General features: G+C 43.9%; 98 protein-coding genes, 1 tRNA gene, 1 pseudogene and 2 riboswitches. Of the genes and pseudogenes, 81 read left to right on the top strand and 19 right to left on the bottom strand.

Annotated features, from left to right (window positions below):
• Positions 1–53: 53 nt before the first annotated feature.
• The 3 genes from ABGU93_RS13205 to ABGU93_RS13195 all read right to left on the bottom strand — a co-directional run bounded on the left by ABGU93_RS13205 (position 54) and on the right by ABGU93_RS13195 (position 1,513).
• Positions 54–203, bottom strand: a complete 150-nt coding sequence (locus tag ABGU93_RS13205) for an integrase (protein ID WP_347413906.1) — start codon at positions 201–203, stop codon at positions 54–56.
• A 132-nt stretch (positions 204–335) separates the two neighbouring features.
• Positions 336–1,229, bottom strand: a complete 894-nt coding sequence (locus ABGU93_RS13200; protein WP_347413909.1) for an IS3 family transposase — start codon at positions 1,227–1,229, stop codon at positions 336–338.
• Positions 1,226–1,513, bottom strand: a complete 288-nt coding sequence (locus ABGU93_RS13195) for a transposase (protein WP_347413905.1) — start codon at positions 1,511–1,513, stop codon at positions 1,226–1,228. Before ABGU93_RS13195 ends, ABGU93_RS13200 begins: the two co-directional genes overlap by 4 nt.
• Before the next feature lie 87 nt (positions 1,514–1,600).
• Between ABGU93_RS13195 and ABGU93_RS13190 the strand changes: the two genes are divergently transcribed.
• Genes ABGU93_RS13190 through ABGU93_RS13180 form a run of 3 tightly spaced genes read left to right on the top strand, consistent with a single transcriptional unit; the run spans position 1,601 to position 2,665 of the window.
• On the top strand, positions 1,601–1,897 hold the full coding sequence (locus ABGU93_RS13190; RefSeq protein ID WP_347413904.1) for a histidine kinase dimerization/phospho-acceptor domain-containing protein: 297 nt from the start codon (positions 1,601–1,603) through the stop codon (positions 1,895–1,897).
• The gene (locus ABGU93_RS13185) at positions 1,861–2,220 is read left to right on the top strand and encodes a hypothetical protein (protein WP_347413903.1); all 360 of its coding nucleotides are present in this window, start codon (positions 1,861–1,863) and stop codon (positions 2,218–2,220) included. The genes ABGU93_RS13190 and ABGU93_RS13185 overlap by 37 nt, the downstream gene beginning before the upstream one ends.
• A gap of 19 nt (positions 2,221–2,239) precedes the next feature.
• The gene (locus tag ABGU93_RS13180) at positions 2,240–2,665 is read left to right on the top strand and encodes a response regulator (protein WP_347413902.1); all 426 of its coding nucleotides are present in this window, start codon (positions 2,240–2,242) and stop codon (positions 2,663–2,665) included.
• 54 nt (positions 2,666–2,719) lie between these two features.
• Here the strand turns inward: ABGU93_RS13180 and ABGU93_RS13175 are convergent, their stop codons facing one another.
• Positions 2,720–3,121: a bacteriohemerythrin gene (locus ABGU93_RS13175; protein ID WP_347413901.1), complete on the bottom strand. Its 402-nt coding sequence runs from the start codon at positions 3,119–3,121 to the stop codon at positions 2,720–2,722.
• A 213-nt stretch (positions 3,122–3,334) separates the two neighbouring features.
• On the opposite strand from ABGU93_RS13175, the gene ABGU93_RS13170 reads away from it, so the two are divergent.
• The 15 genes from ABGU93_RS13170 (at position 3,335) to ABGU93_RS13100 (ending at position 19,203) form a co-directional block, all read left to right on the top strand.
• Complete coding sequence (locus ABGU93_RS13170) at positions 3,335–4,162, top strand: protein-glutamate O-methyltransferase CheR (RefSeq protein WP_347413900.1); 828 nt, start codon at positions 3,335–3,337, stop codon at positions 4,160–4,162.
• A gap of 60 nt (positions 4,163–4,222) precedes the next feature.
• Positions 4,223–5,902 (top strand): leucine-rich repeat protein, encoded by a 1,680-nt coding sequence (locus tag ABGU93_RS13165; RefSeq protein ID WP_347413899.1) that lies wholly within the window; start codon positions 4,223–4,225, stop codon positions 5,900–5,902.
• A gap of 189 nt (positions 5,903–6,091) precedes the next feature.
• Entirely contained in the window at positions 6,092–7,084 is a 993-nt protein-coding gene (locus ABGU93_RS13160; protein ID WP_347413898.1) for a diguanylate cyclase, read from the top strand.
• A gap of 139 nt (positions 7,085–7,223) precedes the next feature.
• Positions 7,224–8,510, top strand: coding sequence for a helix-turn-helix transcriptional regulator (locus ABGU93_RS13155; protein ID WP_347413897.1), 1,287 nt, complete (start codon positions 7,224–7,226; stop codon positions 8,508–8,510).
• Between the two features lie 72 nt (positions 8,511–8,582).
• Complete coding sequence (locus tag ABGU93_RS13150) at positions 8,583–9,074, top strand: glutathione peroxidase (protein WP_347413896.1); 492 nt, start codon at positions 8,583–8,585, stop codon at positions 9,072–9,074.
• Between the two features lie 65 nt (positions 9,075–9,139).
• The gene (locus tag ABGU93_RS13145) at positions 9,140–9,565 is read left to right on the top strand and encodes a MarR family transcriptional regulator (protein ID WP_347413895.1); all 426 of its coding nucleotides are present in this window, start codon (positions 9,140–9,142) and stop codon (positions 9,563–9,565) included.
• A 442-nt stretch (positions 9,566–10,007) separates the two neighbouring features.
• Positions 10,008–10,295, top strand: coding sequence for a metalloregulator ArsR/SmtB family transcription factor (locus tag ABGU93_RS13140; RefSeq protein WP_026395660.1), 288 nt, complete (start codon positions 10,008–10,010; stop codon positions 10,293–10,295).
• Entirely contained in the window at positions 10,295–12,796 is a 2,502-nt protein-coding gene (locus ABGU93_RS13135) for a DsrE/DsrF/DrsH-like family protein (protein WP_347413894.1), read from the top strand. Before ABGU93_RS13140 ends, ABGU93_RS13135 begins: the two co-directional genes overlap by 1 nt.
• 226 nt (positions 12,797–13,022) lie before the next feature.
• Complete coding sequence (locus ABGU93_RS13130) at positions 13,023–13,481, top strand: hypothetical protein (protein ID WP_347413893.1); 459 nt, start codon at positions 13,023–13,025, stop codon at positions 13,479–13,481.
• Positions 13,482–13,706: 225 nt separating this feature from the next.
• Positions 13,707–14,120, top strand: coding sequence for a transcriptional repressor (locus ABGU93_RS13125; RefSeq protein ID WP_347413892.1), 414 nt, complete (start codon positions 13,707–13,709; stop codon positions 14,118–14,120).
• 260 nt (positions 14,121–14,380) lie between these two features.
• The gene (gene cooS / locus ABGU93_RS13120; RefSeq protein WP_347413891.1) at positions 14,381–16,264 is read left to right on the top strand and encodes an anaerobic carbon-monoxide dehydrogenase catalytic subunit; all 1,884 of its coding nucleotides are present in this window, start codon (positions 14,381–14,383) and stop codon (positions 16,262–16,264) included.
• A 12-nt stretch (positions 16,265–16,276) separates the two neighbouring features.
• Positions 16,277–16,726, top strand: a complete 450-nt coding sequence (locus tag ABGU93_RS13115; RefSeq protein ID WP_347413890.1) for a 4Fe-4S dicluster domain-containing protein — start codon at positions 16,277–16,279, stop codon at positions 16,724–16,726.
• Entirely contained in the window at positions 16,723–17,955 is a 1,233-nt protein-coding gene (locus ABGU93_RS13110) for an FAD-dependent oxidoreductase (RefSeq protein WP_347413889.1), read from the top strand. The genes ABGU93_RS13115 and ABGU93_RS13110 overlap by 4 nt, the downstream gene beginning before the upstream one ends.
• A gap of 108 nt (positions 17,956–18,063) precedes the next feature.
• Positions 18,064–18,558, top strand: coding sequence for a peptidylprolyl isomerase (locus tag ABGU93_RS13105; RefSeq protein WP_026395653.1), 495 nt, complete (start codon positions 18,064–18,066; stop codon positions 18,556–18,558).
• Between the two features lie 60 nt (positions 18,559–18,618).
• Positions 18,619–19,203, top strand: coding sequence for a zinc ribbon domain-containing protein (locus ABGU93_RS13100; protein WP_347413888.1), 585 nt, complete (start codon positions 18,619–18,621; stop codon positions 19,201–19,203).
• A 71-nt stretch (positions 19,204–19,274) separates the two neighbouring features.
• On the opposite strand, the gene eutL is transcribed toward ABGU93_RS13100, so the two are convergent.
• The 15 genes from eutL to ABGU93_RS13025 all read right to left on the bottom strand — a co-directional run bounded on the left by eutL (position 19,275) and on the right by ABGU93_RS13025 (position 32,015).
• Positions 19,275–19,919 carry an ethanolamine utilization microcompartment protein EutL gene (gene eutL / locus ABGU93_RS13095; protein WP_347413887.1) on the bottom strand — a complete coding sequence of 215 codons (645 nt, stop codon included), beginning with the start codon at positions 19,917–19,919 and terminating at the stop codon, positions 19,275–19,277.
• A gap of 145 nt (positions 19,920–20,064) precedes the next feature.
• Positions 20,065–20,856, bottom strand: a complete 792-nt coding sequence (locus ABGU93_RS13090; protein WP_347413886.1) for an acetyl-CoA carboxylase carboxyltransferase subunit alpha — start codon at positions 20,854–20,856, stop codon at positions 20,065–20,067.
• The gene (accD, locus tag ABGU93_RS13085; protein ID WP_347413885.1) at positions 20,843–21,730 is read right to left on the bottom strand and encodes an acetyl-CoA carboxylase, carboxyltransferase subunit beta; all 888 of its coding nucleotides are present in this window, start codon (positions 21,728–21,730) and stop codon (positions 20,843–20,845) included. The genes ABGU93_RS13090 and accD overlap by 14 nt, the downstream gene beginning before the upstream one ends.
• A gap of 15 nt (positions 21,731–21,745) precedes the next feature.
• On the bottom strand, positions 21,746–23,098 hold the full coding sequence (gene accC / locus ABGU93_RS13080) for an acetyl-CoA carboxylase biotin carboxylase subunit (protein ID WP_347413884.1): 1,353 nt from the start codon (positions 23,096–23,098) through the stop codon (positions 21,746–21,748).
• A gap of 11 nt (positions 23,099–23,109) precedes the next feature.
• Positions 23,110–23,526, bottom strand: coding sequence for a 3-hydroxyacyl-ACP dehydratase FabZ (gene fabZ / locus ABGU93_RS13075; protein WP_347413883.1), 417 nt, complete (start codon positions 23,524–23,526; stop codon positions 23,110–23,112).
• A gap of 159 nt (positions 23,527–23,685) precedes the next feature.
• Positions 23,686–24,159: an acetyl-CoA carboxylase biotin carboxyl carrier protein gene (accB, locus tag ABGU93_RS13070; RefSeq protein ID WP_347413882.1), complete on the bottom strand. Its 474-nt coding sequence runs from the start codon at positions 24,157–24,159 to the stop codon at positions 23,686–23,688.
• Positions 24,160–24,172: 13 nt separating this feature from the next.
• The gene (gene fabF, locus ABGU93_RS13065; RefSeq protein WP_347413881.1) at positions 24,173–25,411 is read right to left on the bottom strand and encodes a beta-ketoacyl-ACP synthase II; all 1,239 of its coding nucleotides are present in this window, start codon (positions 25,409–25,411) and stop codon (positions 24,173–24,175) included.
• A gap of 9 nt (positions 25,412–25,420) precedes the next feature.
• Positions 25,421–26,161, bottom strand: coding sequence for a 3-oxoacyl-[acyl-carrier-protein] reductase (gene fabG / locus ABGU93_RS13060; RefSeq protein WP_347413880.1), 741 nt, complete (start codon positions 26,159–26,161; stop codon positions 25,421–25,423).
• Complete coding sequence (locus ABGU93_RS13055; RefSeq protein ID WP_347413879.1) at positions 26,155–27,096, bottom strand: ACP S-malonyltransferase; 942 nt, start codon at positions 27,094–27,096, stop codon at positions 26,155–26,157. Before ABGU93_RS13055 ends, fabG begins: the two co-directional genes overlap by 7 nt.
• A complete protein-coding gene (fabK, locus tag ABGU93_RS13050; protein WP_347413878.1) occupies positions 27,084–28,031 on the bottom strand; it encodes an enoyl-[acyl-carrier-protein] reductase FabK in 948 nt (315 codons plus the stop codon). Before fabK ends, ABGU93_RS13055 begins: the two co-directional genes overlap by 13 nt.
• A gap of 10 nt (positions 28,032–28,041) precedes the next feature.
• On the bottom strand, positions 28,042–28,263 hold the full coding sequence (locus tag ABGU93_RS13045; protein WP_347413877.1) for a phosphopantetheine-binding protein: 222 nt from the start codon (positions 28,261–28,263) through the stop codon (positions 28,042–28,044).
• An 84-nt stretch (positions 28,264–28,347) separates the two neighbouring features.
• The gene (locus ABGU93_RS13040) at positions 28,348–29,307 is read right to left on the bottom strand and encodes a beta-ketoacyl-ACP synthase III (protein WP_347413876.1); all 960 of its coding nucleotides are present in this window, start codon (positions 29,305–29,307) and stop codon (positions 28,348–28,350) included.
• Positions 29,308–29,322: 15 nt separating this feature from the next.
• Positions 29,323–29,805, bottom strand: coding sequence for a MarR family transcriptional regulator (locus ABGU93_RS13035; protein WP_347413875.1), 483 nt, complete (start codon positions 29,803–29,805; stop codon positions 29,323–29,325).
• 126 nt (positions 29,806–29,931) lie between these two features.
• Positions 29,932–31,008, bottom strand: a complete 1,077-nt coding sequence (locus ABGU93_RS13030) for a nitronate monooxygenase family protein (protein WP_347413874.1) — start codon at positions 31,006–31,008, stop codon at positions 29,932–29,934.
• 77 nt (positions 31,009–31,085) lie between these two features.
• Positions 31,086–32,015: a DMT family transporter gene (locus ABGU93_RS13025; protein WP_347413873.1), complete on the bottom strand. Its 930-nt coding sequence runs from the start codon at positions 32,013–32,015 to the stop codon at positions 31,086–31,088.
• 131 nt (positions 32,016–32,146) lie between these two features.
• Here ABGU93_RS13025 and ABGU93_RS13020 point away from each other — a divergent pair, with 131 nt between their 5' ends.
• From ABGU93_RS13020 to ABGU93_RS12710, 63 genes and pseudogenes are all read left to right on the top strand, one after another.
• A complete protein-coding gene (locus ABGU93_RS13020; protein WP_347413872.1) occupies positions 32,147–32,854 on the top strand; it encodes a histidine phosphatase family protein in 708 nt (235 codons plus the stop codon).
• Between the two features lie 27 nt (positions 32,855–32,881).
• Positions 32,882–33,349 carry an rRNA maturation RNase YbeY gene (ybeY, locus tag ABGU93_RS13015; protein WP_347413871.1) on the top strand — a complete coding sequence of 156 codons (468 nt, stop codon included), beginning with the start codon at positions 32,882–32,884 and terminating at the stop codon, positions 33,347–33,349.
• Positions 33,350–33,407: 58 nt separating this feature from the next.
• Positions 33,408–33,779, top strand: a complete 372-nt coding sequence (locus ABGU93_RS13010) for a diacylglycerol kinase family protein (protein ID WP_347413870.1) — start codon at positions 33,408–33,410, stop codon at positions 33,777–33,779.
• Between the two features lie 20 nt (positions 33,780–33,799).
• Positions 33,800–34,696 carry a GTPase Era gene (era, locus tag ABGU93_RS13005; RefSeq protein ID WP_347413908.1) on the top strand — a complete coding sequence of 299 codons (897 nt, stop codon included), beginning with the start codon at positions 33,800–33,802 and terminating at the stop codon, positions 34,694–34,696.
• Between the two features lie 20 nt (positions 34,697–34,716).
• Entirely contained in the window at positions 34,717–35,475 is a 759-nt protein-coding gene (gene recO, locus ABGU93_RS13000) for a DNA repair protein RecO (RefSeq protein ID WP_347413869.1), read from the top strand.
• A gap of 37 nt (positions 35,476–35,512) precedes the next feature.
• Complete coding sequence (locus ABGU93_RS12995) at positions 35,513–35,875, top strand: hypothetical protein (protein ID WP_347413868.1); 363 nt, start codon at positions 35,513–35,515, stop codon at positions 35,873–35,875.
• A 36-nt stretch (positions 35,876–35,911) separates the two neighbouring features.
• Complete coding sequence (locus tag ABGU93_RS12990) at positions 35,912–36,301, top strand: VOC family protein (protein WP_347413867.1); 390 nt, start codon at positions 35,912–35,914, stop codon at positions 36,299–36,301.
• Positions 36,302–36,545: 244 nt separating this feature from the next.
• Complete coding sequence (locus ABGU93_RS12985; RefSeq protein WP_347413866.1) at positions 36,546–37,730, top strand: MFS transporter; 1,185 nt, start codon at positions 36,546–36,548, stop codon at positions 37,728–37,730.
• Positions 37,731–38,240: 510 nt separating this feature from the next.
• Positions 38,241–38,325, top strand: a riboswitch (cyclic di-GMP riboswitch).
• An 80-nt stretch (positions 38,326–38,405) separates the two neighbouring features.
• Positions 38,406–38,491: riboswitch (cyclic di-GMP riboswitch) on the top strand.
• Between the two features lie 81 nt (positions 38,492–38,572).
• Positions 38,573–39,253: a prepilin peptidase gene (locus ABGU93_RS12980; protein WP_347413865.1), complete on the top strand. Its 681-nt coding sequence runs from the start codon at positions 38,573–38,575 to the stop codon at positions 39,251–39,253.
• 60 nt (positions 39,254–39,313) lie between these two features.
• Positions 39,314–39,481 (top strand): Flp family type IVb pilin, encoded by a 168-nt coding sequence (locus tag ABGU93_RS12975; RefSeq protein ID WP_347413864.1) that lies wholly within the window; start codon positions 39,314–39,316, stop codon positions 39,479–39,481.
• Between the two features lie 180 nt (positions 39,482–39,661).
• Positions 39,662–40,072: a TadE family protein gene (locus ABGU93_RS12970; protein WP_347413863.1), complete on the top strand. Its 411-nt coding sequence runs from the start codon at positions 39,662–39,664 to the stop codon at positions 40,070–40,072.
• Positions 40,073–41,110, top strand: a complete 1,038-nt coding sequence (locus ABGU93_RS12965; RefSeq protein WP_347413862.1) for a pilus assembly protein TadG-related protein — start codon at positions 40,073–40,075, stop codon at positions 41,108–41,110. It abuts the gene before it with no gap.
• A 68-nt stretch (positions 41,111–41,178) separates the two neighbouring features.
• Positions 41,179–41,847: a Flp pilus assembly protein CpaB gene (gene cpaB, locus ABGU93_RS12960; RefSeq protein ID WP_347413861.1), complete on the top strand. Its 669-nt coding sequence runs from the start codon at positions 41,179–41,181 to the stop codon at positions 41,845–41,847.
• Between the two features lie 36 nt (positions 41,848–41,883).
• Positions 41,884–43,053, top strand: a complete 1,170-nt coding sequence (locus ABGU93_RS12955) for an AAA family ATPase (protein ID WP_347413860.1) — start codon at positions 41,884–41,886, stop codon at positions 43,051–43,053.
• Positions 43,054–43,079: 26 nt separating this feature from the next.
• Positions 43,080–44,421: pseudogene (locus ABGU93_RS12950) on the top strand (CpaF family protein).
• Positions 44,422–44,444: 23 nt separating this feature from the next.
• The gene (locus ABGU93_RS12945) at positions 44,445–45,377 is read left to right on the top strand and encodes a type II secretion system F family protein (RefSeq protein ID WP_347413859.1); all 933 of its coding nucleotides are present in this window, start codon (positions 44,445–44,447) and stop codon (positions 45,375–45,377) included.
• A 46-nt stretch (positions 45,378–45,423) separates the two neighbouring features.
• Complete coding sequence (locus ABGU93_RS12940; protein ID WP_347413858.1) at positions 45,424–46,338, top strand: type II secretion system F family protein; 915 nt, start codon at positions 45,424–45,426, stop codon at positions 46,336–46,338.
• An 11-nt stretch (positions 46,339–46,349) separates the two neighbouring features.
• Complete coding sequence (locus ABGU93_RS12935; protein ID WP_347413857.1) at positions 46,350–46,697, top strand: DUF192 domain-containing protein; 348 nt, start codon at positions 46,350–46,352, stop codon at positions 46,695–46,697.
• A 21-nt stretch (positions 46,698–46,718) separates the two neighbouring features.
• Positions 46,719–47,627, top strand: coding sequence for a hypothetical protein (locus ABGU93_RS12930; protein ID WP_347413856.1), 909 nt, complete (start codon positions 46,719–46,721; stop codon positions 47,625–47,627).
• Positions 47,628–47,780: 153 nt separating this feature from the next.
• Entirely contained in the window at positions 47,781–48,650 is an 870-nt protein-coding gene (locus ABGU93_RS12925) for a DegV family protein (protein WP_347413855.1), read from the top strand.
• A 216-nt stretch (positions 48,651–48,866) separates the two neighbouring features.
• Positions 48,867–49,730: a universal stress protein gene (locus tag ABGU93_RS12920; protein WP_347413854.1), complete on the top strand. Its 864-nt coding sequence runs from the start codon at positions 48,867–48,869 to the stop codon at positions 49,728–49,730.
• A 155-nt stretch (positions 49,731–49,885) separates the two neighbouring features.
• Positions 49,886–50,710 carry an ABC transporter substrate-binding protein gene (locus ABGU93_RS12915; RefSeq protein ID WP_347413853.1) on the top strand — a complete coding sequence of 275 codons (825 nt, stop codon included), beginning with the start codon at positions 49,886–49,888 and terminating at the stop codon, positions 50,708–50,710.
• A 137-nt stretch (positions 50,711–50,847) separates the two neighbouring features.
• Positions 50,848–51,945: a DNA-processing protein DprA gene (gene dprA, locus ABGU93_RS12910; RefSeq protein WP_347413852.1), complete on the top strand. Its 1,098-nt coding sequence runs from the start codon at positions 50,848–50,850 to the stop codon at positions 51,943–51,945.
• 114 nt (positions 51,946–52,059) lie between these two features.
• Positions 52,060–54,129 (top strand): type I DNA topoisomerase, encoded by a 2,070-nt coding sequence (gene topA, locus ABGU93_RS12905; RefSeq protein WP_347413851.1) that lies wholly within the window; start codon positions 52,060–52,062, stop codon positions 54,127–54,129.
• A gap of 36 nt (positions 54,130–54,165) precedes the next feature.
• Positions 54,166–54,696 (top strand): ATP-dependent protease subunit HslV, encoded by a 531-nt coding sequence (hslV, locus tag ABGU93_RS12900; protein WP_347413850.1) that lies wholly within the window; start codon positions 54,166–54,168, stop codon positions 54,694–54,696.
• Positions 54,697–54,712: 16 nt separating this feature from the next.
• Positions 54,713–56,119, top strand: a complete 1,407-nt coding sequence (gene hslU, locus ABGU93_RS12895) for an ATP-dependent protease ATPase subunit HslU (protein WP_347413849.1) — start codon at positions 54,713–54,715, stop codon at positions 56,117–56,119.
• Between the two features lie 148 nt (positions 56,120–56,267).
• A complete protein-coding gene (rpsB, locus tag ABGU93_RS12890; RefSeq protein ID WP_347413848.1) occupies positions 56,268–57,098 on the top strand; it encodes a 30S ribosomal protein S2 in 831 nt (276 codons plus the stop codon).
• 27 nt (positions 57,099–57,125) lie between these two features.
• Positions 57,126–57,770 carry a translation elongation factor Ts gene (gene tsf, locus ABGU93_RS12885; protein ID WP_347413847.1) on the top strand — a complete coding sequence of 215 codons (645 nt, stop codon included), beginning with the start codon at positions 57,126–57,128 and terminating at the stop codon, positions 57,768–57,770.
• Positions 57,771–57,871: 101 nt separating this feature from the next.
• On the top strand, positions 57,872–58,582 hold the full coding sequence (pyrH, locus tag ABGU93_RS12880) for a UMP kinase (protein WP_347413846.1): 711 nt from the start codon (positions 57,872–57,874) through the stop codon (positions 58,580–58,582).
• Positions 58,583–58,585: 3 nt separating this feature from the next.
• Positions 58,586–59,143, top strand: a complete 558-nt coding sequence (gene frr, locus ABGU93_RS12875) for a ribosome recycling factor (protein WP_347413845.1) — start codon at positions 58,586–58,588, stop codon at positions 59,141–59,143.
• Between the two features lie 168 nt (positions 59,144–59,311).
• On the top strand, positions 59,312–59,803 hold the full coding sequence (gene rimP, locus ABGU93_RS12870) for a ribosome maturation factor RimP (protein ID WP_347413844.1): 492 nt from the start codon (positions 59,312–59,314) through the stop codon (positions 59,801–59,803).
• Positions 59,804–59,826: 23 nt separating this feature from the next.
• Positions 59,827–61,020: a transcription termination factor NusA gene (gene nusA / locus ABGU93_RS12865; protein ID WP_347413843.1), complete on the top strand. Its 1,194-nt coding sequence runs from the start codon at positions 59,827–59,829 to the stop codon at positions 61,018–61,020.
• A 66-nt stretch (positions 61,021–61,086) separates the two neighbouring features.
• Positions 61,087–61,359: a YlxR family protein gene (locus ABGU93_RS12860; protein WP_347413842.1), complete on the top strand. Its 273-nt coding sequence runs from the start codon at positions 61,087–61,089 to the stop codon at positions 61,357–61,359.
• A 24-nt stretch (positions 61,360–61,383) separates the two neighbouring features.
• Positions 61,384–63,591 carry a translation initiation factor IF-2 gene (infB, locus tag ABGU93_RS12855; protein WP_347413841.1) on the top strand — a complete coding sequence of 736 codons (2,208 nt, stop codon included), beginning with the start codon at positions 61,384–61,386 and terminating at the stop codon, positions 63,589–63,591.
• A gap of 37 nt (positions 63,592–63,628) precedes the next feature.
• Positions 63,629–64,012, top strand: coding sequence for a 30S ribosome-binding factor RbfA (gene rbfA, locus ABGU93_RS12850; RefSeq protein ID WP_026393164.1), 384 nt, complete (start codon positions 63,629–63,631; stop codon positions 64,010–64,012).
• The gene (locus tag ABGU93_RS12845) at positions 63,996–64,955 is read left to right on the top strand and encodes a bifunctional oligoribonuclease/PAP phosphatase NrnA (protein WP_347413840.1); all 960 of its coding nucleotides are present in this window, start codon (positions 63,996–63,998) and stop codon (positions 64,953–64,955) included. The genes rbfA and ABGU93_RS12845 overlap by 17 nt, the downstream gene beginning before the upstream one ends.
• Positions 64,930–65,862, top strand: a complete 933-nt coding sequence (gene truB / locus ABGU93_RS12840; RefSeq protein ID WP_347413839.1) for a tRNA pseudouridine(55) synthase TruB — start codon at positions 64,930–64,932, stop codon at positions 65,860–65,862. The genes ABGU93_RS12845 and truB overlap by 26 nt, the downstream gene beginning before the upstream one ends.
• A gap of 8 nt (positions 65,863–65,870) precedes the next feature.
• Entirely contained in the window at positions 65,871–66,779 is a 909-nt protein-coding gene (locus ABGU93_RS12835) for a bifunctional riboflavin kinase/FAD synthetase (RefSeq protein WP_347413838.1), read from the top strand.
• 120 nt (positions 66,780–66,899) lie between these two features.
• The gene (gene rpsO, locus ABGU93_RS12830; RefSeq protein WP_026393168.1) at positions 66,900–67,166 is read left to right on the top strand and encodes a 30S ribosomal protein S15; all 267 of its coding nucleotides are present in this window, start codon (positions 66,900–66,902) and stop codon (positions 67,164–67,166) included.
• 145 nt (positions 67,167–67,311) lie between these two features.
• On the top strand, positions 67,312–69,390 hold the full coding sequence (locus ABGU93_RS12825) for a polyribonucleotide nucleotidyltransferase (protein WP_347413907.1): 2,079 nt from the start codon (positions 67,312–67,314) through the stop codon (positions 69,388–69,390).
• A 2-nt stretch (positions 69,391–69,392) separates the two neighbouring features.
• Positions 69,393–69,845 carry a dUTP diphosphatase gene (gene dut / locus ABGU93_RS12820; protein WP_347413837.1) on the top strand — a complete coding sequence of 151 codons (453 nt, stop codon included), beginning with the start codon at positions 69,393–69,395 and terminating at the stop codon, positions 69,843–69,845.
• Between the two features lie 190 nt (positions 69,846–70,035).
• Positions 70,036–72,507 carry a DNA translocase FtsK gene (locus ABGU93_RS12815; RefSeq protein WP_347413836.1) on the top strand — a complete coding sequence of 824 codons (2,472 nt, stop codon included), beginning with the start codon at positions 70,036–70,038 and terminating at the stop codon, positions 72,505–72,507.
• 6 nt (positions 72,508–72,513) lie between these two features.
• Entirely contained in the window at positions 72,514–73,893 is a 1,380-nt protein-coding gene (gene rimO / locus ABGU93_RS12810) for a 30S ribosomal protein S12 methylthiotransferase RimO (protein ID WP_347413835.1), read from the top strand.
• Positions 73,877–74,416 carry a CDP-diacylglycerol--glycerol-3-phosphate 3-phosphatidyltransferase gene (pgsA, locus tag ABGU93_RS12805; protein WP_347413834.1) on the top strand — a complete coding sequence of 180 codons (540 nt, stop codon included), beginning with the start codon at positions 73,877–73,879 and terminating at the stop codon, positions 74,414–74,416. Before rimO ends, pgsA begins: the two co-directional genes overlap by 17 nt.
• Positions 74,417–74,476: 60 nt before the next feature.
• Positions 74,477–75,718, top strand: a complete 1,242-nt coding sequence (locus tag ABGU93_RS12800; RefSeq protein WP_347413833.1) for a competence/damage-inducible protein A — start codon at positions 74,477–74,479, stop codon at positions 75,716–75,718.
• A 60-nt stretch (positions 75,719–75,778) separates the two neighbouring features.
• Positions 75,779–76,861 carry a recombinase RecA gene (gene recA / locus ABGU93_RS12795; RefSeq protein ID WP_347413832.1) on the top strand — a complete coding sequence of 361 codons (1,083 nt, stop codon included), beginning with the start codon at positions 75,779–75,781 and terminating at the stop codon, positions 76,859–76,861.
• Positions 76,862–77,035: 174 nt separating this feature from the next.
• Positions 77,036–78,580 carry a ribonuclease Y gene (gene rny, locus ABGU93_RS12790; protein WP_347413831.1) on the top strand — a complete coding sequence of 515 codons (1,545 nt, stop codon included), beginning with the start codon at positions 77,036–77,038 and terminating at the stop codon, positions 78,578–78,580.
• Between the two features lie 214 nt (positions 78,581–78,794).
• Positions 78,795–79,595 (top strand): TIGR00282 family metallophosphoesterase, encoded by an 801-nt coding sequence (locus ABGU93_RS12785; RefSeq protein ID WP_347413830.1) that lies wholly within the window; start codon positions 78,795–78,797, stop codon positions 79,593–79,595.
• A gap of 71 nt (positions 79,596–79,666) precedes the next feature.
• The gene (gene purB, locus ABGU93_RS12780; protein WP_347413829.1) at positions 79,667–81,100 is read left to right on the top strand and encodes an adenylosuccinate lyase; all 1,434 of its coding nucleotides are present in this window, start codon (positions 79,667–79,669) and stop codon (positions 81,098–81,100) included.
• Positions 81,101–81,204: 104 nt separating this feature from the next.
• Positions 81,205–81,280: transfer RNA gene (locus ABGU93_RS12775), tRNA-Trp, on the top strand.
• A gap of 288 nt (positions 81,281–81,568) precedes the next feature.
• Positions 81,569–82,936, top strand: coding sequence for a citrate/2-methylcitrate synthase (locus tag ABGU93_RS12770; protein ID WP_347413828.1), 1,368 nt, complete (start codon positions 81,569–81,571; stop codon positions 82,934–82,936).
• A 234-nt stretch (positions 82,937–83,170) separates the two neighbouring features.
• Positions 83,171–84,142: a phosphate acyltransferase gene (locus ABGU93_RS12765; protein ID WP_347413827.1), complete on the top strand. Its 972-nt coding sequence runs from the start codon at positions 83,171–83,173 to the stop codon at positions 84,140–84,142.
• Complete coding sequence (gene iorA, locus ABGU93_RS12760; protein ID WP_347413826.1) at positions 84,117–85,898, top strand: indolepyruvate ferredoxin oxidoreductase subunit alpha; 1,782 nt, start codon at positions 84,117–84,119, stop codon at positions 85,896–85,898. Before ABGU93_RS12765 ends, iorA begins: the two co-directional genes overlap by 26 nt.
• Before the next feature lie 2 nt (positions 85,899–85,900).
• The gene (locus ABGU93_RS12755) at positions 85,901–86,473 is read left to right on the top strand and encodes an indolepyruvate oxidoreductase subunit beta (protein ID WP_347413825.1); all 573 of its coding nucleotides are present in this window, start codon (positions 85,901–85,903) and stop codon (positions 86,471–86,473) included.
• Positions 86,474–86,475: 2 nt separating this feature from the next.
• The gene (locus ABGU93_RS12750) at positions 86,476–86,751 is read left to right on the top strand and encodes a cysteine-rich small domain-containing protein (RefSeq protein WP_347413824.1); all 276 of its coding nucleotides are present in this window, start codon (positions 86,476–86,478) and stop codon (positions 86,749–86,751) included.
• A 20-nt stretch (positions 86,752–86,771) separates the two neighbouring features.
• Positions 86,772–87,386: a glycerol-3-phosphate 1-O-acyltransferase PlsY gene (gene plsY, locus ABGU93_RS12745; RefSeq protein WP_347413823.1), complete on the top strand. Its 615-nt coding sequence runs from the start codon at positions 86,772–86,774 to the stop codon at positions 87,384–87,386.
• A gap of 188 nt (positions 87,387–87,574) precedes the next feature.
• Complete coding sequence (locus ABGU93_RS12740; RefSeq protein ID WP_347413822.1) at positions 87,575–90,520, top strand: vitamin B12-dependent ribonucleotide reductase; 2,946 nt, start codon at positions 87,575–87,577, stop codon at positions 90,518–90,520.
• Between the two features lie 68 nt (positions 90,521–90,588).
• Complete coding sequence (gene proB, locus ABGU93_RS12735) at positions 90,589–91,398, top strand: glutamate 5-kinase (protein ID WP_347413821.1); 810 nt, start codon at positions 90,589–90,591, stop codon at positions 91,396–91,398.
• 86 nt (positions 91,399–91,484) lie between these two features.
• Entirely contained in the window at positions 91,485–91,640 is a 156-nt protein-coding gene (locus ABGU93_RS12730; RefSeq protein ID WP_347413820.1) for a stress-responsive transcriptional regulator PspC, read from the top strand.
• An 8-nt stretch (positions 91,641–91,648) separates the two neighbouring features.
• Positions 91,649–92,830 (top strand): glycosyltransferase, encoded by a 1,182-nt coding sequence (locus ABGU93_RS12725; RefSeq protein WP_347413819.1) that lies wholly within the window; start codon positions 91,649–91,651, stop codon positions 92,828–92,830.
• Positions 92,831–92,846: 16 nt separating this feature from the next.
• On the top strand, positions 92,847–95,495 hold the full coding sequence (locus ABGU93_RS12720) for a valine--tRNA ligase (protein ID WP_347413818.1): 2,649 nt from the start codon (positions 92,847–92,849) through the stop codon (positions 95,493–95,495).
• A 284-nt stretch (positions 95,496–95,779) separates the two neighbouring features.
• A complete protein-coding gene (locus tag ABGU93_RS12715; RefSeq protein ID WP_347413817.1) occupies positions 95,780–96,094 on the top strand; it encodes a hypothetical protein in 315 nt (104 codons plus the stop codon).
• Between the two features lie 12 nt (positions 96,095–96,106).
• Positions 96,107–96,334, top strand: coding sequence for a hypothetical protein (locus ABGU93_RS12710; RefSeq protein WP_347413816.1), 228 nt, complete (start codon positions 96,107–96,109; stop codon positions 96,332–96,334).
• Positions 96,335–96,449 lie beyond the last annotated feature (115 nt).

Genomic DNA, 96,449 nt, shown 5'->3' with positions numbered 1-96,449 from the left:
ACGGTGGTGTGGGAGGTCGGCTGATCAATTAATGGTCAGCCTCCTACCCGATTTTAATTTACTTCAATATCTACCGTCACACCGGATTTGAATTCCACAGTGAATTTATCCTCGTAGACCTTAACTTTTTCAATCAGTCGCCGGACAAGCGCCTCGTCATATTCGGTCAGGGCGGTTGACTGCTCCATCAAAAAAGTACTCATATCGGAAATTTGGAATTGTCAATATTAGTTCAGTCAAAACCTGCAAGGAATTATCCAATCCCCTATCATAGAAGGGTAGAAGAGCCCTCGATCATCTTCCAAAACAATAATCAAAACTTGACATACCCCATACTATGCAGCGAGTTGCTGGTTATCGTAAAATAGTCCCCGATAAACCAGCGGTGGATATCCATTATTTGTGCTGTAAATTCGTCGTCGATTGTAATAATGGATATAGCGGTAAACAATCGTTTTGACTTCAACCATGGGCATACTTTTGGTATTAATTTTATAGAGCTTCTCTTTTTTCAGCGTTGCGAAAAAACTTTCCATCCGGGCATTATCATAGCAGCGGCCGGTGCCACTCATACTCTGGATGGCATTTGCTTTTTTTAATACCTTTCGAAAGCGTTGGCTGGTAAACTGCGTGCCCCGATCGGAATGAAGAATCATTCCTTCGGCACCATCATCTCTGCAGGCGTTCTGAAACGCTTCAACACAAAGGTCTGCCCGCATGTTGTCATCCATCCTGAAGCCCCGGATACTGCCGTCATAGCAATCAAAAATGGGTGCCAGATAAAGTTTTCCATCTTTACAGGGGATTTCTGTAATATCAGTAAGCCATTTTTGATTCGGCGCTTCCGCTGTGAAATCCTGTTTGATGAGGTTTTCAGACTTTTGCGCTTCGGCATCGGCTCTCGTGATCCCATTGGGTTTACGCTTCATGCGGATCATCAGATTATTTTCTTTGCAGATGCGGTAGATTGTCCTTAAACTCCCATGATAGTTCCGATTTAATCGAAGATAATCATAAATACGTCGAACACCATAATTGGCGTTTTCTTCGTCTTCCTGAATTAATTCATGGATTTGCGCCAAAAGATTTGCGTGCTTATCCGGTTTACTTTTTGACCGCAGAAATTTGTAGTAACCCGATTCGCTGACACCAAGCGTACGACAGAGCAGGGCAACCTGCCAACGGTCGCGACGGTCGTTAATATATGACATACGCTGCTGTTTTGCTATTTCTTTCGGCGCTTGACAAAAAAACCAAGCGCATCCTGAAGAATTTCAATTTCTTCTTTGGCTTCACGCAGCTCTTTTTCGAGCTGCTTTAAACGATTGGGATCTGTTATTGGGACGTTCCCTGGATTATCACAAAAACCAACCTTTCCGGTTTTAGCTTTGCTGATCCACGTGTACAAGGTATCGATTTTTATGCCTAACCGCTCTGCGGCCGCTTTATTGCCAATTTCGTTTGCCAGCTTCAACGCTTCATAACGTTCTTCGGCACTATATACTTTTTTCATCATTAGTCAGTCCTTTTTATTTTTTTTACCTCATTTCCTTGCAATTTGGGACTGCACTTTTATGATAACACTCCATTTTTAGCCAATATGAGCCATGAAATCCGGACGCCGCTTAACGGAATTGTCGGGATGATTGATCTGACAGCATTAGAACCCCTGACCGCTGAGCAGCAGGATAATCTGCGCACCGCCAAAGGTTGTGTGACGGTGCTGATTGGGATCATCAACGATATTCTCGATTTTGCCAAAATTAAAGCCGGTAAACTGATGATTAATCCCGGCAGTTTCAACCTGATTGATACCGCGGAATCGACCATTCGCGTCCACAAGAAGCATGCCCTGGAAAAATGTTGGGAAATCACGAAAACTCCGACGAAAAACTGATGCTGGCAATGATCAGTCGTTTTAATGAAAAAGAAGAAAGTTTGGTGCGATCGGGATTGGCGGCGGAAATAACACTTGATGACCAGCAACAAGGTCTTGTCAATCAGAAGATTGAAAGACTTAATGAGCTGCTGGATCAGGAAAATCTGTTATTGATGGAAGTCATTGCCCATCAGCTGAAAGGAATCTTTGAACAGATGAACGCCGAGGAATTGAAGAACCTGGTTTTTAAAATGGAACTGGAAATCACAAAAAACCGGGTTGAAAAGGAGGCGGAGTATTTAAAACGAATCAACGAAATATGGCAGCTGATGAAGACTTGAAACGAGTGGGAGAATTGAAATGAAAAGAATTTTGATTGTGGAAGACGATATGGTCAGCCGCAAATTTTTATCCAAATTTTTGAGCCGCTATGGTGACTGTGATCTGGTGGTGGATGGCCTGGAAGCCATCGATGCCTATCTGCTGGCCATTAAAGAGGGGTTGGCCTATGATCTGATCTGTCTCGATGTAATGATGCCAAAAATAGACGGGATCCAGGTCTTAAAAACAATCCGCGATCTGGAACGGCAGCAACAAGTCACAGAAGCGGACGCCAGCAAAATCATCATGACCACGGTTCTGGGCGAAACCGATATTGTCAAGTCCGCCTTTGACTACGGCTGCAATGCCTATGCCTCAAAATCACTTGATATGACAAAATTGACGGAAGTGCTGATAAAAATCGGGTTCATTGACACAGTCAATGAGCATCAGGTGGCGCCGTAACAGATAAAAACCAGAAAAAAACCGTAATCTCTGACGAGACTGCGGTTTGCTTTTTTACAGGGTTTTCGCATAGGCGCCAATTTTCTTATCCATCGTCGAAATATGCTTGGTCAGCCAATCGACAATCATCTGATTGGCATTGATGATCAGGGTAATATTTCCACCGGATTGCTCGAAATCGGCTTTAAGTTTTGCTAACTCGGCAATAAAATTTTTGTGCAATTTCTTTTGCTCATCAATTTCAGGATAATTGATTTTGGTCATGTACGCTTCTTCATCGCGAAAGTGTTGTTTGGTATAGTCGTCGAGAAAATCAAACATCTGGGCAATCACTTCCTTGGATTTTCCGGTTTTCCCGGCTTCAAAAAGCTGATCCGCTTTTTCAAACCAGATCTTATGTTGTGAATCAATGTTTTCTACGCCGACTGATAATGCTGGTGTCCATACGATAGCCATATTCATTCTCCATTCTAAATTAGATTTATTCTATTATAGACTTTTTCGTGTCGGGTGACAAGCTTAATTTCGACAAAGTGTGGGGATTAGCAGATAAATTCAGTATTTACTTTAACAGCGCGCTGGGGTAAACTATTCTCAGGTTTCACCAGTAAAATCAGCCTTTTCAGGCCGTCGGTGAAGCGATGAAAACAGGATTGAGGATGTGGAAAAATGATTCAAATTACCGAAAAAGAATTCGCGATGTTAACGGAGTATATTCACTGCGAATATGGCATTGAACTAAAAAAAGAAAAGCAACTCCTGCTCATGGGCCGGCTGCATAAGCTGCTGGTTGAGTTAGGCTTTGATAGCTTTACAGACTATTATCATTATCTGGTTTCAGATACAACCGGGGAAGCCAGTTCGGTGCTGATCGATAAGGTTTCAACCAACCATACTTTTTTCATGCGGGAGCCCGAGCATTTTGACTATTTTAAAAATACGGTCTTGCCCTACCTCAAGAAAAAAAAAGAACAAGAAAACAATCACGATATTCGCTTGTGGTGCGCTGCCAGTTCCACCGGCGAGGAACCCTATACCCTGGCAATGATTATGGCCGAGTTTTTCGGCACGGACGCCCATCACTGGGACAAAAAGTTGCTGGCTACGGATATCTCAAACAAGGTGCTGGATACGGCCAGAGCGGGAATTTACGATAAGGACCGGATTCAGGTCCTGCCGCCTAATTGGAAACTGCGTTATTTTAACAATTATGACAGCAACCAGATGGTCGTGGCGGATGAGATCAAGAAAGAAGTGATTTTTCGTCGCTTTAATCTGATGACTCCAACCTTTGTTTTTAAGAAAAAGTTTGATGTCATTTTCTGTCGTAACGTGATGATTTACTTTGATCAGGCCACCAAGGACCGGTTGGTGGAAAAAATGTTTAATCACACCGAACCCGGCGGGTATCTGTTTATCGGTCATGCAGAATCCCTTAATCTGCGGCAGACAAATTATAAATTCATTATGCCGGCAGTCTATCAGAAGCCATTTTAGGCGGCGGAGACCACTCGTTGCTGTATGAAAGTGAGATACAAAGATATGGAGGAATTGGTTATGGAACAACAGTATAAAGCAGATGCAGGAGATTGGATGAAGAAGCACTATCGGTTAGTGGAGCGTTTTTTACCACGATCGGGGGCGCTGGAGTGGCCGCTCTTTTTAACGATTGCCCGGAAGGTCGGGCCACGAAAGATGACCATCGCGGAGCTGACCCGGGAAGCCCTGCTAAAAGAATATGCCCCGGCGGGGGTACTGGTTGATCACCTCGGAAATATTCGCTATGTTCATGGCCACACCGGATTGTATCTGGAACCGGCCCAGGGCAGTTACGGGTTAAACAACGTCCTGAAGATGGCCCGAAAAAAGGTGCGTCGTGATTTGAACACCACTCTGTATAAGGCGGTTACTACCCAGGCCGCGGCTGTTTCTCCTTTATTGTCTGCGAAACGAAACGGTGAAAGTAGCGGGCTGATCATCAGGGTAATCCCGATGCTGAAGCAAGCGTCACTGGGCCAGGATCAAGATTTTTATCTGGTCATCTTTGAACCGCAACCTGAGTCAATTGCAGCGCCCGAAGCAGCCGCCACTATTCTTGAAACCATCACCCCTTCACCGGTCAGCCGCGAACTGATGCGGATCAATCAGGTCATCGCAGTCAAAGAAGCGGAGTTGTCACGTTTAAACAACGAGTTGGAAAACAGCAGACAGGAACTGGAAATTTCCCGCGAGAAATTAAATGTTGTGAAGGCGAATATCGATGCGGCCGCAATGGAGTTACAAACCCTTAACGAAAATATTGCAAAATCCAATGAGGCGCTGCCGACGTATGACGATGAATTGTTTGATGCCAGAGATTTGTTTGATACCAGCAGCGAATATGAAGCCAGCCAGCCGGTTGCCGAGTTTTTCATCCCGGAACCAAACCCGGTGCGGGAGGAACTGAACAGCTTGAAAAATGATTTTTTCCTGATGAATCAGACCCTGGAAGAGAAAAAAGACGTCCTGGAAAAATGGGATGTGACTGATAAAAACCCAGTCGAGATGCCAGCTGCTTTTGAGCCGGAAGAGGTTGAAGAAACTGGACAAGAACTGGTTTTTAAAAGTGCGCCGGAATTTCAGGCGGCAGCTAATCACGGCTACCGTCATGACCGCAAGATAAAATCAGTCCATATTCCCGAGGGGGTTGAGGTAGTCAAACGCAGTATGTTTTATAAATGCTCACAATTGGAGACAGTCAGTTTCCCCAGCACGCTGAAAGCGATTGAAGATTTTGCTTTCTATGGTTGCCAGGCATTGAAAAATATCGATCTGAGCAACTGCAAAGTGCTGGAAGTTATTGGCACCTCAGCCTTTGAAGGCTGCCAGTCGCTGGCCGGACTGGTGATTCCGGATGCCGTGATCGCAATCGAAGAAGCGGCATTTCTCGGTTGCCAGGGGATCGAAGTGGTGGAATTTCCCGGCAATAGCCAACTGGAAGTTTTAGGCAGTCACGTTTTTAAGGACTGTAGCCAGATTAAAAGTATCGTCCTGCCAGATCAGTTAAAGCATATCGGCATCAGCTGTTTCTACAGCTGCAAAAAACTGACTGAGATTCATCTGCCCAGAGAATTGGAAACGATTGGGGAATACGCCTTTTTCGGCTGTAACGCCCTTGAAAAAGTCAGCTTTGTCAATCGAAAAATACTTAAACAGCCAGGCTTTTCAGTCGGCTTTCCGGAAGGCATCAGACTCTAATCTGTTGAAAACTTAACAAATGTAAAAAAACTAAGCTCACGGCATGATAGCAATAACCAGATTAGCAAAAATTCAGGAGAAAAAAGTAGAATCTTGCACATGGAAATGTTACAATATACATTATTACCAATTTAAAGGAACATAAATCAATTGAATCTAAGATTTGAATAATTTTGGAGGTGAGGCTTAGTGAATAAAAATATGAGCGTAGTTAATATTGATACAATAAATGAAGATAATCGAAAAAAAATAGAAGAACAGTCATTTGAAGAAGCGGTTGTATCGCTGACGGACAAGTTAGAGTTAGCCAACAGTATGCTGAAGACCATACTTGAAACAACGCATGATTTTATGATTTTTGGGCTGGATCGCGAATACCGATATCTGAGCTTCAACAATCGCCATAAAGCGATGGCCAAAGAACAATGGGGCGCCGACATCGAGATTGGAACGCGGATTCTCGATATCATCGAAAATTATGAAGAATGCGATAACTTAAAGACTTTTTTTGACCGCGTTCTGGCTGGTGAACAATTTTCTTCCATTGAAGAGTACGAAAGTAGCCATGGCGGTGTTGTTGTTGGAAAAAATCATTGGGCGCCGATCAAAACAAGAACGGGTGAAATCATCGGGATCGTTTGTTTTATTCAGGATGTTACGGAGAACAAAACCTCGATTAGAGATCTGCTCAAAGAAAAAAACAGTATGGATCAGAACATGGAATCCCTGTCTTTTTACGATCAACTGACCGGGGTTTACAATCGCAAATTCTATGACGAAGAATTAGTAAGAATGGATGAAAGTCAACAATATCCATTATCAATCATTTTCATGACGATCAATGGCATGTCCAAGATTAATAACGAGTATGGCCATGCGGTGGGTGATATTTTAATGCGAAAAGCAGTTCAGGTGCTTAAATATGGGGTGCGGGGCGATGATGTAGTGGCCCGTTACGAAGGTGATCAGTTTGTTATTCTGATGCCGAGAACGGAAGGCGCCAAGGTTGAACGAGCCCTGGAACGGTTTAAAAAGAATATGAGTGAGATTAAGGTGCAATCCATAAAAGTATCGGTATCTTTTGGCTTTGCTTCCAAATATGATGAAACCGATAAAACGGAAGACGTGATTAACGCAGCACAAAGACAACTGGAAAAACAAAAAGAACTTGCTTATATTTAGCTTGAATTGAAATAGATTCCCGACAGAAAAATAAAGTATAATCATTTTCTGATTCGACATTATTTAGTTAATCTTTAACAAAGCGTGCGTTGCCCATGGCTGACGTGCGCTTTTTAATTCAGTGAGACGGAGGAATAAAATGAGCCAGGAAATCGGCAATATCCTAAAAGAACTGATTAAAGAAAAAAATATGACCGTATTTTCACTCGCTAAAGAAGTGGGGGTGGATCGATCAACCTTCCAGCATTTTTTGTCGGGTAAACGCAAGATGAATTTGGAACATCTGCGTAAAATAATGGTCACTTTAAACCTGACCAAAGAGAAAAAGAAGCAGTTGTATACGCTCTTTGAAAACGCATACGATGATCGCGAAGTATTAAAAAACAGTCAGGATATTTTTGCTCTTTTTGGTGAAATCTGCAATCAGGTTAAACCCGAAAAAAATTGGATTGAAACCGAAGAATATCTGATAAAAAATCAATTGGCTTCTGAAAAAGCCCGGATCATCAAGGGCCAGGTAAAAATTGAAGGGATCATCCGTAGCTGTTTTATGGAAGAAATGGGCAGGCATGAAGATGCCCATGTCATCATGTCCATTAACTTCAAGCATTATTTCCTATTTGAGCTGATTATGCGGCTCAATAGTCACAACCAGGGCGGAAAAATACAAAACATTATTCCCTTAGTTAATAAGAAAAAACTGGGAAATAACCTGGATATCCTGAAAACGGTGCTGTTATTAAAAAGTCTGGATAATATTGAATATGAACCCTATTATTTTTACTCGGGCAGCAAAATATACGATGATATCAGCATAATTGTCCCCAATTATGTGATCACCTCAAAACAGGTGATCACCATCGATCGTGATTTTGAGAGTGCCATTATTTATGAAGATCCGGAAATTCTGGACTACTATCGGGAAAAAGCTCATTCCATTCTCAGCAAATGCGCTTTATTTGTAGAAAAACAACCACAAAAATGGATTAATGAATCGCTGCCTTCTTTTGAGAAAATCAGTAAAAATAATAGTACGGAAAAATTCATCCCGTTTGATCGGCTTGATAGTCTGCTTGATTTGAATACCAGTCCCGTCGCGCAAGATACGATCTCAGGCCAGCCGCAGTCGCTTGAAAAAGTTGGTGTTCCCCAAAAAGACATTTTCGTGCTGAGAGATGGATTGATCAGCTGCGCCAAAAATTTATGTGTCCGCTATCTGGTCCAAGAAGAACGGGTTGAATTTATCCTGGTCAATGAGATAAACCAACGGATGATGAAACTGACGGTAAGGGAAATTGGCATTGTGATTGTTTTCAGGGAGTTTTTCAATTATCTGCCGCAGAGCATTCACGTCTGTTCACCAGAAGAAATCAAAAACGGTTTGCGCAACATCCAAAGTGTCACCGCGGAGATCATAAATATTTAACAAGCTCTTGACAAAATTAAATTGTGGTATATAATAATTGCATGCAATCTAATAACGCAAGGGAGAAATATAATGAGTATATATAATTTTACCGTCAAAGATGCCAGCGGCCAGGATGTTTCCATCAAAAATTACGAGGGTAAGGTGCTGTTGATCGTAAATACGGCCACTGGTTGTGGCCTGACCCCGCAATACGAAGGGCTCCAGGATCTTTATGATAAATACCGGGAGCAGGGGTTTGAAATCCTGGATTTTCCCTCTAACCAGTTTGCCAACCAGGCCCCGGGCAGCGATGATGAGATCAAAAACTTCTGCGAAACCCGATTCGGGGTCACCTTTAAGATTTTTCATAAAATTGATGTCAATGGCGACAATGCCGATCCGTTGTTTACCTATCTGAAAAAGGAAAAGGGTGGGATGCTGGGTTCCAATATCAAATGGAATTTCACTAAATTTTTAGTGAATAAAGAAGGCGAAGTGGTCAAACGTTTTGCCCCGACTGATGCTCCTGAAAAAATCGAAAATGATATTAAAAAGTTACTGAGCGAACAATCCGCCCATTAAAAAATTGCCGGCAATGGAATTGTGAGGTATAATGTTTAATATATTTTTTCGAAGGAGTGATTGACTTGGACAATGAACAACTGAAACTGGAAAACCAATTGTGTTTTCCCCTTTATGCCAGCGCTAAAGAAGTGGTCAAACGCTATAAACCCTACTTGGACGAAATCGGACTGACCTATACCCAATACATTGCCATGATGGTCTTGTGGGAACACCAAACCATCAACGTTAAAACCCTGGGGGAATACCTGTATCTCGATTCCGGAACCCTTACCCCCTTACTGAAACGCCTGGAAGCAGCAGGATTTATCGAACGAAACCGGGATTCCAGTGACGAGCGCAATGTGATTATCAAACTGACTCCGGCCGGTGAGGCACTCAAAGGCCCAGCCAGCGAGATTCCCGAGAAAATCAAGCAGTGTCTGCCCATCACCCAGGAGGAAGCAGTCACTCTGTACCGATTATTGTATAAAATACTCGGTAATGATTAAGTGATAAAATGTTTGCGAGTTCGAAAATGACTCATAGTCTAATTAAATTCTTTTAAAGTAAAACGTCCCCGAAAAATGTCCAGTTATTAAAACTGGGCATTTTTAATTTATCAAATTTCGAAAACGATTAGTTTGTTAAATAAAAATAACAAAACTATCCTCTTGATTAATGAATTAGAATGTGGTAATGTGTAATCAACTAGCAATTAGAAACTAAATAAAGGAGGAAAATACCCAGACTGTTCAATAAACCAGCAATTCTACACAGTATCTGTGCAAATTACAAGAGTTGAATGACAACCAATTGCAAAATAAAGACAAGATAGATTGATGTTGGATAAAGAATTTTGAAGGATAAGAAAAATTTATGCTTGACATATTAGAAAAGTCTAATATAATAATGTAAGGCTGATTTATTATGTTAACACAAGGAGAAATTTTCATGGAAATGGATTTGAAAGATCACGAGATAACAGCAGAAATTTTAAAAGCTTTGGGGCATCCAGTTCGTCTGTGCATCACCAAAGGGCTAATCGCAAACGGGCGATGTAACGTTTCCTATATGGAAGAGTGCCTTGAAGTTTCCCAGTCAGGGGTCTCGCAGCATTTGTCCAAGCTGAAAAATGCCGGGATCGTTAAGGGATATCGGACGGGAAATGAAATATATTATGAAGTCATCAGTAAACCAGCCAAAAATATTATTCAGGCTTTATACGGAGAGGATTTATAATGAAAAAGATATTAATTGTTGGAGGTGTCGCCGGCGGCGCCACTGCTGCTGCGCGTTTGCGTCGTTTGAGTGAAGAAGATGAAATCATATTGTTCGAACGCGATGAGTACATCTCTTTTGCTAACTGCGGGTTGCCTTATTACATCGGCAATGTGATTACTGATCGTCAGAAATTACTGGTACAAACCGTCGAGGGGATGTCAAAACGCTTTAATCTTGATATCCGGAACTTCAGTGAAGTTATCGGAATCGATCCAGTTGCTAAAACAGTGGAAGTTAAAAATCATCAGACTGATCAGGTTTATACAGAAACCTATGATAAGCTTATTTTATCACCTGGGGCAAAACCAATTGCACCGCCGATTCCCGGACTGGCCGAAGCCGAAAATGTTTTAACACTGCGAAACATCCCGGATACTGATAAAATCAAGGCCATCGTGGATGCCGGCAAGGTGGGGCGGGCGGTTGTCATTGGCGGTGGTTTTATCGGTGTGGAAATGGCCGAAAACCTTCAGGAACTTGGCATCAACGTTACCCTTGTGGAAAAAATGAATCAGGTGTTAAAACCCCTGGATTTCGAAATGGCTCAACTGGTCCATCAGGAAATCAATGCCAATTGCGTAAATCTCATCCTGGAAGATGGTGTGGATCATTTCCAAAAACAGGGAACCGAAGTGGTGCTGGAAAGTGGCATGGTGTTACAGGCAGATCTGGTTATTTTAGCGATTGGCGTGGTTCCGGAAAACGGCCTGGCAAAAAATGCCAACCTTAAATGCGGTCCCCGGGGACACATTGTCACAACTGCTAATTATGAGGTTATCAATGCTGAAACAGATGTAGTTTATCCGGATATTTTTGCCATTGGCGATGCCATTGAAGTACAGGATTTTGTCACCAAAAATCAGACTGCCATCCCGCTGGCCTGGCCGGCAAACCGTCAGGGTCGGGTCGTTGCCGACTATATCAATGATATCCAGACCAAGAATGTCGGTATTCAGGGAACGGCTGTCGCCAAGGTCTTTAGCAAAACAATTGCATCGACTGGCAACAATGCGGCGCAATTGGATATGAAAAAAATCGCTTATCAGGTCGTGATGGCACATCGGGCCAACCATGCCGGTTACTATCCTAATTCCACCAATATTGCTTTGAAACTTCTTTATGATCCCAACAGTCTGCAAATCCTTGGGGCTCAGGCCGTTGGGCAGGACGGTACCGAAAAACGAATTGACGTCATTGCCACCGCCATGAAAACTGGTGCGACGGTATTAGATCTGCAGGATTTTGAATTATGCTACGCACCACCGTTCTCTTCAGCCAAAGATCCGGTCAATGTTCTGGGCTATATTGCCAGCAACATTGAAGAAGGTGTTTATCAAACCGTGGAATGGTTTGAGATCGACGATATTGTCACCAACGGCGGATTTCTACTGGACGTACGGACTCCGATTGAATTCAGCGCCGGGGCCATCAAGGGTGCCGTCAATATCGAATTAGATACCTTAAGAGACCGCATTGAAGAAATTACCATCGCCAAGGATACCCCTATTTATGTGACCTGTCAGGTCGGTCAGCGGGCTTACCTGGGGATCCGAATTTTAAAAGGCCATGGCTTCACCAATGTCTATAATTTATCAGGTGGTTACAGTACCTATAAAACCGCCCACTACCAGCTGGCACAACCCGATTTTACCGTCGGCGAGTGCGTACCCAAGAAAGATGACTCAAATAGCGTCAATATGGATCAGGGCGGCGATGGCACCCAGATAATCAAAAAAAAGGTTGATGTTACCGGACTGCAATGTCCAGGTCCGTTAATGGCCACTTACGAAGCCGTCCAAAGCGTCGATGCGGGTGATCTGGTCCAGATTATCGCCACTGATTTTGGTTTTGTCAGCGATATAAAAAGCTGGTGTGAAACCAATGGACATACCCTGATTTCCCAGGAAACCCAGGGTAAAAGCTATATCAGTGTGATTCGCAAAGGCGATGCCGGGGAAACCTGCAGTCTGATGCCGGCTGTCTCGACACAGAAAAATGCCACCCTGGTGGTTTTCAGTGGCGAGCTTGATAAGGTGTTAGCGTCGATGATTATCGCTCAGGGGGCTGCTGCTCAGGGCAAAAACGTCACCCTCTTTTTCACTTTCTGGGGCCTGAATGCCCTCAGAAAAAGAGATGGAAAAGGCCACAACAAAAACTTTATCGAAAAAATGTTTGGTGCGATGATGCCAAAAGGAGCAGCCCGATTGCCACTTTCGATGATGAATATGCTCGGTGCCGGCCCGGCCATGATTAAGGGCATTATGAAAAAGAAACACGTCGATGATCTCGATACGATGATCCAAAAAGCCCAAAAAGCAGGGGTTCGTTTTATTGCCTGCACCATGAGTATGGATCTGATGGGCATCAAGGAAGAAGAATTGATTGACGGGATTGAGTATGCTGGCGTCGGAACCTATATCGCCAGCAACGAAAATGCCGGAACAACCTTGTTTGTATAAAACGAAATTGCATTAATCAGACCATTTTATAGATATTATTAGACAGGCTGTTGCAGAATAGGAATTTTTGTAACAGCCTGTTTACATAGCTTAACCAAACCTTTATTTCATCATTGCCCTGCCAATAAACCTTGCTTTCATTTGTAAAGATCGTGAATTTATGATAAAATACAGGTGGAAGGAAGTGAGTAAAATGCCAAAGTATTGTCCTCGATGTACTTACATTTTGAGTATTGACGATACAAAATGCAGTTTTTGCGGCATGGTAATAACAACGGGAGTCGTTGTTGATAAGAAGTTCGCTGATGAATTCCTTAACGAGGAAATGACAGAAAAAACAAGTTTTCCAAGAGCATTTATGGATGGCGGCAGGGATATGATGCCTGCCAAAGAAACAAAACAACTTCAAACAGATGATGAAGCACTGACAGATGAAATAATCGCAGATGAAATTATCGGCGACAAATTATTCAGCTCTGAAACTGAAAAAGGTTTTGAAGTTGAGAGTATGTCAAGAGGATTATTAGATCAGGGCAGAGAAATGACAGCTGCCGTTGAAACCCGTATTCTGACAGCAGACGATGAGCTGTTTGCAGAAGAAATGATTGGAGATGAAATCATAGCTGATGGATTTATGGCACAGAAGAATCGACCGAATCTTCCCAAATCGATGCAGCTGAGATGAGTGAGAGATGACTAAATGATGAATAATCAAAAAAATGTAGTAAAAAACGAAGCATCCGGTGATTACTTATCTGATTACAATAATTGCTTAGGCAAATTATAGTAATTTTCAGAAAGTAATAAACCGGATGCTTTTTTTATTGGAAAAAACAAAAGAAGTTTGACAAAATCGGATAATCGTAATATAATTAATAAACAAATTATTAGTTAGGAGTTATTCTTAATCATGAAAAATAAAATGATCCAACTATATACAGATATGATCCGCGGGGCGGGATTGAAAGCCACACCGCAACGGATTAGTGTGCTAAAAGTATTGTCAGAAATGACCTCTCATCCCAGTGCCGATATGTTGATGGAAGCCCTCGAAAATCAGGGATACGTCATGTCGGTGGGGACGATTTATAATATCCTGGAAACTTTCTCTGAAAAAGGTTTGATCCTAAAACTGAAGGATAATCAGGAAGTGATGCGTTTTGACGCGAATACGCAGTTTCACGTGCATATCTACAACAAGGAAAACAACGGTATCTGTGATTATTATGATCCGGAACTGGAAGTATTACTCGCCGATTATTTCAAGAACAAACTGCCCGAAGACGTTTCCCTGAATCGCATGGAAGTGTCACTTTTTGCCTGATCAAAATATAAGAAAGCACTCTTAACCAACCAATAAAAATGAATAAATTTTAACATTTTAAAAGTCTGATGCTCTGGTATCAGACTTTTATTTTTTTTGAGGATCGTAAAATATGCAAATATTTATCATGAATCATTCTTGACAAATATTTATTCTAACTCTATAATCGAGACATGATTTTAATAGGAGTGATTCTTTAAAAGAAACTAATAAATTTAAAATCAGTACGAATATCAAAGAATAAATTACTGGAGGCTTATATGAATTCAAATTTTTGCTGTAAAACCTGTGCAAGTGCGGATCAAAAACTGGAAACCTTTATTTCCAATCTCAGCGTGGATACATCCCATCACCGGATGGAAGGACAAAGTGTCAAATGTGGTTTTGGACTGCAGGGAATCTGTTGCCGACTCTGTTCCAACGGGCCATGTCGAATTACTCCGGACGGACCAAAGGGTGTTTGCGGAGCCACTGCCGATACCATCGTGGCCAGAAACTTCCTGCGCGCCGTTTCTGCGGGGTCTGGCTGTTATATCCATATTGTTGAAAACACTGCGCTGATGCTCAAGAAAACAGCAGCCAGCAAAGGGGTATTAAAAGGCAAGGTAGCACTGGCAAAACTGGCACAAATCTTTGAAGTCAATGAAGCTGACGAACATGTCTGTGCTGAAAAAATTGCCGACATGGTTTTAGCTGATTTATATAAGCCCGACTATATAAAAATGGAACTGGTTGAAAAAATGGCATATAAACCGCGTTTCGATCGTTGGAAAGAATTGGGGATCCTGCCGGGGGGAGCAAAGTCTGAAGTTTTCGCCGGGGTTGTCAAAACATCCACCAATCTCAATTCGGATCCTGTCGATATGTATCTCAATTGTTTAAAGCTGGGGATTTCCACCGGTCTTTATGGTTTAACACTGACCAATCTGTTAAACGACGTGATGTTGGGCGAACCATCGATCCGTCTGGCACCAGTGGGTTTACGGGTTATCGATACGGATTATATTAATATTATGATTACCGGCCACCAACATTCCATCTTTTCCTACTTACAGGATCGCCTGATTCAGAACGATGTCATTGAAAAAGCCAAAGCTGTCGGTGCCAAAGGATTTAAACTGGTGGGCTGTACCTGTGTCGGTCAGGACCTGCAGTTGCGCGGCGAACACTATAAAGAGGTATTCAACGGTCATGCCGGCAACAATTTTACCAGTGAAGCGATTCTAGCCACCGGCGCCATTGATGCCGTTTTATCAGAATTCAACTGTACCTTGCCGGGGATCGAACCGATCTGTGACGAATTAAAAATCAAACAGATCTGTCTTGATGATGTTTCCAAAAAAGCCAATGCCGAAATGAAACCATTTGTTTTTGAAGAAAAAGAAAGCCAGAGCAATGAAATTATCGATGCGGTGATCGAATCGTATCAGGCGCGACGGGGCGTTGTTGCTCTAAATATGGATGCAGATCATGGCAACGACGATACCTTAACCGGTGTCAGCGAGGGTTCCCTGAAATCATTCCTGGGCGGAACCTGGAAGCCGCTGATCGATTTAATCGTTAAAGGCGAAATCAAAGGGATTGCCGGCGTGGTGGGATGTTCCAGCTTAACAGCCGGCGGCCATGATGTGTTGACGGTTAATCTGGTCAAAGAATTGATTGCTAAAGATATTCTGGTTTTATCAGCGGGATGTTCATCCGGCGGATTGGAAAATGTCGGCCTGATGTCACCTTCAGCGGCAGCCCTGGCCGGGCCAAAACTAAGGGCGGTTTGTGAAAGTCTGGGGATTCCACCGGTCTTAAACTTTGGCCCCTGTCTGGCGATTGGCCGGCTGGAACTGGTGGCTACCGAACTGGCGGAAGCAATCGGCGTCGATTTGCCGCAGTTACCGCTGGTTTTATCAGCACCACAATGGCTGGAAGAACAAGCGTTGGCTGATGGGGCCTTTGGTTTAGCACTGGGACTACCGCTTCATTTAGGATTACCACCGTTTGTTACCGGCAGTCCCGTGGCAGTCCAGGTATTCACCCAGGATATGTTGAATTTGACCGGCGGACAACTGATCATTGATGACAATGCTAAATCGGCTGCCGCAACTTTGGACGCGATCATTGAAAAGAAACGCAAGGAGTTAAACATCTAAGGAGGTGTAATCATGAAACGAATCATCATTGATCGTGAAAAATGCGATGGCTGTCTTAATTGCAACATCGCCTGTATCAGTGCCCATGAAGCCGGTAGTAATTTTTACACCGTCAATATGCAAAGTCCTGATGCGGAAACCCGTAACTTTATTAAATTTGATGCCCAAAAGGGCTATCTGCCGATTTTCTGCCGTCACTGTGATGAACCGGAATGTGTGCTGTCCTGTATGAGCGGTGCCCTCGAAAAAGACCCCTTAACCGGGCATGTACAGTATGATGAGAGTAAATGCGCCGCCTGCTATATGTGCGTGATGAACTGCCCCTATGGGGTTTTAAAACCAGATAAACAAACCCGGACCAAGGTCATTAAATGTGATTTCTGCGATGATAAACCGGATGGACCCAGCTGTGTCAAAGCCTGTCCCAAGAAAGCTATCGTAGTGAAAGAGGTAAGTCTATGAAAATTGTTATTATTGGAGCCAGCGCAGCCGGCATCAGCGCGGCCAAAACAATCAAAGCCTCAGAGCCGGATACCGAAGTGGTGATTATCTCCAAAGAAGACAGCGTTCACTCCCGTTGTATGCTCCATAAATTTCTGGGTCATCAACGAGATGCCAAAGGGATCAGTTTTATTGCTGACGACTTCTTTGAGTCAAATGGGATAACCTGGCTTAATAATACCACCGTGATTGGCCTTGATGCGCAGAAAAAGACGGTAAAAACCTATAACAATCAGGATATCAGCTATGACAAGCTGCTGATTGCCAGCGGCGCTGCCTACTTCATCCCACCGATCCCGGGCCTGCGGGAGTCAAAAAACGTTTATGGGTTCCGGGATTTAAAAGATGCTCAACTGCTGGATAGCGAATGCAACACCGCTAAAAACGCGGTGGTCATCGGTGCCGGCCTGGTTGGTATGGACGCCGCCGTGGCGATGCTGGAGCGGGGATTAAAGGTAACCGTGATCGAAATGACCGCAGCGGTGATGAGTTTACAGCTGGATCAAAAATCGGCTCAGGCCTACCAGCAGCTGTTTGAAGAACAGGGCGCGGAATTTATTTTAAATGATAAGGTTGTTTCGGTTGACGTTGATGCGGTTGGACGGGGAAAAACCATCCATCTGGCCAGTGGCAAAGCGGTTCCGGCCGATGTGATTGTGATTGCCGCCGGCGTGCGGCCCGCCTTTAGCTTTACTGAGGGATCGGGGATTGATACCAATCATGCCATTCTGGTGGGGGACGATCTTAAAACCAATATTGACAATATCTATGCTGCCGGCGATGTGACCGGCATCGCCGGGATCTGGCCTAATGCCGTGAAACAGGGACGGATTGCAGCGATTAACATGCTGGGCCAAAAACTCTTATATGAAGACCGCTATGCCCTTAAAAATACCGTTAATTTCTTTGGACTCACCACCCTGTCGCTGGGGAACATCAACCCGGAACCGGAAGAAAACTGCGAGATCTTGATCCGTGAAGACCGCCATAATTATCAAAAAGTCGTCATCAAAAATGGCGTCGTTCAGGGCGTAATTATTCAGGGAAATATCGCCGGCACCGGATTCTGGCAATACCTGATCAAAAATAAAATCGCTGTTTCCGGTATCAATAAAGATGTCTTCAGTCTCAGCTATGCTGATTTTTATGATCAGGATCAAAGTACGGGTGAATATCGCTACGCAGTTTAAAAGATTAATTCTCAAAAAACTTAAGACACTGGGGAACCTCTTTTCATTTTATTTCATTTGGTGTATACTACATTGAAGTAAAAACTAAATGAAATTTTTGGAGGAATTATGTCAGAAACAGCAAATCCAATTGTAAAAATTGAAATGGAAAATGGCCAGACAATGGAAGTGGAGTTATATCCGGAAGTTGCCCCGATAACTGTAGAAAACTTTTTAACCTTAGTCAATGACGGCTTCTATAACGGATTAATCTTTCATCGGGTCATTCCCGGTTTTATGATTCAAGGCGGATGCCCCCAAGGTAGTGGTATGGGCGGTCCCGGACACACCATTAAAGGCGAATTCTCTGGCAACGGAGTGGTTAATGATCTGAAACATGTTAAGGGGGTAATCTCCATGGCGCGTTCCGGGATGCCGGACTCTGCCGGTTCCCAGTTTTTTATCATGGTCGATGATGCGCCATTTTTAGATGGCCAATATGCGGCTTTCGGCAAGGTGATTTCAGGAATCGAAACAGCGGATGCAATCGTTGCGGTCGCTCGGGATCGATCAGACAAACCTCGCGAAGATCAGGTCATTAAGAAAATTGAAGTTGTATCCTGAATTATATTTTGAAATCATCATGTTTTTATGATAAAATAAAATAAAAAGGATGTGAGCGCAATGGCAAAGTATTGTCCCAAATGTTACGCCGGTATCGGTCCAGATGATGCGGTTTGTGGTAATTGTGGAAATGTGTTGAAGGAAAACGCCAGTGGGGTAGAAGATTTCACGGCCGGTGTTTTCGACAACGAAAATCTTTCTCATGATGTTTCCGGGAAAGAGATTCCTGGTGAAACGCCAGATGAAGAAGTCTTATCTCACGAAATTGTCGCGGATGAAATCATTGATGATGGTATTGTAGAAGAAGAAATCTTAGTTTCGGAAACGATCATAACCACTCCAGAACCTGCGCAAACCTCGTCGCAATATCAGGCCCCACCCCAACGTCAGGCGGCCTCAGAAAACACCGAAGTCCCCATGACCTTGGGTGACTGGATGCTGACTCTATTGCTGTTGTACTTACCGATTGTTAATATTGTGATGCTGATTATTTGGAGTGTTGATTCCAAAACCAGCACTACCAAAAAACACTTTGCCTGGGCGACCTTGATCTTTATGGCAATCGGCATCGTTCTTTCCATCATTTTCTCAAGTATTGTGATGGCCATTGTCGCATCGATGATGCAATCCATGTATTATTATTAAACATCGCTCTGAACATAAAAAGAACCGTCAGCTGACGGTTCTTTTTGTTTGCTTTAATATAAATACAAGGATCAATAATCAACCGGATCTTCGACGCAGCTGATAATGGCGTTTTTAAAGGCTTCACAGGCGGTCCGGCAATTGGATTGGGTCCCGGTCAGGATGGCGCCGCTCAGATTTGAGTTGGTTGGGGGGCCAAAGAATTTGACGACTTCGACATCGGCAACCGTTAAAGCTTCGTCGATTCCGACCACCCCTTCAAGGGCCGGAGCAAACAGGAACGCAATCGATGAACCGATCGGCAGGCCATAGGTTTTCGAAAAATACTTACCGATTTTAGGCACCAGCTGGGCATAAATCAGGTTGCTGTCATCGTCATTGACGCTGTAGATGCTCGATTTGTTTTCAGCGTAGTCCCGGATATAGCGGAGTCCACTTTCAACGTCAGAAACGGTGGGTCCGGTAATGACACCAAAAACCTGGCCGTCATTAAGTCCGGCGCCGGCGCCGTACAGGGTTTTAATATAAACAACCTCGACATTTGAGGCTTTGGTGGCTTCATCGGCCGCACAGTAGCCGACACCGTCATATTGAGTGGTAAAAATCCCGATATCAATACAGCCCTCCGGCAAATCAAACTCTTCCAACATGATGTCTTCAACAGCGGTTAGCATTTTACTATAAACAAGTTCGCATTTAATTCTATCTCCAGTCATGGCATCATCTCCTTTTCTGAATTTTATCCAAATTTCTACTTATGGTTCATAATATCATCATTTCGGTCCCGGGTAAATAAAAAAAAAGCAGCATAACGGGTAGTTATCTGCTTTTTTTGCGGTTTCGGTCTGGATGTCATGAAAGTTATTCGGAAATCGTTTCGATCGCCCCGTACTTGCGGAAGCGTTGGTAACGCTGTTCCGTCAATTGTTCATGATCCAGGGACTGGTTTTTTTGAAAGTTTTTATAGAGACCAATTTTTAATTCCCGATAAACATTTTTAAAATCACGATGGTTTTCGGAAATAATCTTATCGACGACCTGGAGTTCCAGTAAATCCTGGGCAGTCAGCTTCAGACAATTGGCGGCTTCTTTGGTTTTGGAGGCATCCTTCCAGAGAATACTGGCGCAGCCTTCAGGCGAGATCACCGAGTAAATAGCGTTTTCCAGCATCCACACCTCATCCGCCACCCCCAGGGCCAGAGCTCCGCCGCTGCCGCCTTCGCCAATAACGATGGACAGGATTGGTACCTTAAGGCCCATCATTTCCATCAGATTGTTGGCAATGGCATGACCCTGGCCCCGTTCTTCGGCACCGATACCGCAAAATGCGCCGGAGGTATCAATCAGACAGACAATCGGTCGATTGAATTTCTCGGCCAGTTTCATTTGTCGCAGCGCTTTTCGATAACCTTCGGGATGGGAAGAGCCAAAGTTGCGCTTAACCCGGGACTTCGTGTTTTTACCCCGTTCCTGGGCTATAACAGTCACCGGCATGTCCATCAGCATGCCCAGTCCGGTAATCATCGCCGGATCGTCGCCGAAACAGCGGTCGCCGTGTAGTTCGATAAAATCGGTGAACAGATTATCAATAAAATCCTGGCCCGTCGGGCGGCTTTTTTTTCGCGCCAGGGCGACGCGTTTATATGCTTCCATTTTGATCACCGCCTTTGGGAATCCCGTGCAGGGTTAATAACCGTGTCACCGTTTCTTTTTGAGTGCTGCGGGGAACAATTGCATCCACAAATCCCTTTTCCAATAAAAATTCGGCCAGTTGGAAGCCTTTTGGTAACCGTTGCCGAATGGTCTGTTCAATTACCCGGGGGCCGGCAAAGGCGATCAGGGCTTCGGGTTCGGCCAGAATAATATCGCCTTCCATGGCAAAACTGGCCGTCACACCGCCGGTGGTCGGGTCGGTCAGAATGGTCAGATAGAGCAAACCGGCATCGCTGTGACGCTTGACGGCGCCGCTGGTTTTAGCCATTTGCATCAGCGCCAGCATCCCTTCCTGCATCCGGGCGCCGCCGGATACGGTATAGCCGATCACCGGGAGATGATGTTTAAGGGCATATTCAAAGATCAGGGTGATTTTTTCACCCACCACCTGACCCATACTGCCCATCATAAAGGTGGCTTCCATGACAAATAGCGCCACCGGATGACCGCCAATTTTTCCGGTTCCAATGATGACCCCTTCGTTTTCGTGGCTGAACAGGGTGGCCTGCTCCAGTTTTTCATCGTAGCCGGGAAAGTCCAGGCGATTGGACGAAGACAGCTGGTGATGCTGCTCCACAAAGGTATTCGGGTCAACGATCATATTCAGGCGTTGGCGGGCATTGATGCGAAAATGATGACCGCACTTGGGACAGACATGGAAGTTGTTTTCTAAATCTGAAGTGAAGCTCAATTGTTTGCAGGACGGACAGCTCCGGCACAGTTCCGAGGGAATGGCCGGATCCGTTTTACGTTTGATCCGATGCTGGGCTTCCAATTCATTTTTTGGTTTTTTAAATAGACCTTTACTTAGCATTTAAAACCTCCATTTCTATTCAGACAAGGGTTTGCCAAATTCATTTTCCATAAAATCGGTATAATAATCTCCCGCAATAAATAAGGGATGACTGAGAATATCCAATTGCACCTGACTGGTGTGGTCGATGCCTTCAATTACTAGTTCGCACAGGGCCGCTTTCATTTTGCGGATCGTCAGCTCCCGGGTTTTGGAATGAACAATCAGCTTGCCGACCATCGAGTCGTAATAGGGGGGGATCGAATAACCCTGATAGAGCAGGGTATCAAAACGCACCCAGGGACCACCGGGAACATGCAGGAAACTGATGGTTCCGCAGTTGGGCCTAAAATCCAGCAGCGGGTTTTCGGCATTGATCCGGCATTCGATGGCGTGGCCTTGAATATGGACATCTTCCTGGCCAAAGGTCAGGGGCAGACCAGCGGCAATCCGGATCTGCCATTTGACAATATCGACTCCGGTAACCATTTCGGTAATCGGATGCTCAACCTGCAGCCGGGTGTTCATTTCCATAAAATAGAAATGGCCCTGGGCATCCATTAAAAACTCAATGGTACCGGCATTTTCATAGCCGATGGCCAGCGCGGCCTGACGGGAAACTGCCATCATGGCATGGCGGATTTCCGGCGTCAGCGATGGTGAAGGGCTTTCTTCCAGCAGTTTCTGATTCTTACGTTGGATCGAACATTCCCGCTCACCCAGGGCGACTACATGCTGATGTTGATCGCAAAGCAGTTGAATTTCGATATGTTTAACCCGGGTTAAAAACTTTTCCAGATATACGCCATCGTCATTGAAAGCATTTTGCGCTTCCTGTCGCGCCAGGACATATTCGTTGAGAAAATCTTCGGATCGTTCGACCAGCCGGATCCCCTTGCCACCACCGCCGGAGCGGGCTTTGACTAACAGCGGATAGCCGATTTGATCGGCTTTCTGATGGGCCTCGTCCGGGTCATTGATGATATCGGTGCCGGGGACAATCGGGACTCCGGCCGCCGCCATGGTGGTGCGGGCCTGGTCCTTATCGCCCATTTTCTGGATGATTTCCCAGGTCGGTCCGATAAAGGCGATGCCGCATTGGGCGCACAGCCGGGCGAATTTGGGGTTTTCCGAAAGCAGTCCGTAGCCGGGATGGATGGCTTCGGCTCCGGTTAATACCGCCGCTGATAAGATCGCCGAAATATTCAGATAAGAGTCAGAAACAGCTGCCGGTCCAATACAAATACTTTCATCGGCCAGGCTGACATGGAGGCTGTTTTCATCAGCGGTGGAGAAGACGGCAACGGTGGCCACGCCCATTTCTTTACAGGCACGGATAATCCGCAGGGCAATTTCGCCCCGGTTGGCTATCAGTATTTTAGAAAACACGGCGTTCCTCCTTACTCAATCAGGGCAAAAGAGAATTCTCCCACCACGGCAACCTTGCCATTCACCGAACCGGAGCCGCTGGCAAAATAAAAAGGCGCCTTGGACCGGGTAATGGTGCAGGTGATTTCAATGGTATCACCGGGCAGGACCTTTTCTTTAAACTTTACCTTATTCAGACCGGTAAAGTAGGGCGTCTTGTTGGACCCATCCAGTTCGGCCATTAAGACACAGCAGGTCTGGGCCATAATTTCGCAAAGGATAACGCCGGGCACGACCGGATTGCCGGGAAAATGTCCCTGTAAAAAAAACTCGTCGCCGGTTACGGTGTAGCGTCCGGTGGCGGTGGTATCATCTATTTTTTCAGCCTCGTCAATCAGGAGCATCGGCTCCCGGTGAGGCAGGATCTTCTTTAATTCATCACGTTTCATTCTGATTTCCTTCTGAATTTTATAAAAAATTCCATTTAGTAATTTTTCAGACCGTTAACAAGATTTAGCAGTACCGATCAGGACCGGTACGGTGTAGGTTGGCAATAAACTACCGTACCGACCAATTGTTGGTACGGGGCTAGTTACGCAGTCTAAAATTTAGTCTTCAACGATGCGATAGAGCACCTGGCCGAATTCGACGACCTGGCCGTTGCCGACGCAGACTTCCATAATGGTTCCGGGAGTCTCGGCGGTAATTTCGTTCATCAGCTTCATCGCCTCGATGATACACAGGGTGTCGCCTTCGGAAAAGTGCTGACCCTTGGTCACATAGGCGGGATTGCCGGGCTGACTGCTTTGGTAGAAAACACCCACCATCGGTGATTTTATTTCTTTCCAGTGGGCCGTTTCAGCGATTTCAATGGCTTCAGCCATTACTGGTTGGGTATGATGAGGGAGCGGTGCAGTTGTCGTCGTCGGGGGTTCCTGATAAGTAATCCCGGCTGGTTGTGTCGACCCGATTTCTCGTTTCATTTCGATCTTCAGGTTTCCTTGATCAAGAGCCAGACTGGTGAGTTTTTCTTCAGACATGATTCTGGCCAGGGCCTGAATGGTTTCGGTATTTAATTCCATAGCATATTCTCCTCTATCTAACAAATGCCAGACAAGCGTTGTGACCACCAAATCCAAGCGAAATGGACAGGGCAATGTCACTCTGGACGGCCCGTTTCTGATTGGGGACATAATCCAGATCACAGTCCGGATCAGCTTCCTGATAACCAATGGTAGGGGGGATAATGCCGTCTTTTAAGGCCATCACCGAGGCGATGGCTTCGATGGCGCCGGCGGCTCCCAACATATGACCCGTCATTGATTTGGTGGAGCTGACCAGGGTGCGACTGATATGTTCACCCAGGGCATTTTTAATGGCAATGGTTTCTGATTTATCATTAAGGGGGGTGCTGGTGCCGTGGGCATTTACATAAATTTGAGCTTCCTCAAACTTGACGCCCGCACTGGCTGCTTCTGCCATGGCCAGGCTGATGGCCCGGGTTCCGCCGATGGCATCGGGATGGGGGGCCGTGATATGGTAGGCGTCACAGGTATTGCCGTAGCCGACAACTTCACCGTAGATTTTAGCGCCGCGTTTCAGGGCCGATTCCCGTTCTTCAAGGACCACTGCGCCGGCGCCTTCACCCATCACAAAACCACTGCGGTTTTTGTCAAAGGGAATGGAGGCTCGAGCCGGATCATTCACGGTTGTCAGGGCCGTTAAATTAGTGAAGCCGGCCACCGACAGGGGTGAAATACTGGCCTCGGTGCCGCCGGCAATAATGGCATCGGCATAACCGTGCTTAATACTCCGGAAGGCTTCCCCAATTGAATGGGTGCCGGTGGCACAAGCGGTGACAATGGGCAGACAGGGGCCCTGGGCATTATAGCGAATGGCAATAGTACCCGCAGCGATATTTGAAATCATCATCGGGATGAAAAAAGGCGAAATCCGGCCGGGGCCTTTGGTATCCATTTTATGGCATTCATCAATAAAGGTATGAATGCCGCCAATGCCGGAACCCATAAAAACACCCAGTCGGGTGGGGTCCACATGGGCTTGCACACCGCTGTCTTCCATCGCCTGGACGGCTGCGCCGATCCCGTATTGGGTAAACAGATCAGTTTTTCGGATTTCATTTTTTTTAATATAGTCAAGGGGTTCAAAATCATGAACCTCACCTGCAATTTTCACTTTTAAGTCGGTGGTATCAAATTTCTTAATAAAGTCGATGCCGCATTTTCCATTTTTGAGATTTTCCCAAAAAAGATCTACCGTGCTACCCACTGGAGAAACGGTGCCACATCCTGTTATAACAACTCGTCGATTCATTGATTACTCCTAAATATAGAGACCGCCATCAATTTTAATGACTTCTCCTGTAATATAGCCTGATAAATCGCTACTTAAATAAACGCACAGATTGGCGATGTCGTCGGCCTGTCCTAAACGTTTTAAGGGAATTTGTTTGAGAATTTCTGTTTTAATTTCTGGTTTTAATTCTTTGGTCATATCGGTATCGATAAAACCCGGGGCAATGGCGTTGCAGGTGACCCCGCGCAGGGCCATTTCTTTGGCAGCTGACTTGGTCAGGCCGATCAGTCCCGCTTTAGCAGCGGCATAGTTACATTGACCGACGTTGCCCATCAGCCCAGAAACCGAGGATATATTGATAATTCGGCCTTTGCGCTGTTTGAGCAGGTAGGCACCAACGTGTTTGGTCATGTTGAAAGCGCCTTTTAAATTAGTGTTAATGACGCTGTCGAAATCTTCTTCTTTCATGGCGATTAACAATTTGTCATTGGTAATCCCGGCATTATTCACCAGGATATCCAAGCCATCAAAATCTTTGATAACCTGGGTTACCAGTTCTTTAGTGGCGTTGAAGTCAGCGACATCACATTGATAACTTTTGGCCTGGACACCCAGTGCCAGCAGTTCGTCAATGGTTTGTTCAGCATTTTTCTGGCTGCCGCGGTAGATGATGGCCACATTTCCGTGGGCCTCGGCAATTTTAAGAGCAATGGCCCGGCCAATGCCTTTGGCGCCGCCGGTAACGAGGGCGGTTTTTCCTGTTAACATACAAAAGACCATTCCTTTCCTGCGTTTTTTGCTTCTAAATAATCAGTCAGCAATGTTTCAACATGATAACAGGTGACTGATTTATCAATTTTTTTAATAAAGCCGCTCAGGGTTTTACCGGGGCCGCATTCAATAAAGGTGGTAAATCCGTCGGCAATCATATTGCGGATGGTTTGTTCCCATAACACCGGATGATTAATCTGATGCAGAATGTAATTACGGATATCCACCGGAGCTTCGGGGTAGGGTTTTGCATAAGCATTGGAATAGAGGGGCATGGATCCCGCCGCGAATGTCAATTCATAAATTTTCTGCTCCAGCAGCTTGGTGGCATAAGTCATAAAAGGCGAGTGGAAGCCACCAGACAGGGTCAGCGGAATACCTCGTCCGCCCTGCTCTTTGACCCGCGTTAAAAACGCTTCCTGATCGTCCTTCAGCAACGCCACAACCAGCTGCCCGGGACAATTATAATTGACCGGATAGCATTGATTGAACTCCTTGCAGATTGCTTCCACCGTGGCGTTGTCCAGTTTTAAAACCGCCACCATCGATGCCGGCGTCATCTGTGACGCTTCTTCCATGGCGCGACCACGTTTTTTAACAAATTTTAGTCCGTCGTCCATCGATAGGACGCCGGATGCGACCAGACCGGTTACCTCTCCCAGTGAGAAGCCGGCGGTTCCCTGGGCTTCGACGCCAACGCATTTTAAGGCGGCCAGCGCCGCCAGCTCGACGGCAAAAATGCAGGGTTGGGTGTTCTGGGTTTGGTTGAGTGCTTCAGCCGGCCCCTCAAAGCAAAGGGTTGAGGTGCCGGGATGAATGGCATCAACCTGGTCGAAAATTTCCCGGGAACAGGGACTGAGTTCGTAAAGGGGTTTGCCCATCCCAACATACTGTGAGCCCTGTCCGGGGAAGAGCAGTGCTATTTTACCCATTGTAATCCTCCTTTTAAAACTGTTTCTGTTTCTTCAGCCAGTGTTAAAATGATTTCCTTCACGCTTTGTTTTTCTTTTACCATTCCGGCAATCTGACCAGCCATGAAGCAACCTTTTTGAGAATCACCTTCCTGAGCGGCAATGCGAAGCGCACCCCGACCGTATTCTTCCAGAGCTTCTGGTGGCGCATTTGGATCATTTTCCAATTTAATGAAGTCTTTAGAAAAGGTTGTTTTTAAGGAACGAACCGGATGACCCAATGACCGGCCGCTGAGGGTGGTATCAATATCTTTGGCTTTGATAATTTTATCTTTATAGTTTTCATGGATATTGGTTTCGTGGGCGACTAAAAAGCGGGTGCCCAGCTGAACTCCCACCGCGCCCAGCATGAGAGCGGCGGCGATCCCGCGACCATCGCCAATTCCACCGGCGGCAATGACCGGAATCGAAACCGTATCGCAAACCTGGGGAATTAGCGGCATGGTGGACATTTCACCGACGTGTCCGCCGGATTCGCCGCCTTCAGCGATCACCGCCGTGGCGCCGGCCCGTTCGGAAAACCGCGCTAATCCGGTCGAAGGTACCACCGGAATAACCTTGATGCCGGCTTCAATCCACAGCTTCATGAATTTACCCGGATTACCGGCACCGGTTGTGACAACTGGTACCAGCTCATCAATCAGCACCTGGGCAATTTTATCCACGTGGGGATTCATCAGCATCACATTGACACCAAAGGGTTTGTCGGTCAGGCTTTTTGCTTTATGAATTTCATTGCGCAGCCAATTTTCATCGGCGTTCATTGATGAAATAATCCCTAAACCACCTGCATTTGACACGGCAGCTGCAAGCTGAGCATCGGATATCCACGCCATTGCTCCTTGAAGAATGGGAAATTCAATGTTTAAAAGATCGCAGAGTGGTGTTTTAATCATGCTATTTCACCTAAGCGATTGCTTTTTCGATCAGGGTTACCACATCACCAATGGTTTTAATTTCGCCATCCATTTCAATGCTGGTATCAAAGGCTTCTTCAATTTCCATGACCAATTCGACGGTATCCAGAGAATCCAGTTCCAGCTCTTCGAATGTTGAAGCCATTGTTACTTCCAGATCTTGTTCATCTTTGTAATTCCGTAAAATTTCCACTACTTTTTCTAATACCATTTGATTAATCCTCCTAAGATTATAAATAAATTTTTGATTGTGATGGGGTTAGTTGTTTAAATAAATAATTGCGAGCGGACCACATCAGGCCCATTCGATAACGCAGGCGCCGGTTGTCAAGCCACCGCCGAAGGCGGTTAGGGCAATCCGGGTGCCGGGTTTAAAGGTGTTACTGCGGTTAAGTTCATCCAGCACCAGTGGGATACTGGCGGCTGAGGTATTACCGCAGCCGTTGACTCTCAGGACAAATTTGTCCATCGGCAATTTCAGGCGTTTGGCGGCCCCTTCGATAATTCGCAGGTTGGCCTGGTGGGGGATGATATAATCCAGATCTGCCAGTTCGATGCCGGCGGCTTTTGCCACTGAGCGTAAGTCACTGCAGATGGCAGCTACCGCAAAGCGATAAACTTCCGGCCCATCCATCAGCAGATAGGGGGCTGGGTTGGTCTGGTTTTGGGTCAGGGGATGATTACCCTTAGGCCAGGGAATACTTAAGGCATGCTGATTTCCAACAGCGGTCAGCTGAATGGCTTTTAAGCTATTCCCGCTGGCGAGCACAGCTGCACCGGCGCCGTCTCCGAAAAGAACAGCGGTACCCCGATCCTGCCAGTCCACCAGTTTTGACATGGCGTCCACAGCAATGACCAGGATTTTCAGGTCATCATTCCGGGCAAAATAAGCATCGGCAACATCCAGCCCATAGACAAAGCCGGAACAGGCCGCATTCAGATCAAAACTGGGGCAGGTTGCACCCAGTTGCTCCTGAATCAGGCAGGCCAGGGAAGGGGTGACGGTATCGCCACCAAGGGTGGGACAGATAATCAGATCAAGTTCCGCTGGTTTGATTTGTGCATTTTCCAGGGCATTTACACTGGCTTCCAGAGCGATGTCCAAAATAGATTCTGCCACACAAATATGTCGCGCTTCGATGCCAGTTCGGGAAACAATCCAATCGTGGGATGTATCCAGAAACTGGGCGAGGTCTTCATTGGTCTGGATTGTTTTTGGCAATGCAGAACCGGTACCGATAATTGTAAAGGACATTTGTTCCTCCAAGCATCAAGGCTCGGACGTTTCGTTTACGTCAGACAACCTTGATAATTTTTTTCTGAAAAAACCATTTAATTTTTCCATACCGTGAATTAAAACTTCTTTCTCTTCATCGGTCATTTCTTTAGAAATATCTTTCACCATTTTTACATGAAAGTACTGGTGAATTTTATCGATCCGCAAACCCTTGTCGGTGAGCCGGACGTAGACAACCCGTCCATCGGTATTGCTTTTCTCTTTTTTAACATACCCTTTTTTGACCAGTTTATTGATTGCGACGGTCACTGAAGGGAGATTAATGTTAAGGCTTTGGGCAAGATCACTAATGGTTCTTCCATCATTTTTATTTTTTCCCACATGCTCAATCAGATGCATTTCATTGATTGATAAATCAATATTCGTTGATTGTTTGAGTAAATCTTCTTCAAACTTTAAAATATTATTGAATGTATCAACCAGAACGGCGTTGAGTTGGGAAGAAAAAGAGTCCAAAGGGTCACCTCCAATATTGTTAGATTGTCTAACTAATTATAGCCTTAAAAAAATATTTGTCAAGAAAAGCTCAGATATTAAGGGTTTTCTTAGGGCTGATTAAGATTTAATGGTTCGATCAGCAGATTATTTAGCTAATAGTTCTTTGGTTAATTCATTCATTAAGGCTTCGACGGTTGTGATTTCATCGATCTTGTAGGCATTGGCGCCGGAAAAAACATAGCCGTTTTCCAGAGCACCCTCTTTTCCGGCAATCAGCGCCAGGCCGATACAGTAGGGAGCGGTTTTGTAATCACAGGATTTAATACAATTAATGGGACAATTTTTAGGATGGCGCAGCCCGGCTTTAACCTCTTCCAGAAAGTGGTTATGGATCGCCCGACCCGGCAAACCGGCAGGACTGACAATGATTTCGATATCGGTTTGTTTGGCATTGACGATGGCCTCTTTAAATGCCTGGGAGGCATCGCATTCGGCGGTGGCCACGAATCGGGAACCGATCTGCACCGCATCGGCACCAGCTGCCAGAGTTTCCCGGACATCGGCTGCTGTGGTTATCCCGCCGCCGGCGATTAGGGGAATATGTCGTCCGACCAGATCTTCATAGGGTTTGATTTCTTCAAGGACACCGGGAATCAGTGAAGGCAGCGTTTGTTCAGCCAGACGTTCCGGGGTGAGATCCTCATTTTTAAAGCCTAAATGACCGCCAGCCAGGGGACCTTCGAGGACAATGGCATCCGGTGCGACTTCGTAGTGACGCCACCAGTGTTTTAAAATCAGTTTGGCGACCCGTTTAGAAGAAATAATCGGGGCGATCTTGGTTAAGGAATTACGGGTCAGTTCCGGTAGCGTTAAGGGCAGACCAGCGCCGGCAAAAATAATGTCGTAACCGGTTTGCACGGCATCTTTGACCAGTTGCTCATATTGGGTCAAAGCCACCATAATATTAAGCCCAATGGGACGATTACCAGATATTTCTTTGGCACGTTTAAAGTGATCCACCATGGCCTGTCGGTTGGCTTCTTTCGGATTTTTCTGGTAGTTCGGGTAATCAGAACCCATTTCTACAGCAGATAAGACCCCGAGGCCGCCAAATTTTGAGACGTTTCCGGCCAGGCGGGAAAGGGAAATACCAATCCCCATGCCACCCTGGACGATGGGTTTGGAAAATTCCAGATTTCCAATATTAAATTGAGTTTTCAAAAAAAAACCTCCTCTGCAATTATTCTTGCGATTGGAGGTTATCATAGCATATTGAGAATAAAGCTGTAAAGAAAAAGCTAAATCTCGGTGATTTTTTCGGGATTTTCTGGTTTTGTTTTAAGAAATAATGGTTTAAGAAAAGACCACTTGGTTTCAGCGGTAAGGATCCCCAGAAAAATAATCAGACAGCCCAAAAACATCAGGGAAGTGAAGTTATCACCAAGGATGAGAATCGATAACAGGCTTCCGAAAACCGCCTCCAGACTGAGAATAATGGCTGCATGGGTGGAATTGGTATATTTTTGCGCCACCGTCTGCCCCAAAAAAGCCAGAAAGGTGCAGAATATCCCCAGATATAAGCCATTCAAAAGACCGGGCACCGGGATGGCCAGGGTAAATTCTCCGGAAATAAACACGTAAGCCAGAGAAACCACAGCCGCAAAGCCGAGTTGAATCACCGTCAGAGCAATCGGATCATGCTCTTTTGAGTAGATTCCCACCACCACAATGTGACAAGCGTATAAAAAGGCACAAAGAACCGTCAAGGCATCCCCGGGATTAAAGGAAAAACCAACTGAAAAATCGATGGTCAGCAGGGCCAGTCCCAATAGCATAATAAGGGCCGCTACAAAATTATACTGATCCGGCTGCTGTTTTTTGACCGCCCAATAAATAAAGGGGACCATGATGACATTGGTGGCAGTTAAAAAAGCCTGCTTGCCGGCGAGCATATATTGCAGGCCAATCATCTGTGCGGCAAAGGCGGTAAAGAGAAAAAATCCGATCACACAACCGGCCTTAATGGTTTCTTTAGAGATGTTTTTTAAGTTTTTACGGAAGATAAATCCGGATAACAGGGCGGCAACCGTAAATCTGACTGCCATCAGCATCATCGGCGACATTGAATCCAGGGCATTTTTTGAAGCAACAAAACCGCTGCCCCAGACAAATGCCACCGCCACAAGACCCAGATCAGCTAAAAGAGCTTGCTTTTTAGTTTTTTCCATGGTGACTTCCTTTCTAATGGTTCTTTATTAATTATAACTAAAAAGATCGGGGTTGGCAAAAATATTTTGGTTTCCCGGATTAAAATGAGTTATAATATAGAAAAGTTTAAAAATCACATAAGGAAGAATAAATGAAACTTGTACTGGTAAGACATGTAGAAACATATGGAAATGTGGAGCATCGCCTCAATGGCCACACTGAATCTGACTATACGCCCCGGGGCGAGGCAATGAAGGAACTGTTGGTGGAAGAATTAATTGCACTGGATGCGAAATTGTCATTTGATAAAATCTTTGCCAGTCCCACCTCCCGGGCTTTTAAAATCGCCCAGGAAGTTGGCACTTCGACCGGGAAAGAAATCCAGGTGGATCACCGCCTGCGGGAATTCAACTTCGGCATTTTTGAAGGCAAAACCCGGGACGAATGCATTGAAATATTTGAGGCGGAATGGGATCAATGGATGGCGAATTATATCGAATATGCAGTTCCTGAGGGCCAGAGTCAACGGGAATACCATGACCTCTGTGCTGAATTTTTGGCTGAATTGAATGAGGGCGAAACGATTTTGATGGTCGCCCATGGCGGCACGATCCACGGCATGCTGACCAATATGCTGAATCTGCCCCTTGACTGTAAATGGCATTTTGACATTAAATTGGGAAGCATTACGATGATTGACTATAACCATGGTTTTGGGATGCTGTCGCACATGACCACCCCACCCTATGATGAGTTGATTCCCCATAAAACTCCTTTGACGGATGCCAAAAAAGCGGCCATGCGGGCTGCCGCGCGAACCGAAGCCAAAGCTAAAGCGGCGCACAAAAAAAAGAAATAATAAAATGAAAACCAGAGAGGAATTAATATGCTCGTAGTCGCTTATGATAATCGCAGTGAGTTTGAAATAGCCAACCCGATCCTGGAAGAAATAGAAGATGCCATGGTGCGGACCCTGCTTCACCAGGAAATTGAAGTGGAGTGTGAAGTGAGTTTCTCATTTGTCAGCGCTGCTGAAATAAAAGATCTGAACAAGGAGTACCGGGACAAAGATATGGTCACCGATGTGCTGTCCTTTCCGATGTATGAGGATTTTATCCGTAATCGGGAGACCATTATTAAAGAGAACCCCTTTTTACCACTGCTGCTCGGTGATATTGTTATCTGCATTGAGCAGGCTGAAACCCAGGCCAAAGAATATGGTAATACCCTGACCCGGGAGCTCTCTTATCTGTCAGTCCATAGTGTTCTGCATCTGTTGGGTTATGACCATATGGAAGATGATGAAAAATCCCAGATGCGGCGGATCGAAAAAGAAATAATGGGGGACGAGTAGAATACTCGTTAAACCCGAAAAATGACAACGACGCGATCCTAATCAGAAAAAACAGGAGGTGGGAAAAATCAGAAGAAAGTTAAAAAAGAGTTTTTCTTTTGCCATCGAAGGTGTTTTATACACCCTCAAAACCCAACCCAACATGCGAATCCACTTCGGCGTCGGGATTTTAGCAGTCGCCTGTGGCTTTATTTTTAAAATCGCAAGCTATGAATGGCTGGCGCTGGTGATTGTGATTGGCTTCGTATTTATCCTGGAAATCATTAACACCGCCATCGAAACCCTGGTCGACCTTTATACTGAGGAATACCACCATCTGGCCAAGGTCGCCAAAGACACCGCTGCCGGCGCCGTTATGGTGGCGGCGATCATGTCGGTTTGCGTGGGACTGATTATCTTTTTACCGAAAATTATCAATTGGTTTTTTTAACCAGAGAAAGAATGTGAATGATGAACGAAAACTTTAAATCCGGCTTTATCAGCATCGTCGGTCGCCCCAATGTGGGAAAATCGACCCTGCTCAATAATATTATGGGGGAAAAACTGGTGATCACCTCAGCCAAACCCCAAACTACCCGCAATGCCATCCGCTGTATTTATACTGACGAACAGGCGCAGATGGTCTTTATCGATACTCCGGGGATGCATCGCCCCAAAAACCGGTTAGGCGACTACATGCAAAAAGCCGCTGAAAACACGGTGTCTGATGTGGATGTGGTTTTATATCTGGTTGAACCGGAAACAAAAATCGGACCGGGAGACCAGTATATTCTGGAAAAACTCAAGGCCAGCAAGACGCCGGTTATTCTAGTGATCAATAAAATTGATCTGCTACCCAAAGAAGATGTTTTAATAACCATTGCGGCGTATCAGAAATATGATTTCCTCAAAGCAATCATTCCCATTTCCGCTATTTCGGGAGATGGGGTCAAAGAACTGCTGGACCTGATCACCGAGCTACTCAGTCCGGGCCCGATGTTTTTTCCCGCCGATATGATCATCGATCAGTCCGAGCGCTGGATCGTTTCGGAACTAATCCGGGAAAAACTCCTGAATCTTTTAAATGATGAGGTCCCCCATGGGATTGCGGTGGAAGTAACCGCCATGAAACCCCGAAAAGGGAAGGATATCATTGACATCGAGGCCACCATCTTCTGCGAGCGCAAAACCCACAAGGGCATTCTGATCGGCAAGGGCGGTTCAATGCTGACCAAGATTGGCAGCCAGGCCCGGAAGGATATCGAGTTTTTCCTCAAATCCCAGATCAATCTGCAGCTATGGGTAAAGGTGCGCTCCGATTGGCGAGATAAGAATTTTGATCTGAAAGATTTAGGCTATTTTGAATAAATCCGCTGGTTGGGAGAATTATGGCACTGATTAAAACAAAGGGATTAGTCATCAGAGAACAGCCCTATAAGGAACAGGATAAAATTCTGACCATCTTTACCGAAGATGAAGGCAAGATTCAATGCATTGCCCGGGGCGTCCGCCGTCAGAAAAGTAGCCTTCTGGCCAGCACTCAGATCTTTGCCTACAGTGAATTTATTTATTATCCTGGCAAAAACTTTGGCATCATCAACCAGTCCAATTTAATTGAGGCTTTTTATCCGTTGCGGAACGATCTGACCAAAATGGCGTTAGCTTCGTATTTACTGGATCTGATGTATAATGCCTACGAATTTTTCCAGAAAAGTCCGGAAATTTTAAAGCTGCTGCTCCATGTGTTATTTTATATGTCTGGCGGAAAAGCCAAAAACGACCTGGTTTTAGTGGGTGCTTTTCAGATGAAACTGGTCAGTTATTTAGGCTATCGCCCGGTTCTGGGAAAATGCATGGTTTGTCAGGGTGATCAGGACTTAAGCCTCTTCAGCATTGAGAACAATGGCATTATCTGCAGTGGCTGCCGGGCTGAAACTGAGGGATACCTCTACAAGTTAAACCCTACCATGCTGGAACTGCTGCGGGATTTTTTAAGACAACCGATCAAACAACTTAAGGATCGGGAGGTTAATTCGGCCGAGGCGATAAAAATCAATGATCTGCTGGATCACTATATCGGTTACTGCCTTGGAAAATCTTCCAAAGCCTATGCCTTTTACAAAACCATGCTCAACCCGCTGGGTTAACAGCAGGTTATAAACTTATCAAAAGATTGGAGACAATATGAGAATAGCAATGACAATGGATGGCGCCGCTCTGGAGTCGGCGGTGTCTTCGGAGTTTGATACCAGCCCCTATTTATTGGTAGTCCGTCGTTCAGAAACCGCCATCGAGGCCATTGAAGAAATCGCGGACTTAACAGCTGAGCAGCTGGCTCAAAAAATAATTGATTTGAACTGTGAAGGCATCATCACCGGGAGTTTTAAAAGTCAGCAGGCCTTTGATCTTCTGGCTGACGCCTGCCTGACCCGTTTTCAGGGCGCTGGTCATTCCGGAGTGGAAGCCCTTGAATTGATGAAAAACCGAACCTTACCATTAATCAGAAATTTTGCTGGCACCGAAGGGTGTTCCGGCGATCACCACTAAAAATATTAAAATGATATAAATAAAAAGGAGACTAATATGGGGAATTACAAAATGGCACATACGATGATTCGGGTTCTGGATTTGGATCGGGCCCTGGAGTTTTACAAAGAAGCATTGGGATTTGAAGAAGTGAAGCGTCGGGACGAACCAACCTATGAATTTACCCTGGTATTCTTAGGCGACGGCAATCCCAATGGCCATCAGTTGGAACTAACCTATAACTATGGCCAGGTGGCTCCTTATGATCTGGGAACGGCATACGGTCATTTAGCGGTGCTTGTTGACGATCTTGAAGCATCCTGGGCCGACCATGAAGCAAAGGGGTATCAACCCACCCAGCTAAAGGGGCTCAGTGGCGATGGCAAACCCCGTTACTACTTCATCACTGATCCAGATGGCTATAAAATTGAGATCATCCGGAATTAGTGGCATCGCAACAGATATTGGATTAAAAAGAGAGGAATTCCTCTCTTTTTTTTGAATAAAAACCTGCTAAGAAAAAGACTTCCCGACAATTACGGTTAGTCATAATAAAGAGCCAAGCCTTCATTAGTGACGAAATGGATAAAGATATTGACGTTTTGAAGCTCGAATATTTTATGTCATCCAGGGTAAGAAATAATAGACATAGTTAGTCTAAAAATCAGTACATTAAAAAATGGAGATGACATTGAAAACTAAGGATACTAAAAAAATAAAACTGGCGATCTTATCAATTGCGTCGCTTTTAATGATATCAATGACGGCGTCAGCTATTTTAGCCGATATCGAGCTGCACTTTCCTGATCTTGAGGAATCTGTCGTTCAGATGGTTTTAACCCTGCCGGCGCTATTGGGGCTGATTTTTGCTTTTGTAGCTGGCCCCCTATCAATGCGGATTTCCAAGAAAAGCCTCGTCATTTTCAGTCTCATCAATGGTTTAATCGGGGGCTTGATTGCTTTGATCCTGGGACCGTTGGCAATTGGTTTTTTATTACTGGCAAGCGTTTTAATCGGTATTGCCCAGGGAATCAACGCGACCATGACGCTGGCTTTAATCACCGACTATTTTACCGGTGAAGAAAGCGGGGCAATGATGGGACTCCAGTCCGCATTCCTCAATGGCGGCAGTATGGTTCTGTTGTTCACCTCGGGATTGCTGGCAAATATCAAATGGAATCATGCTTATCTGGTTTACCTGGCTTTTCTACCGGTTCTTTTCATCGTGATCAAAAACCTTCCTCATGATCGGCCGGGCCGGGCAGATCTTACTAAAAACTCCGAAGGTGCTGGGAAACTTAATGTCAGCGTCTATTTTATAGCCGCTTTTATCTTTTTGTTCGGCAGTTTCTTTTTTGTTTTTCAGACAAATATTGCCCTGCTGGTTGTCAGTAAAGGTTATGGTGACGCCACGCTCAGTGGTATGATCAATACCGCGGTTTCTGCTTCCGGTATGGTTACCGGCATCAAATACGGAAACCTGAAACGCCGGTTAAAAATGCTGGCGATTCCGATTGGAATCGGAGCGGTGGGAATGGGATTGGGGCTGATCTATGTCTCGGGAACATTGGCCAGTATTTTTGTGGCCGCAATCCTGGTCGGTTTTGGGATCGGTATTGTGATGCCAACCGGGATTTTTATGGCGGCTAACGCAGTCAAGAATGGGATGCAATCGACCGCTATCGCACTCGTTACCGCAGCGGTCAATTTAGGGATGTTTGTTTCACCACTGCTGTTTAATATGGTATCCTTACCGACTGCTAGCGAAAGCCTAAGCACAAAATTTATTGTATCATCAATTTGTTTATTGCTATTGGCCGTACTGTTTGCGATTGGTCAGCGATTCATTTTACAAAAGCGAAACTGCGAGGACTAAAGGTATTAAAATGATAACAATGATCATATCTAACCTCCAATTATCATAATAGTTAGGTAATTCTAACATGATCAAAGCTTAACATAGCTAACTTTTGATGTCAATTACTTAATCTTTTATTAAGGAAATATTTCTGACTAAATAAATGACGCATAAATGAATTTTATTAAATATAATACAACAAAATTCAAAACCGTTTTTGTGAGTATCCCAAAGTTTTTTCCAAACGGTTCGGATACCCTTAGTTAAATACATGAAAAAATGGCAGCAATATACGATTATTATAATACAATATATAAATGATAATTGAAAATAATAATAATGCAACAAAATGTCTTAGAAAGATATTGAAAATCAATAAACATTAAAGAAGATAATAGGTTTCGAATTTATCTATAATTTATTCGGTTTGATATTTAAAACGAATAATTACTTGTTGTTTTTGTCAAATACAAATACTTTTGAATAAAATCTTGATATATGTAAGATAATGCCTTATCATGATGCCAATAGAATATTTAGCAAACTTATCGAAAGGTAAGGACGCAAAGCTTTAGGGTCTAAGTAATTATTTATATGACAGCCAGTTGCAAGACTTCATCATCACATAGATGAGATTAGTGCAACGTGTCAGAGCGTTGTTTTTTTATTCTATCTTACTCTCCGGTTGGAAAATTTAATATTCGGCAAACTTACCGAAAGGTAAGGACGCAAAGCTATAGGGTCTAAATAATTTTTTTACATGACAGCCAGTTGCAGATTTTAGGTGTATTTAATTCGCCTTAAAGTGCAGCGTGCAAAACGTTGCTTTTTTATTACCAAAATTTGTTGGAGGTGTGCTAATGGATCAATTAGCGACAATAGCACTGGTTATATTAATCGGAGCAGTCGTTGGGGTGTTGATGGAAAAAGCGACTATGTATTTGATCAAGCAGCGAGTTAACACACTGATGCACCATCAGTTTTCAGGCAGCCTTACTAAAACCATCTTTTGGGCAATGATGAATGCAATCACTTGGCTGATCTTTGTCAAGCTCAACGGACTTGAATCAAAAACACTGGAATGTATGCTGCTCTTTTCTATCGGTATCATTCTTTCGGCAGTAGACATCAGCATAAAAAAAATCCCCAACGAATTGGTATTAATGACGATCTTTGTCGGGGGAGCATTCATAATAACGGGGCAGCCCATTACCAGTATCGGGATGAATGTTTTTGGTTTATTGATTGGTTTTGTTATTTTCTTCTTACCGGCAATGATAGGGAAGGGCGCTGGTTGGGGAGATGTAAAATATGCAGCTGCTGTTGGTTTTTGCGTAGGTGCTTATGGCATTATATCAGCAATTATGATCATGACATTCTTTCTGATGATTTATGCCGGTTATCTGATTATCAGAGGAAAAGGTAATCTAAAATCAAAAGTCGCTTTGGAGCCGTTTATGGCATCCGGTTTTGTATCGGTTTTAATTTTAAATCTTATAAATTCAAACTATCACCTGTTCGAATTTGGAATGTTATTTTAAGAATCAAAAATAAATGTTAACGGTTACAAATTTAATCATAATTTAAAGGAGAAGAAAGAAATGAAAAACGTATTTGCGCGGATGATGAGAGAAGAAGATGGACAGGGTATGGTTGAGTATGGCTTGATTATTGCTGGAATTGCCTTGGCAGCGATTGCCGCGATCTGGTTATTAGGACCACAAATTGGTCAATTCTTTACAGATATCGGAACCCAATTAGCAGCATAAAGTCTAAGGTAGTTATTGTGTTTACTGTGAAGAAACCAGTGGCATATTGGCAACGTCAGAGTAGAGATTTCTGCCAGACGTAATCAATATGCCTTTTTTAATGGACTTTAGTGATTGACGCGGGTCGTCCTTAAAAGGCTAAAATGTAGATCTTCATTTATGAATGATCAGGGAGGAAAAATGTTTGCAAACATAATCAAAAGGATAAAAAATGAAGACGGACAAGCTATTGTTGAGCTTGCGATCACGCTGCCAATTTTGATTATGATTTTGTGTGCAATCATCGATTTTGGTTGGTTGTTTATGAACCAAAACAGTATTGATTATTGTTCAAGAGAGGGCGCACGATATGCAATCGTTCATTCAACCAGCAAAACGGAAATCGAAGCGCATGTCCGGGCGATTGCACCGGATAACATTGCTGATACAGTAGATATCACCATTACTTTTACGAATACAACAAACCCACGACTGGGAGATGTGATCGTTGAAATCAGTGATGATGTTAGCATATTAACGCCGATTGTGGGCGTTTTTGTCCAGGGTGAAACCATGAATCTTTCTTCATCCTGCACCATGAAGGTGGAATAAATGAAAAAGTTAATGGCCTTACTAGAAAAAATAAAATTATTTAAACAAATTAAAGATCAGGAACATGGGGACGCATTGATTATTGTGGCCGTTTCGTTGGTTTTTATAATGGGAATTCTGGCCCTGGTGATTGATCTGGGTCTGGCCTTTTTAAGTACCGGGGAACAGCAAAAAGCAGCCGATGCAGCGGTGTACTCATCGGGGCGGTTGCTACCCATTGAAACGGGCAATACGGCTAAAATCTATCAGATTAAGAATAGTGCCATCAATTATGCCAGCCTGAATGGATTTGAGGGTTTAACGCAAGATGATATTATTTTAGGTAAAATCAGTAATGGTCAATATACTGAGATACGCGTAACCGTGGATAAATCCGTACCCATGAATTTTGCTAAAATATTCGGGATTGACTATCTCGCTCTCTCGAGAAGTGCGGTTGCAAAACTTTCGCCAGTCATCAGAACCAGTGGCGTTGCCCAAATTGGTTTGACCAAAGAAGAAATGGATGCCAGATTGGCCAATAACAACCTGACCCACGTCACCTTGAAGTATGGGGAGAAAAACGTTTGGAGTGATTCACCATCCTTTTTTGGTGCCCTGGATCTGGATGGGCAGGGCGGCGGTGCCAGCGACTATCGAATCTGGATTACCCAGGGTTATGCCGGCGAAATCAGTGTTGGTGATGTGCTATTGAAAGAACCGGGAGATATGGAAGGTCCGACCTTTCAGGGGTTTGATGAACGCTATTTCGGCTGTACCCATTTCGGCGCTCTCAGTGGTGGAACTGGCTGCACTACAGATAATTTTGAACCTACCTGCCCAAGAATTGTCAAGGTTCCCATCTATTCTTATGCGATTGACAAGCAAACTGTTGTTGTTGAGGGTTTTGCTGCATTTCTTCTCGAAAATCAAACGGATAAAGGTGAAATTACTGGCTCTTTCCTAAATATGGTCACAAATGGAGCATCCTCAGGTAGCAATGTCGGGGAAGGTACAGAAGGTGATTTTGGATTATATAATTTGATCCTGTCAGAATAATTAATAATTGATTGAATTCTGGGTAGATATCAAGCATCAACCCATTAATCAATCGAATGGAGAAATTTATGAAAAAACTCATCATAATCGCATTGATTGTGTCTCTAATAACAGGTTTTGCTGTTTTTCAGTTTGCATCATCGCTGGAAAAAGGAAAAAATCCAGAAACCCAACCAGTTGTTTTGGCGGCACAAGCAATTCCCGAGGGTACCGTTATTGAAAAAGAAATGCTGAAAATAGAAGAGATTCCCATTGAAATGGTTCATCAATTATCAATTGCCAATCAGGATGATGTTTTAGGGCGAATTACCAAAGAGAACATCGAAGCTGATGAACAGATCCTGACCAGTCGTTTAAGTGATACCAATCAGGAAAACAATAATTTATCTTATTCCATTGAACCGAATTATCGTGGTGTAACCATTCTTGTCGATGAAGACAGGGGCGTAGGTGGGTATTTAACAAAAGGTGACCGGGTCGATCTGGTCGCACAAGTGTTGGAAAACGGCGTGATCAGTTCACGGTATATTGTCGAAGACATTGAAATTCTAGAAATTGGTCCTAAAAGCAGCGGTGATAAAGGCGGGGAATACACATCGGTGACCCTCTTAGTTCCCGTTGCACCGGTAGAGAAAGTACACGCTGCGGTATTAACCGGTATGGAACTGAAATATCGCCTGGTCCTGCGGTCACCTGTAGATCGTGCAATTTTAGGTACAGCACCCAGTCCATCTTAAGGTTTTTAATAGACTAGCATCGGCAAATGATAATAAATGAAATGGGATGAACCGATGGAAAAGATAAAAGTAATGATTGTCGGAAACAACGACAATCGGATCTATGAAATTAAGAGCCTGCTGCGAAATGACAAGGTAGCATTTATCGGATTTTCAAAGCTGGATGACAATGTTGTGGAGAAATCCATCAGTTTAAAACCCCATGTGATGATTATTCAATGCGAAGATGAATTCAAAGCGGCCATCGATTTAGCTGAAAAGATCTACATTAAGATACCCGGTTGTGCGGTGATTCTGTTATGTGACAGTTTTGATGTGAGTATGATTGAAAAAGTCATGCTGGCGGGAGTGCGAAAAGTACTGCAGTTTCCCATTGATACCGAAACATTGACAGAAAATATCGAATTAGCCCATTATATGGAAAAATCCCGGATGGAAAATTCTGATGTGACAGCTTCAAATAACATGCAGTCCTGGATTATTACGGTTTTTGGTGCAAAAGGCGGCATTGGCAAAACGTCTATTACCGTAAATTTAGCGGTGGCACTGGCAAAAATGGGAAAAAAAGTGGCTGTTATCGATGCCGATCTTCAATTTGGGGATGTCAACGTCTATTTTGACATTGACCCGAAGGATACTATCTCGGAACTATCCCAGGGTAACGATGCCGGAGACATTGACGCCATCAAGCGGATGATGGCATTACACTTTTCGGGTGTCAGCATTGTCTGTGCGCCCAAGAGCCCGGAGTATGCCGAATATGTTTCGCCCAAAAACATTGAAACCATGATCGATACGATGCGGCCCTTTTATGATTATATTCTGATTGATACGGCTCCGGTGTTTAGTGATATTACCATGGCGGCCATTGAAAATTCAAACCTGGTCCTCCTGGTCACGGTTCAGGATATTTCGACATTGCGTAATACCAGGATCACCCTGAATATTCTTGAGTCCCTGCAGCAGAAAGAGAAAACGGAACTCGTCATCAATCGTCTAACAAAGGGACTGATCAGTTTAAAAGACATGCAACGGGTCTTGAATGAACAGGTAAAGAATACCATTGCTTTCGATTTTAAGACGGCGACCACCGCGCACAACAAGGGCATACCGATTGTCCTGGATGCACCAAAATCGGAAATTGGTAAAGATCTTAAAAAACTTGCCAATTATGTAGTGAATACAATTGACCATCGGGTCAGTTAATACGAATCAATAGATGAGGTAAGAAAATGGGACTTCTGGAAAGAATGGAACAACAGCGGCTGGGACAAAAAGAAAATGCCCAGGAGGAAGGCAAAAAGGAAGTTTTTCATGTTGACATCCACCAGGATCTGAAAAACAGAGTCCATCAGGAAGTTATCAATGAAATCAATAATAATAAGGTTGAAAAGGTCGGCAAAGAGAACACCATTGAAATATTAAGAATCCTGGAAAATGTCATGACCGTTGAAGCGGAAAACATCAACCGGCTGGATCGCAGCCGAATCACCGAAGAACTGCTTAATGAGATTATCGGTTATGGACCGCTTGAAGTTCTTTTAAATGATCCGGATATTTCAGAAATAATGGTAAATGGATATAACCGGGTATATATTGAAAAAAACGGGAAGATTCAGTTATCCCAGGTGGTTTTTAAAGATAACCAGCATGTCATGAACGTCATCGACCGGATCGTCTCATCGGTCGGCCGTCACATTGATGAATCGAGCCCGATGGTGGATGCCCGGCTCCAGGACGGATCCCGGGTAAACGTTGTAATTCCGCCGCTTTCGTTGGTGGGGCCAGTCATTACGATTCGAAAATTCTCAAAAAAACCAATTACGACGGATCAATTGCTGGGGTATGGTTCGATCTCGAAAAAAATGCTGTCGTTTTTGGAAGCCTGTGTCAAAGGGAAACTGAATATCATTGTTTCGGGGGGACCGGCAGCGGTAAAACGACCATGCTCAACGTTCTTTCCAGTTTTATCCCTGATAACGAACGTATTATTACCATTGAAGACTCTGCTGAACTGCGGTTGCTCCAGGATCACGTCATTACCCTGGAAAGCCGTCCATCCAACCTGGAAGGAAGAGGTAAGGTATCGATTCGGGAACTGGTGGTCAATGCCCTGCGTATGCGGCCGGACCGCATCATTGTTGGGGAAGTCCGGTCAGCGGAAACCATCGATATGCTCCAGCCATGAACACCGGCCATGACGGTTCACTGACGACGATCCATGCGAATACGCCGCGGGATTCGCTGTCGCGGATTGAGACCATGGTGTTAATGTCCGGGATGGATCTACCCTTGCGGGCAATCCGGGATCAAACGACGTCAGCGATTGACATTATTATTCAGCAATCCCGGCTCCGGGATGGCACCCGAAAGGTGGTCAACATTACCGAGGTTACCGGACTGGAGGGCGATGTTATCGTTATGCAGGATATTTTCAGCTACGAAATGACGGGACAATTAGACACCGATGGGAAGTTCAAGGGGCGGTTTAAAAGCATGGGCATCAAACCCCGTTGCTTAGAAAAAATTGCTCATAATGGGGTAATGATCAATGATGATTGGTTTATTGAATAAATGAACGATAATGGGGTAATAAAATGAACGCTTTAATGGTCACCTTACTAATTATGATCATGGTTTTCTTTCTGGTACTGCTGCTGTTGTACGCTCTTACTGCCGATCAGCGTCAAATGCAAAAGCGATTTGAAGCAATGACAAGTTTGAGAAATGCCGATTTGGAAAGTCTGAAAAAGGTCAAAAGAAATCGCGACAAGTCCAAACATAAGGTGCTGAAAAATCTGGAAAACGACCTGTCAATGTCCGGAATTCTGATCAGACCTTCAGAATTTCTGCTATTTTGGTTTGTCCTGGCCATTGTTCCCTCAACCTTGCTGTTTATGCTGGGCAGTAATATTATCTTATCCATTATCTTATTGATTTTTGGATTATTAACCCCGCCGTTGTATGTGAATAAAAAAAGAGCGAAACGGGTCGAATTGTTTGAACAGCAGCTGATTGATGCCATCAGTATCATGAGCAGCTGTTTGAAGGCGGGACTCACTTTTCAACAGGCCCTGGTCAGTATTTCAACTGAAATGCCAAATCCGATTTCGGAAGAATTTGGCCGTGTTGTTAAAGAATTGAAATTAGGAAGTTCAATTGAAACATCTTTAACCCGGTTGTCCGAAAAAATAGGCAGCCAGAACTTTATGATGATCGTCTCGGCGATTCTGATTCAGCGTCAAACCGGGGGCAATCTCTCGGAAATCTTGACAAATATTTCGGGAACCATCAAAGAACGGTTCAAAATAAAGAACGAAATAAAGGTGCTGACTGCCACCGCCAGAACCTCAGGTCTCGTGGTTGGTTTAATGCCGGTGGCTATTATTCTTGTTTTTTTATTGTTTAATCCCGACTACGTGACGATTTTCTTTGAATCCAATCTAGGCATCGCAATGGTTGTCATTGCCATTGTTATGGAGATTATTGGATACCTGGTCATCCGCAGGATTGTCAATATAAAATTTTAGAATAAAATTCAATGACTCAGTTTAGACAGAAAAGAGGTGGAGTTCGATGACATTTTTAGCAATTAGTGTTTCAGCGCTAATTTTTATCCTGATACTGATTGTTTTTTATAATCAGGCAAAAGTCGCTGATACTAAAAAGAAAAGACTTGAGGCGATTAAAAAAAGAAATAAAAATGATCTGGGTGATGAGTTTGAAAAACCTTTTTTTCAGCGGGTGATTCTGCCGATCTATCAATCGTTAATCAAGAAAATATCATCACTGTTCCCCAAAAAAAGTGGTGTCCAAAACAAAAAAACCGAAACAAATCTCAGGCTGGCGGGCTTGCAGCTTACCGTCAATGAATATAATGCGATTCGATTAATGGTTTTTGGCGGCTTTTTTATTGGCGCGTTTATTATAACCATCTTCACACGTTGGAACATCTTAAATGAATTATTATTTGTTTTTGTCAGTATGCTGTTGGGAATTATTTTTCCGGTAATCATTTTGAAACTCAAGATTAACAAGCGCCAAGGCGCTATTTCCAATGAATTGCCGGATATTATGGATATTTTATCTGTCACCATGGAAGCGGGACTGGGTTTTGATTCGGCATTGATTAAAATCGGCGAGCGTTTAAGTGGGGTACTGGTCGCGGAGCTGAATATCGTGCACTCCGAAATCAACTTTGGAAAACCGCGAAAAGATGCACTCAAGAGTTTAGCCGATCGTAATTCAGTTGAAGAATTGAAAACTTTTGTCGGCTCAATTATTCAGGCCGAACAATTGGGGATCCCCATTAATCATGTGCTCAAGGCTCAATCAGAAGAATTGCGGATTAAAAGAAGACAGCGAGCTGAAGAAAAAGCGATGAAAGCACCGGTAAAAATGATGATACCGCTGGTTTTCTTTGTTCTCCCGGTGTTATTTATCGTTCTGCTGGGACCGACGATTTTACAGCTTGTCAAACAGTTCGGTTGAGGGGTAAAATAATGGAAAATTGCAGTATTTTAAGAAACGACATGGTATTATTCAGTGAGATAAAAGTAGCTGATCGCTTTTTCACCCGCCTGGTTGGTTTATTGAAAACAGATGGGTTAAATGAAAAGCAGGGGCTTTTACTAAAAAAATGCAATCAGGTTCATACCTTTGGATTGAAATTTCCGATTGACGTGATATTTTTGTCAAAAGACGGGGATATACTGCATATGGAACAAGAAATGGGGCCAGGAAAAGTTAGTCCTCATATCAAAACGGCATACTGGGTATTGGAGCTAAAATCTGGATCCGGTATTCATTACAAATTGGAAATCAATCAGCGTCTTGTTATCAGACAGTAATTGAGAAAGGTATGATTAATCATGGCAAAAAAATCCGAACAACTAACCTTAGATGAGCTCAGAGATAAGTCAGAAAAATCAAAAACAAAATTATCTTTTGGAAAAGAAATGGGCGGATATAATAAAAAACAAGTAACGGAGTATATCGACAATCTAACCGAAAATTTACGCAGCGCCGAGGAATCCTTTAATAATCGACTGGAAGAATATGCCGCCATGATAACGATGTTAAAACAGGAACGGGATCAGTATGGTGAAATGTATAATCTCTGCAAAAGTTCAAAATCCGAAATGTCAAATCAGATTGATGAACTCAAAACAGAAAATGTAGAGTTGAACCAATTAGTCAAGGAATTGAGCGACAATCAAAGACCTCTGCAGTCAGAAACTGTTAATACGGATATTAGCGCCGCCAGTGCTGAATCACAAAATAAACTTGAAGAATACCTGGGCTATGAGCAGGAAAGCAAGGAAATGAAAGCGCAATTGGATCAATTAAAGACAATGGTGCGAGAGTTGAATTTTGAGATCGAAACTTACGCAAAAGAAAATCTGCCGGAGTCTGTTTCAGAAAGTAATTTTGTTGAGCTAACAAAAGCAGCCAATGATGTCCTGCAAAGTCAATACGATGATATTCTACGGGAAAGAAGCGTATTATTAACGGAAAAAAATCGCTTATCAGAAGAAAATGACCGCCTGGCTGACAAGCTAGCTGATTTAAACGAGTCCTTAAAAAATGCCAATGAAAGCTGTGATGCAAGAATTAAGGCGTTAAATTATAATGCCGATAAATTCATAAAAAATCATCAGGAAACGCTGACTCAACTCACTGAAAATATGAAAATATCGTTAGATCTGATCAAAATGGAGGAGGATGATCTGTCGCATCTCAAGAAGAAGATGCTGTTCAGCGAAAATAATCTGGAGTAAGTGGAATTATTCGGAGAGCATGAAGAAATAAATCATTGTTCGTAACTTATAAAAACAAATTTGATCGTTTAGAATATAAATAACCGCTTCTGCTTGATTTGTCGATGATTCTGTATTAGTATGGTATCAACGCTAAAAAAAGGAGTGGAAGTAATGAGCTTTGAAATTGTAACGGACTCTTCTGCTAATTTACCAGATGAATTAATTAATAAATACAACCTGCATATTCTATCCCTTTTATACCGAATTGGCGAGGAGGAATACGAGAGTTATGTTAAGGGACAACGAACTGACTTAACCGTGTTTTACAAACGGATGAGAAACAAAGAAGTCATCACCACCTCTTGCATGAGCTCGGGGACCTGTCGCGATCTATTTGAGGATATTCTCAGCCAGGGAAAAGATCTTCTTTATATCGGTTTCTCATCAGCCCTCAGTGCAACCTATCAAACCGCCTGTCAGGTGATGGAGGAAATGAAACCTGATTATCCAAATGCAAAAATTCTGGCAGTGGATACCCTGGGCGCATCCCTTGGTGAGGGGCTTTTAGTAACCCACGCCGCAAAACTTCGCGAAGGCGGGCAATCAATCGAATCAGTTTACGACTGGCTTATTGAGAATCGCTTCCATCTTTGTCACTGGTTTACTGTGGATGATTTGTTTTTTTTGATGCGTGGGGGTAGAGTCTCTGCGTCAAGTGCAATTATGGGGACAGTGCTAAGCATTAAACCGGTCATGCACATGGATGATTACGGTCGTCTGATTCCGGTTTCTAAAATACGCGGCCGAAAGAATTCGCTCCGGGTTCTTTTGGAGCAAATGGAAAAAACAGCAATCGACCCCAAAAACCAGACTATTTATATTTCTCATGGTGATTGTCTGGAAGATGCCAACTATCTGGCTGATAAAATTAAACAGAAATTTGGTACCGCGGATATTCTCGTGCACCTGATTGAACCAGTTATTGGAGCCCACTGCGGCCCGGGAACAGTTGCCCTGTTTTTTATTGGAACCGAAAGATAAGCTCGTTAAGTAGTTAAACACGCCAGTCGCCTGATGATTTCATCAGGTTTTTTTATGTTTCAATCGCGGCTGATAAATAGAAACGACAGACAGAGATTAATTTTTCAAACTGCCGGAGACGAAGAATGTCGCAATAACGTTTAAATAATCTCAAACGGGTATAAATAAAATAGATCATTTGCGTGAGGGATTATTCAAAAATTATGGAGGGTTGTTATGTTTGATAAAATAATTGTTATTTCTGAGGTTTCAAACGCATCTTCTGAGATGGTGAAATGTATTAAGAGCCTGAGGTCTCTGGGTGCTGAGGAATGTTTGCTTATCCAATGTTTTAATCCTCAGGATGTAGACGCCGGAGTTTCGTCCTATTTAACATCCATATTCAATGAGAATTTAAAGAACCAGTCGGCGATGTTAGCTGAGCAGGGGTTTGCCGTCAAGACTCAAATCATTTCTGGCAATATTAAAAATGAAATCAATCGGATTGCTCAGGAAGAGCACTATTCGTTAATTGTTGTCGGCGCCGAAAAACACTCGATTGTAGGGTCCTTATTTTTAGGCGGGATTGCTTATGATATTTTATATGGTTCCGTAAAACCGATCCTGCTCATCAAGGATTCGAATCAGGAACGTCTTAACGCGGCGACAACGGATCTGATGGAGCATATTTTGTTTCCCACCGATTTTTCTGAGAATGCTGATATTGCCTTTGAAAAAGTTAAGGAGATGGTGAAAAATGGGGTCAAGAAGGTGACGATTTTTCATATTCAGGATGAATCAAAAATCAATCCCTACCTCTTACATCGACTCGTTGAGTTTAATGAGATCGATAATGGTCGGCTCCAAAAACTTAAAGACAAACTGCTGTCACTTAACGACGTTGAAGTCGATATAATTATTCGTTATGGGGCGCCAACCGCAGAGATCATTAAACATGTTGAGGAAGAAAAGATTCCCTTGATTGTCATGGGTACCCAGGGTCGGGGTTTTATCAAAGAAATATTTTTAGGCAGTGTGAGTCATAATATTGTCCGTCATGCCTCGGCATCGGTGCTGCTGATACCGGGTAACCGTGAATGATAAATCAGACCAATAAATAATGAAAAACAGAGAAACAGCTGGAATCTTGAATAGACGGGATTTTAGCTGTTTGTTCAATTGCAGCAAATAAAACTTGAATTTTTATGCATAGCAAAATATAATTAAAGGCATATCTTATACCTCAGGAGGAAGAAATGAAAAGAAAAAGTTATCTATTGATCACTATTGTATTGGGAATTGCGTTGTTTTTAACAGGATGTGGCAGCAAAACGACAAGTAGTGAAGACCCACTGGCTGATGGCGTGTTAACCGCCGGAACCAATGATATGTATCTGCCCTTGGAATTCCGGGATGAAAACAATGAACTTGTCGGTTTTGATATTGACTTGGGCCAGGCTCTGGCTGATGAGCTGGGAGTCGAAATCAAATGGGTTCCGACTGCCTGGGACGGCATTTTCAACGGTCTTAACGCAAACCAGTATGACATTGTTTTGTCGGGAACCAGTATCACCGAAGAACGGCTTACCGGATTTAATATGACGGCCCCCTATCTTGCCAATGGGATTGTAATTGTATCCCGTAAAGATGCAACCCCTGCTAAAACACCAAAGGATCTGGCTGGTAAAACGGTTGGCGTTCAAATTGAAACCACTGCAGATTACGCGGCCGAAGCTCTGAAAACCCAGGAAAATGTTGAATACACGGTGAATAAATATGATGCGATGCTGGATGCCTTTGCTGCATTGGAAGGAAAACAGATTGATAATATCATGACCGATATCAGCGTTGCGCAGTTTTATACCACTTTAAAACCAGACGTTTATGAGGTTTCTTCAGCCGTATTATCAAACGAACCAATCGGCATCACTGTTCGAAAAGCCGATACGGCATTCAATGATCAATTGAATACAGCATTGGACACTTTGCGAGAAAACGGAAAACTGACAGAGTTATCAATGAAATGGTTTGGCCAGGATGTCACCAAAAATATTGATACAAATTTAAAGGTCATTGAATAGTCAAAACAATTAAGCATTGGGACCCGGCGCGAGATTTAATACTCAACGCGCCGGGTCTTTTTGTTTGCAAAAGCTTTTATTTTAGATAGTAATTATGATACTATAGGGCATATGGATTAAGAAGGGATATCAGAGCGGTGAAAGAATTAATTTATTGGCTATGGTTTATGAGTCTTGAAAAAATATCAATCAAGCAAAAAAACATGTTGCTTGAAAAATTTGAATCCCCCGAAGTTATTTTTTCATTAAGTCCGGATACCCTTGCCAAGACAAAAATAATGGATCAGATAGCGGTGGATTATCTTTGTCAGGCCAGATCGCTGGATAAAGCCAGACATGATTTGTTAGTTATGGAGCAAAACAACATTCACTTAATTACCCGCTATGATTCCGAGTTTCCGGACGCGCTCACTAATCTTTATACGCCGCCGCTGGGGTTGTATGCAAAAGGCGACCGATCGCTACTGAAGGCGCCCCTGGCCATCGGGATAATTGGCTCACGAAACCCGACTGTGGCTGGAGAAAAATATGCCAAATTGTTTTCGCAATCGCTGTCATCCCGGGGGGTTACAATTGTCAGTGGGTTGGCTGATGGCATTGACGGTAAAAGCCATTGGGGCAGTGTGAATGAACTGGGCAGCACCATTGGGGTATTAGGTACCGGCATCGATATCTGTTATCCCCGGGTTAATAAAAAACTCTTTGAGCTGATGGCGGAGAAAGCCCTGATTATCACGGAATTTAATTTGGGACAGAAGCCGCTGCCATATCACTTTCCCCAGCGAAATCGGATCATCAGCGGACTCTCCCAGGGGGTGCTGGTCATTGAAGCCCGTAAGAAAAGCGGCTCGCTGATAACGGTTAACCATGCCTTGGAACAGGGTAAGAACATCTATGTGATTCCCGGGGATATCGGTGGTGCTAACTGGGCCGGTGGAAATCAACTCCTTAAAGACGGCGCAAAACTGGTCACGGATCCGAATGATATCCTGGAGGATTATATTATTTTTGATCAGACAGCGAAGAGCAGTGAAGAAAGTAATGATCCATCCATCGCAACGATGGCAACGGCCGAAGAACAGCAGCTATTTGATCTGATCAGAAAGGGTTATCGGACCATCGATGAGCTGGTAGCCTGTTCCGGATTACCCATCAGTCAGGTGAACAGTCTGCTGACGATGATGGAAATTGGCGAAATTATTTTGATCAACTACGGAAATATTATGTTAATTTAAGGACAATGGGTTATATTCGACGGCATAAGTTTGTATTTTGTGGAAATGTTTGCTATAATGTGGCTATTTCAAGAGAGAAAGCGTCACTAATATTAAGAAAGAAGGAGGTATTCAATGAGCAAAACCCTGGTAATCGTTGAATCACCGGCAAAAGCAAAAACAATTAAAAAGTATTTACCAAAAGGCTATGAGGTTGAAGCAACCATGGGACATGTGATTGATCTGCCCAAAAGTCGGATTGGTATTAATATAGAAGAAGATTTTAAACCTGATTATATAAAAATTCGGGGCAAGGCTGAATTGCTTAAAAAATTGAAAAATGCCGCCAAAAAAGCGGATCAAGTCTATCTTGCTACTGACCCTGATCGCGAAGGCGAAGCCATATCCTGGCACATGGCAAATTTTCTGGAAATTGATTTAAATACGAAATGCCGGATCGAGTTTCATGAAATTACAAAAAAAGCGGTAAATGCCGCCATCGACAACAAAAGAACCATCGATATCGACTTAGTCAATTCTCAGCAGGCGCGACGTATTCTGGATCGACTGGTTGGGTATTCGCTGAGTCCTTTTTTGTGGAAGAAAGTTAAAAAGGGGCTCAGCGGCGGTCGGGTTCAATCGGTTGTCACCCGTATTATTGTCGATCGGGAAGAGGAGATAGCGGCCTTTATTCCGGAAGAGTATTGGAATCTGGAGCTGCTCTTAAAAAAGCATGATGATGACAAAACATTCATTTCAAAATTTTATTCTGAGGACGGTAAGAAAAAAACCATTACCAATGCCGAAGAGGCGATTCGCTTAGAAAAGGTAGTGGAAGCGAATGCGATTGTGGTCGGAAATGTTAAAAAGCGAACGCGATTTCAGAAACCGCCCTTGCCTTTTACCACCAGCACGCTCCAGCAGGAAGCTTATAAGTCGCTGGGCTTTACAACCCAACGAACCATGCGTCTGGCCCAGCAGCTTTATGAAGGGGTGGACATTAAGGGCGTTGGCCTGACCGGTTTAATTACCTATTTAAGAACCGATTCAACCCGGATTGCCGACGAAGCGGTGCAGGAGAGCAAAGAATACATCAAGCAGCATTTTGGTGAAGATTATCTGGGCAGTGAAAAAAAAGTCGGAAAAAAGAAAAATATCCAGGATGCCCATGAAGCTATTCGACCTTCATCGGTCGTGCTGACTCCGGAAGAAGCCCGAAATTCATTAGAACCCGATCAGTATCGGTTATATAAGCTTATTTGGGAACGACTGCTGTGCAGTCAGATGGCCGACGCTCAGTATTATGTGACGGATGTGGACGTTGCTTGCAGCAATCTGATTTTTAAAACCAAAGGTGAAACCCAAAAATTTGACGGTTTTACCCGGGTTGGTAAAGGTGCCGGTAAAAATGACGATAGTATTCTACCGGAATTAACCATCGGTGATGACCTGGTTCGACTTAAGACGACGAAAGAGCAAAAATTCACCAAACCACCGGCTCGCTATACCGAGGCATCGTTGGTTAAAATTCTAGAAGAAAAGGGCATCGGACGACCGAGTACCTATGCTCCGACCATCGCCACCATTAAGAATCGCGATTATGTCGAAGTCGAAGACAAACATTTTAAACCCACCGAGCTGGGGGTTACCGTAACCCATTTAATGAAAGAGTATTTTAGTGAAGTCGTTAATATTTCTTTCACAGCCGAAATGGAAGATCGTCTGGATTCAGTTTCTGAGGGCGAAACCGATTGGATTGAATTACTGCGGAACTTCTACAAAGGCTTTGAAAAAGAACTGACCAATGCCCAGGAAAAGGCAGAAGCGGTAACAATCGCCGATCCCGAATCTGATGTAGATTGCGAATTGTGTGGCCGTCGGATGGTTATCAAGAAAGGCAAGTTCGGTCGTTTCCTGGCCTGTCCAGGCTTTCCGGAATGCAAAAATACGAAACCGTTTTTTGAAAAAACGGGTGGTATCTGTTCTGTCTGTGGTGGTGATATCGTCAAACGAACCTCCAAAACCGGTCGAACCTTTTATTCGTGCAGCAATTATCCGGACTGTGACTATATGAACTGGGACTTGCCGATTCCTGAAAAATGCCCAGTCTGCGGATCAACGCTTTTTCAGAAGGGTCTTGGTAAACGAAAATCGATCTATTGCGATAAAAAAGACTGCGGATATAAAGCGCCGACGGCAGAATAAAGTACTGTACATTTAGATAAGAAAGCGAGAAAAAATATGTTTCATGCAACAACCATCGTAGGAATACGCCATAACGGTCAGGTCGCCATTGCCGGAGATGGGCAGGTAACCATGGGCGAAAAAACGATCATGAAAAACAAAGCGACAAAAATCAGAAGGATTTATCACGATAAAATCTTAGTCGGCTTTGCCGGTTCGGTCGCCGATGCCTTTACCCTGTGCGAAAAATTTGAACACAAAGTCGAACAGTACAATGGCAATTTAAAACGTTCCGCTGTGGAACTGGCAAAAGAATGGCGTTCTGATAAGATCCTCAGAAAGCTTGAAGCCCTGTTGATTGTCATGGATGAATCGGAGACTCTGGTCTTATCGGGAAATGGGGAAGTCATCGAACCGGATGATGATGTGGCCGCCATCGGCTCCGGCGGATCCTATGCCCTTGCGGCAGCTCGAGCGTTAAAAAGCCATTCAAGCCTCAGTGCCGAAGAAATGGTCTATGAATCGTTAAAAATTGCCTCAGAAATATGTGTGTTTACGAATAATAATATTTCTGTTGAAGTATTATAGAAACGGAAGAATGGTTATGAAAGAATTAACACCCAAAAAGATTGTCACGGAATTAAACCGTTATATCATTGGTCAGGAGTCGGCCAAGAAAGCCGTCGCTGTCGCCATTAGAAACCGCTATCGCCGCTCGCTGCTGCCGGCTGATCTGATCGACGAATTTACGCCCAAAAACATCATCTTAATCGGACCAACCGGGGTGGGTAAAACAGAAATTGCCAGAAGAATGGCTAAACTGGTCAAAGCTCCATTTATTAAGGTTGAGGCGACAAAATTTACCGAAGTCGGTTATGTTGGCCGCGATGTGGAGTCGATGGTACGTGATCTGGTCAACACCGCCATTCGTAATGTCCAACAGGAAAAAATGAAAGAGGTTTATGTTGAAGCCGAAAAGAATGCCAACAAAATTATTCTGGATGTTCTGGTACCCTCTAAAAAAATCAAGGAAACCCTCAAAACCCCCTTTGATATCTTTATGAAACCATCGCCACCGACTACCCCGACCCAATATGAATTGGAAGGCGATGCCGAAAAAGAAAAAACAAAAAAAGAAAAACGGGAAGCTTTAGCGAAGGAATTAGAAGCGGGCCTGCTGGAAGACACCGTGATCGAAATTGAAGTTGATGACGACGGATCAAAAACCATTGGTATTATGCAGGGGATGAACAACGACAGCATGTCTTTTAATATGAATGATATCCTGGGCGATTTTCTGCCGCAAAAGAAAAAGAAGAAGAGTGTGAAAATTTCCGAGGCCAGAAAAATACTGATCAATCAGGAGGCCCAAAAACTGATTGATATGGATCAGGTCAATGAGCAGGGTGTCAAGGATGCAGAACAAAATGGCATCATCTTTATTGATGAAATCGACAAAATTATCGGAAATGGCAACAACCATGGCCCGGATGTTTCAAGAGAAGGCGTCCAGCGGGATATTTTACCAATCGTTGAGGGCAGTACCGTTAATACTAAATACGGCCCGATCAAAACGGATTTCATTTTATTTATTGGCGCTGGAGCTTTTCATGTTTCAAAAATATCGGACATGATTCCGGAGCTGCAGGGGCGCTTTCCAATCAGTGTTCATTTGGACAGCCTGACCGAGGAAGACTTTATTCAGATTTTGACCCATACGGAAAATTCGGTGATCAAGCAATATCAGGAACTGATCCGCACCGAGAACGTCAATCTGATTTTTGAAGATGAAGCAGTTAGATATATTGCCAAAATTGCCTATCTACAAAATGAAGAAGACGAAAATATTGGCGCCCGGCGACTACACACCGTCATGGAAAAATTACTGGAAGAAATATCCTTTTATGCATCAGATTATGAGCAAGATGATTTTACGATCGATATGAATTATGTGGAGCGGGTCTTCAATATCTCCGAAAAACGCGATAATTACCAAAAATATTTACTTTAAATGAAAAAAGAACTTGTGCAAATCATTTGACTGTGCTAGTATATTAAGGTATGTATTACACACATTCTCTGAGAGACATCAGGTGCCTGGATTCAGGTCGTTGTTCTTGATTGATGAGGATGGAGGAAAAACCAAGGAGGAATAGATTATGGCATGTGTTTCAATGAAACAATTATTAGAAGCAGGGGTGCATTTTGGGCACCAGACACGCAGATGGAATCCAAAAATGGCTCCATATATTTTCACAGAAAGAAATGGTATCTACATCATTGATTTACAACAAACTGTGAAGAGAATCGAAAAAGCTTATAGTTTTGTTAAAGAACTGGCTGAAAATGGCGAAGAAATTCTTTTTGTCGGTACTAAAAAACAAGCTCAAACAAGCATTGAAAGAGAAGCAAAACGTAGTGGAAGCTACTGTGTTAATCATCGTTGGTTAGGTGGAACCTTAACAAACTTCGGTACCATCAGCAAACGAATTGACCGATTAAATGAACTTGAACAAATGGAAGAAGATGGTACCTTTGCGCTTCTGCCTAAAAAAGAAGTTATTAAACTGAAACGTCAACGTGAAAAATTGCAAAAATTCTTAGGCGGCATCAAAGATATGAAGGGTGTTCCTGGAGCAATCTTCGTTATTGATACCAAAAAAGAAAGAATTGCCATCGCCGAAGCTAAAAAATTGGGTATTCCAATTATCGGAATCGTCGACACTAACTGTGATCCTGATGAAATTGACTACATCATTCCTGGTAATGATGATGCGATACGAGCCGTTGCTTTAATCCTTTCTGTTATTTCAGATGCTATTATTGAAGGCCGACAGGGCGAACAAGTCGAAGAAGAAATTGTCGTAGCACCAGTAGCAGCACCAGTTGTAGAAGTAGCTGAAGTAGCAGAAGTAGTTGCTGCCGATGTAGCAGTTGTTGCTGAAGTTGCTGAAATTGTAGAAGTAGCTGAAGTTACAACAGCAGAATAATTTATAATTACTATCAGGAGGAGAAAAGTGGACGCAAAATTAGTAAAAGAATTAAGAGCTAAAAGTGGTGCCGGAATGATGGACTGCAAAAAAGCCTTAGTTGAAACAGACGGAAATATTGAAGATGCTATGGTTTTGTTAAGAGAAAAAGGACTGGCAGCAACCAATAAAAAATCTGGACGTATTGCCTCTGAAGGCATCGTTGAATCATATATTCATATGGGTGGAAAAATCGGTGTCCTTGTTGAAGTTAACTGCGAAACTGATTTCGTAGCAAAAAATGATGGATTCAAAAACTTTGTTAAAGATGTAGCGATGCATATCGCGGCAGCTAATCCCTTATATGTGACCAAAGAAGAAGTACCAACCGAAGAACTTGAAAAAGAAAAAGAAATTCTGCGGGCACAAGCATTAAATGAAGGCAAACCAGAAAAGATCGTTGATAAAATGGTTGAAGGCCGGGTTAGCAAGTACTATAAAGAAATCTGTCTGATGGAACAACCTTTTGTTAAAAACCCTGATCTGACCATCGAAGATCTGGTTAAAGAACAAATCATGACAATCGGCGAAAATGTTAAAATCAGACGATTTGCCCGATTCCAAATGGGTGAAGGTTTAGAGAAAAAAGAAGAAAACTTTGCCGAAGAAGTAGCGAAGCAATTAAACGCATAAATGCTTAAAAAGAACACATTCGTGTTCTTTTTTTACCGTTGATAAGATTGTAAATTGTTACTGGTTACGATATAATATAGAAAATGAAAGGGGGAGTCTTTTTGGAACCGAAATACAAACGTGTCATCATAAAATTAAGCGGTGAAGCATTAGCCGGAAGTGCCGGTCATGGTATCGATACCCCAACGGTACAATCAATTTGCAGCCAGATCAAAGAAGTTTTTGAACTGGGTGTTGAAATTGCCATAGTTGTAGGCGGCGGTAATTTTTGGCGGGGACGAAGCGGCGAAGGTATGGATAAATCCACCGCAGACTACATGGGAATGCTCGCCACCTGTATCAATGCTCTTGGTTTACAGGATGTCCTGGAAGAAATGGAAGTGCCTGTTCGTGTTCAAACAGCAATCGAAATGAAACAAATTGCTGAGCCTTATATTCGCCGAAAAGCAGTTCGTCATCTCGAAAAAAGAAGAGTTGTCATTTTTGCCTGCGGTACCGGAAATCCCTTTTTCACTACCGATACAACCGCAGCGCTGAGAGCTGCTGAGATTGATGCCGAAATTATCCTGTTAGCAAAAAGCATTGATGCGGTATACGATTCAGATCCTCTGGTTAACCCTGATGCAATTCGCTATTCCGAATTATCATACATCGATGTATTGAATCAAGGTCTGAAGGTGATGGACTCAACGGCGACATCTTTATGTATGGATAATCACATTCCTATTCTAGTGTTTGGTTTAAATGAACCGAAAAATATTTTACGTGCGATCATGGGCGAAAAAATCGGAACAATTATTCAGGAGGTATAGAAGGTGGTAAATGAGATTAAAGCAACAGCAAATGAAAAAATGGATAAAGCACTGAAGAACCTTAACGAGAGCCTGGGCAGCTTACGGGCTGGAAGAGCAAATCCACGAATTCTCGATAAGGTAACGGTTGATTATTATGGATCACCGACAAGTTTAAATCAATTGGCAAATATCAGTACTCCTGAAGCAAGAATGATCGTCGTACAGCCTTACGATGCGACGGCTATCCCTGCTATTGAAAAGGGTATTTTAAAATCTGACTTGGGTTTTAATCCCTCCAACGATGGGAAAATCATTCGCTTGCTGATCCCCCAATTGACCGAAGAAAGACGTAAAGAACTGGTTAAACTGGTTAAGAAATATGGTGAGGAGTGCAAGGTTGCCATGCGGAACATTCGCCGACACGCCATCCAGGAGCTTAAAGACGGACAAAAAGAAGGACTGATCACCGAAGATGATTTAAAACAAGGTGAAAAAGAAATTCAGAAAGTTACGGACGATGAGATTAAAAACATTGAAACGATTCTAAAAGAAAAAGAAGCGGAAATTTTAGAAGTTTAATTGTTTTTATGGATATGATTTCTTTAATTGTTTATTCAATTATATAGTATTTCATTAAGAGTGGGGAGACCCACTCTTAACTATTTTTTAAGTAGGTATTAAGCATTTTAATGGCTACCTGAAAAAGCCCGCAAATTTTAGTAAATTATAGAATAAAAAGGAAAAAGTATGAAAAAAGTATCGAAAGAGTTCTTTTTAGAAGAACTGACTGCGCCAGTGGTGGAGTCGCTCGGCTATGAATTGACCGATTTGACCTTTGAAAAACAAGGAAAAGACTGGTGCCTGACCCTGTTTATCGATTCGGAAACGGGGATTTCACTGGACGATTGTGAAATCGTCAGCCGACAGATCAGTGAACTGCTTGATGAAACGGATCCCATTGAACAGAGTTATTTTTTAGAAGTCTCTTCACCTGGTATGGATCGACCACTAAAAAAAGAGAAACATTTTCTGTCAAATCTTGATAAAAAAATTGCTATCCATCTTTTCGCACCGTTGGATGGGAAAAAGGATATTGAAGGGGTATTAAAATCATATACCGCTGCAGAATTAACCCTTGAGTTGGAAACAGGTGAAATGCTGACACTGGAAAATAGTAAAATTGCAAAAGCAAATCGGTTGGATGAGTTGAATTTCAAACCTCTTCCATCAGCTGAATAAATCGGAAGGCGGAGATAACGAATATGAATCAGGAGTTTATACGCGCTCTGGATGTAATTCAAGAAGAAAAATCAATTGATAAAGAAGAATTGATTCAAGCAATTGAGGCTGCCATTACCACAGCATATAAAAAGAACTATGGTAACTCGCATAATGTCGAGATCAATATTGACCGTGAGAATGGTGATATTCAAGTATTTGCATTAAAAGAAATTGTCGAAGTACCTGAAAATGATCACAGTCAAATCTCATTGGAAAAAGCCCGGGAAGTCGATAGTAACTATGCAGTCGGCGATTTCTTCAGAAAAGAAGTCAGACCCCGGGATTTCGGGCGTATTGCCGCTCAAAATGCTAAACAATTAATCATTCAGCGGATAAAAGAAGCTGAAAGAAATATCATCTACGACGATTACCTCAAGCGACAGGATGAAGTACTAACCGGTATTATCAAACGGATCGAAAAAGGCGTTGTCTATGTTGAGGTTGGAAAACTTGAGGCGGTGATGCTGCCTTCGGAACAGACAACCGGTGAGAACTATACCCTGAATCAGCGGTTGAAAGTTTACCTGCTGATGGTTAAAAAAACAACTAAAGGACCCCAGGTTAACGTCTCGCGGACGCACCCGGGGCTGGTCAAACGCCTATTTGAATCAGAAGTGCCGGAAATTTTCGATGGCATCGTCGACATCGTCTCGATTTCCCGAGAAGCCGGTTCGCGGACCAAGGTGGCTGTTAAAGCCAATGATCCCAGCATTGATCCGGTTGGCGCCTGTGTTGGTCAAAAGGGCGTACGGGTACAGAATATTATCAATGAGCTGCAAGGCGAAAAAATCGATGTGATTAAGTGGAGTGATAATATTGAAGAATATATATCCAACGCTTTAAGTCCGGCGAAAGTTGTTGAAATCATTCCTAACAAGGATGAGAAAACAGCCATTGCTATTGTTGATGATTATCAATTATCCCTGGCAATCGGCAAAGAAGGTCAAAATGTGCGACTGGCCGCAAAATTAACCGGTTGGAAGATCGATATCAAAAGCAAAATCGATTATGTAAATCAGCACAAAATCGTTGCTGAGAATGCTAATGGGTTTTCAGATGATATTTTACTAGAACTAAAAGAAGAACTGGAATCAGCGGAAGCAATGGAGCTTTTGGATGAATCAATACCTGAAGAAGATTTAGTATTTGAAGATATTTCAGATCTTGAAAATTAAAGGTTTAATCAATAAGATAGCTTTTTATGCTATAATACTTAGATAAAACAATGTCAGGGAGGTACAATGAAAAAAATTCCACAGCGAACCTGTGTTATATGCCATTCAAAATTTGATAAACGAGACTTATTTAGGATTGTATCAGACAAATCTGGCGAAATTTTTTTTGATCCCACTGGAAAAGCAAATGGACGCGGTGCCTATGTATGCAAGTCTGATGCCTGTGTGGATCAATTCCTGAATAAAAATTACCTGGAACGAGCATTTAAAAGAAAAGTAGAAAGTGATGTTGTCGAGATTGTTCGTCAGCAACTGTCAGAGAAAAAACAAATGAAATAATAAAATATTGAAGGGAGGAATAATATGTCTAAATTAAGAGTATACGATTTTGCTAAAAAATATGATATTCCCAGCAAAGATTTCGTAGCCATTTTAAATAAGTACAATATTCCTGTAAAAAACCATATGAGCGCCCTGACTGATCAACAGATTTCAGAATTTGAAAATAAATTCGATAAAGAAAAGTATCAGGCCGATCTGGTAGCAGAAAAGAAAAAAGAAACGGTCAAAGAAACTGCAACCACTAAGCCAAGTCAAGTTGCCCCAAAACCAAGTTCAGATACAAAAAAAACAGCAAGACCACCACAAAAAAATCAACAAAATACAGGGGGCAATGTGCCGAAAAAAGCAGATGATAAAAAACGACCCGTTTCTGGCAACCAGGGTCAGCAGCCAAAGGTCAGAGATCACAGTAAAAAAGAAAAGACCGCCAGAAGTGTCTATAAACGAATCAAAGATGAAAAAAAGAAGTCTGTTCAACTAAACCAGACCTTTGAAATACCTGAGATTTTAACTGTTGGCGAATTGGCTGATGTTCTCGAAATTAGCGCTACCGAAGTTATTAAAACCCTGATGCTAGCCGGCACCATGGTGAGTATTAACCAGGAGATTGATTTCGAAACGGCGGCCATCGTTGCGTCTGAACTGGGCTTTGAAGTCGAAGCGATTAAAATTGAAGATGTTGTTTCAAAAATTTTGGAAGAATATGATGAAGAAGAAAGCGAAAACGAAATCCCTCGTCCTCCGGTTGTAACTGTCATGGGACATGTCGATCATGGTAAAACCTCACTCCTTGACCGCATTCGTAAAGCAAATGTTATTGCCGGTGAAGCAGGCGGTATCACCCAGCATATTGGTGCCTATACTGTTAATATCAAAAACCATGCGATTACAGTGATCGATACCCCGGGTCATGAAGCGTTTACTGCCATGCGTTCCCGTGGTGCGCAAATCACTGATATTGCCGTTCTGGTTGTAGCTGCCGATGATGGCGTTATGCCGCAAACCGTGGAAGCCATCAATCATGCTAAAGCGGCGGGTGTTCCGATTCTGGTGGCGATCAATAAAATTGATAAACCAGGTGCAGATCCCGAACGTGTTAAGCAGGAGTTGACTAAGTACAACCTTGTTGTTGAAGAATGGGGCGGCGAAACGATTGCCGTTAATGTCTCAGCAAAAACCGGTGAAGGGATCGAATCGCTGCTGGAAATGATCATCATGATGTCGGAGATGGAAGAGTTGACTGCTGATCCCGGCCGTGAAGCCCGCGGAAGCGTTATTGAATCACAGATAAAACGCGGTAAAGGATCAGTTGCGACCTTACTCGTTCAGCAAGGAACCTTGCATGTCGGGGATTCTATTATCTCAGGAACGACCTACGGTAAAATCCGGACCATGATTGATGATAAGGGAAAACGACTGAAGAAGGCTGGTCCATCGACTCCAGTAGAAATTTCGGGACTTTCTGATATTCCTGCGGCAGGGGACGATTTCATCGTGCTTGAAAATGAAAAAGAAGCCCGACAATTAGCGGAAAAAAGAAAAGAAATGCAAAAAGGCGAGCGTCAACGACGTTCTAATGTTTCCCTTGATGATCTGTTTAGCCAGATTCAGGATGGCAATATTCAGGATGTCAATATTATTATCAAAGCAGATGTTCAGGGCTCTATCGAAGCGATTAAACAATCCCTGGAAAAACTGGATAATGAAGCAGTTCGGATTAATATTATCCACGGAGCTGTTGGCGCCATCAATGAAACAGATGTCTTACTGGCATCTACTTCAAATGCAATCGTGATTGGTTTTAATGTCAGACCGGATAAAAATGCTGTCAAGCTGGCGGAAACCGAAGAAGTGGATATTCGCCTCTATCGGGTCATTTACGACGCCGTTGAAGATATTAAAAAAGCCATGGAAGGCATGCTGGCACCAGAATTCCGGGAAAAAGTCATGGGTAATGCTGAAATTCGGGAAGTATTTAAAATCCCCAGTATTGGTACCATCGCTGGTTGTTATATCACCGAAGGAAAAATCAACCGGAATGATGATGTCCGTATTATTCGCGATGGCATCGTAATCCTGGAAGGAAAAATTGCCTCTTTGCGCCGTTTCAAAGATGACGTCAAAGAAGTAAATACCGGCTATGAATGTGGAATCGGTATCGAAAAATACAACGATTTAAAAGTTGGCGATAACATCGAAGCATTTACCATGGAAAAAATCGAAAGATAAGCGCAAGCCTATCTTTCCGACGAAGGAGATAAACAAAATGGCATCTCATCGAAATGAAAAAATTAATGGTTTAATCCAAAGAGAATTAAGTTTAATCATTATTCACAAAATGAAAGACAGCCGTATCAAGGACAGCAATGTCAGTATTACCAGGGTCAAAGCGGCTCCGGACTTAAAGACAGCGACCGTCTATGTCAGTATTTTTGGTGATGATCATCAGAAAAAAGTGGTCCTTGAATTATTGAATAATGCCAAGAGTTTTTTAAGATCCAGCCTGGGTCAGGTCATCACGGTTCATTCAGTGCCGGCGCTGATCTTTGAAATTGACAACTCGATTGAATACGGCATGCACATCGAATCAATTTTAAAAAGTTTAAAAGACGATAAAGAATTGAAGGATCAGAATGAAGAAGATTCCTGATGAAATATTAAATTGCTTTCATAACAATCAACGGTTTTTGATTCTACTTCATCAAAAACCGGATGGCGACGCAATTGGTTCGGCAGTGGCTTTGGGCAAGGGTTTGAAACGGCTGAACAAAACCGTTGATTATTACATCGACCTGCCGCTTGAAGACAAACTAGTGTTTTTCAATGAGGTTCAGTTTTTTAATCAACGACTAAGTGATTGCTACGATGTCATTGTTTATCTGGACTGTTCCACGAGCAGTTTTGCATTTTCACCGGCTGAAATGCCAGCGGCAAAAATAAAATTAGTTCTCGATCATCATAAAAGCAATGCTTCTTATGGTGATCTTAACTTTGTGGAAATAACCGGAGCAACGGCTGAAATTGTTTTTAGAGTCCTGCGGGCCTTGGGCGTCGGAATCGATGAAGAAATGGCCGATGCCATTTTTACGGGAATCACGACCGATACCGGCAGTTTTCAATTTTCTAATGTCACCTTCGAGACCCACTATATAGCCAGCCAATTATACACCATCAAATCCGATTTTGCACATCTCTCAAAAAGACTTCACACGCAAAAGACCATCGCTCAAATGAAAATGACGGGCGAAGCAATTCATTCACTGGAAATACTCGATAGCCTCCCAATTGCTCTGATGATCCTTGATCATCAGACTATCAATAAGTTTGGTGGCGCTATTAACATCACCGATGACGTGGCTAATCTGGGTCAAAATACCACGGGCGTTGCCATCACAGCTTTTCTTAAGGAAGTTGAACCAGGTGACTATCGGGTATCTCTACGGGCCAAATATCCCTTTGACATCCATGAAATTGCCTTAAAATATGGTGGTGGCGGACACGAGCGGGCGGCGGGCTTTAATTTTTCTGGTGATATTAATGAACTTAAACGTGATTTAATGGAGGTTTATGAAAGTCAAAATGGAAAATGCTAATGGCTTAAATGGCTATCTCAATGTCTACAAAGAAAAGGGTATGACTTCCCATGATGTAGTATTTAAAGCCCGAAAAATACTGAAAACCAAGAAAATCGGTCATACCGGAACGCTGGATCCAGATGCCCAGGGCGTTCTTGTTTTATGTGTTGGCCAGGCGACAAAAATGGTTGAATATATTACGGACCATGAAAAGGTCTATGAAGCGGAAGTCATCCTCGGGCGGGAAACGGATACCTGCGATGTATCGGGGGTGGTTATCAGAGAAAGCGATCAGCGGATCGGCCGCGACGCTTTTGAAAGTATCTTGGCCCAGTTTATCGGTGATATCCAGCAGCGACCACCGATCTATTCAGCTATTCGGGTGAATGGAAAAAAACTATATCACTACGCCAGAAACGGCGAAACAGTGGAGATACCGGAACGGGACGTTCATGTTGCCGGGATCAGTCTGCTGGAATTTTGTGAAGAAACCCAAAAAGCTAAAATCATGGTAACCTGTTCTAAGGGAACCTATATTCGCTCACTGTGTCGTGATATCGGAAGTGCCCTGGGGACGTTGGGATGCATGGGAAACCTGATCCGACATCGCGTTGGCAGCTTCAGCATTGACGACGCTTTAACCCTGGCTGAGATTGATACAATCGTCACCCAGAACCCGAATACACCGCTTTTCTACCCATTGGAGTATTCGCTTGACCGTTATCCATGCGTACGGGCAACTGAGCAGGGACGCAAGTTTTTACTCAATGGAAATAAGCTGTTTCAATGGAATATCCAAGAATCACTGGAAAATTTTCAGCTGGGAGAAACCCTGCGCCTATACGATGGCGATCAACTGATTGGGATGGGCAGATATGTTCAGAACGAAGAAGGAAACTATATTAAACCGACAAAACTACTGTGAGGTGAACAATGACAACAAATACATATCACGGAGAAGAAATTGTTTTAGCACTCGGCTTTTTTGACGGGGTTCATCTGGGACACCGGGCGTTGCTCGAAGAAACTAAAAAAATCGGCCAGCGTTTAAACTGTAAAACGGGGGTTATGACCTTTAAAGAGCACCCGTTGGAATTAATCTTTCCTAATTATACGCCCTGGCTGATTACTTCCAACGCAGAAAAGGAAGCAATGATACGGGAGTATGGCGTTGATTTTGTGTTCTTGAATCCGTTCACCGAAAAGCTGATGAAATTAACCCCGGAAAAATTTATCACCGACTATCTGCTAAAAAAATATAATGCCAAAGTCGTTGTTGTCGGTTTTAATTATAATTTTGGTTATAAGGGGGCGGGGACAACCGACACATTAAAAGAACTGGGAAAGAAATATGGCTTTGAAGTTGCAATACTGCCGCCATTTATCATCAATACCCATTCCGTCAGCTCAACCTTTATTCGCGAACTGATCAGCTGCGGTCAGGTGGATGAGGTCAAGACTTTTCTGGGCCGCGATTATGCCTTAAGTGGCGTTGTTGTTCAAGGGAAGGGACTGGGTCACCAGTTTGGCATTCCCACCGCCAATATAAAACTGGATAAAAAAATAATCCTGCCGAATACCGGCGTTTACTATACCCACGTTCATTATCGGGGAAAATGTTTAAACGGACTGACGAATTTGGGATTTAACCCGACTTTTGAAAAACATCCTTTCAGTATTGAAACCTATATCTACGATTTTGACGAGGATATTTACAATCAGGAAATCACCATTGAATTCAAGAAAAAAATCAGAGATGAGATAAAATTTGATTCCATCGATGATTTAATCAGTCAAATTAAAATGGATATTGACCAGATCAGAAAAGATTTTATTGAATAATACATTTACAACGATAAATGTTTATGATATACTCATTAAGTTATTACCATTCACTTAGTTTTTTGACACTCCAACAAAATACTCGGTCTATGGCTAAATTAAAAAACAAGGAGATTTTAAATGATTAGTAAAGAATTAAAAGCACAGGTAGTCGAAGACTACAAAACACACGAAGGTGACACTGGTTCACCAGAAGTACAAATTGCCTTATTAACAGCACGAATTAATGATCTTAATGGACATCTTCAAATCCATAAAAAAGATCATCACTCACGACGCGGTCTGCTGAAACTGGTTGGACAGCGAAGACGATTATTAACTTATCTGAAAAACAAAGATATCAATCGATATCGTGAACTAATCCAAAGATTAGGCTTAAGAAAATAATTTGGGGCGGAGTATTCCGCCCTTTTTTTTTACCTGAAGGTCATCAATCAAAATGTGGCAGCTAACCCTGATGATTGCGGTCTTCAATCCAGACGGTGGACAAAAACACCACTACTGGCGAATTATAATAGAAAGCGAGAAAAGTATGAATATTTTTGAAACTCAAATTGCGGGACGTCCTTTCCGGGTGGAAATTGGCGAAGTTGCACAACTTGCAAAAGGTGCAGCGATGATCAGATATGGCAAAACAGAAATTTTAGCAGTCGCTTCAGCTTCTAAAAAGCCGCGCGAAGGCATGGATTTTTTCCCATTAAGCTGTGACTATGAAGAAAAACAATACTCAGTCGGGAAATTTCCCGGTGGTTTTATTAAGCGTGAAGGCCGACCGACTGAACGGGCGATCCTGAACTCCCGACTGATGGATCGACCGATCCGACCTCTTTTTCCTAAAGGCTTCCGAAATGACGTTCAGGTTGTTGCCACTGTGATGTCTGTCGACCAGGATAATGCTCCTGAAATTGCGGCGATGATTGGTTCATCGATTGCCCTGTCTATTTCTGACATTCCTTTCAATGGCCCCACCGGAGCTGTGGCCGTTGGTTATGTCGATGGCCAGTATGTCATCAATCCTAATGAAGCTGAGCGCGAAATCAGTGATCTGAACCTGGTTGTCTCCGGAACTAAAGATGCCATCATGATGGTGGAAGCCGGTGCCAACGAAGTATCCGAAGCGCTGATGCTGGAAGCGATCCTGCTGGCTCATGAAGAAATTAAGAAAATCGTCGCTTTCCAGGAAGAAATTATTGCGGTTGTCGGAAAAGAAAAACAGGTTTATACGCTGTTCACCCCAGCTGAAGAAATTAAAGCCGAAATTATCGCTTTCTTAGGCGATCAATTATCAACAGCTGTAAAAACTGCTGACAAACTGGAACGACTGGACAATATTGAAGCAACTAAAAACCTTGTCAGAGAACATTTTTCTGAAACATATCCCAACCAGGGCAACGAAATCGATGAAGTGCTTAATTCTTTAGTAAAAAAAGAAATTCGTCGCATGATTCTGGAAGACCGGATTCGTCCGGATAATCGCAAAATGGATGAAATCCGTCAGATTACAGCCAAAATCGACTTTTTGGAAAGACCCCATGGTTCCGGATTATTTACCCGTGGTGAAACCCAGGTCCTTTCGGTTGTAACGCTGGGTGTTCTCGGTGATGTGCAGAAACTGGATGGTTTATCAAATGAAGACTCCAAACGCTATATTCACCACTATAACTTCCCCTCTTACAGTGTCGGCGAAGCCCGACCATCACGGGGCCCCGGCCGTCGTGAAATCGGACATGGTGCTTTGGCTGAACGGGCGCTGATTCCGGTGCTGCCATCCGAAGACGTATTCCCATATGCCATTCGGGTCGTTTCGGAAGTATTAAGTTCTAATGGTTCAACCTCCCAGGCCAGCGTCTGTGGCAGCTCGCTGTCATTAATGGCTGCCGGGGTGCCTATAAAAGCGCCTGTTGCCGGTATTGCCATGGGTTTGATAAAAGAAGATGATAAGCTGGCAATTCTTTCCGATATTCAGGGCATGGAAGATTTCCTTGGTGACATGGACTTCAAGGTTGCCGGAACTGCTGATGGTATCACGGCCATCCAGATGGACATCAAAATTGATGGCATCAACAAACAGATCCTGACCGAAGCGCTGGAACAGGCCCGCATTGGCCGACTGCATATTCTTGGCATTATGAATGCAGAAATTGCCGAGTCCCGCAAAGATTTATCACCATATGCCCCACGAATCATTATTTTCCAGATCAAACCGGATAAAATCCGCGACGTCATCGGTTCTGGCGGCAAGGTCATTAACAAGATTATTGATGACACCGGAGTTAAAATTGATATCGAAGATGATGGCCGAATTTTCATTGCATCTGTGGATACCGAATCCGGTAACCGAGCCAAGGAAATTATCGAGAACATCGTCAGAGAAGTTGAAGTTGGCGAAGTATTAACCGGTAAGGTTGTCCGAATCATGAATTTTGGCGCCTTTGTCTCCCTGCCAGGCGGTAAGGATGGTTTAGTTCATATTTCTAAATTAGCCAATGAACGCGTCAATGCTGTTGAAGACGTGGTTAAAATCGGAGATGAAGTAACCGTTAAGGTTATGGAAATTGACGCACAGGGCCGTATCAATCTTTCCCGAAAAGCAATGCTACCAAAGGAATAATAATGATCAAGAATTATTCGATAAAAATACTTAACCAGTCGCAGTTTCCGTTGCCAGAATATCAGACCATTGGTTCTGCTGGCGTGGATTTGCGAGCGAATCTTGAAGCGAAAATGATCATCATGCCCCATAAGGTTTACCAGATCCCCACCGGTATTTTTTTAGAAATGCCGATTGGCGTTGAAGCCCAAATTCGCGCCCGCAGCGGATTGGCACTAAAACATGGGTTGTCCCTGGTCAACGGAGTTGGCACCATTGATGCCGATTACCGTGGCGAAATTAAGATAATTCTGATAAACTTATTGGATAAACCTTATCAGCTGGAACCGGGCGAGCGGATCGCTCAAATGGTTTTCGCTGAGTATGTCAAGGCCGATTTTGTTGAAGTGCTCAGCGCGGACGAATTGACAAGTAGCGAACGTGGCGATGGCGGCTTTGGCCATTCCGGTAAATAATCCGCTGCAGATAATTAAAAGTTAGCTAAAGTCATGAACCTTCATTGATTGCTGCACCGCTTTCCAATCTTATCTTTATAACACAATCATCAAGGTGCAGGTTTACCTGCACCTTTTATCATATCTTTTATTAATAGATCATAAGTAATCAGTTAATATAAATTCGATTAATGTAAATTCGAGGAGCATAATGGCAACAACTAAAAACACCACAAAAAAACCAAATCAGAACAAATCAAATAAACGTAAAGCTAAAAAGAAACCTGCCCCCAAAACGGCAAAGCGATTTTCGATCAGTAATATGGCCATCGGGATCTTCTTAATTATTTTGGGAATCTTTTCGATTTATGCCTATATCGACTTTAATGCCGGGATGGTGGGTAATTTTGTCAGTCTGGCCTTCAGCTATTGTTTCGGTGCACTCACTATTTTTATGTCACTTTACATTGTTGCCCTTGGGGTAGTGCTGTGTCTGAATAAAATTGAGGATTGGGCGACAACATTTGCGTTAGTCTTTTTATTGTTTGTCAACATGATGATTGGCTTTACTGTTAATGCCCCAAATCTGATGGACTATAGCATCCCCGAGCTGTTCAGTTTAGCCCAGTACGGCCAATATGGCGGTATTATCGGGATCCTGCTGGCAGTGCTGTTTATTAAGCTATTTGCTGTCAAAGGCACGCTGCTGCTGGTGATGGTAAGTTCGGCAATTATTTTAATTTTTATTTTCAGAAACCGGCTTAAAAAATATCTGAACCAAATCAAAGAAAAAAACGAAAACGCACCGCAACTTAAAGATCGCCTGAAAGATCGGATTGACGTGATCCGGGACAAACAGCGGATCAAACAAGAAGTTAAAGCGACTAAGGAACGCACCTCGGAAACCACATTGATCCCGGTGGTTGGCGATTATGATGACAATGCACCATTGTTTGAACCCTATCAGATCAATGAGTCGAATCAACCCCATCAGGGTTCTGACAAACCTTTATTTGAACCGGTAACGGGGGTCATCCCGCCGGCAAAAAAGAAAACCAAACAGGATCCCTTTGGTTTTATCGAAGAAGATGCAGATGAACCGGAAACGCCCATGAAGATTCATGAAAATTTCCTGAAGCCGCCCAATTTCGACGATTTCGGATCCCCTAAAAAGGATGCTAATAAAGAGCTAAATAAAGCCATAAAGGCTGATGATGAAACAAAGGTTTTAGACTTATCAGCCGTCAGTTTAGAAACAGCAGTGGCAGAATATAGTTTTCCTTCCTTAGATCTTTTAAACCCGCCGGCCATTAAAAAGAAATCTAAAAAAGATGATGTCATTAAAAAAGCGAAGATCATCGAGGAGACCTTGAAGAATTTTGGAGTCAAAGCTAAAATCGTCGAGGTCAATGTTGGGCCCAGCATTACCCGTTTTGAATTACAGCTTGATCCGGGGGTCAAGGTCAATAAATTTGTTAATCTGTCCAGCGATTTAGCCCTCAGTCTGGCCACCTCCGATATCCGCATAGAAGCGCCGATTCCCGGGAAAGCGGCGGTTGGTATTGAAGTACCGAACGATATTTCGGAAATTGTCGGACTCCGGGAAATTATTGAAACGCCACAATTTATTAACAGCAAGAGTCCCTTGACCTTCGCCCTGGGTAAAACCCTTTCAGGCGAAAATGTCATTGGCGACATCGGCAAAATGCCCCATGTGCTGATTGCCGGGTCGACCGGATCCGGTAAAAGTGTCTGCATCAACAGCATCATTGTCAGTCTGATCTTTAAGTCATCGCCGGAAGAATTACGGTTTATTATGATCGATCCCAAAATGGTGGAACTGAATCAGTACAACGCCATTCCACATCTACTGATTCCGGTGGTGACGGACCCTAAAAAGGCCGCATACGCCCTCAACTGGGGTTTAAAAGAAATGACTGATCGTTATATGCTCTTCAAAGAAGCCGGGGTACGGGATATTGAGGGGTACAACGAACAGATGATCAAAGCGGGCACAAAGAAACTGCCGCGGATTGTGATTGTCATCGATGAGTTGGCCGACCTGATGATCACCTCACCAAAAGAATGTGAGAACGCCATCTGCCGGATCGCCCAACTGGCCAGAGCCTGCGGGATCCATCTGATCATCGCCACCCAACGACCTTCGGTGGATGTTATCACCGGTTTGATCAAAGCCAATATTCCCTCGCGGATTGCCTTTGCGGTGGCATCAAACACCGATTCCCGGACAATTCTTGATACCGGCGGGGCTGAAAAACTGCTTGGAAAAGGGGATATGCTGTACTATCCGGTTGGACAATCGAAACCGACTCGGGTACAATGTACCTATGTATCCGATGCGGAGATCAATGCGGTTATTGATGCCGTCAAGATAAAAAAGGGGATGCAGTATGATGCTTCGATCGAAGAAGCCATTTCCCAGGAACCTGAGGAAAAAACACAAAGTCGGGTAGGGGACGTCCTGCTGGAAGATGCCCTCAATATCGCCTTTGAATACAATCAGCTATCAACCTCGATGCTCCAGCGGAAATTGCAGGTTGGTTACGCCCGGGCCGGTCGAATTATTGATGATCTTGAGGAACGGGGCATTATTTCCGGTCCCAACGGCAGCAAACCCCGGCAAATTCTAATTACAGAAGATGAATTTAAGAAAAGAGAGTAGGTAAATATGAAGACACTTCACATGACGACTTTGGGATGTGATAAAAATACCATTGACTCAGAAATGATGCTGGGTTTAATTGAAGAAAAAAATTATGATATTATCGACGATCCCCAAGCGGCCGAAATTATTATTGTCAATACCTGTTGTTTTATCCAATCGGCAAAAGAGCAATCGATCGATTACATCCTGGAATACGTTGAGTATAAAAATTCGGGATCATGTCAACTGCTGATTGTTGCCGGCTGCATGGCCGAGCGATACCATCAGGAGTTGGCGGCAGAAATACCCGAAGTCGACGGATTTTTAGGGGTTGGTCATTTCGACAATATTCTCGATTTAATCACTGCTCTGGAAACCAAGTCTGATTCGGATCAGCCGGATCAGATCGGTGACGATGAAAAAAGGAATGAGCAGCAGTTTTTCGGCGACATTGATAAAGCCATCATCGAAGCCCGGCGCTATATCCCGGCCGGTACGGTGTCGACCTTTGTCCGCATCAGTGAGGGTTGCGACCACGGCTGTACCTATTGCGTGATCCCCAAGATCAGGGGTAAATACCGTAGCCGCCACAGCCAGGAGATTTTTAATGAACTGCGCGTCCTTCAGCAAAAAGGGATCAAAGAAATTGTTCTGATCGGACAGGACATCGCACCCTATGGCAGCGATCTGGATGAAGGTTTAGACCTGCCCGCGCTGCTGGAAAAAATTGCCACGGAGTTTGATTTCACCTGGATCCGGATGATGTATCTTTACCCGGAAGGTATCACCGATAAATTGCTGGCCGTTGTCAAACGATATCCGGCGATCTGCCAATACTTCGACATTCCGCTGCAGCATCTGAATGACACGGTTTTAAAACGGATGGGCCGAAAGATGAGTTTTGCGCAAATCAGCGATCTGATTCACAAGATCCGTACGAATCTGCCGGACGCAGTGCTGCGAACCTCAATCATCACCGGGTTTCCGGGTGAGACCGCGGAGCAGCATAGTGACTTGATTAAAAAAATTAAAATGTTGCCTTTTGATCATTTAGGGGTATTTAAATATTCACAGGAAGAAAACACCCCGGCCGCTGAATTTGACAATCAAATTTCCGAAGACGAAAAAGAAAAGCGCTACAATGAAATTATGATCACCCAGCAAACTATTTCGTATACCAATAAACAGCGTTTTATCGGCAAAACCCTGACAGTGCTGATCGAAGGCGTTGAAGAAGAGTCATACTTTGGCCGTTTTTATGGTGATGCCCCAGAAATCGATGGAACTGTTTTTGTCGATAGCTACGATACCCCCTTAACAATCGGAAATTTTTATTCCGTTAAAATAGTCAATGCCTTAGAATATGATTTGATAGGAGATATTGAAAATGAATTTACCAAATAAGATTACCGTTGTCAGAATGGTCATGATTCCTTTCTTCATTGCAGCGCTACTGATCGATTTTCCCTACCATCAGCCTCTTGCCGCCGCCTTGTTTATTATCGCCTCGTTAACCGACAGTCTCGATGGTTATCTGGCACGAAGCCGCAACCTGGTTACTGATTTTGGAAAGTTCATGGATCCCCTGGCGGATAAATTGCTGGTATGTTCGGCACTGATCTGTTTTGTCCAGTTAGGCTCGGTTCCGGCCTGGATGGTTATTATTATCATTGCCCGGGAATTTGCCATCACCGGCTTGCGTTCATTGGCCGCTGCCGATGGGATTATCATTGCCGCCAGTAAATGGGGGAAAGCAAAAACGATTTCCCAAATGATTGCCATCATCCTGATTTTATTTGGCAACTGGCCATTCTCACTGATCAATATCCCGGCGGCGACGATTATGATGTATGTTGCCACCATTCTGACCCTATATTCCGGAATTGACTATCTGATCCTGAACAAAAAAGTATTCCGTTCAATGTAAGGGTAACCTGCAATTATTAGATGTACGTAAAACCGTTAAGACTTTGAAAGGAAACATATAATGAAATGTGAATTGATTTCTGTCGGCACGGAGTTGTTAGTGGGCGATACCCTCAACACCAATGTCCAATTTTTATCCCGGGAGTTGTCCCTCTTAGGTATTCCAGTGTATTTTCACACCACCGTTGGCGATAATCCAAAACGTTTAGAAGAAGCGGTCAGAATTGCGTTTAACCGCAGTGATCTGATTATTACGACCGGTGGACTGGGACCCACCCAGGACGATCTAACCAAAGAAGTCATTGCGGAACTCTTCAAAAAAAAGCTGATCCAGGATGAAAAAACCAAAGAAGATTTGCTGCAATATTTTGCCAACCGCGAATTCACCATGACCCCCAATAATCTTAAGCAGACTTTCATCCCGGAAACCGCCGAGATTTTATTTAATCCCTGTGGCACCGCTCCGGGGATCCTATTAAAAGAACAAGGCCGGATGATTATTATGCTCCCGGGACCACCACGAGAAATGACCCGGGTTTTTGAAGAAGCCGTCTTACCGATTTTAAAGCAGGACAATAACCAACTGGTGATTTCCCGCTATTATAATTTATCAGACATTGGTGAATCAGCGGCTGAAGACCGGCTGCTGGATCTGATCGATACCCAGGTCAATCCAACCATTGCCACCTATGCCAAAATGGGCGAGGTGCTGATACGGATTACTGCCAATGGCAACGATGAAAATGAAATGAACGCCTTGCTTGATCACTATGAAGAGATTATGCTATCTCGTTTTGAAGATAATATCTTTTCATTTTCAAAGGAATCCCTTCAGGAAACAGTATGTAAATTATTAATGGCAGAAAACATCACCCTGGCTACCGCTGAATCCTGCACCGGCGGCTTAATTGCCTCCCAACTGACCGAATACCCGGGTATTTCCAAGGTATTTGGAACCGGCCTGGTGACCTATTCAAATGAAGCAAAAGTCAATCTGTTGGGGGTAAAAAAAGAAACTCTTGATACATATGGAGCGGTCAGTGCCGAAACAGCCACAGAAATGTGTGAAAACCTGCAAAAGATTTCGCAAGCGATGCTCAGTGTTTCAGTTACCGGTATTGCCGGACCCGATGGAGGCAGTGCCGAAAAACCGGTGGGACTTGTCTATATCGGGGTTTGTTTTGACGGAAAAACCGAGGTCTATCAATATCACTTTAATGGTGACCGAAAAGTTGTCCAACAAAAAACGGCCAATAAAGTCTTTCATCTGATTCGAAAAACCATAGTTGACAAATCCAAATAAAATAGATATAATAAAACAGAACGAGAACGAATGTTCTAATAAAGAATAGGATGGTTGCAAATGGCTGAAAAAACGAAACCAAATAATGAGGAATTAACAGATAAACAAAAAGCTTTGGATGCGGCTCTGAAGAATATTGAAAGAAGTTTTGGCAAGGGTGCCGTGATGCGTTTGGGCGACGATGCCGCCAAATTGAATGTGGAAGTTATTTCGACTTCATCCATCGGTTTGGATATGGCGCTGGGCGTTGGCGGTGTTCCCCGGGGCCGGGTTGTGGAAATCTACGGGCCTGAATCTTCCGGTAAAACGACAATCGCCCTGCATATTATTGCCGAAGCGCAAAAAGCTGGGGGAAACGCAGCCTTTGTTGATGCTGAACACGCACTGGATCCGACCTATGCAAAAGCATTGGGGGTCGACATTGATAATCTGCTGGTGGCCCAACCGGATACCGGTGAACAGGCCATGGAAATTGTTGAAGCTCTGGTAAGAAGTAACGCCATTGACGTTGTGGTTATTGACTCCGTTGCGGCATTGGTTCCCCGGGCCGAAATTGATGGTGAGATGGGTGATTCACACATGGGTCTCCAGGCTCGTTTGATGTCACAGGCCCTGCGAAAACTGACCGGGGTGATTAAAAAATCAAACACCACCACGATTTTTATTAATCAGTTGCGGGAAAAAATTGGGGTCATGTTTGGTAATCCGGAAACAACAACAGGCGGAAAAGCCCTTAAATTTTATGCCTCGGTCCGAATTGATGTCCGGCGAATTGAATCCCTGAAAAAGGGGACTGAAATTATCGGTAACCGGACCCGGGCGAAAATTGTCAAAAACAAAATTGCGCCGCCATTTAAGCAGGCTGAATTTGACATCATGTATGGCAAAGGGATTTCAAAAGAAGGCGATCTGCTGGATGTGGGGGTCGATTTCGGGATTGTTGATAAGTCGGGCTCATGGTTTTCATACAAGGAGCAACGCCTGGGACAAGGCCGCGATAATTCTAAAGAATATCTGATGGCCAATCCGGAAGTTGCCAATGCCATCGAAAAAGAAATACGTGATAAGAATGCTGCAAGCAAGATTGTTGCCGAACCTGAAGACATTGAAGAAAACATGATGGATGATGAGGACATTGAATAAAAAATGAATTAATCGGGAAAACCATTCAAAAAAGAACCTTTTCGAGGTTCTTTTTTTTAATTCTTAAAAATAACCCCTTTGAGCGACCTTTGTTTCTTGACACTATTTTCAAAAGAGTATAAAATATAGATCATGATGAGTAGATTAAAAACATAGCAAATAGTTTATAAGGAGGTGAAAATTATAGACATACTAACAATTATTTTATTCATTGGTATCATCGCAGCTTTTGTGATTGGTTATTTTGTACGCAAGAATATTGCCGAAGGTAAGATCAAGAATGCTGAATTGACCGCTACAACAATTGTGAACGATGCCGTTAAAGAAGGAGAAACTTTAAAAAAGGAAATTCTCTTTGATGCCAAGGAAGAATCCTTGAAATTAAAAGAATCCCTTGAAAAAGATAACCGCGAACGCAGAGCCGAACTTCAGAAACTTGAGAATCGACTTATTCAAAAAGAAGAAAATCTTGAGAAGAAACTAACAAATTTAGAACGCAACGAAGAAGCCCTCACCAAGAGAGGGAAAGAAGTTGAAAAGAAAAAAGAAAAAGTGGATAGCTTGTATGACGAACAGGTAAAAGAACTTGAACGGATATCCGGTCTTACTTATGACGAAGCAAAAGAAATTCTGCTTGAGGACATCAGTAAGGATACGCGACGAGAAGCGGCTATCATGATCCGCCAAATCGAGGTTGAATCAAAAGCTGTTGCTGATAAAAAAGCAAAAGAACTGATCGCCCAATCCATTCAACGTTGTGCCGCAGATCATGTGGCAGAGCAAACCATTACCGTTGTCAACTTGCCAAATGACGAAATGAAGGGCCGTATTATCGGTCGGGAAGGTCGAAATATCCGTACATTGGAAACATTGACGGGGATTGACCTGATCATTGATGACACCCCAGAAGCAGTTATTCTTTCCGGTTTTGATCCCATTCGCCGGGAAGTCGCCAGACTATCCTTAGAAAAACTTATCATTGATGGTCGTATCCATCCGGCCAGAATTGAAGAGATGGTTAAAAAATCACAAAAAGAAGTCGAAAACCATATCAAAGAAGTTGGGGAACAAGCTTGTTTTGATACTGGAATTCATGGCCTGCATCCTGAGATTGTGAGGCTGTTGGGACGCCTGAAATACAGAACCAGTTATGGTCAAAATGTATTAAAGCATTCCATTGAAGTATCCCATCTGGCTGGCATTATGGCAGCGGAATTGGATGGTAATATTAAGGTCGCTAAACGAGCAGGGTTATTACATGATATTGGAAAAGCTATTGATCATGAGGTCGAAGGGCCCCATGTTGAAATCGGAGTCAATGTTTTAAAGAAATACAAAGAAAATAAAAACGTTATTCACGCTGTCGAAGCTCATCATGGTGATGTTGAAGCGCGAACAATGGAAGCAGTTCTTGTTCAATCAGCAGATGCCATTTCAGCAGCACGACCTGGCGCCAGAAGAGAAACCCTGGTTTCTTATATCCAACGATTACAGGAACTGGAAACCATTGCCATGTCGTTTGAAGGCGTTGAGAAATCATATGCGATTCAAGCTGGACGTGAAGTAAGAATTATGGTTAAACCAAACGAAGTTAATGATGACGAGATGATTTTATTGTCACGTGATATTGCCAAGAAGATTGAAGCAGAAATGGAATATCCCGGAAACATTAAGGTTAATCTGATTCGTGAAACAAGAGCAAGTGACTACGCTAAATAGTCTGAAGTTGTCGATAAACTACCGTACCAACCAATTGTTAATCTGTTGTTCGCCGCGGAATCGGACAGGCTTTGCCGTGTCCGCTCCGATGCGTACAACATGATGTAACAATTGTCGGTACTGCTTTATCGATATAGTCGACACATCAAGAGTAAGGGGAGATAATCTCCCCTTTTTTTAATCAGTTTTATTAAGCCGGTAGAAGGAAAAATTTATGAATATATTAATACTGGGCGATGTCTATGGCCGACCCGGACGAAAAATTTTAAAAGAAAAACTAACCGATTTAATCGCCACACATCAAATTGATTTTACCATCGTCAATGGCGAAAATGCTTCCGGCGGAAATGGCCTCTCAACAAAGAATGCCAGGGAATTGCTAAATTTACCAATCGATGTCATTACCATGGGCAACCATGTCTGGCAGCAAAAAGAATTATTGGAAACAATTGCTGACTTTCCGCAAATTATCCGGCCCCTGAATTATCCGGAGCCATGTCCTGGTAAGGGTTATGATTTTTTTAACTGTGAATTAAAAAATGCGGTCACAAAAAAAATCTGCGTTGTCAATTTATCCGGCCAGATCTTTATGCCCAACCTGAATTGCCCCTTTAATACGATGGTGCCGTTAATGGAAGCATTAAAAGAATCTGCGGATCTGGTGATCATTGATTTTCACGCCGAAGCAACCTCGGAAAAGATTGCCTTTGGTTATTTTATGGATGGCTGGGCCACCGCGGTGTATGGAACCCATACCCATGTTCAAACCGCCGATGAACGCATCTTAGCAGGCGGAACCGCCTATATCACGGATATCGGTATGACCGGACCGGTTGATGGGGTGATCGGTGTTGATCGCCAGATTATTCTGGATACGATGCTGACCAAAAGACCCAGTCGCTTTGTGACCGCCACCGGCAACGTTCAAATCAATGGGATCATCCTGGCAATCGATGAAATTGAAAATAAGGTGAGTAAAATCACTCGATTATATGAAACCTACGAAGTGGAATAGTGAGTGACGGATTCGACGAATCCTGATCTTATCGTACCTGTGATTTAATTGTGAAAGGAAGAATATAAACTATGAAAGCATATTATGAAAACCCCCTAATTGAACGTTATTCATCAAAGGAAATACTCCATATTTTCTCGGCGAACAACAAATTTCAAAACTGGCGAAAGTTATGGGTGGCCCTGGCCGAAGCAGAGCGCGAATTGGGTCTTAATATTACCGAGGAGCAGATTGCTGAGCTTAAAGCAAACATCACCAACATCGATTATGTGTTGGCTGCGAAAAAGGAAAAGGAACTGCGCCATGATGTGATGGCTCATGTTCACACCTATGGCGCCCAATGTCCCAAAGCCAAAGGCATTATCCACCTCGGCGCAACCAGTGCCTATGTTGGTGACAATACTGATGTCATTGTCTACACTGAAGGATTACTGCATGTTCGCAAACAACTGATAAATCTGGTAAACCATCTTTCCGTCTTTGCGGCTAAGTATAAAGATTTACCAACATTAGGCTTCACCCATTTTCAACCGGCCCAATTAACCACCATTGGCAAACGGGCGTGTTTATGGATTCAGGATTTGTTAATGGATTTAGCCGATCTTGATCACGTCATCAATAATGTCAAATTGCTGGGGGTCAAAGGAACCACCGGCACCCAGGCAAGTTTTATGGAACTTTTTGATAATGATCATCAAAAAGTTAAGCGCCTGGACGATCTGGTTGCTGAAAAAATGGGGTTCAAAAAATCATTTGCAGTTAGTGGTCAGACCTATTCGCGAAAATTTGATGCCCAGGTACTGAACGTCTTAAGCGGTATTGCTCAGACGCTGACCAAATTTGCCACCGACATCCGGTTGCTCCAGAATTTAAAAGAGGTAGAAGAGCCGTTTGAAAAAAATCAGATCGGTTCATCAGCAATGGCATACAAGCGAAATCCAATGCGATCCGAACGAATTTGTTCACTGGCCCGTTATGTGATTGTCAATTCTCTTAATCCGGCCTTGACAGCCTCGGCGCAATGGTTTGAACGAACCCTGGATGATTCGGCCAACAAACGGATCAGTATTCCGGAAGGATTTTTAGCCACCGATGCGATTTTGATGATTGCCATGAACGTATCTGAAAACCTGGTTGTATATCCCAAGGTTATCCTGCAGCACATCAACGCCGAACTGCCCTTTATGGTCACTGAAAACATTATTATGGAAGGGGTCAAACGGGGCGGCGACCGTCAGGAGCTTCATGAAAAAATCAGAGTTCTGTCTATGGAAGCGGGTCATACCGTTAAAGTCGAAGGGAAGCCCAATGATTTAATTGACAGAATCCTGAAGGATCCGTCGTTTAATCTAAAAGCCGAAGATGTCGACGCCCTTCTGGATCCCATCCTTTACGTCGGTCGGGCACCCCAGCAAGTTGATGATTTTATTAGCGAAGATGTAAATCCGGTCCTGGAATCTAACCGCGAATTGCTTGACTTAAATAAGATTGACTTAAAAGTCTAAGCAATGCAGTCTTGCATTGTGTTCAATGAAGAAAATACAAAAAAACAAAACATAACTATTGACAAGTACCGCACCAGCAATTATAATATAGTAGTTGCTGTTGTAGGGGTATAGCTCAGTTGGTAGAGCAGTGGTCTCCAAAACCACGTGCCGAGGGTTCAAATCCTTCTGCCCCTGCCATTTTAGTGAAATTTAAACTTCGTCTCTTTTGAGGCGGAGTTTTTTTTATGCCGTCGCTGCTAACCCAACTTTGCCTTAATTAAGCAGACGATATAATACTAATAATGAAAGTAATTAAATAAAACTTTCATATTTTCAAATATATTCATAATATTTACGGAAACTGAAGAGAAAAAAGGGATTATTTTAAATGGTCTTTCAAAAATGCATAAAATAATGATAAATTAACTTTATCTGGATCCAGTTTTAAGGTATAATTATATAAAATAAGTGAGATAGAGGAGATTGATGATGAATCGTGTTTTTTCGGAAATTACCCCTGAAATTATAGAGTATAGCGAATTATGTGTAAAAAATAGCTACATCGAACCTGAATTATATAAAAAATATCAAGTTAACCGCGGTCTGAGAGATTTAGAAGGCAATGGAGTTTTAACCGGATTGACTGAAATCTCAGAAATTCAGTCATCTAAATTGGAAAACGGAAAAAAAATTGGCATCGAAGGCAAACTATTTTATCGCGGCGTTGATGTTGAAAAAATGGTGGATGGTTTTGTCAAAGAAAAACGTTTTGGTTTTGAAGAAGTCGTCTATCTGCTGCTATTTGGTGATCAGCCCAATCCGGAGGAGCTGAATAACTTTACCAAAGTTCTTGGTAACTATCGCAGCTTGCCAACCAGCTTTGTCCGTGACATCATCATGAAAGCGCCAAGTTCTGATATGATGAACACTCTGGCCCGAAGTGTGTTGACGCTTTTTTCCTATGATGACAATGCCAGTGATGTTTCGATTCCCAATGTGCTCAGACAGTCGCTGGAGCTGATTGCCTTATTTCCATTATTGGCGGTCTATGGCTATCAGACTTATAAACATTATCATGATGATCAGAGTCTGTTTATTCATCAGCCCCAACCGGAGCTGTCAACCGCCGAGAATATTCTCTATATCCTGAGACCAGACAGCCAGTATACTGAGCTGGAAGCGCGGATTCTGGATATTGCCCTGGTTCTTCATGCCGAACATGGCGGTGGGAATAACTCGACCTTTACCACCCATGTAGTTTCTTCCTCCGGCACCGATACCTATTCGGTTATTGCCGCTTCGCTGGGTTCGCTAAAAGGACCAAAACATGGCGGCGCCAATATTAAAGTGGTTGAAATGTTCGAAGATATGAAAAAAACGTTAGACGATTGGACCGATGAAAAACAGGTCCGCCAGTATCTGGTCGATCTGCTGCACAAACGGGCCTTTGATAATGCCGGTCTGATTTACGGGATGGGTCACGCCATCTATTCCGTATCGGATCCCCGGGCCAACGTCTTTAAAGGATTTGTCCGCAGCTTATCAGAAGAAAAGGGCTTGCATGACGAATTTGAACTCTATTCAATGGTCGAACGGCTGGCTCCGGAAGTGATCGGCGAAGAACGAAAAATTTACAAAGGTGTCAGTGCCAACGTCGATTTTTACAGCGGCTTTGTTTACAGCATGCTGGGATTACCGCTGGAACTGTTTACCCCGATTTTTGCCATCGCCAGAATTGCCGGTTGGAGCGCCCACCGTCTGGAAGAACTGATCAATGCCGGTAAAATTATTCGTCCCGCCTATATGAATGTCAGCGAGCGACGGGCTTACGAACCGTTGGACGAACGAGAATAGTTCCTTAATTAAAGGAGCGGTTTTGATAGCAGGTAAAAATATCTCTGTGTTTGTAATAGTCTTCCTGATCTGTTCTGTGCTAGAATAGATCAGGAAGCTTTTTTTATCATAAATTTTATTTCATGGCGTTCAGCAGCAGTCGATGATTGTCCTGAAGTAATTGTAACAAAATTGTTTCTTTATTATGGGTTTGAATTAGTGTATAATGTTTCATATGAAAAAAATGAGGTTAAGATGTTTGATAATTTTAATGACCTTGGCGAATCAGTAAAACTGGGCGAGCAGGGGACCCTGGTTGTCGCCGCAGCGGCGGAAGGTGACTTATTAAAAGCCCTTGCCACCGCCAACGAATTATACCTGAGGCGCGTCATTCTGGTTGGCAGTCGCACTAAAATCGAAACGATCAGTCGTAATGAAAGCATCGACGTCAGTAAAATGGAGATCCTTGACGTCGCCGATATGACGACGGCCTGTGAAAAGGCCGTGGCTTTAGTCCGTCAGGGACAGGCTGATTTTATTATGAAGGGTCTGGTCGACACGTCGATTTTTCTCAAAGCCGTGATTAATAAGACTGATGGTCTGATGGTTGGCCGCCTGCTGAGCAGTATTATGATGGTCCGCATCGCTACCTATCACAAATTTCTAATCTTGTCTGATGGTGGTATGATCATCGATCCGGATCTCGAAAAAAAGAAAGGGATTATCACCAATGCTGTCGAATTTTCGCGACTGCTGGATATTTCTCCGATTAAGGTTGGCTGCCTGGCGGCCAAAGAGAAGGTTAATCCTAAAATGCCGGCAACCGTGGATGGCGCAGCATTAAAGCAACTATCCCAGGATCACTATTTTGGTGCTGATGTGCTGGTTGAAGGTCCGATTGCGATGGATCTGCTAATCTCCACCAAAGCAGCCCTAGTCAAAGGTTATGAATCGGATGTCGCTGGCGATGCCGACGTTATTATCATGCCCAACATCGAAACCGGTAATGCAATCATAAAAGTAATGACTCATTTGGGTAATGCCCAATTGGGAGGGATCGTGATGGGTGCCTGTGTGCCCATTATTTTAACGTCCCGATCGGATTCTTATGAAAATAAATTAAATTCCATTATTCTCGGGGCATATTTAACCCAGCGAATGGATAACTGTCACCAAATACGAGAGGAGCATCAAGAAAGAAATGAAGCTATTATTAACAGGAAATGAAGCCATCGCAAGAGGGGCCTGGGAGGCTGGGGTAAAGTTTGCCACCGCCTATCCCGGGACACCAAGTACTGAAATATTAGAAAATGTGGCTACTTATAAGGAAATTGTCTCCGAATGGGCCCCCAATGAAAAGGTCGCGCTGGAAGCTGCGGCCGGCGCATCGATTGGTGGTGTCAGAAGTTTATGTGCGATGAAACACGTCGGCGTCAATGTTGCCACCGATCCGCTGTTTACCTTTGCTTATCTGGGGGTTAACGCCGGGGCGGTTCTTGTCACTGCCGACGAACCAGGCATGCATTCATCACAAAACGAGCAGGACAACCGTAATTATGCCCGTCATGCCAAGGTTTGTATGTTTGAGCCATCAGACAGTCAGGAAGCCAAGGATATGCTTAAAGAAGCTTATGCTGTCAGTGAAGCCTATGACATGCCGGTGTTATTCCGCATGACCACCCGGGTTTGTCACTCCAAGTCAATTGTCGACTGTAGCGACCGGGTCGAACCGGTTGATAAGCCTTATGAAAAGGATATCCGGAAATATTGCCCGCTGCCGGCATTTGCCCGAGGCATGCAGGTGAAGCTGGCGGATAATTTCAAACGCCTGGAAGACTATTCCAATAACTCACCCTTTAATTATATTGAAGATAACGGCGCCGATATCGGTATTATCGGATCTGGGGTGGCCTATCGCTACGCTAAGGAAGTGTTTGGCAAGACCGTTTCCTATTTAAAAATTGGTTTCTCTTATCCGCTGCCGATGGAAAAAATTGCCGCCTTCGCCAAGGGGAAAAAGACTCTTTATATATTTGAAGAAAATGATCCGATTATGGAAACCGAAATCAAAGCGGCTGGCATTGACTGTATTGGCAAAGAAAAACTGCCCGCTATGGGTGAGTTGACTCCCGACCGGGTTCGCAAAGCCCTTTTAAATGAGGAAACCCAAATTATTGAGCCGAACCCCGAAATGGTTTTACCGCGACCACCAGCACTGTGTGCCGGATGTCCGCATCGTGGCGTTTTTTATGAACTGGGCCGCCGCAAAGATCTGATGATCTTCAGTGATATTGGCTGCTATTCGTTGGGACTGATGCCGCCTTACAATGCCACTGATGCGATGATCTGCATGGGTGCCAGTATCAGTGCCGGTCATGGGGTTCAAAAAGCTTTTGATATCAAAGGCGATCATTCAAAAAAAGTGGTCTCGATTCTTGGCGATTCAACTTTTTTCCATTCTGGTATCACCAGTCTGATGGATGTTACCTATAATAAAAGTAATACCCTGACCATTATCCTTGATAACCGCATTACCGGGATGACCGGTCACCAGCAGAATCCTGGCACCGGCTACGATTTAAAGGGCGACGCCGCACCAATGATCGACATTGAAGCGATGGTTAAAGCCTGCGGCGTCAAAAACCTGATTTCTATCGATCCCAATAATCTCCAGATCGTCCAGGAAGCGATTGAATGGGGTCTGAATATTGAAGGACCTGCTGTTATTATCACCCGTTGGCCCTGTGTCCTTAAAAAGTTCTCCGCTCAGGACAATGAAGAGTTCCCAACGGCCTTTAAAATGGTTGCCACCGTCGATCTGGGAAAATGCATTGGCTGTAAAAAATGCCTGAAATCCGGTTGCCCGGCCTTGGCCTTTGATCGCGCCAATAAAAAATCTGGCATTCTTAAAGAGACCTGTGTTGGCTGTGGTGTTTGTGCACAGATCTGTCCCAAACAAGCCATTACCGTGGAGGTGAGATAGTGATGGAAACAAAAAATATTGTATTAGTTGGTGTCGGCGGTCAGGGTACCATTTTGGCGGCCAAGCTGTTAACAACTGGCTTGATGGAAGCCGGTTATGATGTCAAAATGAGCGAAATCCATGGCATGAGCCAGCGCGGTGGCTCGGTTTCTTCGTTAGTTCGTTACGGTGATGATGTCCAGTCACCGGTGATTGAAATCGGCAGTGCCGACATCGTCGTGGCCTTTGAAAAAATGGAGGGGCTGAGATCCCTGGAATACCTCAAACCGACCGGCAAGATGATCGTCAATGATACCGAAATCTTCCCGCTGTCAGTTATTATCGGTGCCACCACCTATCCCGACAATATTCTCGAAGAAATCAGCAGCAAGGTTAATCTGCGGGTGATGTCAGCCACCAAAATGGCCGAAGAACTGGGTAATCCCAAGGTCATGAATGTGATTCTACTGGGTTCGATTATCAAATCGATGGGTCTGACCGATATCGATTGGGAAGCAATTATTGCCGAGAATGTCAAACCCCAATTTAAAGATCTCAATGTCAAAGCCCTCCAGGCCGGCATGAATGCAGTCTAAAAATGAAAAAAGACGCTTCGTATTTTAAATTTTTTCAGCATACCGCCTGTGAGTACTTTCCGTGCCATCAGGTCGGTGATTTAGAAGATTTTAATTGTCTGTTTTGTTATTGCCCGCTGTATGCCCTGGGCAATAACTGTGGCGGTCATTTTACTTATACCGATAAGGGTATTAAAAACTGCAGTGCTTGCAGTTATCCTCACCATCGCGAGCATTATGATGAGGTATTGGAAAAACTGGGAACGCTCATTGAACAACTCAAAATAACTAAAATTTAATGTGTTAAAGGGGTAGTGAAATGTCGATTATTATAGGACTTGTTTTTGTTGTCGCGGCTTATTTAATAGGAAATTTAAATTTTGCCTATATCCTGGTAAAATTTTTAAAGAATGAAGACGTCCGCGACTACGGCAGCGGTAATGCGGGAACAACGAATGTGCTCCGGGTGATGGGGAAAAATGTTGCCATTCCGGTCTTTTTGCTGGACGCCTTAAAAGGCTGTCTGGTGATTGTGATTGGTCGTTATGCCCTAGGCGTCAATGAGGTTTTTCTGGTGCTAGGCGGCATCGCCGTCGTTGCCGGTCATAACTGGCCAGCCTTTCTGCAGTTTCGCGGCGGCAAGGGCACCGCAACATCGCTGGGGGTCTTTCTGACCTATGACTGGGAGGTTGCCATTATTGCCATCATGATCGGATTAATTGTTCTGGCAATCTGGAAAATGGTCTCCCTGACCTCCATGGTCGGCATGACAATGCTGCCAGTTTTCACCCTGCTATTTGGCCGTACCATCACCGAAGTTCTTTTCGCGGTGGTTTTATGCTTGTTCAGTTTATTCCAGCATCGCAAAAATATTGGCCGGATCATCCAGGGTAAGGAAAGTAAGCTGGGCCAGAAAGTTAAAATGAAAAACTAAAAAACACAATAATCAATACAAACGACTTTAGGATAAAAGGCTCGATCATGAGCCTTTTTATTTGCTCAAAGATACTGTTTGAGATTGGTATTGAAAAACATAAAAATACATTGTTAAACACTATATATATGATTATAATTAGAGATACAACCCCAGATCATGTATAAAAATTAGGAGGAACAAAAGAATTGAATCAAATAAATCAACTGTTTAAGCGGGTCTTTACCAAAGAGCTGGAAAATTCAGACAAAACCGTTTACGATCTGTTTGCCTGGCAGACTGTCGACGTTATTTTAAAAAATTATAAAACCGGTGCGACCATTTATGAAATGAAAGACCTGGAATTCCCGGAGCATTACTCTCAGAATGCCTGTAATATTATCGCCACCAAATACTTCCGCCGCAAAGGGGTTCCCAACCAATTTGGTTATGAACACAGCATGCGCGAAATTGCTGACCGGTTGGTCGGTTTCTGGACCGACGCCATCCGCGCCGAAGGACTGATTGAGACCGATGAAGAATGGCAGATTTATTACGATGAGCTGGTCTACGCCTTCCTGATGCAGATGTGGGCCCCCAATTCACCCCAGTGGTTTAACACCGGCCTGAAACGCAGTTATGATATCTCCGGCTCTAAGGATGATCTCTATTATTACGATGAGGCCACCGGAACGGTGCTGGAATCCGAAGACCGCTATACCCGTACCCAGGCCAGCGCCTGCTTTATCTTATCAATCCAGGACCGGCTGCTCGGTGATCATTCCATTTCCGAACACTATGTCAGTGAAACCAAATTATTCAAGGGCGGTTCCGGAGTCGGCACCAATTTCTCCAGCCTCAGAGCCGCCAACGAAGGCCTGACCAGCGGCGGCCAGTCATCGGGGATGATGAGTTTTCTCCAGGGCCTGGATCGCAATGCCGGAGCCATTAAATCGGGGGGAACCACGCGGCGGGCAGCCAAAATGGTGATCGTTGATATTGATCATCCGGAAATTGATAATTTTATCAACTGGAAGGTCAAAGAAGAACAAAAAGTCCGGGATCTGGGCAAGATGGGTTACGACATTTCCATGGATGGGGAAGCCTATCAAACGGTCAGCGGCCAGAACAGCAACAACTCCGTCCGCCTTAACGCCGAATTTATGCAGGCCGTCTTAAACTTAAAAAACGAGCCGGATCATAAAATGAAACTGCGGGGCCGGGTTGACGATAAGGTCGATCGGGAAGTACCGGTGCAGGAATTATGGAATCATCTCAATCAAGCCACCTGGGAATGTGCCGATCCGGGCATTCAGTTTGATGATATTTTCAATGCCTGGCATACCTGTCCCGGCGGCGAAAATGGTAACCTCAATGAAAAAATCAATCGCATCAATGCCACCAATCCCTGTTCGGAGTATGCTTTTTTAGATGATACGGCTTGTAATCTGGCTTCCATTAACATCTTCAAGTTTTACAATCAGGAAGACAACAGCTTTGAACTTGAACCCTATATTCACCTGGTGGGCCTGATCCAATGCGCCCTGGAAGGTTCTATTTACCATGGTCAATTTCCAACCCAGGATGTGGCCCGAAAAAGTTATCTGTTCCGCACTACTGGGCTGGGTATTGCCAATGCCGCATCATTGCTACTGGCCCTGGGCTATCCCTATGATTCCGCCGAAAGCCGCAATCTGATCGCCGGCATCACCGGGATTATGACCGGAACCTCTTACTATGTTTCGGGACTGATGGCCGGCAAAATCGGGGCTTTCCCGAAATATCAAATCAACGAACCCTATATGAAACGGGTCATCCGCAACCACAGTCGGGTGGCCGGAGCCCGCAGCGATGATTATGAAGAACTGCATTATGAACCAATTAAGATCAACCATAAGCTGCTTCAGAAAATGGGCTTTAAAGATATCAGCAGCGGGTTGAAAAATGCCTGGAAACTCGCCGAAGAAGCCGGTGATGTTTATGGCTACCGTAATGCCCAGGTGTCAGTGATTGCGCCGACGGGAACGATTTCCTTTGCAATGGACTGCGGTGCGACCTCAGTAGAACCTTTTTATAATCATGTCGTCTTTAAAAAACTGATTGGCGGCGGATCGATGGAGATCGTCAATCCGGTGATGGAAATGGCCCTTTACAATCTTGGTTACAATGAAAAAGAAATCGGCGAGATCCTGACTTACTTACTGGAAAAAGACAGCCAGGGATATTTTCTCCATGAAGGCGTGGCTGGCGCGCCCCATATCAAGCCGGAACATTTGCCAATTTTTGATACTGCCAACACCATTTCACCAATGGGCCACGTCTTAATGGTCTCGGCAATTACCCCAATGATCAGCGGCTCGGTTTCCAAAACCGTTAATCTGCCCAATGATGCCACCGTGGAAGATGTCGAAAACATTCATTTACTGGCCTATCGGACCGGAACCAAGGCGATCGCCATTTATCGGGATGGTTGCAAGGCCTCCCAGCCGTTAAGCTCGGGGATGGCTGATGACCAGGATAAAGCACTGGATGACTACTCCTATGCTGAATTGCTGGCGCTGGTAAAAGCCGGTTCAGCCACCGCTTTGAACCGCGTCCGACCGGAAGGAATGCGCCTCAGCCGCACCCATGCGGCCAAAATCGGTGATATTGAGCTTTATATCACAATCGGCTTTTATGAAGATGGCGGCATCGCGGAAATATTTGTGTCGACCGATAAAGAGGGGACCGTTGTCAAAGGGCTGCTGGCATCCTTGTCCAAATCGATCTCGAATATGCTCCAATATCATATCCCGCCCGATCAGATTTCCAAGATGTTAAGAGGTCAGAAATACGAGCCCTCCGGTTTTGTATCGCGACATCCCTACATCAAATTTGCCTCGTCAATTTCGGATCTGATCAGCAAGGTCATTGATATTGAACATGGGGACTTTTCCAATTGTCAGGTTAAACCGAAAAACTTCACCCTGATGCATAAACAAAATATGGTTAAAAGTGTCAGTACCGCCGATAACAACCCTCAGGACTACAATAAAGAGGTGTCTGGCGAGGTTTTATACGGTGAAACCTGCAGTCATTGTGGTAGTGACCGGATGATGCGCAATGGCACCTGTAAATTATGTCTGGACTGCGGTACCACCACCGGATGCAGCTAAAAAAAGTTTGATGTTTTCCCATTGTTTGATATAATAATTAACTAGGATACACAACTTAGGAGATTTAGATGCGAGAAAAGATAAAAAACGCCACCACCATTGTGGTTAAAATGGGAACAACATCGGTCACTCATCAAAACGGAACTCTGGATTTGCGGAAACTGGAAATCCTGGCCCGGGTGTTGACGGATCTGGAAAATAGCGGTAAAAAAATGGTACTGGTCTCATCTGGGGCCATTGGCGCCGGGATGAACCGGATGAAGCTGAAGGAGCGACCGAAAACCCTCAAACAAAAACAGGCCGCGGCTTCGGTGGGACAGGGCTTGCTGATGCGGGTCTACCATAAATTCTTTGATGAATACCATCAGACCGTGGGACAGATTCTGCTGACCAAAGATGTTTTTAAACACACGATCAAGCGCAATAACGCGATGAATACCTTCAATGCCCTGATCGAAGGGGGCATCATTCCGATTGTCAACGAGAATGACTGCATCGCCACCGATGAAATCCAGGAGGAATGTTTTGGCGACAATGATATCCTGTCAGCGATGACCGCCGACCTGGTAGATGCCGACCTGCTGATCATTTTGTCCGATGTCGATGGACTATATGATGATAATCCGGTGCTTAATAAAGAAGCCCGACTGATCCAAACCGTCCACCAAGTTGACAACGAGCTGATGAAAAGCGCCGGCAACACCGCTTCATGTCTGGGCACCGGCGGCATGATCACCAAACTGGGAGCCGCCAAATACGCCACCGACTGCGGCATCGACATGGTCATTGCCTCCGGCGAAGATGTTAAGGTCCTGTATAAAATTCTCGACGGCGAAGAAATCGGCACCGTTTTTTTAAGTGATTCACAGGAAGTATAAATGATAAGACTAGCAATTTAAAAAATTAACAACGAAGCTCATAGCACTCAAGCAGTTTCGAAAAATCAAATATATGGAGGTTTCTTATGTTAAAGAAAATATTAGTCGGATTTTCTGCTGTTGCAGCAGGAATGTTAATGGTTTTTGGTGGCATCTATTTTGTTGAAAAAAGAAGAGAAGAAGCCATGGGCGGAAAACTGATGCGGGTAAATTACAAGTTTACTAAAGAATTCGAAGATTAAGGTCTACCATGTCAAAAGTATTTATTTTTACCGCTTCAACCGGTGCCGGTCACAATTTAGCCGCCCAATCTTTAAAAGAATCGCTGGATGAAGCCGGCTATCAGACTGAAGTTTATGATGCCTTTAAAGAAACGAATATCACCCTGGACCGGCTCATTACTAAAGGCTATCAGCAAATGGTGGTGAATGTACCCAAGCTTTATGAGCAAATGTACAATCAATTCAATAATATGAATCATTTTCAGCAGGGCATTTTCCAGGTTCTGACCAAGGTCATGAATCCCGATATCGTGCCCCTGATCAATTCTGGAAAACCGGATTTAATCATTACCACCCACCCGTTTGTAACCAATGTATTGGGTACGCTTAAAGAACATAATGCTTTTGATGTTCCGGTTTTGTCGATTGTCACCGACTATAAGATTCATACTCTTTATCTGAAAAAAATGATCGATGCCTATGTTGTCGGCAGTGACTATACCAAACAAACGATGGTCGAAAAGGGCGTTGCCGAGGAGATTATTTATCCCTACGGGATTCCGATTCGACAGACCTTTTTAACCAATAATCATCTGGAGCGAAAAGAGATTTCCGATGTGGCCGGCACGATTTTGTTAATGGCCGGCAGTTTGGGCAGCAAGCAAATGGAAAAAGCCTTTTCTTCATTACTCAAGGTCAAAGAGAAAATCCGAATTATTGTGGTCTGCGGCAACAATGTCAAAATTGAAAAAGAAATCAAAAGTCTTTACGCCTGGGAAACGGGCACTGATAAAATTGTTGAAATCCACGGTTTTGTCAATAATGTCTCCGAGCTGATGGATGAGTCTGATGCTATCATTTCCAAGCCCGGGGGCCTTACCACCACCGAAGCGATTGTTAAAAACATCCCCATGATTATTCCTTTTTATTATCCCGGTCAGGAAGAAGAAAATGCCGATTACCTGGTTGATGGGGGAATGGCCATTAAAGTTGATAAGATCAAAGATTTGACCTCGATGGTTGATTTTTTGTTTGAAAATAAATATATCATTAAACGCATGTCCGAGAATATGTCGGAGGAGGCCCAGAAACGCTCAATGAGTAAAACCATCGAGCTCTGTAAAGACCTCATCGCCGCTTATACCACCCGAAAGGCGCTCCCTGAGCCGCAAGCCGATCCCTACAAAATCAAAGAAATAGAAGACCATTAAGAAGAGCAGGTGCAAAATGAAGAAAGAAATGTCAAAAACTTATGATCCCAAAGAAGTAGAAGATAAAACCTATGCCAGTTGGCAGGAAAAGGGTTATTTCAAGCCGGAAGTAAACCCCGACGGCAAACCGTTTACGATTGTGATGCCACCGCCAAATATAACCGGACAGCTCCACATGGGTCACGCCTTTGATGGCACCCTGCAGGATGTCTTGACCCGTTATAAACGAATGGATGGATATTCCGCCCTGTGGCTGCCGGGAACCGACCATGCCAGTATTGCCACCGAAGTTAAAGTCGTCGATAAGCTCCGCGAAGAAGAAGGTAAAACCAAACAGGACATCGGTCGCGAAGCCTATCTGGAACGAGCCTGGGACTGGGCGCTGACTTACAAAACCCGGATTACCGACCAGCTCAAAAAACTGGGGGCCTCCTGTGACTGGAGCCGCGAACGCTTTACCATGGATGAAGGCTGCAGCCAGGCCGTTAACGAAGCCTTTGTCAACCTTTATGAAAAAGGCCTGATCTACAAGGGCAGCCGCATTATCAACTGGTGTACCACCTGTAAAACGGCGTTGTCCGAAGCTGAGGTGGAATATGCTGAACACCAGGGCAATCTCTGGCACATCCGATACCCGCTAACGGAGGGTGATGGCTATCTGGTCGTGGCCACCACCCGACCCGAAACAATGCTGGGGGATAGTGGCGTCGCTGTTCATCCCGAAGATGAGCGTTATGCGCACCTGATCGGCAAAACCGTGATGCTGCCCCTGCTCGACAAAAAAATCATCATTGTTGCCGATGACTATGTCGATATGAGCTTTGGTACCGGCGTGGTTAAAATGACCCCTGCCCATGATCCCAATGACTACGAGGTCGGACTGCGCCATAATTTGGAACAGATCCGGGTGCTTAATGATGACGGCACGATGAACGAACTGGCCGGAAAATATGCCGGCATGGATCGCTATGACTGTCGTAAAGCGGTTGTCAAAGATCTGGAAGCGCTGGGGCTGCTGGAAAAAATTGAAGAACACCAGCATAATGTTGGCGAATGCTACCGCTGCCAAACCACCGTGGAAACCATGACTTCCGAACAATGGTTTGTCAAAATGGAACCACTGGCGGGCCCAGCTCTGGATGCGGTACGCAACCACGATACTGATTTCATTCCCGAGCGGTTTAACAAAATCTACTACAATTGGTTGGAAAACATCAGAGACTGGTGTATTTCACGGCAATTGTGGTGGGGACATCGAATTCCCGCCTATTATTGCGACGATTGTGGGGAGATGGTGGTTGCTAAGACCGCTCCCGAAAGCTGTCCAAAATGTGGCAGTACCCACATCAGCCAGGATGAAGACGTGCTGGATACCTGGTTCAGTTCCGGGCTATGGCCGTTCTCAACGCTGGGCTGGCCGGAGCATACCGAAGATTTGAAAAAGTTCTATCCCACCACGGTGCTGGTCACCGGGTATGATATTATTTTCTTCTGGGTCGCCCGGATGATCTTTATGGGCCTCTTCGAAATGGGCGAAACGCCCTTTAAAGATGTCTATATCCATGGTCTGGTGCGCGATTCCCAGGGCCGTAAGATGAGCAAGTCGTTAGGAAACGGCATCGATCCACTGGAACTGATCGAAACCTACAGTGCTGACGCCCTGCGCTTTACCATTATCACCGGTAATTCAGCCGGCAACGATATCCGCTGGCAGGATGAAAAAGTGGAATCCAGCCGTAATTTTCTTAACAAGATCTGGAATGCCGCCCGTTTTGTGCTGATGAATCTGGATGAAGATATTATGGACAAAAAAGACACCGCCATCGCCAATCTGGAGAATACCGACAAGTGGATTCTGTCCCGGATGAACACCATCGTTGCGGAAGTCAACCATAATATGACCAAATATGAACTGGGCATCGCCGCTTCAAAGATCTATGATTTCGCCTGGAACGAATACTGTGACTGGTATATCGAACTGGTGAAGCCACGGTTATACGGTGAGGAAGAGCAAACCAAAATCTCGGCCCAATACACCCTGAGAGTGGTGTTGGATACGATCCTGCGGTTACTCCACCCCTTTACCCCCTTTATTACCGAAGAGATCAACGGCTACCTGCCGGGTACCACCGGTGATATCATGGTGGCCCAGTGGCCGCACTTTAATGACGCCTATGTCTTCCCGGAAGATGAAAAACAGGTGGAGTTTTTAATGGCCGCCATCCGCAGCATCCGCAACATCCGGGCTGAAATGGATGTGCCCAATTCCAAAAAAACGCAGTTATTCCTGATTTCCAATAACCAGGAACATCTGTCATTGATGGCGGACTCGCTCCATTACTTTCAGAAGCTGGCCTCGGTATCAACGATTCTGCCGATTACCAAAGCCGAGATTCAGGAAAACTATGTCTCCGCCGTGGTCGAAGATCTGGAAATCTATATTAACCTCGACGAACTGGTCGACAAGGAAAAAGAAATTGCCCGTCTGGAAGCTGAGAAAAAGAAGCTCCAGCAGGAAATTGACCGGGTCGCCCAAAAACTGTCAAACAAAGGGTTCACCGACAAGGCCCCGGAAAAGGTGGTCGAAATTGAACGGGACAAACAGAAAAAGTTCATCGAAACGATGGAAAAAGTAGTCGAACGATTGGATTATTTTAAAAAATAAATGACCCGCCCATTTTATTAAATATCAATTTTTTAAATAACTTTATAAAGATCAATCAGAACCCGGAACAGCCTGAAGTCATTTCAATGTTGTTCCGGTTTTTTTGTCGTGCACAACCTTAACACTCAGCCGCCAGCAACCGTCATTGATCGTGCAGCCGGACTTTAGTTGATTATAACACCGCCGCTCAGTTATTATGGTTCAAGATGTTTTTGCTGTGGAATGAGACTGGTTTCCCCGACTGGCTGCAGGTGGATTACCTGCTTAAGAATAAAGGAGAAAATATGACTCAGGAAATTTTTATGGAAAATCACGGTGAATTGATTCAAAATACCCTCGTCAAAAGCGAGCAGGTCAAGGCTGAGCAAGATCTGCTCAAAGCGTTGAAGGACAAGCTCCACGATAACCTGGTCAACGCCGGGTTGGATCGGATTGTCACGGACCAGTATAAAATTATGATTGTCGGCGAAAGCCGGGTCAATGGCATCAATCTGAAATCAGTGGCGCGGGATGAACCTGAACTCTATGTCCGGCTGCTCAACGACTACCTCAAGGTGACAGCCCGGAAAAGCTACGTCAAAGTCGAGTACCTGTCGTAGTGGGTGAGATTTATGAATTTTAACAAAATAATCTTCAATGACAAGCACTGGCATACCAATGACCGCAACCGCGGCATTTTGATCGATTCCGAAGCCTTCCCCGGGTCAGTGAAATACGTGGTCAAAGGGAATTCGCTGATTTTACTTTCCGGTAACCATGGGGTCTTCTGTTTTGATTTGAAAATAGGCCCGATCTTTTTAGATGAGGTGTCAGAAATCATTGACTGTTACGTACAGTAACGCCTGGCTCAATCTCTGAACCGTTAGAAATCCCCGGCAAGCTAGCCTGCTGCCGGGGATTTTTTCTATGTGCGCCCGGCATGGGCGCAATCTAACGGGTGAAAGTCCCGAGCAC

This window comes from Acetobacterium sp. (genome assembly GCF_039830195.1).
In the GTDB taxonomy this organism is placed as follows: Bacteria; Bacillota; Clostridia; order Eubacteriales; family Eubacteriaceae; genus Acetobacterium.
The sequence above is the reverse complement of the archived record's forward strand: the minus strand, read 5'-3'. Positions and strand labels throughout refer to the sequence as shown.

What these genes read in the sequence shown, in the direction of transcription:
- ABGU93_RS13205 (WP_347413906.1), bottom strand. Translation starts at nt 203, where the DNA reads ATGAGTACTTTTTTGATGGAGCAGTCAACCGCCCTGACCGAATATGAC.
- ABGU93_RS13195 (WP_347413905.1), bottom strand. Translation starts at nt 1,513, where the DNA reads ATGAAAAAAGTATATAGTGCCGAAGAACGTTATGAAGCGTTGAAGCTG.
- ABGU93_RS13190 (WP_347413904.1), top strand. Translation starts at nt 1,601, where the DNA reads ATGAGCCATGAAATCCGGACGCCGCTTAACGGAATTGTCGGGATGATT.
- ABGU93_RS13185 (WP_347413903.1), top strand. Translation starts at nt 1,861, where the DNA reads ATGTTGGGAAATCACGAAAACTCCGACGAAAAACTGATGCTGGCAATG.
- ABGU93_RS13180 (WP_347413902.1), top strand. Translation starts at nt 2,240, where the DNA reads ATGAAAAGAATTTTGATTGTGGAAGACGATATGGTCAGCCGCAAATTT.
- ABGU93_RS13175 (WP_347413901.1), bottom strand. Translation starts at nt 3,121, where the DNA reads ATGGCTATCGTATGGACACCAGCATTATCAGTCGGCGTAGAAAACATT.
- ABGU93_RS13170 (WP_347413900.1), top strand. Translation starts at nt 3,335, where the DNA reads ATGATTCAAATTACCGAAAAAGAATTCGCGATGTTAACGGAGTATATT.
- ABGU93_RS13165 (WP_347413899.1), top strand. Translation starts at nt 4,223, where the DNA reads ATGGAACAACAGTATAAAGCAGATGCAGGAGATTGGATGAAGAAGCAC.
- ABGU93_RS13155 (WP_347413897.1), top strand. Translation starts at nt 7,224, where the DNA reads ATGAGCCAGGAAATCGGCAATATCCTAAAAGAACTGATTAAAGAAAAA.
- ABGU93_RS13150 (WP_347413896.1), top strand. Translation starts at nt 8,583, where the DNA reads ATGAGTATATATAATTTTACCGTCAAAGATGCCAGCGGCCAGGATGTT.
- ABGU93_RS13140 (WP_026395660.1), top strand. Translation starts at nt 10,008, where the DNA reads ATGGAAATGGATTTGAAAGATCACGAGATAACAGCAGAAATTTTAAAA.
- ABGU93_RS13135 (WP_347413894.1), top strand. Translation starts at nt 10,295, where the DNA reads ATGAAAAAGATATTAATTGTTGGAGGTGTCGCCGGCGGCGCCACTGCT.
- ABGU93_RS13125 (WP_347413892.1), top strand. Translation starts at nt 13,707, where the DNA reads ATGAAAAATAAAATGATCCAACTATATACAGATATGATCCGCGGGGCG.
- cooS (WP_347413891.1), top strand. Translation starts at nt 14,381, where the DNA reads ATGAATTCAAATTTTTGCTGTAAAACCTGTGCAAGTGCGGATCAAAAA.
- ABGU93_RS13115 (WP_347413890.1), top strand. Translation starts at nt 16,277, where the DNA reads ATGAAACGAATCATCATTGATCGTGAAAAATGCGATGGCTGTCTTAAT.
- ABGU93_RS13110 (WP_347413889.1), top strand. Translation starts at nt 16,723, where the DNA reads ATGAAAATTGTTATTATTGGAGCCAGCGCAGCCGGCATCAGCGCGGCC.
- ABGU93_RS13105 (WP_026395653.1), top strand. Translation starts at nt 18,064, where the DNA reads ATGTCAGAAACAGCAAATCCAATTGTAAAAATTGAAATGGAAAATGGC.
- ABGU93_RS13100 (WP_347413888.1), top strand. Translation starts at nt 18,619, where the DNA reads ATGGCAAAGTATTGTCCCAAATGTTACGCCGGTATCGGTCCAGATGAT.
- eutL (WP_347413887.1), bottom strand. Translation starts at nt 19,919, where the DNA reads ATGACTGGAGATAGAATTAAATGCGAACTTGTTTATAGTAAAATGCTA.
- ABGU93_RS13090 (WP_347413886.1), bottom strand. Translation starts at nt 20,856, where the DNA reads ATGGAAGCATATAAACGCGTCGCCCTGGCGCGAAAAAAAAGCCGCCCG.
- accD (WP_347413885.1), bottom strand. Translation starts at nt 21,730, where the DNA reads ATGCTAAGTAAAGGTCTATTTAAAAAACCAAAAAATGAATTGGAAGCC.
- fabZ (WP_347413883.1), bottom strand. Translation starts at nt 23,526, where the DNA reads ATGAAACGTGATGAATTAAAGAAGATCCTGCCTCACCGGGAGCCGATG.
- accB (WP_347413882.1), bottom strand. Translation starts at nt 24,159, where the DNA reads ATGGAATTAAATACCGAAACCATTCAGGCCCTGGCCAGAATCATGTCT.
- fabF (WP_347413881.1), bottom strand. Translation starts at nt 25,411, where the DNA reads ATGAATCGACGAGTTGTTATAACAGGATGTGGCACCGTTTCTCCAGTG.
- fabG (WP_347413880.1), bottom strand. Translation starts at nt 26,161, where the DNA reads ATGTTAACAGGAAAAACCGCCCTCGTTACCGGCGGCGCCAAAGGCATT.
- ABGU93_RS13055 (WP_347413879.1), bottom strand. Translation starts at nt 27,096, where the DNA reads ATGGGTAAAATAGCACTGCTCTTCCCCGGACAGGGCTCACAGTATGTT.
- fabK (WP_347413878.1), bottom strand. Translation starts at nt 28,031, where the DNA reads ATGATTAAAACACCACTCTGCGATCTTTTAAACATTGAATTTCCCATT.
- ABGU93_RS13045 (WP_347413877.1), bottom strand. Translation starts at nt 28,263, where the DNA reads ATGGTATTAGAAAAAGTAGTGGAAATTTTACGGAATTACAAAGATGAA.
- ABGU93_RS13040 (WP_347413876.1), bottom strand. Translation starts at nt 29,307, where the DNA reads ATGTCCTTTACAATTATCGGTACCGGTTCTGCATTGCCAAAAACAATC.
- ABGU93_RS13025 (WP_347413873.1), bottom strand. Translation starts at nt 32,015, where the DNA reads ATGGAAAAAACTAAAAAGCAAGCTCTTTTAGCTGATCTGGGTCTTGTG.
- ABGU93_RS13020 (WP_347413872.1), top strand. Translation starts at nt 32,147, where the DNA reads ATGAAACTTGTACTGGTAAGACATGTAGAAACATATGGAAATGTGGAG.
- ybeY (WP_347413871.1), top strand. Translation starts at nt 32,882, where the DNA reads ATGCTCGTAGTCGCTTATGATAATCGCAGTGAGTTTGAAATAGCCAAC.
- era (WP_347413908.1), top strand. Translation starts at nt 33,800, where the DNA reads ATGAACGAAAACTTTAAATCCGGCTTTATCAGCATCGTCGGTCGCCCC.
- recO (WP_347413869.1), top strand. Translation starts at nt 34,717, where the DNA reads ATGGCACTGATTAAAACAAAGGGATTAGTCATCAGAGAACAGCCCTAT.
- ABGU93_RS12995 (WP_347413868.1), top strand. Translation starts at nt 35,513, where the DNA reads ATGAGAATAGCAATGACAATGGATGGCGCCGCTCTGGAGTCGGCGGTG.
- ABGU93_RS12990 (WP_347413867.1), top strand. Translation starts at nt 35,912, where the DNA reads ATGGGGAATTACAAAATGGCACATACGATGATTCGGGTTCTGGATTTG.
- ABGU93_RS12980 (WP_347413865.1), top strand. Translation starts at nt 38,573, where the DNA reads ATGGATCAATTAGCGACAATAGCACTGGTTATATTAATCGGAGCAGTC.
- ABGU93_RS12975 (WP_347413864.1), top strand. Translation starts at nt 39,314, where the DNA reads ATGAAAAACGTATTTGCGCGGATGATGAGAGAAGAAGATGGACAGGGT.
- ABGU93_RS12970 (WP_347413863.1), top strand. Translation starts at nt 39,662, where the DNA reads ATGTTTGCAAACATAATCAAAAGGATAAAAAATGAAGACGGACAAGCT.
- ABGU93_RS12965 (WP_347413862.1), top strand. Translation starts at nt 40,073, where the DNA reads ATGAAAAAGTTAATGGCCTTACTAGAAAAAATAAAATTATTTAAACAA.
- cpaB (WP_347413861.1), top strand. Translation starts at nt 41,179, where the DNA reads ATGAAAAAACTCATCATAATCGCATTGATTGTGTCTCTAATAACAGGT.
- ABGU93_RS12955 (WP_347413860.1), top strand. Translation starts at nt 41,884, where the DNA reads ATGAAATGGGATGAACCGATGGAAAAGATAAAAGTAATGATTGTCGGA.
- ABGU93_RS12945 (WP_347413859.1), top strand. Translation starts at nt 44,445, where the DNA reads ATGAACGCTTTAATGGTCACCTTACTAATTATGATCATGGTTTTCTTT.
- ABGU93_RS12940 (WP_347413858.1), top strand. Translation starts at nt 45,424, where the DNA reads ATGACATTTTTAGCAATTAGTGTTTCAGCGCTAATTTTTATCCTGATA.
- ABGU93_RS12935 (WP_347413857.1), top strand. Translation starts at nt 46,350, where the DNA reads ATGGAAAATTGCAGTATTTTAAGAAACGACATGGTATTATTCAGTGAG.
- ABGU93_RS12930 (WP_347413856.1), top strand. Translation starts at nt 46,719, where the DNA reads ATGGCAAAAAAATCCGAACAACTAACCTTAGATGAGCTCAGAGATAAG.
- ABGU93_RS12925 (WP_347413855.1), top strand. Translation starts at nt 47,781, where the DNA reads ATGAGCTTTGAAATTGTAACGGACTCTTCTGCTAATTTACCAGATGAA.
- ABGU93_RS12920 (WP_347413854.1), top strand. Translation starts at nt 48,867, where the DNA reads ATGTTTGATAAAATAATTGTTATTTCTGAGGTTTCAAACGCATCTTCT.
- ABGU93_RS12915 (WP_347413853.1), top strand. Translation starts at nt 49,886, where the DNA reads ATGAAAAGAAAAAGTTATCTATTGATCACTATTGTATTGGGAATTGCG.
- topA (WP_347413851.1), top strand. Translation starts at nt 52,060, where the DNA reads ATGAGCAAAACCCTGGTAATCGTTGAATCACCGGCAAAAGCAAAAACA.
- hslV (WP_347413850.1), top strand. Translation starts at nt 54,166, where the DNA reads ATGTTTCATGCAACAACCATCGTAGGAATACGCCATAACGGTCAGGTC.
- hslU (WP_347413849.1), top strand. Translation starts at nt 54,713, where the DNA reads ATGAAAGAATTAACACCCAAAAAGATTGTCACGGAATTAAACCGTTAT.
- rpsB (WP_347413848.1), top strand. Translation starts at nt 56,268, where the DNA reads ATGGCATGTGTTTCAATGAAACAATTATTAGAAGCAGGGGTGCATTTT.
- rimP (WP_347413844.1), top strand. Translation starts at nt 59,312, where the DNA reads ATGAAAAAAGTATCGAAAGAGTTCTTTTTAGAAGAACTGACTGCGCCA.
- nusA (WP_347413843.1), top strand. Translation starts at nt 59,827, where the DNA reads ATGAATCAGGAGTTTATACGCGCTCTGGATGTAATTCAAGAAGAAAAA.
- ABGU93_RS12860 (WP_347413842.1), top strand. Translation starts at nt 61,087, where the DNA reads ATGAAAAAAATTCCACAGCGAACCTGTGTTATATGCCATTCAAAATTT.
- infB (WP_347413841.1), top strand. Translation starts at nt 61,384, where the DNA reads ATGTCTAAATTAAGAGTATACGATTTTGCTAAAAAATATGATATTCCC.
- rbfA (WP_026393164.1), top strand. Translation starts at nt 63,629, where the DNA reads ATGGCATCTCATCGAAATGAAAAAATTAATGGTTTAATCCAAAGAGAA.
- ABGU93_RS12845 (WP_347413840.1), top strand. Translation starts at nt 63,996, where the DNA reads ATGAAGAAGATTCCTGATGAAATATTAAATTGCTTTCATAACAATCAA.
- truB (WP_347413839.1), top strand. Translation starts at nt 64,930, where the DNA reads ATGAAAGTCAAAATGGAAAATGCTAATGGCTTAAATGGCTATCTCAAT.
- ABGU93_RS12835 (WP_347413838.1), top strand. Translation starts at nt 65,871, where the DNA reads ATGACAACAAATACATATCACGGAGAAGAAATTGTTTTAGCACTCGGC.
- rpsO (WP_026393168.1), top strand. Translation starts at nt 66,900, where the DNA reads ATGATTAGTAAAGAATTAAAAGCACAGGTAGTCGAAGACTACAAAACA.
- ABGU93_RS12825 (WP_347413907.1), top strand. Translation starts at nt 67,312, where the DNA reads ATGAATATTTTTGAAACTCAAATTGCGGGACGTCCTTTCCGGGTGGAA.
- dut (WP_347413837.1), top strand. Translation starts at nt 69,393, where the DNA reads ATGATCAAGAATTATTCGATAAAAATACTTAACCAGTCGCAGTTTCCG.
- ABGU93_RS12815 (WP_347413836.1), top strand. Translation starts at nt 70,036, where the DNA reads ATGGCAACAACTAAAAACACCACAAAAAAACCAAATCAGAACAAATCA.
- rimO (WP_347413835.1), top strand. Translation starts at nt 72,514, where the DNA reads ATGAAGACACTTCACATGACGACTTTGGGATGTGATAAAAATACCATT.
- pgsA (WP_347413834.1), top strand. Translation starts at nt 73,877, where the DNA reads ATGAATTTACCAAATAAGATTACCGTTGTCAGAATGGTCATGATTCCT.
- ABGU93_RS12800 (WP_347413833.1), top strand. Translation starts at nt 74,477, where the DNA reads ATGAAATGTGAATTGATTTCTGTCGGCACGGAGTTGTTAGTGGGCGAT.
- recA (WP_347413832.1), top strand. Translation starts at nt 75,779, where the DNA reads ATGGCTGAAAAAACGAAACCAAATAATGAGGAATTAACAGATAAACAA.
- ABGU93_RS12785 (WP_347413830.1), top strand. Translation starts at nt 78,795, where the DNA reads ATGAATATATTAATACTGGGCGATGTCTATGGCCGACCCGGACGAAAA.
- purB (WP_347413829.1), top strand. Translation starts at nt 79,667, where the DNA reads ATGAAAGCATATTATGAAAACCCCCTAATTGAACGTTATTCATCAAAG.
- ABGU93_RS12770 (WP_347413828.1), top strand. Translation starts at nt 81,569, where the DNA reads ATGATGAATCGTGTTTTTTCGGAAATTACCCCTGAAATTATAGAGTAT.
- ABGU93_RS12765 (WP_347413827.1), top strand. Translation starts at nt 83,171, where the DNA reads ATGTTTGATAATTTTAATGACCTTGGCGAATCAGTAAAACTGGGCGAG.
- iorA (WP_347413826.1), top strand. Translation starts at nt 84,117, where the DNA reads ATGAAGCTATTATTAACAGGAAATGAAGCCATCGCAAGAGGGGCCTGG.
- ABGU93_RS12755 (WP_347413825.1), top strand. Translation starts at nt 85,901, where the DNA reads ATGGAAACAAAAAATATTGTATTAGTTGGTGTCGGCGGTCAGGGTACC.
- ABGU93_RS12750 (WP_347413824.1), top strand. Translation starts at nt 86,476, where the DNA reads ATGAAAAAAGACGCTTCGTATTTTAAATTTTTTCAGCATACCGCCTGT.
- plsY (WP_347413823.1), top strand. Translation starts at nt 86,772, where the DNA reads ATGTCGATTATTATAGGACTTGTTTTTGTTGTCGCGGCTTATTTAATA.
- proB (WP_347413821.1), top strand. Translation starts at nt 90,589, where the DNA reads ATGCGAGAAAAGATAAAAAACGCCACCACCATTGTGGTTAAAATGGGA.
- ABGU93_RS12730 (WP_347413820.1), top strand. Translation starts at nt 91,485, where the DNA reads ATGTTAAAGAAAATATTAGTCGGATTTTCTGCTGTTGCAGCAGGAATG.
- ABGU93_RS12725 (WP_347413819.1), top strand. Translation starts at nt 91,649, where the DNA reads ATGTCAAAAGTATTTATTTTTACCGCTTCAACCGGTGCCGGTCACAAT.
- ABGU93_RS12720 (WP_347413818.1), top strand. Translation starts at nt 92,847, where the DNA reads ATGAAGAAAGAAATGTCAAAAACTTATGATCCCAAAGAAGTAGAAGAT.
- ABGU93_RS12715 (WP_347413817.1), top strand. Translation starts at nt 95,780, where the DNA reads ATGACTCAGGAAATTTTTATGGAAAATCACGGTGAATTGATTCAAAAT.
- ABGU93_RS12710 (WP_347413816.1), top strand. Translation starts at nt 96,107, where the DNA reads ATGAATTTTAACAAAATAATCTTCAATGACAAGCACTGGCATACCAAT.